We start from the raw sequence: 109,476 nt of genomic DNA on the forward strand, positions 1-109,476 counted from the left end.
CCGTCCGACGCTGTCTCGAACTCGGCTCAGCCGATCGACAGGTTGACGGCTTTCGGACCCTTGCCGCGCTTGTCCGGCTCGGTGTCGAATGTTACCTTCTGCCCATCCTCAAGACCGGGAAGACCCGACGCCTGCACGGCCGAAATGTGGACGAAGACATCCTTCGCGCCATCATCCGGCGTGATGAAGCCGAAGCCTTTGGCATGATTGAAGAATTTGACGGTGCCGGTCTGCGGCATGGGAAGCTCCTTTGATCCCATAAAGTCCAGTCTCGGGCCGGCAAATGCCCGAGTGGAAATTTGTCCTTTATTTTAGCGCTATCGGCAAGAGAAAGTTTTGCGAGCATTGGCATGCCGCCCTGCCACGAAAAAGGCGCGACGAAAACCGCCGCGCCTTCGAAACTCGGGTCCGGCCCTGAAAGCCGGTTCAAGGCCTTTGGAGGGCCTCGGGACACATTCCTGGCACGTCCGAGCGGACGTGCGCGCGCCGAAGGTTCAGTCCGCGCGGAGATTGACCGCCTTCGGTCCCTTGCCCATGCGGTCGGGCTCGACGTCGAACGTGACCTTCTGGCCATCGACGAGCGTGCGCAGGCCCGAGGCCTCGATCGCGGAGATATGGACGAACACGTCCTTGGCGCCGTCATCTGGCGTGATGAAGCCGAAGCCTTTGGTAGCGTTGAAGAATTTAACGGTGCCGGTCTGGGCCATTGGGGAAACTCCTTCACCCGTGTCAGTCTTTGTGGTTTGCCCGCCGCCTGACGCCGTGGGCAAGTCCGGTGGTTGCTTCGGCAGTCATGCATTGGCGCATGGTCAAAACCCCCCGCCGAAAAACGGGGCCGTCAGAGATTCACAGTATCGGGGAAAGGTCGTCCAAAACGTTCCGCTCTCCGGGTCGCAAATGCCCGAACACGAAATTTATCGCACGGAAAGGTGATCGTTGCAAGGTAGCGTCCGCGGGCCACCCAATGGGCGCATTCCGACGCATGGCATCGATAGAAGGGGGTGCTCGCCCGGTCATCGGCCAAGCGCCTGGCCATGTATGGTCCAGCGGGCTGGGAGCTTGCAAACAGGGGTTGCATTTGGCGGTGGAATGGCGAGGATCGGCTTGGAGTGGAGCGCGCGCGTTTGCACCGGAGCGGGGGCTCGAGGGAGATATAGTTATGAAATTTCTTGCGGCAATCTTCTCGCGGCAGGGTTTTGCCATCGTGTTGCTGTCGGCAGTTCTTGCAGCCTGCACAGCGGTGGTGGTGGAGGAAGGACCGGGGTACCGCCCGCCAAGGCCGGGGCCGCAATTCTGCACCAAGCAGTATGATCCGGTCTGCGCCCGGCGCGGTGGCGACCGCCAGACCTTCGCCAATGCCTGCCTTGCCGAGCGGGCCGGGTACCGCATCATCCGCGACGGCCAGTGCCGCGACGGCGGCGGCGGTGGCGAAGAGCAGACATTCTGCACGCGCGAATATGCCCCCGTCTGCGCACGCCGCCGTGGCGAATTGCGCACCTTCCCCAACGCCTGCGAGGCTCGCGCCGCCGACTATCGCATCGTCGACGACGGTCCCTGCTGAGAGGCTGGTTTCCTCCTCGGCTCCGGACGGGGAGGAAGCCATCTATCAACCGGACACAGGCAGGTGAGGGTAGCTGGCGCCTCCTGCCTCTACGCCGGCAGCCTCGCCTTATGGCAATGGCGATGAACTCGGCCCTAGCCAATCCTGACCATATGGCTTCGACGTCGTGTGATCTTTGATCCAATCGCGCGGTGGCTGGATGAATGCCGGGCTGCTCGTCCGTCCGCCGCTAGCCCTTGGACTTCGGCTTCAAACCGGCTTCCGCCTGCTTGACGGCCGAGCCGAAAGGCGAGGCCGGCTTTGGCGCCGCCTTGTCCTTCTTGGGCTTGCGTGTCTCGCGGTTGCTGCGCTGTTGACCCTTGGCCATCTGTTGGTCCTCGTGATTGGTGGTGGTGGCGCCTGATGTGGGCCTAAAGCGCGTCGCGTTGAAAGGATTCAGCCGACGCGCTTTAAGCATTGTTTTAGGGCATGTCGTTGTCCCAAAACCGCTTCGCACTTTTGGGCGACATGCATTAGGCGCTCGGATTGTCGGCCACTTCGAGATTGTCTTCCGTGGTGACCCGCTCGTAGGTCTCCTCGTCGCTGCGGATGCGGTATTGCGGCGAGCCGTCCTTGACCGGCAGCTTGCTCTTGATTTGGAACAGCTCTGCGGTCTTCTGGACAAGGCCGGTGCGGCTCTTCATGCGAACGGTCTGGCCAATAGCGAAAAGATGCGCGGGCGTGTCGGTGCGCGGGCGCGCGTTCTGCTGGAAGCGGATCATGCAGCATTCTCCTGGTCGCGCCTCAGCGCGGTTTCGAGTTCGGCGAGGTCGATGGCGACCAATTGGCTGGTCTGGCTTTTCACCGTCCTTGCCGGCAGATGGATGAAGGTGGCGACACGGCGCCAGGCAAGCCACGACATGCCATCGATAAGTTCCTCATCGTGGTCGATGTCGTAGTCGCCGGCCGGCAATTTTCCTTCCAGGCCGCCGAGCATGAAGGTTGCCTCGAAATGCGCTATGGAATGGGTAGTTCGGCCAGCCATTCTCGTGCCTCGAAGTCTCGTTTCCGGCTTGGATCCGATAGGTGGTGCCCGCTTTGCGGCACCGGGACTAAATGTCGTGTGCCCCTGTATCGGCAATTTGGATATCGGCGATCTGGAATGAGTTTGGCGGGTCGAGAACCTCTGACGCCGCGAGTTGCCAAGCTTGGCCCAAAAAACGATCTCAATTCTTTAATCCGAAATTGCGGTTTATTCAAGAAGATTCCTGCCGGATCGTGATCCATTGACAAAATTCGCTCTCTATAATTATTTGTAGAATGCTGATATGGTTCAAGAGCTTTCTGAAAATGTCTGAGACGTCCCCGGAACTTTTGTACCGGCATCTATGCTTTATTTCGTTTGAAAGGAAAATTTCATGATCTCTGTGAAAACCCCGAGTGGCGTAACCGTAACAGTCAATCCCATCGTCAAGCCGACCGTCGGGCCTGCGAAAGTGATGTCGGCGCGTCTGACGATACGAAGTGACGAGGCAGCAAGGCGAAAGATCGCCGACACCGACGGCACGGTGCGGCGGGCCAGACAGGTTGCGGAGACCAACCGCCTGATCTGACAGTGCCTACAGCGCGTTTGCGCGTCCTTTTGGACGCGCAAACGGCGCTGTACTACTTTGATTTGCATGATCCTTTTTCGAACCTCCGGTTCGGGTCATGCGCTGAGGAGCTTGATCATGACGCTGAATTTTCCCAACCGCAGCCGCTCCTATGACGCGGCGGCCAAGCGCATTCGTTTCGTCGGCCATGACGGCATGTTCGAAGTGCCGTTCTTTGTGGAGATTGCAGCGCTTTCGACGGCAAGTCCGGCCACCAGTGGAGCGGAAGCCGAGTATCTCAGCGCCTTCGATGCGGAGCGTTCGTCGATCCAGGATGTTGCGCGCGAAGCCTATTCGCACGGTCGCAAGAACATGTATGTGCTGACCCAGGCCGATTTCCGGTAAGCTGGCCTGCGAACCCTTGAACCTGCCGCGCCGATGGCCTAGATCGCGGCAGGCGGACAAAACACGGCAGGTTTCCCATCAACAGAGATCCGAGAAGACCGGCAGGCGCGGGCGCCAATTTCGGCTCAGGCGGACAGCCGCCGCTAGGGCTCGACCAGCGCGTGCAGCAGGCGCTGCAATTGCATCAGGCCGGCCGCCGGCAAGAAGCCGAGATGCTCTATCGGCAGGTGCTGGCGCAAAAGGCCAATCACGCGGCGGCAGCACATTTCCTCGGTTTGCTGCTGCACCAGACCGGGCGCAGCGCCGAAGGACTCGATCTCCTCGAACAGTCGGTGCGCCTGCAGCCCAAGAATCCAGATTTCCTCAACAATCTCGGCACGGTGATGCGCGACCTCGGCCGTGCCGGTGCAGCCGTCGATTTCTTCCGTGGCGCGGTGGCGCTGCGGCCGGACCAACTCGCGGCGCGCGACAATCTCGGCTCCTCGCTTAAGCAGCTCGGACAGTTCGAGGGCGCGGAGGAGATTTATCGCGGCACCATCGGCCGCAACCCGTTCCATGTCCGCGCCCGAATTGGGCTTGCCGAAACGCTGCAGGAGGCTGGGCGGCTCGACGAGGCGCTTGCCGTCTTCCGCGAAGCACTGGCAATTCGGCCGAAGGACGCCGATTTGCTGCACGGTCTGGGCGTCGGGCTGATGGAGAAGGGCAGCCTCGGAGAGGCGGCGGAGCATTTCCGGCAGGCGCTGGCGGTCGATCCCGGCATGGCCAGGGCCTGGCTGATGCTCACCCAAGTCAAGCGCCAGCAGGAGCGCGACGCCGAGCTTGCCGGGATGGAGGCGCAGCACGCCAAGGCGCCGGAAGGCAGCCTGGCGCGCATGCAGCTTTCCTTCGGCCTCGGCAAGGCCAATGACGATTTGAAGGATTATGGCCGTGCCTTCGATTATTTCGCCGAAGGCAATGCGATCCGCCGCACGGGCATCGACTACGATGCGGCCAAGACACGCGCCGAATTCGAGGCGATGAAGGCGGTGTTCGACAAGCCCTTCTTCGACAAGCACAGACCGAGTGGGATCGCCGACGATACGCCGATCTTCGTCGTCGGCATGCCGCGCTCCGGCAGCACGCTGGTCGAGCAGATCATCGCCAGCCATCCGCAGGTCTATGGCGCCGGTGAGCTCGGCATATTGAAGACGGCGCTCGGCAAGCAGTTTCCGCCTGCTATGAAGGGCGGCTTTCCTTGGGGCATCGCCGACATACCCGACAAGGCCTATGCCGAGGCAGGCCAGGCCTATCTAGACCTGCTGCACGCCCGCTATCCGGGTTTCCGGCACATCACCGACAAGATGCTCGGCAATTTCCTTTTGGTAGGCTTCATCCATCTGATGCTGCCCAAGGCCAAGATCATTCATTGCGTGCGCGATGCGGCGGCGACATGCCTGTCGATCTACAAGGTGCATTTCCGCGGCGACAGCCACCGCTACGGCTACGACCTCGGCGAGCTCGCCGATTTCCACAATCTCTACACCGATATGATGGCGCATTGGCGCACCGTTCTGCCTGATGTCGTGCATGATGTCCGCTACGAAGATTTCGTCGCCGACCAGGAAGGGCAGACGCGGGCGCTGATCGCCCATCTCGGCCTGCCATGGGACGATGCGGTGCTGTCGTTCCACGAGACCGACCGGCCGGTGCGCACGGCGTCGGCGGCGCAGGTGCGCCAGCCGATGTACCAGGGCTCGGTCGATCTGTGGAAACGCTATGGCGACCGGCTCAAGCCGCTGCTCGACCGCCTAGCGTAATGCGTTGCCGGCCTACAACTCGATGAACGGCTGAAAGCCGCCGAAGATCATGCGCTTGCCGTCGAATGGCATCGTCGACAAGTCGCCGTTCAGGCGCGGATCGGCCATCACTTTGGCCATCACCGCATCGCGGCTCTGCCGCGATTCATAGACGACCCAGGAGAAGACGACGATCTCGTCGTCCTTGGCCTGCACGGCGCGCGGGAACGAAGTGAGCTCGCCATAGGGCACGTCGTCGCCGATGCATTCGACATAGGCGAGCGCGCCATGCTCCATCCAGACAGTGCCGCCCATCTGAGCCATTTTCTTGTAAGCATCGAGATTTGCCTTGGGTACCGCGAGAACGAAACCATCGACATAGGACATCGTGCTTCTCCTATGCCTTCTTCACCGGCGCGTTCATCGCCCACTCGACACCGAACGGGTCGCGCATATTGCCCCACTGGTCACCCCAGAACATCACCTGGAGCGGCATGACGACCTCGCAGCCGGCATCGACGGCCCGCTTCCACCAGGCGTCGATGTCGTCGCTGCCCAGATGAAGCTGCATTGTGAAGCCTTGCGGCTTCACCGCGGACATTCCGTGCTCGGGATAGAAATCGGAAATCATCAAGGTCGAACCGTTGATGTGGAGATGGATGTGCATCGTCCGGCCCTGCTCGTCCGGCGGGTAGAAGAAGACCTGCTCGGCGCCGAACGCCTTCTGATAGAATTCTGAAGCCTTGAAGGCGCCGTCCAGCTGAAGGTAGGGCGTCAACCCGCCGAGGACTTTGGCTGCGGGCTGGGTTTGGGGCTGATCGTTCATGTCTTGCTCCTCTCTGGTTGGGCATTGCGAACCACAGGACGAATGGGGCAGGGGCGATCCTACATGGCCGATGCGTTTTTTTAATGCCGACCGTGCGACGGTCGGCCCTTGTCAAGGAGCCAGGCCAATCCGCGGGCTGTTCTGTGCGTCGATGACGATTTCCGGCCAGCCGATGTCCTTGCGCAGTTCGATCGGCAACGAAAGGAGGGCGCGCTCGCTGCGGTAGCGGGCGCGAGCCGCCGAGTAACGGGTCGCGATGCGACCTACGGATGACAGAATGGACATGATGCTTTCTCCTCGATTGGCGCCGGCATCACCGTGTCGGCATCCCAAGGACGTGGCGCGCGGCAATGATCCTACAGATCGCGGAGAATTTTGTGTCGCAGGGCCTTATTCAGTCGGGATACGTCTCAGATGACGGATGCGGCCAGAGCGGTGTCGTAATACTCCATCATCTCGATGATTTTGCCGTCGCGTAGCGTCCAGAAATCGGCGGTGCGCATGACAAACTCCTCGCCGGTGGTTCGGCGTGTCATATGGATCTCGACCTGCGCCGCAACCTTGTCGCCGCCGTCGATGATCTCGACCGGGATGAAGCGCCGGTATTCGAAATCGTCGTCCAGCGCCAAAAGCCGGGCAAGGAACTCCTGCTTACCTTTGGCCACCCCGGCATAGCGCGACTGCGCCGGTTCGGCGACCCAGCGGAAGACGATATCATCGGCGCAGTCGACCAGCGCGCCCTCGATGTCACGTTTTGCATACGTATCATACAGGTTCTTGACGACGTCCGCGCCACATGACCGTTTTCCTCCCTCGATTTTGCGAGACCTCGGGATGCGCCTTTTTCGGCTCGCGGGGAAGCGTGGGCCGGCAGCACCTTGAATGCCGGCCGGCAGATGCGTGGCTTTCCTCAGCCATTCCCCTCAGCCACCGATCGAAAGAAATCCTCCGGGCTGTCGATCTCGGTCAGCCGCCGCTTCTCGATCAGCCAGAAGCGGTTGCCGATCGCCCTGATGAAGGAGCGGTCGTGCGAGGCCAGCAGACAGCTTGCCTGATGGGCCAGCAGTTCCGTTTCCAGTGCTTCCTGGCCGTCGATGTCGAGGTGGTTGGTCGGCTCGTCGAGCAGATAAAAATTGGGATTGGCGAGCCTGAGCGCCAGCATCATCAGCCGCGCCTTCTGCCCGCCCGACAGGACGCCGATCCTGCGCTCCTGCATGTCGATGCTGACGCCTGCACCAGCCAGCAGCGAGCGGGCGCGCTGCTCGCCGACATCGAATCTGCGCGAGAGCATCGCCAGCGGCGTGTCGCCGCCGCTGATGCCCGACAGCGCCTGATCGCTGTAACCGAGCACCGTCGACGGCGTCACCTTCACGCCTTGCACTGCCGTCTCCGGCTCGATGATGGCATTTCTGATCAGGCTGATCAGCCGCGACTTGCCGACACCATTGCGGCCGAGCAGGACGATGCGGTCGCCTTGGCAGATATGGCGCTTGCCGGTCCTGAACAGCAGCGGCCCGTCAGGCGTTTCGACCGCCAGGTCGTCGAGCGTGATCAGCACCTTGGCATGGGTGCCGCGATTGGCGAGCTTTATCGCGCCCGCCGATTTTTCGCGGTGCGCCGGTGCTGCGACCTCCTCGAGGCGTTGGGCGCGCTGGTTGAGCTGCTTGGTCTTGACCGTCAGCAGGTCGCTGCCCGAATTGATGCCGATGTTGTTAAGCTTGGCCGCCTGCCGGCGCAATTGCTGCGCCACCTTCATGTCACGCTGGAATTTGCGCTCGGTCGAGGCGTCGACTTCGCTCAACACATCGCGTGCCCTGGAATAGGGCAGCGAGAACACTGGCGATTGTTCTGGGCGCAGGAACAGCGTCCGGTTGGTCGTTGCGTCGAGGAAGGCCCGGTCGTGGCTGGCGATCACCACCGGCACTTCGCGCGGCAGCGCGTTCAGCCAGGTCTCGAGCTGGCTGATCTTGGCGAGGTCGAGATGGTTGGTCGGCTCGTCGAGAAGCAGGACGTCCGGATCGGTGACCCAGACGCGGGCGATCAGCGCCAGCCTTTGCCAGCCGCCGCTCAATGCCCGCATCGGCCGCTCGCGCAGCGGCTGCGGTACGTCGAGTGAATCGAGAACCACGTCGACGCGCCATTGCTCGCTTTCAGCCTGCTCGGCCGGCAAGGCGTCGGCCACCACCCGCTGAAAGCCGTGCTCGGCCAATGCTGCGGGAACGGCTTGCTCGACATAGCCGACGCGCAGGCCGCGCGTGCGGGTGATGTCGCCTGATGTCGGCTCCATTTCGCCGGTCAGGCACTTCAGCAAAGTGGACTTGCCGCGCCCGTTGGCGGCAACGATGCCGAGGCGGTCGCCAGTGCCGATGGTGAGATCAAGGTTGGAAAAGAGCGGCGCACTCATGGTGACGCCGAGGGATTTGAGGCTGATCAGGGCCATGTGGGTTTCTCTGGTCTGCCCGGAGGGAGGTTCCGGTTCGATGCACTTGACGGTGCGCAGGCTGGCCATCAGGCTCGGCGTTGCAGCACCACGAAGGGCAGACCAAGAAAATCGAAGCGGGAGAACCCGGACCGTCTCTGGTCAGCCCTGCAAGCAAGCTCGCAGGGCACAGACAGGGCCGCGCTGACGGTGGTGGTCGAAAGTCACGCAGCCCTCCTTTCAAGACGTTTTGAGTGGAAACTGGCTACACCAAGGGCAGGGTCGATGGCAAGGGGTCCTGCTCCCCCTTCTCCCCTTCTTGTGGGAGAAGGTGGCCGCGAAGCGGTCGGATGAGGGGTGTTCCAGCTTGGCACCGACGGCGATCCGTCCAGCACCCCTCAACCGTCTCGGCGCTACGCGCCGATCCACCTTCTCCCACAAGGGGAGAAGGGAAGCTACCTACCGTCCCGGCCGCCCGGTCTTGCCGGGTCGGCGCTTCTCACGGCGGGCATCGGCGGGGTTTTCGTAGGAGCCGATGCCGGCACGTTCGCGCTTGACTGGCTTGTCGCCCTCAACGGGCTTTTCAGTCCGCCGCACCGTCATCTCGTCCAGCGAGTTCTTCTTGAACAGCGGCTTGGTCGGCTCGCCTGGGATGCCGAAATCGGAGCCGTGCGCCTCCTCGGCCGACTGTTTCTTGAACAGCGAGCGCGATACCGCGCCAGCGGGGGTCGGCATGTCGGTGCCCGGGCCCATGGCGCCGAGCGAAGGCTTTGCGAATAGCGGCTTCTTGACCGGCACCGCACCGTCGGCGCCCATCTCGTCGAGATGCGGCTTGCGGAAGAGACTCTTGCCGTCATTGTCGACCGTGCGGTGGATGGCGCGGCCCTTGTTGTGCTTGCCCTTTTCGCGGCCCGAGACCGGGCTTTCCATGTCGGCATATTTGGACAGCGGATCGTCGGAGATGGACAGCTCCATCTCGCGCAGCCGCTTGATCTCGTCGCGGATGCGGGCCGCCTTCTCGAAGTCGAGGTTGGCGGCGGCGTCACGCATCTGCTTGTCCATCGCGTCGAGATGGGCTTTCAGATTGTTGCCCATCATCGCGCCGGCGCTATCGGTGAACTGCGAGATGTCGGCGCGGACGTGGTCCTTTTCGTAGACCGAGTCCAGGATGTCGGAGATGCGCGACTTGACCGATTCCGGGGTGATCCCGTTGGCCGCGTTCCATTCCATCTGCTTTTCGCGACGGCGGTTGGTCTCGGCCATCGCCCGTTCCATCGAGCCGGTGACCTGGTCGGCGTAGAGGATGACCTTGCCGTCGACATTGCGCGCGGCGCGGCCGATGGTCTGGATGAGCGACGTTTCGGAGCGCAGGAAGCCCTCCTTGTCTGCATCGAGAATGGCAACGAAGCCGCATTCGGGAATATCGAGGCCTTCGCGCAAAAGGTTGATGCCGACCAGCACGTCGAAGGCGCCGAGACGCAGATCGCGCAGGATCTCGATGCGCTCCAGCGTGTCGATGTCGGAGTGCATGTAGCGGACGCGAATGCCCTGCTCGTGCAAATATTCGGTCAGGTCCTCGGCCATGCGCTTGGTCAGCACGGTGACCAGCGTGCGGTAGCCGGCCTTGGTGGTCTCGCGGATCTCGCCGACGACATCGTCGACCTGGGTCTTGGCCGGGCGCACCTCGACCGGCGGGTCGATCAGGCCGGTCGGGCGGATGACCTGTTCGGCAAAGACGCCGCCGGACTGCTCCATCTCCCAGCCGCCGGGCGTCGCCGAAACGGCGACGGAAAGCGGGCGCATGGCGTCCCATTCCTCGAAGCGCAGCGGCCTGTTGTCCATGCAGGACGGCAGACGGAAACCGTATTCGGCCAGCGTCGCCTTGCGGCGGAAGTCGCCGCGATACATGCCGCCGATCTGCGGCACGGTGACATGGCTTTCGTCAATGAAAACCAGCGCATTGTCGGGGATGTATTCGAACAGGGTCGGCGGCGGATCGCCGGGCTGGCGGCCGGTGAGATAGCGCGAATAGTTCTCGATGCCGGCACAGGAGCCGGTGGCTTCCAGCATCTCGAGGTCGAAGCGGGTGCGCTGCTCCAGCCGCTGCGCCTCAAGCAGGCGGCCGGCCCGTTCGAGTTCGACCAGCCGGTGCTTGAGCTCTTCCTTGATCGACTTGATGGCCTGGTTCAACGTCGGGCGCGGCGTGACATAGTGCGAATTGGCGTAGATCTTGACGCTCTTCAACTCGCCGGTCTTCTGGCCGGTCAGCGGGTCGAATTCGGTGATCGCCTCGATCTCGTCGCCGAACAGCGAAATGCGCCAGGCACGGTCCTCAAGGTGGGCCGGAAAGATCTCGATCGTGTCGCCGCGCACGCGGAACGAGCCGCGGACGAAGTTGATGTCCTGGCGCTTGTATTGCTGGGCGACGAGATCGGCGAGCAGCGCGCGCTGGTCGAGCCGGTCGCCGATCTGCATCTGGAAGGTCATCGCCGTGTATGTCTCGACCGAGCCGATACCGTAGATGCAGGACACCGAGGCGACGATGATGACGTCGTCGCGTTCCAGCAGCGAGCGCGTCGCCGAGTGGCGCATGCGGTCGATCTGCTCGTTGATCGAGGATTCCTTCTCAATGAAGGTATCCGTCCGCGGGACGTAGGCTTCCGGCTGGTAGTAGTCGTAATAGGAGACGAAGTACTCGACGGCGTTTTCTGGGAAGAATTTCTTGAACTCGGAATAGAGCTGCGCGGCCAGCGTCTTGTTTGGGGCAAGGATCAAAGCAGGGCGCTGCGTCTCCTCGATCACCTTGGCCATAGTGAAGGTTTTTCCCGAGCCGGTGACGCCTAGCAGCACCTGAGTGCGGTCGTTGTCGTTGACGCCCTCGACCAGATCCTTGATCGCCGTCGGCTGGTCGCCCGCCGGCTCGAAATCCGACACCATCTTGATGGTGATGCCGCCTTCGGATTTTTCGGGCCGGGCCGGGCGGTGTGGCGTCCACAGCACGCCATCCTTGTGCAAGGGGTTGCCGGATTCGATTAGCGCCGAGAGCGCCGCCACCGTGGCCGTGACGCCGCCGGAGGCCATGGTCTCGGCCTCCTCGAGCGAAACATCGAGGCCGGCGACAGGATTGAGGCCGGCCGCGGCGCGTTCTCTGGCCGAAGCCGCGCCGCCCATCGAGGTGCCGCGTGCCGTGCGGCCGGGGGAGGAGGAGCGTTCGGGGATCTTTTTTTGCTTGGCGCCTTCCCTCCCCCTTGAGGGGAGGGTGGCGGCGGAGCCGCCGGGTGGGGTCGGTGCGGCAGCGCTCGGCGACCCCTCATGTTGAGCGCTTCCTTTGCCGACCCCCTCTGTCGCCTTCGGCGACATCTCCCCCTCAAGGGGGGAGACTTGGCGCCCTTCCTTCTCGGCCTCCTGCTCGATCTGCTCGGCCCAATCGGCGATCGAGCCGGTCAGCGGCGCGCCGGAAAGCTCGGCCTGCGGCGCCTCGGCAAAACCGCCCTTGTGGAGCGGCTCCGACGCATCGAGAAAATCGGTCAGGGGACTGCGCCGCTTGGGCGGCGAAGCGCGATCGTCACGCGCCGGCGACGGCGTGTTTTTATCAGGAAGTTTGGCCATGCCCCAAATATGGGAGGTATCGGCCAAAATGGAAAGAGCGGAGTGGCGAGGGGCGCGAGACGAAACCAAGCTGCTGACACAAGGTTGTCAGGAGTGATGTCGAAACGCGCCCTCAGTTGAACCACAGCGCAAATGTCAAAAATCCGGCGCCGCCAAACTGGCGCTGGATCTGGTCGAACTCCTCGCTGGTGAGGATCTTTCCGCTCTCGAGATAGGGCGCGATCGCCGGGCCGGTGATCGACAGCACCAGATCGAAGGGTTTTGGTTCATCGAAGAAGCGCTTCATGTTGATGCCTTTGTCGGCGATGCGGAAATGCGGCAGCAAGGTGCGGCCTTCGAGCAGATCCTCGGCCATATCAAGCGCGGCAAGCCAGGCCTGGACCTGTTCCTCGCCGACCTCGAGGCCGGTGAGCGGGCTGGCGCCCCTCTGCTGCGGGCCGGGCAGCCATTCACGGTCGTTGTCGGTCTCGGCTCGGATCGCCTTCCAGTCCTCACGGGACAGCCGGATCATTTCCATGAGATGGCGGCGCGCCGCCTGCCGGCGCTCCGGCTCGACGACCGGCCAGTTGACCAGATGAACCAGCGAGATGAAGTCGGCGATGCGCCATTCGGACGACAACATGCCGCCGCTCATGCCGCCGTCCGGCGGAACCAGCGCGTCCTGCAACGGCAGTTTGGCGCGCGGGAACAGCATGTGGAACGAGCCGTCGAAGGTGTTCCTGAAATCATGCGCCAGCCAGAAATCGGCCTGCGCCATCAGGAATTCGGCATAGCCCTGCAGCCAATAGCCATCGGCGCGGTCGAAGCGGAAGGTTAGGGCGGGTGCGGCCGGGTCTGGCGCGCCGCCGCCGCGCGACAGGGACGCCATGATCGCGGCGGCACTTTCGTCCAGCGCGATCTGGCCATCCTCGTTGAGATCGATGCCGAGACGGGTGAGGTCGACCTCCATGCCGATGCCGGCATCGGCAGGCACGGATTCAAGCGTGGCGGCGGACTTTTCCAGCCGATCGCGGAAGGCGACCAGGATGGCGCGGAAGCCGTCGTAGGTCAGCGGCTCGGGATTGGGATTGTCCGGCACCGGCAGCCGCATCAGCGGCAGTATGAATGATTGCGGGCTTTCGAAACCGTGGCGGTGCAGGCCGCCGGCCAGGATCTCCAGCGCGGTGAAGAATTGGCCGGCGCCGGCGGCGTAAGCCGACGCGGGATCAGTGGGCGCGGCGGCTTCCAGCGCAGTAAGCGTGCTGTCGCGGTCCGCTACGGTTTTTGCCTCGAACAGGGCGGCCGGTTCGGGGGCTGCGGCCCCGGCGGAAGAAACCGGCAGCAGCAGAATAAGGGCGGATGCCAGCAGGCTCGAAAATCGCGTCATCTTGGTCCTCCGGTATGCCGTTCGGCGGCAACCATATACGCATCTTGTGTGTTACGCCTACTGCGGGGCATCTGGCAGCACGATTCCGAACGGAGGCGCTTCGCTATATCGTGCGCATCGTCTACCGTGGCCGTTCATCCCGGTGCAGGCTGCGCGTGTCGAACTATCCGTTTTCCTACAAATTGTCTTGGCTGCCACGCTTCTTGAAGCCCTCGCTCAGCGGCGATCAACAAGGCTTTGCGCCGGCAGCCGCAGCGACGATGGTGCCGCCGCCGGCGCGGACGGTGCGGCTCGCTTTCGTCGGCGATATCTCGGCGGTGGCCAATCGCAGAGCGCCGCAATGCGACCCGGCGATCGCCATGTTGCTCGGCTCCGCCGATCTGGTGATCGGCAATTGCGAAAGCCCGGTGGTGGAGCGGCCGAGCGCGACGACGGGAACGAAGCTTGGCACCCATCATGCCATGACCGAGCGGTTTCTCGCCGAGGCGCTGGCGGCCGCCGGCATCTCGCGCGAGAAGCTGGTTTTGTCGCTTGCCAACAACCATGTGCTCGACCAAGGCGTCGAGGGTTTCGACGAGACCGTGGCGGCGCTGACCCGTCTCGGCATCCGCAGCATCGGTACCGCCGCCGGCGGTCCGGTCGAGCGCCTTGCGGTCGGACCGCTGACAATCGGCTTTGCCGCCTTCACGCTGTGGCGCAATGCCGGCGCGGCTGCGTTCGCGGGCCGTGTGTCGATGCAAGCCGACCCGGCACGATGGCCGCGCGGCGCCGCCGTCGACCTCACCTGTGCCGTGCCACATTGGGATTGGGAATTCCGGCATTTTCCACAGGCCGCAACGCGGGCATTGGCACGACGTTTGGCCGCGCAAGGCGTCGGGTTGATCGCTGGCCATCATGCCCATGTCGTGCAGCCTGTGGAGCGGATCGGCAAGGCGCTCGTCGCCTATGGGCTCGGCGATTTTCTAGGCACCGCCTTTGCGCGCCAGCCGTGGCCCGGCCGCATGGGGGGCATCCTGACCGCCGATATCAGCGCTGACGCCGGCACGCGTGGCGCCATTGCCGCCTACCGGCTGCATCCCTTCATGCGGCTGCGCGCCGGCGACCATGAGCGGCTGGTTCCCGTTGAGGCGCTGGAGGGCGCGTTAAGGCAAAAGGTTACGGCCCGTTTCGTTGCGGTTTTTGGTAACGGGAATTGATAGCCATAGTTGACTGGTGCTCGGATGAATCGTGTGGGCTCACCACCATCCCAACGCTGTAGTCGCGCGACTTTCCGCAAAATCGGCTATTGTCCGAGCTGGGTGATCGGTCTTTCGACGGTGGGATGGCGATGGAAGCAGCGGATTTCATGCCTGATGAAGCTGACATCGCCGGCATCAAAAGGAATCTCGAGGCCTATGAGGTCGGAAGGGCTGCGGCCTACCGGCAAGTCCGCTGGCGGGTGCCGCTGTTCATCTCCCTGCTGCTGGTATTCGTGGCGCTGGTGGCCTGGCTTTTCAACACGGTCGCCGATCCATACGAGCGATGGTTCTCAACGCCGCATGTGCTGCTCTATGTCGTCGGGTTCGTGGCGGCGATCCTGCTCTATTTCCAGGCGATCAAGCCGGCGAGCACCTTGCAGCAGTCGTTCCGCAAAACGCTGCTGCCGATCATCTTCGGTTTCATTGAGGATATGCGGTACCAGCATGAGGTAACGCCGAATTCGTTCGACCGGCTGCCGCGCGAGACGATCGGCACTTTTAACAGCAAGCGCTTCGACGACATCGTATCCGGCCGCTACGAGGGATTTCCGTTCGAGCTTTACGAAGCCGATCTCCGGCAAGGCACGGGCAAGAGCGGCACGATAGCATTCAAGGGGATCGTCGTCGCCTTCGAGACCATCGTGCCGTTCCCCGGCATATTGGTGGCCGCCCGCCGGACTGACGTGGCCGTCGGGTTCTTCCGCGGCATGTTCGCCAGCAAGATGCAGGAATTATCATGCGGCGTGCCCGAGCTCGATGCCGCCTACGACTTCCGCACCGACAATGTCGAGGCGGCGCAGCCGCTGGTGAGTGGCCGCCTGGCGCAGGCGCTGACATGGCTCAGCGAGACCTGGCCTGATGATCCGGCGCGGGTTGCGCTCAATGGCGGCGACGGTTTTCTACTGTTGCCGCAGACGAAGGACTTCTTCGACCTGCCTAAATCGGTGCCGCTAGACTACGCCAAGCATGTCGCGCCGATGATATCAGACATGGGTGCGATGCTGGCAACGGCGGCGCTGGTGCGCAAGATCGGCGCAAAGGACGAGGCGGCGGGTTAGCCGCTGACGTTCAGCCATGGTCGGCTGCGATCAAGGCGCTGAGCGGCGTCGCCTGAGGGCGCTTACAAACCGTTCGGCATTTTCGCCGCCAGCCAGTTCGCCGACCGCTTGGCCATTCCGAGGGTCGCGGATGCGGCGCGGCCAAGGTCGGTTTTGACCAAGGCGTAACCGTTCTTCGTGCGATACAGCACCGAGCGTTCGCCATCGACCGCGGCTTCAAAGGCGACCGGCCTGGCAGCCTCTGTTTCCGTGGCTGTTGCCTGCGACCCGACAGCAACGCTGGGCCGACGGCTCAATTCGGACGGGAGTGGGTCGGTGGCGGTCTGCGCTGCCGCCGCCAACTCAAGCGTCGAGCCGGTCGCGGCAAGCCGCGACGAGGTCTGCGTCGTGCGGCAGATGCCGGACACGAGCGGGTAGTTGAAATTGCGCGCGTGCGACATCTGGCTTTTCATCGCTGCTTCGCAATCGGCGATGGTCGACCACTTGGCCGGCGTCTCGCCGATATACTCGCAAAGCCTGGCATCGCAGTCGCAGCCGATGATGGTCATGGCGACAAGGGTGGTCTTAATCACGGTCTTGTCCCTTCGGAATTGCCTTGGCGAGTGCTACAAGGACGTGCGGCGCTGGTGCGTTCACCAATTGCCGTAGATCAAGGCGGGATTTGGCCGCGATTGTGGAATGTGCGTGGCGAAGTACAAGGGAAGGTTTCAGGAGTTCCGCCTGTGGCCGAACTTCATCAGTAGTCGCAGACGTGCTCAGGCGTGGCGCCTGCCTTCATCAGTGCCGGCAGAACGGAGTGCAGCTCGATTGCGCCTGGTGATGAAGATCGTGCCCTCGGCACCGCAGATCGCGCTCGGCCAAGGTGTCCGGCGTACGCTGAAGCCGCGCCAACAACATCGCGGGGATGGCCATGAAGACAGTCGGCGCCGGGATTTCTCCCAGCGCCTCCCTGTCAGATCAGGACACGGTCGCGGCAGCAACTTCCGTAAAGAGGTCGCGCCATGCCGGCCTTGATGTTGACGGTCCTGCCAGCCACCGCCCGGGGGCAGCGTCCGTTCGGGACCTCGCCAGTCTCCACCCTTGCGAGCTTCGTCCAGCGCGCCATCAAAGGTTTTTGCCGTCCTTCATGGCAGCATCGGTCCGCCGTAGGCGTTCGCACGCTTTCCGCGGCCCCGTAGGTCTCGGCATCCCTCGTCAAAACAGGCAAGCCTGCTTTCATTCGGGGGCCGTACGGGCCTCAGGAAATCCGCCGTTTCGCTTTGTCTTTCGACTTGGCAATCGGTAGCCGCCTGAGATGGGTTTAATGTACGCCGAGTAAGCGTTTGGCGAAACAGCCGCGAGCCTGTGGATAGCGGGATTATCGGGGACCAAGTTCGGCGTCGGAGCGTTTTTTCTGGAGGAGATGCAGGGGTCGGGACACGCCCAATCTTCGGCGAGCAGCATGATCAAACATTCGGCTCTTGCCCCACATCGCGGCGCGGGCTTCAATGCCGGCAAAGGATTTTAGGACACCAGTGTCGCTGCGATCCTTTGAGGAGGGCGTTCTTGAAGGTCGGGGTGGTTCTCAATCCGATTGCCGGTGGCAGCCGGCTCAAACGGCATTGGCCGGAGGTCAGTCGGGGATTTCGAGCTGCGCGAAACGCAGGCGACCGGCGACGCCGAACGGCTGGCGCTCGTCCTTGCAGCCAGCGGCTTCGACCTGGTGATCGCGGCGGGCGGCGACGGCACCGCCAGCGAAGTGGCCGACGGGCTGCTGCAGGCGTTTGCGGAAAGCGGCCGGACGGCCGAACTCGGCCTGCTGCCTTGCGGCGCCGGCATCGATTTCGCCCGCGGGCTCGGCCTGTCTGGCGAGGTCGACCTGACGTTGAAGCGCATCGCCGATGCCAAGGCCCACAACGTCGATGCCGGCCGCATCTCCTATGTCGACGACCATGGCGCGCTGGCCAGCCGCCATTTCATCAACATCGCCAGCCTCGGGCTATCAGGCGCCACCGACCGCGCGGTCAACGCCGACAAGCGCAAGGGCAAGGTGTCGGCCAAGGCGCTGTTCTACTGGCGCACCGTGTGGGAATTCATGCGCTACCGGTTCCAGGACGTTGTGATCACCGTCGATGACGGCGTCCCGGTCGAGGCTCGCGTGGCGCTGGTGGCGGTGGCCAACGGAAAATTCTTCGGCGGCGGCATGATGATCGCGCCGGATGCCGAACTGGACGACGGTCAATTCGACATCGTCATCCTGCGTGCGGCCGGCAAGCTGAAACTGATCTGGGACATCCGTCTGCTCTATGGCGGACGGCACCGCAACCATCCGGCAATCACCATTTTGCGTGGCAAGAAAGTGGTTGTCGAACCGCTCGGTGATGCGCAAAAGAACGCCGCGCTGGTCGACGTAGACGGCGAATCCCCCGGGCGCATACCGGCGACCTTCGAGATCCTACCCGGCGCGCTGACGCTCAGATATTGAATCAAGGTGTTGAGACTTTGATTCAGCTCGTTTCGATCGTGATTCTGGCGATCCGGCCAATATGCTGGAATCGCTTCACAATCCGCCTGTCAGGTCTCGCTCTTGGCAGGAAAAGCCCGGCGTTCTTGCGTGCAAATACTCTTCACCCGTTTGCGCGGCAAACTGGTGACGACGTTTCTAAAGACAGCTCACGGCATCAACGGCGTCTGCATCATCTGCAGATGCAGGTCCTTGCCGGTCCAGGGATGCGCCTCGCAGACGGCTTCGTCGAGTTCGACGCCAAGGCCTGGTTCCTTCGACGGGATGACGTTGCCGTCCTGCCATTCGATCTTTTTCTTCAGCAGCTTTTCGTGAAAGCCGTCCCACTGCTTCAGCGATTCCAGAATGAGGAAGTTGGGCAAGGTCACGGCAAGCTGGATGTTGGCCGCACCGACGATCGGTCCGCAATAGCAGTGCGGTGCGATTTGGATGTGGTAGGCCTCGGCCATGGCGGCGATCTTCTTGGTTTCGAGAATGCCGCCGGAACGGCCGAGGTCGGGCTGTAGGATGGTGGCGGCGCGGTTCTCGATGACGCGGGCGAATTCGAACTTGGTCGTCAGCCGCTCGCCGGTGGCGATCGGGATAGGCGTGCCGCGCGCCACCTGAGCCATCACTTCCGGCATATCGGGCGGCACCGGCTCCTCGAACCACAGCGGATCATAGGGCTCGATGGCGCGGGCCATGCGCAGCGCGCCCGACGCGGTGAACTGGCCATGCGTGCCGAACAGGATGTCGGCTCTTGTGCAGACCGCCTCGCGGATCGCCTTGATCATGCGGGCGGAGAGATCGATGTCGACGAGACGCGGCTGGTGACCGTCAAACGCGGTGTAGGGGCCGGCCGGGTCGAGCTTGACGGCATTGAAGCCCTGCTCGACATATTCGAGCGCGCATTCGGCCGCCATATCGGGATCGTTGTAGACGTTCTTGCCGCGCGCATCCTCCGAGTGGACGCTGCCGCTGTGCGGGTAGAGGTAGGTATAGGAACGCAGCGTTTCGTGCACCTGCCCGCCGAGCAGCTTGTAGACCGGCTTGCCGGCCTCCTTGCCGATAATGTCCCAGCAGGCGATTTCGAGCGCCGAAAAACAGCCCATGCCGGACACGTCGGGGCGCTGGGTGAAGCCGGACGAATAGGCACGGCGGAAGAAGTTTTCGATGTCGTGCGGATCGCGGCCGATGAGGTAGCGCTCGGCCATGTCCTCGATCATTCTTGCGGTGACGTGGGCGGAGAAGGTGGCGTTGTAGGCCTCGCCATAGCCGACCACGCCGCCGTCGGTGGTGAGCTTGACGAAGATGAAATACTTGCCGCCGATGCCGGGCGGCGGATTGCCGACAACCCAGGTCTTTACGTCGGTGATTTTCATTTTTGATCCTCCAGAACCAGTTCGGCACCCTTCCATCCGGTCACGATCGAGGCGGCGTTGGTGTTGCCGGTGATGTTATCGGGAAAGATCGAGGCATCGATGACGCGCAAGCCGGCGAGGCCGTGAACCCGCAGGCGCGGGTCGACTACGGCGCGCGCAGCGTCCGGTCCCATGCGACATGTCGAGACCGGGTGGTAGACAGTGCCGGAGCGTTTCCTGAAATCCTGAATGAGATCCGCGTCGGACTTGATTGATGGGCCCGGCAAAACCTCTTCCTCGATGATGTCGGCCATCGCCGGCATGGCGGCGATCTTCCGGACGAACTTCACCGCCGCCAGCATTTCGGCGACGTCCGCTTCGGTCGAGAAGGCATTGGCGACGATCTTCGGATAGTCACGCGGATTCCTGGAGCGGATCATGATCTCGCCACGGCTCGATGGACGGCAGTTGGACAGGCCGATGGAAAAGCCCGGCCACGGGTCGGGCGTCAGGATCGGACGCTCGCCGCTCTTCGGGATGACGGTCGAGAATGCCTGGAAATAAAGCTGCATGTTGGGCCGTGAAAGCGCCGGGTCGGTGCGGAAGAAGCCGCCGGCATTGTTCATCGACAGCGACAGCGGGCCCGAGCGCAAGAGGACGTATTGCATGCCGACCATGAGCTTGCCCCACCACGGCCGCAGGATCTGGTTGAGTGTCGGCAGCTTGCCCCGATACGTGTAGTTGATGCCAACATGGTCCTGCAGGTTCGCGCCGACATTCTCATTGGCGTGAATGACGGGAATACCGAGCGCTCCAAGGAGCGCCGAGGGACCGATGCCGGAAAGCTGCAGCAATTGAGGCGAGTTGATCGAGCCGCCCGACAGAATGACTTCGCGACCGGCGCGGGCAGTCTTCGTCTGACCGTTCTGCAGGTACTCGATGCCAACGGCACGCTTGCCCTCAAAAAGGATTCTGGTCGCCAGCGCATTCATCTCGACGCGGACGTTTTTGCGCTTCATCGCCGGGCGCAGGAAGGCGCGGGCGGCCGACATGCGGCGGCCATTTTTGGTGGTGATCTGGTAGATGCCGACGCCTTCCTGAACGGCCCCGTTGAAATCGCGATTGAGTGGCAGGCCGGCTTGCTGACCGGCCGCCAGGTAGCGCTTGGTCAGCGGATGGACTGAACTCGAGCAGTCGGTGATGTGCAGTGGGCCGCCGATGCCGCGCCATTGGTCGGCGCCGGCCTCATTGTCCTCCAGCGCCTTGAAGGCCGGCAGCAGATCGTCGTAGCTCCAGCCGGGATTGCCGGCATCTCGCCAGGCATCGAAATCCTCGCGCGCGCCTCTGATCCAGACCATCGCGTTGATCGAGCTCGAGCCGCCGAGCAGCTTGCCGCGCGGCCAGTGATCGGCGTTGTTGTCGAGCCCGGGATCCGGGTCGGTCTTGTAGTTCCAGTTGACCGCTGGGTCGAAGAAGGTCTTGCCGTAGCCAAGCGGCATCTGCACGTAGAAGCGCCGATCGGTGCCGCCGGCCTCGAGCACCAGCACCGAGAAGCGGCCGGAGGCGGAAAGCCGTTCGGCGAGGACCGAGCCGGCCGAGCCGGAGCCGACGACGATGAAATCATAAGTTTGCATGGTGGCTGCGGCCGGCTCCGAATTTTCGCACAACCTAGACGCCGCAAGCCGCCGCGATCACCGGAGCTTCCGGCACCCTCTGTGAAAAAAGCGACCGGTACTTCGTTTGCATTCGGTGTCTTGCCCGAAGCGGCCTTCGCCTCGTGGGAGCATCATACGCCATCATCAGCATTTTGCTTGAAATCATAACGCATGATCGGGCGGGCTGGCACCCTGCGAGCGACGACCCTGAACCCGGCGCGAGCGAAGGTGGCGGCGTATCCACTGCCGGAAGCACTCGGCGATACATCGGCATCAAAAGGATAGGCCTCAAGCGCAGGGGCATTTGCGCGCCTTGCAGCTTGCAGCGCCGCTGCGATCAAGTGGGACGTGACGCCCTGCCGGCGGTATCTTTTTCGCACGTAGAGGCAGGACAAGGACCAGACCGGCGCATCATCCACTCGCCTGAGCTGCCACAGCCGATCGAGCCAGGGCACGGCATCTCGCGGTGTCACCTGGCACCATCCGACAGCAGTATTGCCGTCGAGAGCAAGCACGCCTGGAGGCGGACCGAGCTCGACGGCTTGCCGGAACGCGGCCTTGTTTTCCTCACCTGGTCGCTTTCGATAAGAACTGCCGATACGCCCGTACATACACCAACATCGACTGCAGACGGCGCTCTCATCGAACAGGTCCTCGAGCGCGGACCATAGATCGGGCGTCAGACGGCGAGAGGTAAGTTTCATGTCAGCCTTCCTCAACTCACTCTGCTCAGTCTAGTACCTGCTGGCGCGGTGACGCATCAGCGCCACGACGATACGGGATCGGGAGAAGATCGATATCGAGGGGATTTGGCGCATGGTGCACTACGCGGATGGTCGGCCGATCGCGGAAAAGCATGCATTCCCTTCGGATCAGCGGGCGCACGGGTGGAAAGGCCCTCAAGTCCTGTTGCTTTAGGCGTGAAGAACGACATCAAAATCCTCTGTCCAACGTCGTTCCGGCGACGCTATGGGGTCAAGTCCAAGACTGCTGTCCTGCTCCGCATGTCGACGGGGAGGGAAACGTGCTCGTGCGTGATCGTCCATCTGTCTCCAGATCGACGAAATGCGTTGCTCACGCGCACCCAGGAGTCGGCTTTCGCGCCGGTTTTCAGGATGCCACGCGCTCGGATAAGCATCCAGGCGGCGGCAACCGCATCGCCGGCCGCAACATCCAGTTGGCCAAGCTCCTGGCCAATCGGACCAGACCAGCGGGGAAACCAATCCAGGAACCGCTCGCGAAGGGCGTTGGATCCCACATACCGAAGCGGCGGTACGAGGTCGAAATAGACTATGTCGTTGGAGTAAAGGGACATAAGCCACTCGATGTCTTTGGCGCCCATGGCAGCCGATCGACTCTCCAGCAATTCCCTAATCGCGGCTTCCACGCCTGGCATCGTCTCCTCCAATCTCTGCATTTCGCCCGCTTGCCGGGCATCAGGCTGTTCCTCCCACGTTGTCATCAAGGTAACCACCGTTGGTGCTTCCCGACAACCAGCGTTCACCACTTGAACAATCACGGAAATCATCATGGCGCGCGGCGACGCGAGAAACATGCCTGGCGACGCCACAAGCGCCGAGACCTCCCGCACTCGGCTTCACCCGCTACCCGGTCATCGGCAACGGAACGGCTCAATTGAGCCCATAGCCGAACTTCAAACTGCGACATTGCCGGCTGGTGGCGCGTTGACGCATCATCGCCATCCCGATACGGGATCGGGACGATCGATCTCGAAGGGATTTGGCGCATGGTGCATTATGCGGATGGACGGCCGATCGGCGATCTGACGCTGCGCACGCTCGCCATGCCTTCGGACGCCAATGCGGCGGGCGATATCTTTGGCGGCTGGGTGATGGCACAGATGGACCTGGCCTGCGGCATCCGCGCCGCCGAGCGCGCCAAGGGCCGCGTGGTAACGGCGGCGGTGAAGGAGATGTCGTTCGCCAAGCCGATGAAAATCGGCGATACGCTGTGCATCTATACGCATGTCGAGCGCGTCGGTCGCACCTCGATGATGCTCAAGGTCGAGGCCTGGGCGCAGCGCTATCTCTCCGACCTTATGGAGAAGGTCACCCATGCCGATTTCGTCATGGTGGCGCTGGACGGCGAAGGCAAGCCGAAGGCCGTTCCGGCCGAAAGCTGACCGGCTGGATGTCATCGGCTTAAAGTCGAACGGCAACGCCGCTTCCAGCCTCTCGCAAGGAGATGGGAACAGCGATGCTGTGTGATGCTTTTCATATTCGCGTTCGCACATTTTCGTGACCATGTCCGGCAGGGCATGAGGAAAAGACAATGCGTCAACGATTGCTGAACGGCCTATTGGCGGGCGCGCTTGCAGCCTTGTTCTGCCTGCTGGCCGCAACCGCCTATACCGAGGTCAAACACGACGAGGCCGAAGCCAGTTGCGCCTCGGAAAACTACACCCTCAATCGGCAAGCGAGCAGGTGCGAAATCTGCGTTGCAACGACGTGCCACACCGGCGCGATGAGCGTGAGCAATTGCGGCAAAGGGGCGGCCTGCGCCATCGAAGCAAGGTGGTCAATCGGGGACGAAATCGAAACGGACCGAAAGCCCACTGCGGGCCGGACTGCCGATGCAGCCGTAGAAATCGTATAAGCTACACGCCGCGCACAAACCCTTGCAGCGCAAGAGTTTCAGGCGTGAAGCCCATCGAACCTCGCCCGCGCGGCCTTGACCCGCTCGGTGTTCTTGCGCGCCCATTCGCCGAGCGCACCGACCGGCACAAGAAGCTCGTAGCCAAGATCGGTCAGCTCATAGTCGACGCGCGGCGGAATGGTCGGAAACACGGTGCGGGTGACGAAGCCGTCGCGCTCGAGCCCGCGCAATGTGGTGGTCAGCATCTTCTGCGAAATGCCGCCGACGGCGCTGCGCAATTCGTTGAAGCGCAGCGGCCCGTCACCGAGCTTGCCGACGACGAGTACGGTCCATTTGTCGCCGACGCGCTGCAGGATTTCCGAGATGGCGCGGCAGTCCTCAGTGCGGTGCGGGTGCCTTGGTAACAAAAAGGTGCCTCCTTGCGCCTCGTGAGTGCAGTCACTCATATAGCTCAGGTATCTAAACGATACCAGAAATTTGCCTGAAGGAGAGCCCCTCTATGTCCAAACCCAAAATCGCCATTGTCGTCGGTTCGACCCGCGCCGCACGATTTGCCGACGCTCCGACCCAGTGGATCGCCAAGATCGCCAAGTCGCATGCCGACATCGACGTGGAGGTGGTCGACCTGCGCGACTTCCCGCTGCCGTTTTTTGACGAGGTCGCATCGTCCGCCTGGGCGCCGTCGCAGAATGAAGTGGCAAAGCGCTGGCAGAAGAAGGTCGCCGAGTTCGATGGCTTCATCTTCACCGCCGCCGAATACAACCATGGCCCGACCGCCGTGCTGAAGAACGCGATCGACTACGCCGCCAATGAATGGAATAAGAAGCCGGCCGGCTTCGTCGGCTATGGCAGCGTCGGCGGCGCGCGGGCCGTCGAGCAGCTGAGGCTGCATGCGGTTGAGCTGCAGATGGCGCCAGTCAAGTCCGCCGTCCATATTGCCTGGGCCGATTTCCTCGCCGTCAGGCAAGGTGAAAAGAAGCTCGACGAGCTTGAGCACCTGAACCAGGCGGCGACCGCGCTGGTCAACGACGTTGCATGGTGGGCCAAAGTGCTGAAGGCGGCGCGTCAGGCTGACGCGGTGGCCGAGGAAGTCAAGGCGGCCTGAACCGCAGACCAGAACAATCCTCCCAAGGATTCCGGGGCGGCGCTTGCGTCGCCCCTTTTTGATTAGGCTAAGGCTGGCTGCCGAGGCCTGATGATGCAATCGGCAAGGCGGTCCATTTCGTTCAGCTCACCCGCATGGTGCTGGCCCCACTCGCAGAGCGCCAAAAGGATAGGCTCGAGGCTTAGGCCGAGTCGCGTCGCCGAATATTCGACGCGCGAGGGAATTTCGGCAAAGATCTCGCGTCTGACAAGACCGTGTTCCTCCATTTCGCGAAGCTGCTGGATCAGCACTTTCTGGGTGATATCGGGCACCAGCGTCTTCAGCACCGACAGCCGCCGGGGGCCGTCGAAGAGATGGTAGAGAATAACAGCCTTCCATCGGCCCGAGATCACTTTCAGGGCGCGTTCCGCCGGCAGCAGAGGCAGTCTCTTGGTTTGCAGCCTTTTGGCCAGCTTGGCCATGGTCACCTCCTGGTCAGCAGGGGACAAATGAGTGTGTAGTCGCGATCAGGCAGATAGTGGCAAACAGCAGCCGATGCCATAGCGATGGGTGCATGCCATGAGAGCCATTCAACTGAACCGTTTTGGCGGTCCCGACGTCTTCGACGTCGTCGAAATGCCGAAGCCGCTGCCGGAGGCCGGCGAGGTGCTGATCCGTGTTCGCGCGGCCGGCGTGAATTTCTTCGAAGTGCTGATGCGCGGGGATCGCTACGCGGTGACGCCGCAATTGCCGATGGTTCTCGGCGTTGAGGCTGCCGGCACCGTGGAGGCACTTGGTCAAGGGGTGGATATCTCGCTGACCGGAACACGCGTCGCGGCCCCGCTGTTCGCTTCGAAGCGTCCCTTTGGCGGATATGCCGACTATGTCACGATCGACGCAAAGCTGGCCGTGCCTTTGCCCGACGCGCTCTCGTTCGAAGACGCGACGGCGTTGATGGTGCAGGGGCTGACGGCTTTTCATCTGCTGCGGCAAAGCCCGCCAGCCGGCAAATCGGTGCTGGTCACTGCAGCCGCGGGCGGTGTCGGCTCGTTGCTTGTCCAGCTCGCCAAACGCCAGGGCGCCAGCACCGTGATCGCGGTCGCCGGCAGCAGGGCCAAGCTCGATCTTGCCCTGTCGCTTGGAGCCGATGCCGCGGTCGACTACAGCACGTCGGATTGGCCCGCGCGTGTCCGGGAAGCGGCAGGCAGCGGCGGCGTCGATGTCGTCTACGACATTGTCGGCGGCCCGATGACGGCGGCGTCGCTGCAAGCTCTCGCGACTTGCGGAGAGTTGGTCTTTGCGGCGCTGGGCAGATACGCGATCGGCGCTGCGGAACTGGAAGCGATGATCACCCGAAACCAGTCCTTGCGAGGTTTTGCCCTGCTTCCGCTGCTCTCTGCCGATGGCCTCAGGGCCGGCCTGTCGGAGCTTTTCCACCTGGCCGCCAGCGGCCAGCTTGCCGTGACGCAGGGCGGCCGCTATCCGCTCGACCAGGCAGCCGAAGCACATCGCTTGCTGGAGGAGCGTCGCTCGACCGGCAAGGTCGTGCTGATACCTTAGCAATTCTAGGAAAAGTGTGAACGGTTTTCCGTCCGGAATTGCGCAAAAACAAAGAGATAGAGCGGTTCGGCGTTTCCGTGAAACGATGAACCGCTCTAGTATCGTGGTCGACGATTAACTGCGCACAGGCCAATCGTGGAACCTGTCCGCTTTGAGCCGCATGTCGGCCGTTGAGGTGACTTTAGCTGTTGCCCGATAGCGGACGTTGCCGGTGCCCACCTTGGACATCGTTGTTGCGCCATAACGCGACCTTCAGGGCGCTCCTTCAAAGCTGCCCTTCGCGCATTGGTCGGAGTCACCCAAAGCGGAGTTGCGGAGGGCTACGCCCTCAGTCTTTTCACAGTCTGGACGACGCTGTCCAGAAGCAGCTGGCTTCGGTCAGCCACGGGTTTTCAAGCGACGAAGATGGTCCCACTTTGAACTCCCTTCACTCAACTGCTTATAGATCACAGCCGCCCGGACATAGCGCCTGTTTTCCGATGCTGTGTGTCCGGGCAGCAACGTTTGCCGTGTTCGGCGATCTGCTGCAACGGAGTATTTGACAGTTCGATGAATGAACCGTCATAAAGCCGTACGAAGAGGGGGCGCGCTTCAGAACTGCGATGCGGGGGCCGGTAAGTTTTTCGCTGTTGTTGACGGCGCTCGTCGGTATCCAGCCGGCGGCGGCCGATGTCGTGCCGCGCAACCAGCCGGCGGCCGGGTCGGTCATTGCCCGCAAATCGGGCGAGGAAGTGCGCTTCCTAGAATTCGCCTCTTGGCAGGTGGTCGATCTCAGGCAGGACGTCGTCCCCGGCGACTATCTGCGCACCAACGCCACCGGCAGCCTAGCAGTGCTGTTTGCCGACCGCACCCAGATGCGGCTTGGCCGCAATACGACGCTCCTGGTCAAAAAGATCGGCGCGGCGTCCGACACCGAGTTCAAGCTGGAGAGCGGCACCATCTGGGCGCGAGCAGAGCGCGGCGGCGAAGGGCTGACCATCGACACGCCCGCCGCCGCCGCCGCCATCCGCGGCACCGACTGGACGATGACCGTCGACGGCAACGGCCGCACCTCGCTGATCGTGCTGGAAGGCACGGTAGAACTCGCCAACGAATTCGGCTCGGTCAGCGTCGCCGAAGGCGAAGCCGCGGCGGCCACCATCGGCTCGGCGCCGACGAAGGTCGTCATCGTCGATTCGGACGACCGCGAGCAGATGCTGTTCTACTACTCCTTGCGCGACGCTTTCACCGTCCTGCCAGCATCGGCATTGTCGAGCCTGGACATGCGCAAGGCGCGCGCCAGGATAAAGGCGATGGAGCCGTCGTCCCGATCCGCCGAGGACTGGGTGACATTGGCCGAGGTTAATCTTGACTTTGAAGGGCGGGAAGCGGCGCGCGACGCGGCCAGGCAGGCGCGACAATTCCCGCTGACGCGCGCGCAGGAAGCCCGGCTCGATCTGATCGACGCGTTGATCGCCGGCGCCGAACAGCGCTATGCCGAGGCGGCGCATCTGTTCGAACGCGCGGCGCCGCATCTCGATCCCAGCCGGCGTGTCATGGCGCGCTATGGCGGCTACTATGCGCGCTCGCTGGCTGACCCCAGCCATATCGAAGCTCCGCCGGTTAATGCGGATGCCGGCGTCGCCGCGGCCATCGCCGAGGCTCTGACGGCCGGATTTCTGGTCGACCTCAAAGCTGCAATTGCCGTTCTCGAAAGAGCCGAACGGCGCTATCCCGGTGATCCGACGCTGCCCGCCCTCAGGGCACAAATTGCGTTCCTGCTCGACGACCGCGAACAGGTGGAAGCGGCAATCGATCGCGCTTTGTCGCTCGACCCGGATAATGTGATCGCGCTCCAAGCACGCGCCGGTTATCGGGCCGGAATCAAGAGCGATCTTGAAGGCGCGCTTGCCGACCTCGAGCGCGCGGTGGAGCTGGCGCCCGGCTCGGCGAGCTGGAACGCTCTCGGCCTCGTTCAGAGCGCGCGCGGCGCCACTCGCGAGGCGGAGGCGGCGCTGAAGCGCGCTATCGAACTCGACCCGAAAGATCCTGTCCCCCACGCCAACCTCGCCATCGTCTATCTCGAGCAGGACCGCACGGCCGAAGCGAAGGCCGAAATCGACACGGCGCTCGCAGTCGATCCGGCGTTCGACATCGGGCTGGTTGCGCGCGGCCGCTACTATCTGCAGACCGGCGAACTGGACAAAGCGCGTGACGACCTGCTCGCCGGCACGACCGCCAATCCGGCCTATTCCAATGGATTGCTGCTGCTTGCCGTCGCCTATTACGAAGCCGGCGAGCTGGAACCCGCCGAACAGGCTATCGAAAACGCCGATCGCCTTGATCCGAACGATCCGGTGATTTCATCCTTCCGCACGGCGGTTGCAATCGACGAGTACGAAGCCGACAAGGCGATCGCCAGCGCCCAGGAAGCGCTGAAGCGCACCAGAGCGCGCGGCGGCGACTATGCCGCCCTCAGCGCCAATCGCGACACCGGCTCGACGTTGAACGACGCGTTCCGGCTACTCAATCTTAACGCCTGGGGCCGCTACTACGGCGACGCGGTTTTCGATCCCTTCACCGGCTCCGGCTATGTCGACCAGGCGCTTGCCGGTAGCTTAAATCCCTTCGTCAACAATCTGCGTTTCGGAGACGTGCCGACGGAACCGGGCCCTAATGCAACCAGCTTCTCATCGTTTTTCCAAGGCTTGATGCTCGACCCGCAAATGCTGGCCGGCCGCCAGAGGAGCGCCAACATCCTCCGGCGACCTTTCATCGAAACCACCGTCGGCGGGGGTTTTGTCGCCGATGACGGCGATCTGGGTTGGAACAGCGAAATCGAAACCCAAGGGTATCAAGCAGCTCCCTTTCCCTGGAGCTTCTACGGCAGGATCAACGGTTTGGAGACCGACACGCGTCGCGGCGATGATCCAGCGACCGGCCAGTTCGATCTCGATGACCGGTCGATCACCGGCACAGGCTACATGGCCATGAAGCCGACGCCGAATGACCGGGTGGTGGCCTATATCGATGTCAAGGACTTCGAGTTCGACCTAAGCACAGTGCTGGACCCTACCGTTCTGCCGCTAGGAGGAACGTATGCCGACTCCGGCGACACCCGAACCGGCAACGCCGGGGTCGCCTGGAGCCATACATTTGGTTACCAGAACGTTGCCAGCGCGGCGCTGTTTGCGACCGACATTACGGATCGAAGCAACAGAACCCGCTTGGAGGAAATCGGCTTCGGGGAAACAGGATTCATTCTGGAGAGTGAGACCAGCCAGCAATCCTATCTCGCCGCATTCAATCACATCTACGGAACCGGTGACTTGACTCTCCGATACGGAGGTGAGGGCGGACTCTTGGAAGTCTCAAAAGACGAAACGTTTTCTTTCGTGTTTCCTTTTATCCCGGACACAATCATATCCGAATCCACTACGGCAGTCGATGTCGCCATTGGGCGCGTCTATTTCGACGCCGTCTACGAGTTCAACCCCAATCTCAAAGTGGAGGGAGCCCTATTCGGCACTTATCTCGACGGTGGCACGATTGATGAACAACGCCTGGAGCCTCGCCTCGGTGTCGCCTGGACGCCTTTCGAAGGCCATTACCTACGCGCCGGGTTCCTGCGCGAAGGCTCGTTCATAACGTCGGCGACCTTGGCGCCGGTCGGAATACTCGGCCTGCAATCCAATCAGAATTCTCTAGCTGTCGACGGCTTTTCGGACACGTTTGCCGCGCGCTGGGACGCCGAGTGGAACAGCCGCCTTTTTACGGCCGTCGATTACCAGCATCAGGAATTCGAGAAACTTTCGATCGGCGTTCCGGCTTCCGCCACCACAATCGATCTCAGCGAGGGCCGGCTCGACCGGATCAGCGCCACGGCCAACGTCTGGATCGGCAACGGCTTCGGCGCGTTCGCGACCTTTGCCTACGCCGATTCAGAGAACGAAGATCCGACAAGTCCAGGCTTCGGCGGCCCGCTGCCCTTTGTCCCCGAAACGTCCGCGCGGTTTGGCCTGACCTGGGTTCACCCGTCCAACATCAAGGTCACGCTGGCCGAAACCTTTGTCGGCTCACGCACCGGCGATGCGGCGGGGACTGAGCTCGAATCCTACTGGTCGACGGATGCCTTCCTGACCTGGGAACCTTTCGACAAACGATTTGAACTCGAAATTGCCGCGTACAATCTGTTCGACGAGGATTTTCAGGTCGCATCGTTCACCCCCGGCTGGGGCCGCAGCATCGTCGGTTCGCTGAAGGTCCGGTTCTGATGTTTGCAGGCGGGCCGTGGTGGAAGGGCCTTGGCGCTTCCGCGCCCGGAACCCCCTCCCGCCGCAACGGCATTCTTGCGATCGCGGTCCTCGCCGTGCTGCTAGTTGCTGGTCTGTCCCTGCTCACGCCATGGAAGCTCGTCGAGGCGCGCGCTTTCGATTATCTCTCGACCATTTCGCCGCCGCCCCCGCCCGATGACGGGCCGGTCATTGTCGCCATCGACGAGCCCTCGCTTGCCGAGATCGGCCCGCAATGGCCATGGCCGCGCGATCTTCACGGGCGGCTCGTCGAGGCTCTGCGCCGCGCTGGAGCGGAAGCCGTCGGGCTCGACATCATCTTTGCCGAGCCGTCGACGCCGGCCGCGGACGAAGCGTTGGTCAAGAGCCTTGGCCCGGACGTGGTTCTGGCCGGCGACGAGACATTCATCGAGACCGAGCAGGCCGCCCAGCATGTCCGGGTCGAGCCGCTGGCCATTTTCACCGCGACGGGCGCCGCAACCGGCATCGCCTCAATCGCGCCCGACGGCGACGGCATCCTGCGGCGCGTGCCGGGCTATGGCGACGGCTTTGCGGCAGAGCTTCTGAACGCCGCCGGCCGGCCGGCCACTGTACCGCGAAACGCGCTGCTGCAGGCCTTCGGCCCGTCTCGCACATATCCGACCGTCTCCTACTATCAGGCGCTCGATCCCGACAGTTTCCTGCCGGAAAATTTTTTCCGCGGCCGCATAGTCATGGTCGGGCTCAGCCTGCAGAACGCGCCGACGCTGTCGCAAGGCGGCGCCGACGTCCACGCCTCGCCGTTCACCATCCGCACCGGCAGGCTCGTTTCCGGCGTCGAGATCCAGGCGACGGTCTTCGACAATCTGGCGCATCAGCTGTTCATCGCGCGCGCCCCGGCATGGGCGGCAATTCTCTCGATCCTGCTTGGCGCGGGCATTGGCGTTCTTGCCGTCTGGAAGTCGACCGGATGGAAGACCCTGGCGGGCGCTGTGGTTGCCGTGCTGGCGCTCCTCGCCGGCAGCTATATGGCGCTGCGCTACGGCCGTGTCTTCGTCGCGCCGCTGGCGCCAGCGCTTGCCTTTACTCTTGTCGCAAGCGCGCAGGCGGCGCGCGATTTCGCGGCGGAGCGGAAGCTTAGGCGCGGCATAACGCGCGCCTTCTCGCAATATCTGTCGCCGGCCCTGGTGGAACGCCTGGCGCGCGACCCGACGCAGCTTCGCCTTGGCGGCGAGGTCCGCACGCTGACCATTCTCTTTTGCGACATTCGCGGCTTCACCACCATCGCGGAGGCGATGAAGGGCGATCCCGAGCGGCTGACAACGCTGATCAACCGGCTGCTGACGCCGCTTTCCGACGTCGTGATGGCGCATGGCGGCACCATCGACAAATATATCGGCGACTGCCTCATGGCATTCTGGAACGCGCCGCTGGACGATCCAGACCACGCCATCCATGCGGTGGAGGCCAGCCTCGAAATGCTCGCCGCGCTAGATCGGCTGAACGCGCAATTGCAGGCGGAGGCCGAAACGCGCGGCGAAACGCCGATTGCGCTGCGCATCGGCATCGGCGTCAACACCGGGCAATGCGTCGTCGGCAATGTCGGATCGGAGCAGCGCTTCGACTATTCGGCGCTCGGCGACGCGGTCAATCTGGCATCGCGGCTGGAGGGCGCCTCGAAGGATCTCGGCGTTCCGCTGGTGATCGGCCGGGCGACCGCCGAACTGGTGTCAGACAGGATTCCGCTGACCCCGCTGCGCGAGATCACCGTAAAGGGGCGCGGCGAGTCTACCACGGTCTATGCCCCCGCGGCGGTAAGCGCACCGGTTTCGACAGCCGCAAGTTAGGCGGTTGTCCGTTCGCGTTCGAACAGGATTGTCGGCGACCCCTTGTAGCTCGTTCTGGTTATCTCGCGATAACGGCATTTCAGGGCGACGTTTACGGAGCCGGTATTGTCCGGATCGAAGATGCACGCAACGAACTGTTCGAGGATGATGCTGGCGAACTGCAACTTCGGTTCTACTGCTACATCGGCCTGCTCGGCAAAGAGCCGAACGGCCCCGAGGAGCAGGCCGAGCAGGCGCAGTTCGACAGCGACCAGGGCTACAAGGCCGCCCTCCTCTCGACGCTGAAACTCACCCGCGAGTTGCTGGCGGATGGTTCGCTCTAAAACGGGTTGAGCGACCGGTGGCCTGTCTCATTTCCAGCAGGCAGGCCCGCCCTCCTTACATGAAGAGCGCCTATCGCGATCGTGACGACATTCGCGACGACGCGTCAGGATATTTGCGCCAGCGCCTCCTGGATGAACGGCAGCTATCCCTGAGCCGCATCCGAAACCTGACCGTCTGGAAACGGCCCCAGAGCCGAGCAGCGATGCGCCTCATGTCGGCCGCGATGGGACCTATCGAAGACGAACTAAACTATCCGGAGGCTCCGGAAAAATGCAATGAACACTCGTCATCTCCGCCTTCCATAGCATCTAGCGCGAGATCGACGACGCGCCTGAACACAGCATCCTCGGCCAAGGCCGGATTGTAACGGCGGGTCGCGAAGACGCCAAGCAGAGCAAGGTAAATGCCCTTGGCGAGCAGTTCGGCATCCGTCGCGTCCGCGCCCATGAGCGAAAGCTCGCTCACCAGATATCCGATGCGCTGCGCCTCGATGGTGCGCACTCTATCCGCAGCGACACGGTCGAGTACCGCCCAGGCACTGAACGCGCCCTCGGCTTGAGCCACGTCGACACCGTCCATGCTCGCGTCCAGCGCTTCTTCGGCGAGGGCGAGCAGACGTGCACGTGGTGTCGGAAGGGACGCGACATTGGCGATCAGTCGGGCCGTAAAGTCCTTCTCCCAAAGATCAAGCAGGGCTGAAAGCAGATCTGACCGATCCGAGAAGTGCCAGTAGAAGGATCCCTTGCTGACATTCAGCCTTTTCGCGAGACGCTCCACCCGGACGGACTCTATGCCGCCCTCGGCCAGCGCTGCGAGACCAGCCAAGACCCAATCGTCGCGGGTCAGCTCTTGCGATTTTCTGCTCAAATGTCTCTCCTCCGTGAGCGGCGTAGTGCGACATCTCGTCCGTCCATACGTTACCGTATGGACTTGGAAAAGTCACCGCGTTACATACGGTTCCGTATGGAGAACGTAGCAAAGGTCGCCTGTGCGTACCCAAGCACGAAGGATTGCAGCAATGATCAGGTGGAGCGGAATTGCTATGGTGGCGCTCGGCATTCTGCACATGATCGTGCTGGGCATTGACGCCGTGGCGGAAATCCCGGGTTGGCTGAGGCTTGAGCTTTGGACGGCGGAGCATTGGCAGCCCCTCCGCATTCAGCGTCTGGAAGTGCTGGTAAGCAATGCCGCCTTTTGGTCGACGGTCGGAAGTTTTGCCTTGCCACTGATCATGATTGGAGCCGTGGTGATCTGGCTGGACAAGAGGCAGCTTCCAGTCCCGGCTTTTCTGGGCTGGTCGCTGCTGGCCTGGATTGTTGTCGCGTCGCTGATAATAGAGGTGAGCGGGTTCCCGCTAGGAATCCCCATCGCGACTTGTCTCATTCTCGGCGCAAGGCGGCAAAAGGGCCTTGCGTCGATTGCATAACTGTCGCCGCGCGAAACACAGCTTTCGTCGCTGATCGTCTGGTAAACGGAGATCAGTAATCGACAGCCGGCGATTGCCGGTCAGGTTTTCAAGTTGCGCATAGCGAGCATTGAGAATGATTGGGAATCCGGCGCCTGATCGCGCGTTCGTCCACAGATGCATCCCCCTCCCGCGGCCGGCGCAAAACGCCGTCCGCCACTCCCCGGCGCAAACTTCGGGGACACCTACTCATTGGCCGTGAACGGCCTCAAACTGAATGCTCTCGGTGCTTCGCAGCTGGTGTTCGGGTGGGCGCCGGGCTGGGTCAAATGTTTGTTGGCGTTGCGAAATCTTATTGTGAAGCCGTTTGGCTTGAACGCCCGGACGGGAACGGGTGCGCCACGCCAGTCCACATATCGGCTTCTTTCCGGTCATCAGCCAGTCGACTGATCATGTCCTCCTCGGTCTTGACGACCGGCATCTCAATTTCCGCGTGTCAATTGAGGTCAAGGGAATGCGGTATCGGTTAGCAGGAGATCTCCGTCTCGACGGCGACTCACAATCTGCTCGGCCGCGTCTATCTCGCGATCGTGAAACCATTTCACCGGATCGTCGTCCCGGCGATGTTAAAGCAAGTGGGTTCCGATTGAAGCCCTGCGCTTGCGGGTCCCGCTTTGCGAACCGCTTGAGCATGACTGCGCCGTCTACCGCTCAAGGTCGAAATCGGCCGGGGCGCAAACGCGTCAACCGAACGGCCGCTTGTTGACAGCAACATCCCGAAAGCTGACGGACTACTTTCGGCCAAGAGCCACGGCGCTTATGCCATGATGGCCAAAGCGTCCGCGAAGAAGCTTTCGCCGCCGAAATTTCCCGATTTAAGAGCCAACACCATGTCGCCGTGACGACCTCCGATACTGTGCAAGACGGGCACGCCCGCAACGATTTCCTGCCCGAGTCTAAATGCTGGAATGGCAAGCCGGTCGACCACCGCGCCGGATGTCTCTCCGCCCGCTACGATCAGCCGGCGCACGCCCCGTTCCACCAGACGTTCGGCAATCGCCGCAAGGTATTGTTCGATGACCTGGCCGACCGCATCGCGTCCGTAGCGGGTTTGCAACCTTGATACATCATCCGGATTCGAGCTGCTGGCGATGATGACGGGAGTTCGGGCCATCCGCTCGGCCGCCCAATCGAGGGCAAGCTTTGCCTCCTCCCGTCCGTTCATAAGCTTTTCCGGATCGAGCCGCAGGACGGGCATTGTCTGCTCGGCTTTGGCGATCTGTTGCAAAGTCGCCTGTGAACAGCTTCCGGCAAGAACAGCTGCTGGTCCTGTGACCGGCTTGCCGTAAACAGCAGTCCTCTCGTGGCGACGTACGGTGCCCGCTGCGATCACGCCGCGGGCAAGACCCAATCCCAAACCCGAGGCTCCGACTGACAATCGCTGACGAAGCGCAGCCGCACCAATTGCTTCGAGGTCGCTCTCGAATACGGCATCGGTGATGGCTGCTCCCTTCCCATCGGAGGCCAGCTGTGCCAGCCGCTCGACGATCGCCTCCGTCCCGCGCGCAACGATTGCGAGATCGACGAGTCCAACGGCCGCAGCACTCTGCCGAGCCAGAACGCGGACCAGGTTGGCATCGTGCATGGGGTTGAGCGGATGATCCTTCAGTGGGCTTTCGTTGAGCGGCGCCGCACCGACGAACAGATTGCCCTGATAGACGGTGCGACCGGTCTGCGGAAAGGCCGGCGTCACCAGCACCGTTGTTTCACCGGCATCGGCGCGCAGGGAGTCGAGCACCGGGCCGATATTGCCCTTGTCAGTCGAATCGAAGGTGGAACAGATCTTGTACATGACATGATCGGCGCCGCGCTCGCGCAGCCAGCGATCAGAGGCACGGGCACGTTCGACCGCCTCAGATGCGGCGATCGACCGGATCTTCAGCGAAACGACGATCGCATCGACTTCGGGCAAAGCCAGGTCGTCCGTGGGAATTCCGATGGTCTGGATCGTACGCAGACCCTCTTTGGCCAGCGTGTTCGCCAGGTCCGAGGCACCGGTGTAATCGTCCGCGATGCAGCCGAGCGAGAGCGTCATGGTAGAACTCCACGCTTGGCACCGGAAATTGCGCGCTGGCGCTCGCCGGTATAGCGAGCGAGCCAGCTGAGCCCGTCGAGCGTCTTGCTCCTCGGCCGGTATTCGCAGCCGACAAAGCCGGCATATCCTAGCCGGTCCAGCTCGTCGAAAATGAAGTGATCATCGAGTTCCCCTGTCGCCGGTTCATGCCGCGAAGGCACGCTGGCGATCTGGATGTGACCAATGAGCGGCATCAGCCGGCGAAGCGCCATGGTGACGTCACCATGCATGATCTGGCGATGGTAGATGTCGAATTGCAGCTTGAGATTGGGTAGCGCCAGGTCGCGGACGAGAGCTTCTGCGAAGCCGAAGTCGTTGAGGAAGTAACCCGGCATGTCACGGCCGTTGATCGGCTCGATCAAGAGATCGATGCCTCGGTCGGCAAGTTTCCCGGCCGTCCAGACGATGGCCTTCCGGTAGGCCTCGACAGCTTCCTTGTCGTCGCGAGAGGCAATCCCCGACATGAGATGGAGGCGCTTGACGCCGGTCGCCTCTGCGTAGGAGAGCGCTGTTTCAACGCCGACCTGAAGCTCGTCGAACCGTTCTGCCAGGGAGGCCAGTCCACGCTCACCGGCAGCCCAGTTACCGGGCGGCAGGTTGAACAGGACCTGGGTAAGACCGTTCTTTGCGAGGCGTTCCGCGATCGCATCGGGTCTATGCTCGTAAGGGAAAAGGAACTCGACCGCTTCAAAGCCGGCATCGGCGGCGGCAGCGAACCGGTCGAGGAACGACCATTCGTTGAACATCATGGTGAGATTGGCGGCGAAGCGGGGCATGGCTGGGGTCCGGTCCTGGTCAGGTTTGCGGTTCGCCGGGCAAGTCGGTGCCCGTGATCCTTGCGTAGAGGCGGGCGACCGAGGCATCGTCATCGCGCCCCATCCCGGCCGCCGAGGTCATCAGGAACATCTGCAGCGCTGCGGCCGCGACCGGCACGGGGAACTTGGCGCTGCGCGCCATATCCTGGATGATACCGAGATCCTTGACGAAAATGTCGACGGCGCTGCGTGGGGCATAGTCGCCGTCGAGCACGTGCGGAATTCGGTTCTCGAACATCCATGAATTGCCGGCCGAGGCGGTGATGACCTCGTAGACCTTGCGAATATCGAGCCCTTGCCGTGCGGCCAAGGCGATGGCTTCGCTCGCTGCCGCGATATGCACACCGGCGAGCAACTGGTTTATCATCTTGAATGCCGCGCCGACGCCCGGTTCATCTCCAAGTTCATAAAGCCTGGTTGCCATCGCGTCGAGTGCGGGCCGCGCCCTGGCAAAGGCGGCGGCGCTGCCGGAGGCCAGAATGGTGAGGGCGCCTTCCGCCGCGCGGACCGACCCGCCACTGATTGGCGCGTCGAGATAGAGCCGTCCGGTGGTTTCCAGCCGGGCGGCCAGATTGCGTGCAACGTCAGGATCCATGGTGGCTGAGGAGACGAACACCGCGCCATCTGGCAGGGTTTCGGCCACTCCATCCGCACCAAAGAGGATCGCTTCGGTCTGCGCCGCGTTGACGACGACAGAAACGACGACGTCCGCGGCCTGGGCGGCCTGGGCGGGGGTTTGTGCCCCCCGCCCGCCGTTGGCGACAAGGCGTGCCACCACCTGCTCGTTGACGTCGAAGCCCGTCACCTCGAACCCGGCGCGGCGAAGCGACGTCGCCATCCCGAACCCCATCGAACCGAGGCCGATAACCGCGACCCGTAGTGCGGCTGCAGCTGGGATATCCTTCTGCTTGTCGTTGGTGGTCATAATGGAAACTCCCTGCATGAGGCGGTTCGGCTAGCGGTTGACCAGTTTGGGTGGGACCGTCAGAACCAGGATCGCGCCGACCACTAGAATTGCGGCCAGCGCGTACATGCCGACCTGGGTCGTTCCTGTCAGATCCTTGAGATAGCCAACGAGATAGGGGCTGACGAAGCCGGCGAGATTTCCGACCGAATTGATGAGCGCAATACCAGCCGCAGCACCAGTTCCGCCGAGGAACGCTGTGGGCAGTGACCAGAACAGCGGCGCACAAGTGATCGCACCCGCTGCGGCCAGCGACAGAAAGGCAATCGCGATGGTGGGATCGGGCGAGGTAGCTGCAATCACAAAGCCGACTGCTCCAAAGAGAGCGGGAACCACCAGGTGCCAGCGGCGCTCGCGATATCTGTCGGCGCTGCGGCCAAAAAAGTTCATGGCGATCACAGCGCAGATAAACGGGATTGCGCTGATCAGTCCGATGTCGAGGTTGCCGGCGACGCCCGTCGCCTTGACCAGCGTGGGCATCCAGAACGTCAATCCGTACTGGCCCATTACGAAGCAGAAATAAATGAGACACATCAGCCAGATCCGGGGATCGCGGAAATGCCGGCGACGGAGTGTGAGCGTTCCTTGCCGTGCTCTTCCTGGGCGATCTCTCGCTCGATTGCCTGCTTCTCCGCTTCGCTCAGCCACTTGGCGTGACGGATGCCGTTGTCAAGGAAGAAAAAGACTGCGATGCCGAGCAGGATTGCCGGAACCGCTTCGATCAGGAACATCCATTGCCAGCCGGCAAGGCCGTTGCTGCCATGGAACGAATCCATGATCCAGCCGGAAAGCGGATTGCCGAAAATCCCGGAGATGGGGATCGCGGACATGAATATCGCGATGATCTTGGCGCGGCGGTGCGAGGGGTACCAATAGGTGAGGAAGAGGATGATGCCGGGGTAGAAACCAGCCTCGGCGACACCGAGCAGGAAGCGCAGCAGGTAGAACATCGGGGCAGATGCAGTGAACATGAAACCGGCTGAAATCAGGCCCCAGGTGATCATTATGCGGGCGATCCAGACGCGTGCCCCTACTTTGTGCAGGATGACGTTGCTCGGGACCTCGAACAGGAAATAGCCGATGAAGAAGATCCCGGCGCCAAGGCCGTAGACGGTTTCACTGAAGGCAAGGTCGGTCGACATCTGCAGCTTGGCAAAGCCGACGTTGACCCGATCGAGATAGGCAACGACATAACACAGCATCAGAAACGGCACGATGCGCCAGAAGACTTTTCTGTAGGCAATCCTTTTGATGTCGTTTTCTGCTCCGGCCTCAGCCGGAAGCGTCGGGGTGAGTATCGTCATCTGTTTCCTCCCATAACGTAGCGGTGGTCCCTCAGGGTCTCACGCCCCCGGCTGAATTTTGGCAGCGCTTGCACAGCCCATAACACGAGAATGGCAGCGCTGCCAAACGAAAAGTGGCAGCGCTGCCAAATTCTGTTGAGTGCGGCGCTGGAATGTGACAAAAGAAGCGTCAGGAATTGGAGTCGTACCGACGCATCGAGCCGAGAAACCGGAATGCAGAGCGAAGCAGAAGACGGTACGCAAACCGGCGCGATGATAACCCTCACCGACGTCGCGCGCGCGGCTGGCGTCGGCGAAAGCACCGCCTCGCGCGTGTTGCGCGGGCATGGTTCCTTCTCGACCAAGACACGCGAGAGTGTACTCACTGCCGCGCGGAGCCTCGGCTATGTGCCAAACCGGATCGCGGGAACCCTGGCCTCCATGGGGTCCAAGCTCGTCGGTGTCGTCATTCCCTCGCTAAGCAACATCGTCTTTCCGGATGTGCTGCGCGGCGCCAATACGGTACTGGTCGGCGCCGGCTTCCAACCTGTCGTCGCGGTGACCGACTACGATCCGGAGCGAGAGGAGAGCGTCATCGAGTCACTCCTCAGCTGGCGTCCAGCCGGGATTATGGTAGCGGGGCTCGAGCACACCGAGCGCACCGGAGTCATGCTGCGGAACGCCCGCATCAGAGTGGCCGAATTGCTTGATACCGATGGCGAGGGCATCGACATCGTCGTGGGCTTTTCCAACCGCAAGGCAGGCCGGGTGAGCGCTCAGCATTTGATGTCGCGCGGCTATCGCTGCATCGGCTACGTCGGCCACGACCTCAGCCTGGACCTCCGCGCGGCCAAGCGTTTCGCAGCGTTTCGCGCGGCCCTGGGCGAAGCCGGGCTGAGCATCATCGGAGAAGAAATCATTCGTGCCGCATCCTCGATCGAAGCCGGGCGCGACGGGCTGGCTCGATTGCTGGAGCGTTGTCCCGATCTGGATGCGGTTTACTTCTCCAACGACGACATGGCGATCGGCGGCTATTTCCACTGTCTCGCCCACGGCATCACGATACCGGACCGGCTGGCGATCTTCGGCTACAACGGTCTCGATGTGGCCAGAAGTGCGCCGCAGCCACTTTCGACCATCCTGACGCCGCGAGTGACCGTCGGTGAGATTGGAGCACGGCTCGTCTGCTCCGATGGGCCATCCGCAGTGGTCGATATCGGGTTCGAGCTGATTGAAGGGGCGACGACGTGACTGAAACCAAGCTGAGGGACGATATCTGCCGCTTCGGACGTTCGTTGTTCGAGCGCGGGCTGACGCCGGGATCGTCAGGCAATATCAGCCTGCGGCTCGATGATGGCGGCTGGCTGGTCACACCCACGAATGCCTCGCTAGGATTCCTGGATCCTGCCCGAATTTCCCGCCTCGACGCGCAAGGCCGGCTGACCTCTGGCGATGCGCCGACCAAGGAAATTCCATTGCATACTGCGCTCTATCAGACGAGGGCAGAGGCGCGCGCCATCGTGCACCTGCACTCGACCCACGCAGTCGCCCTTTCCATGCTGCCGGAAATAGATCCCAAGGCGGTGCTGCCGCCGATGACGCCCTACTACCTGATGCGCGCCGGACAAACCGCGCTGGTGTCCTATCATCGCCCAGGCGACCCGGCGGTTGTCGCTGCGATCAAGGGCCTCGCCGGGCGCTACTCCTCAGTGCTCCTGGCAAACCACGGTCCCGTGGTCGCGGGCGAAACGCTCGAGGCCGCCGTATTCGCTACCGAGGAGCTGGAAGAAACCGCAAAGCTCTATCTGCTGTTGCGCGGCCTCAATCCCCGCTACCTATCGCCGGAACAGGTCGCCGATTTGGTGCGGGTTTTCGGGATATCCTTGCCGGAGCAAGACGGGCACCACCATTAGGGCACCCTAACCGGAACAGGCTCATTCCTGCTTGCGAACAGGCCCATACATCGTGTTGATTGTTAGCGCACGATTTCGCGATGGCCGCCGGGCAGGCGCGTGGCGATGAGCTTGTCGATGCGGCGGCCGTCGAGGTCGACGACCTCGAAGCGCCAGCCCTGCGCATCCACGCATTCGCCGGTCGTCGGCAGATGGTGCAGGTGCGACAGCACGTAACCGGCGACAGTCTCGTAGTCGCGGTTCTCGGGCAGGTCGATGCCGAGAACGTCCGCCATCTCGTCGGCCTGCATGTAGCCGGCGAGCAGCCATGAGCCGTCCTCGCGCTTGACGGCGTTTTCCTCGTCGCCGGCGTCGAGGTCCGCCCGGAAGACGCCGGTGATGGCTTCCAATATGTCCGCCGGGGTGACAATGCCTTCGAAATGGCCGTATTCGTCATGGACCAGCGCCATCGGCACGTTGGATTCCTTGAGTGTCGAAAGGACATCCAGCGCGTCGGCCTGGTCATGGACGATGGGAGCGATGCGCACGTGCCGGCGCGGGTCGAGTGCGCGACCGCCAAGCATCGCGGCCAGCACGTCGCGGGTCTGGACGACGCCGATCATGGCGTCGACACTGCCATCGCCGGCTGGCAGGCGCGAATGCTGGGTCTCCATCAAGAGCTTGCGGGTCGCCACGTCGTCGGACTGCAGGTTGATCCAGTCGACCTCGGTGCGCGGTGTCATCACCGCGCGGACGGCGCGGTCGCCGAGCCGCATGACGCCGGCGATCATGCGCCGCTCGTCGGATTCGATGGTGCCGTGATGCTCGGCCTCGGCGACCAGCATCTTGATCTCCTCGTCGGTGACCTTCTCCTCGCTTTCACCGCGTTGGCCAAGCAGCCACAGCACAGCGCGGCCGGAAATGTCGAGCAGGAAGACCAGCGGCGCCGAGACGGTGGCAAGGATGGTCATCGCCGGAGCAACCCTGGCGGCGACGCGTTCGGGATCGCGCAGCGCGATCTGCTTGGGCACCAGTTCGCCGATGATGAGCGAGAAGTAGGTGATGAGGGCGACGACGATGCCGACGCCGATCGGGTCGGCAAGGCTTTCGCGGATGCCGGTCGATGCCAGGAACACGGACAGCCGCTCACCGAGCGTGGCGCCGGAAAAGGCGCCTGACAAAACACCGACCAGGGTGATGCCGATCTGCACGGACGACAGGAATTTGCCTGGATTGGAGCCGAGCGCCAAGGCGCGTCCGGCACCCGTCACGTTGCGGTCGATCATCGCCATGAGGCGGGCAGGCCGTGACGAGACGATGGCAAGCTCGGACATTGCCAGAAGGCCGTTCACGCAGATGAGGACGACCACGATAGCGATTTCAGCGTAAAGCATGAGGGGTCAATAGCATTGCGGTGAGGTCTTCGAAAATAGATGGACGTCATTTTTCATGGCGGCGGGCGCAACCATCTCACACGGCATCCCATGGTGGCGACGAAAAATGCTCGATCAGGGCGACGATGAGCCGGAGGCCAGCGGCTCGTCTTGCGCCTACGGCAACTGCAGCAGCACGCCCACTACCGCCTTGCCGTCGGTGAAATAGGGATCACCGCCGCCATTGCGCCCGGTCTTTGTCGCACCGATGCCTGATATCTCGCTGGTCGAGATCAGCATGCCTGAGGCAGAAAGGTCGCGGATCAGGAAGTCGCGCTCGGCGTCGATGTCGGGACCGATATGGTGGGTGATCGCACCGGTGTCGTGGCTGAGGCCGACGCCGCGATCGAAGCTTGCCGCACCCAGCCAGAGCGGCCGGCCATCGTCTCCGGTCGCATCTGTCTGCCAGAAGCGGACGTGATGACGCCGGTCGGCACTGTCGCCGACCGGCTTCTCGAAGGCGAGATCCTGTGCACGGCCTTCGAATAACAACCGGCTGACCGGCGCGTCGGGATAGGGCCGATCGAACAGCACGCTTTCGCCGATCTCGATCGCGGTCTTCAGCGTGAGGGCGTCGGCCGTGTCCCATCCGGCGACGGCGAAGGCGTGGACCAGCTCTTTTTTGGTACCGACGAGGCCGACATTGATCGGATCGCCCGCAATGCCCTGCGGCGTGTGCGTCACCATCTCGAAGCGCTGCGTTCGGAAGTTGCGGTCCCGCAGGGTCCAGAATTCCGGTGCGGCGAAATAGGCGAGCACGAGATAGCCGGCACAGAACGCCACCAGCCAGATCGTTGCGCGTCGTCGAAGGCTTCGTCGGCTCACGAGATACCACCCAGGCGATACGGCATCACCTTATGCGGCGTCATTCTACGCGGCGGCGCAGAACTTGGGCAGTGGGCATCGCTTGGGCTCAGCGGCAGGCGCGGTAGCCGTTCTTGCGGTTCTTGATGTCGAAATGGAAATGGTTGCGGTGATCGTAATTGTAGCCGGGGCCGAGCACAGTGGTGAAATACTCACAGCCGTCGGCGCGCACAGTGTTGAGGAAGCCGCGCGTGCGGAAGGCGAATAGGCCGGGCTTGCGCACGTCGATATCTTTGCCATTGCCGAGCTCGATGCTCATGACGTCGAGGGCGTTGCCCTTGCCGTGCTCCGACAGCACGCCTTCGCCGGCGATCCTACGGCAGGAATAGCTCGAGCCCTGGCGAATGGTCTTGACGCCGGAGAAATAACGCCAGCGGGCGGAGGGCACGAGTTCATTCCTGGTCCAGCCGGCGAAGGTGGCGGCCATGTCGCAGGTCAGTGTCGCGGCCGGCTTCATCCCGATGCTGCCGATAGCCGAGACCTTGACTGGATAGTCGATGCCGCACTGGCCTTCGCGGATCGGCGCAAGGTCGGTGTAGACGACGCCCAGGCGCTTCAATTCCTTGCGGCAGTCGACCTCGCTGGCCGGCATCTGTTCGGTTGGCGCCATCGGCTCGTCCATGCGCGTATAGGCGGCGGTCATGTATGGGTTGGAGGGGACGAGGCGCTGCATGCCCGCGTAGTTCGGAACGGCTGATGTCTGGCTTCCGACATCGACGGCCGGTTCCAGCGAAAGTACGCTGCCGGTGGTGCATGCCGAGATCGCTGCGATGGCAAGCGCGCCGGGAATCATGCGCGCGCGTCTGGTTTGCCGCACGGCGACAAGCGCGGCGCGAAATATCCCGGCCATCGACAAGATCCCTGTCCCCGAGCCTGGTCCCGATCAGGCTCTGTCTCGTTGTTTGATCATGATCTTTCTCCGAAAACCGGATCCCACTTTTCGGGCTCATGATCAGATGAGACAGAGCTTAACCGCCAAGAGTAAAGGAAAAATCAGCGGCCGCGTTTACGGCTGCGGCCAAATTGCGGCGCGCATGTCGGTCGTCACTGGCAGAAGGTGCCGCCGTTGCGGCGCGGTGCAAGATCGAGATGGAGATGCTGCGAATGATCCGTATCGCTGCCCGGGCCGAGCACGGTCTTGAACGGTCCGCAGGCTGCCTTGCGCACCGCGTTCAGGAATTTCGCGTCCTTTTCCGGCGGCACTGGGCCGACGTCGATCCTTCTCCCGTTCGACAAGGTGAAGCTCGCGATATCGAGCGCATTGCCGAAAGCGTGCTCGGACAGTTTCCCTCCGCCGTGGCGCGGCCGGCAGACATAGGCGGACGCCTGGCCGACCGACTTGAGATTGGCGCCGAGTTCGGCCTTGGCCGCCGGCTGGATGGTATTGGCAGCGAAGCGCGCGGCGGCCTCGGCCATCTGGCAGTTCAGCTCGGTTTCGGGGTGGATATCCAATGACTTGCCCAGTGTCTTCAGCGCGATCGGATAGGGGATAGAGCAGCCGACCGCCGCATCGTGCTCGGCCTTGCGTTCCTCGAAGTCGACACCCATCGACTTCAGCCGCCTGCGGCAAGCAAGTTCCTCGTCCGGCATATTTTCCTGCGGCACAGAGGCCGAGCGCGGGTCGGGAGGGATTTCTTTCTCCTGCGCTTGCGCCGGCTTCTCCGGTGGTTTCGCGGTGGCGGCCGGTGGTTCGACCTCGGCGGGCTTTTCGCTCGGCGTTGGAGCGATTGCCGGCGGCTCCGGCCGGGCTTCCTTATGCTGGTCCGACGTCTTCTGGTCCATTTTGTCGGTCGCAGGTTGATCAGCCTTTGGCCCATCCGCAGGGCGCGGTTCGGGGATCGGCACGTCGGCAGGTGCGGCTTCTTGCGCTGGTTGCGGCTGATTGAGCTCCGGGACAGGCACGGTATCAGGCAATTCCGGAGCTTGGGCCCGTGCCGCTCCTGCCGACAGCATCGCCGCCGCCAAAGGCAACGCCAATCTGTTCAATCCGGCCAATCTGATCAATGTGGCCAATCTGATCAATGTGGGAGGGGTCAGCGCCGCCATTCGCCGTTAACGGTGAGCGAATGCGGAAGTTGCCTGAACGAGGGTTTTGGCCGATCACGAACGGTAACCGCGGTGTTACGCACCGATCGCTTCCAGCCCTTCCTCCAGCCAGTCGGCCAAGAGCGGCATGCCGAGCAGATATTTCGCCGTGCGCTTGTTGGCGCGCTCGCGCGCGGCCGCCAGCGCGTCGGCCCATTCCGAAGCGTCATAGTCGCCGCGTCCAACCCAGGCCAGGGCGACCAGTTCGGCCGCCTCGTCGACATTGAGGTCGTTGATCAGTTCGCGCAATTCTTCTTCGGTGAGGTTTTCGGAACTTTCCTCGACGAGACCGTCATGATGATGATTGTCATGCGCCTCGCCGTCGAGTTCGACCTCGTGCTCGGCGCCATCGGCATAGTCTTCGTTGACGGCGGCGCTCAGCGCCTTCGCCTTGAGGATGAACAGGCGCACGGTGTCGGGACCGATCGAAAGCTCCCATTCCTTTTCAAGGCGCCGCTGCACTGGCTTTCTCCGCATACTCCGTTGCCGTTTGCTGGATGATAGCGAATTTGCAGCGCTCGTCACGTCATGTTCGGCACTTCTATTTTCCGACTGGCGCGGACCGTTCAAAAAGCTTTCAATGGCCATGACTTTCTTCCGGGATGAAACGGCTTTTGCCCGGCGTTAGTCTTGCATTGTCATTCTTCAAGGAGGGTTCGATGCGCAGACGATTGCTGATCCAGGTTCTGGCGGTTGCCGCCCTGCCGCTATTTGCCGTTCCGGTGTTTTCGGCCGGTGAAGGTGGAGGCGGTGGTGGTGGCGGCCAGACGACACAGTGCAAGAAAGGCATGGTCTGGGACAAGAAGCTGAAGAAATGCGTTGCGCCCAAGCAAGGCATGCTGGACGACGACAACATCTATGAAGCCGGCCGCGCGCTGGCGATGGCCGGACGTTATGACGAGGCTATCGCCGTGCTCAGCCTGGCTGCGGACAAGAAAGACCCTCGCATCCTCAACTACCTCGGCTACTCGCACCGCCATTCCGGACGCGTCACCGTCGGTCTCGGCTATTACGAGGAAGCGCTGCGCATCGATCCGAACTATACGCTGGTACGTGAATATCTCGGCGAGGCGCATCTGCAGATCGGCGATCTCGCCGGCGCCCAGGAACAGCTCCGCGAGATCGAGAAGCGCACCGGCAAGGGATCTCGTGAGTACGGCATGCTGTCTGAGCAGATAGACCGTTTCATGAAGAGCTGATTCGAAGCCCAAAACGCTCCTCACTCCGGCTGTGAGCAATCGCAGCCGGTTTTTTACCGCTCGCCCGGCCAGCCGTGCTGCCGTGACGGCATTTCAAAAAATGGCGGGTGAATTTTTCAAAACCGATTTTTTGGCGTGAAAAACCCACGAAGATTGCTATATTGGGGGAAATTGCGGTGAGACGGTTCCGTTAGCCCGAGGCTGCCGGACCGTTTTCTTTTTGTACCCATCGACAAGGTCGCTCCCGGAATGCGGGGGCGGCGGCAGGAAAGGTCAGGCATCATGAACAAGGTCCCGATGACAGGCGAGGGGTTCGCGTCATTGAAGGAAGAACTGCGCTGGCGCCAGCAGGAAGAGCGGCCGCGCATCATCGAAGCGATCTCCGAAGCGCGCTCGCATGGCGATCTTTCCGAAAATGCCGAGTACCACGCGGCGAAAGAGGCGCAAAGCCTTAATGAGGGTCGCGTCAACGAGCTCGAGGACTTCATCGCCCGTGCCGAGGTGATCGACATCACCAAGCTCAGCGGCGAAAAGGTCAAGTTCGGCGCGACCGTGGTGCTGGTCGACGAGGACACGGAAGAGAAGAAGACCTACCAGATCGTCGGCGACCAGGAAGCGGATGTGAAGTCCGGCCGCATCTCGATCTCCTCGCCGATCGCGCGGGCGCTGATCGGCAAGGAAGTCGGCGATGCGATCGAGGTCAACGCGCCAGGCGGTGCGCGGGGCTATGAGATCGTCCAGGTGCAGTTCATCTAGGGGTAGAGCGGGCAGGATTTGTTCCTGAATCGCACTGTTTTAGCCCGAGGTTTCCGCTGCCGCTCATCGCCCTGCCGGGCACTTCTCCCCGTATAGTGACGGGGAGAAGGACGCCGTGACCGACGGTTTCGCCAATTATCAGCGTTGCAGGACAGGCGCCGAGTTCGCGTCCAGCCACCTTCTCCCCGTCACTATACGGGGAGAAGGTGCCGGCAGGCGGATGAGGGGCGGCGCCGACCTTTCCATTTGGATTGATTCAATAAATCAATGCCTTCCGGTTGCCAGATCGTGCGCTTGGCGCTCCATAAGCCTCTCCGCCTCCGCCACCACTTCCGCAGGCACGACACGGCCGCCGGACGCGGCCAGCAGCGTTGACGAGAACGGCCCGCGCGGGCCGGTCAGGCCGGGTTCTGTCGCCAGAAACACCGCGACCGTCGGCAGGCCGAAGGCACTGGCGAGGTGGGTGAGACCGGTGTCCGCGCCGATGACCAGCACCGATCGGCCGATGATCGCGGCGATCTCGGCAAGCGGTGATTTCGGCACCAGCACGGTCTGCGGAACGGCTTGGGCGATCGCCTCGGCAATCGCCTTTTCCCTGTCGTTAGACCAGGTGGTGACGGGCGTCATTCCTCTTCCCACGAGAAGCCGGGCAGTTTCGATCCAGTCGCCGACCGGCCATTTCTTGTCCTCGCGGCTGGTGCCATGCAGCAGGAAGGCGGTTTTTCCCCCGACAAAGTTCGAACCGCCGGCCGGCGGCATGATGCCGGACTCGAGCCCGGAAAAATCCGGTTCATAGCCGAGCGCCAGCCCGAACAGCCGCCTTGTGCGTTCTATGGCGTGCAGATCGCGCGGCACAGCGTAGCGGCGGTCGTAGAACAAAGTCGCCGAAGGCTCGCGAGCGCTCGACCGGTCGAAGCCGACGATCGGCGCCGCAGCCTGTTTCGCCACCAGGGCCGACTTCAGCAATCCTTGCGCGTCGACGACGAGATCGTAGCGGCAATCCCGCAAGGCGCGGCGCAATCCCGCTGCCTCGCGCCATGTGCCGCGGCCGAGTGGGCTTGTGCGCCAGCGCCGGATTGCCACTGTGTGGATGGTTGCGATCGCCGGATGCAGCGCCACGATGCCGGCAAAAGCCTCTTCCACACACCAGTCGAGCGACACATCCGGCCGGTTGCGGCGCGCATCCTCGACGGCCGGAAAGGTGTGGATGACGTCACCCATCGAGGATGTCTTGACGATGAGCACCCTCATGCGGCGGCCGGCATTTCCAGCAGCCGTTCCGCCGCTGCCGCGACCTGTGCCACCTCGAGCGTGTTCAGGCAATTGAGATGGCTGAGCGGGCAGATTTTCCGGTGGCAGGGCGAACAGGACAGGCCGAGCCAGACCAGTTCGCGCTGCTCGGCGAGGGGCGGCGTATTCTGCGGCGAGGTCGAGCCGTAGACGGCAACGATCGGCGTGCCGACTGCGGCGGCAACATGCATCAGCCCACTGTCGTTCGACACCGCAAGCCTGGCCGCGGCGATCAGGTCGATGGCGTCCTCCAGCCGCGTCTGGCCGGCGAGATCGACGACGCCAGGTGCAAGCGTGGCGATTTCCGCCGTTACGTCGGCGTCGTTCTTCGATCCGAACAGCGCGACCTCAAAACCTTTGGCCATCATGTCGCGGGCAAGGCCGGCATAGCGTTCGCTCGGCCAGCGCTTGGCCGGGCCGAATTCGGCGCCGGGCATCAGCGCGACGAATTTTTTCGCCTCCAGCCCGAAGCGGCCCAGCAATTCCGCCTGGTTTTTTGTATCGACAGCGAGCTTGGGAGCGCGGAACGTGCCCCCCCGCGCGAGGCCGAAATAGGCCTGCGCCGTGCGCCGTTTCAAATGGTCGGGCAAGGGAACGATATCGGTCAGCAGCCCGTAGCGCATTTCCTTGAGATGGCCGACGCGGCGCGGAATGCGGGCAAAGAACGGGACGAGCGCCGACTTCCAGCTCCCAGGCATGACATAGGCGACGCCGTAGTGGCCGCGCAGCAGGCGGCCGAAGCGCCTTCGCATGCGGAATTCCAGCGCGCCGGATTTCAGCGGCAGATTGATCTGCTGGCGTATTTCGGGCATGCGCTTGACCAGTGGCGCCGCCCATGCCGGGGCCAGCACATCGATTGCGGCGTTCGGGTGAAGCTCTCTTAGCGCCGAGAACAGGCACTGCGCCATCACCATGTCGCCCACCCAGCGTGGGCCGATCACGAGGATCGTTGGGCTTTCAGCCATTCGACATAGTCTCTGACGCCGGTTTCCACTGTGCGAAACTGACCATTGTAACCGGCGGCGCGCAACCGGGACATATCAGCTTGCGTAAAACTCTGGTAGCTTCCCTTCAGGTGGTCGGGGAAGTCGATGAACTCGATCTCGCCTTTGCCCAGCGTGCCGATCACCGTTTCGGCTATGGCGCGGAACGGCTGGGCAAGGCCGGTGCCGCAGTTGAAGATGCCGCTTGAGCCCCGTTTCCATAGCCACAGATTGACCTCGGCGACATCGCCGACATGGATGAAATCGCGGCTCTGCTCGCCAGGTCCGAAACCGTCATAGGCGCCGAACAGTTTCGGGTTCTGGCCTTGCTCGACCTGATTGAACAGATGGAAGGCGACCGAGGCCATGGCGCCCTTATGCGCCTCGCGCGGTCCATAGACGTTGAAATAGCGCAGGCCCGCAACCTGCGAATGATCGGTATCGAAGACGGTGCGGCGAACATAGTCGTCGAACAGCTTCTTTGAATAGGCATAGACATTGAGCGGGCGTTCGCATTCCGGCTCCTCGCGAAACTCGGCGCCGCCGCCATAGACCGAGGCTGAGGAGGCGTAGAGGAAAGGCACCCGCAGTGCCAGGCAGGCATGCAGCAGCCGCTTCGAATAAGCGTAGTTCACCTCCATCATGAACTTGCCGTTCCATTCGGTGGTCGTCGAGCAGGCGCCCTGGTGGAAGACAGCCTCGATGCGGCCGAGGTCCCCGGCCTCCATCCGCGGCAGGAAATCGTCCTTGTCGAGATAATCGGCGATCTGCAGGTCGGCGAGATTGGCAATCTTGTGGCCGTCGGTCAGGTCGTCGACGACGACGATGTCGCTGATCCCTTCGGCATTGAGCGCGGCGACGATGTTGGAGCCGATCATGCCGGCGCCGCCCGTGACGATGATCATGAAAGCCTCTGGTATCTCGTGCCGATTCCGGCCCTTATAGGGGAGGCTTGCGGGGCTGTCGATAAAGCAGGTCGCAATCCGGCGGTTGGGTGAGCGCCACAGTGCCGCCGCAAGCTTTCGCTTCAGTCGGCGATCCACCGGCGAAGCACGACAGGAGCAAGGATAATGCCGTCGACCGAACTGCTTATCGCCTTTTTCGCCACCACGGCGATCTTTGCCTACATCCCCGGTCCGGCGATGCTTTACGCTGCTGCGCAAACCATGGCGCGGGGCCGCTGGTCCGGCCTGACGGCGGCGTTGGGTATCCATCTTGGCGGCTATGTGCATGTCATTGCGGCCGCAGCCGGGTTGTCCGTGCTTTTCCACGCCGTGCCGACGCTCTACATCGCGGTCAAGCTGGCCGGCGCACTCTATCTGATCTGGCTGGGTGTGTCGCTGTTTCGCGCCAGGGCGCAAGACGATGCTGTTATCTCAGGTATTGAGCCGAAATCCGCCCGCCGCGCCTTTTTCGAGAGTATCACCGTCGAGGTGCTCAATCCCAAGACTGCAATCTTCTTCATGGCGTTCCTGCCACAATTCATCGACGCGTCCGCGACGTTTCCCGTCTGGCTCCAATTTCTCGTCCTCGGGACGATCGTCAATCTGATGTTCTCTTCGGCGGATGTCATGTGCGTGGTGCTGGCAGGTGCGCTGGTCACCAGGCTGCGGCGCTCGAGCCACGCGCAGCGCCTCATGCGGCGTGCGGGCGGTGCGGTGCTCGTCGGATTGGGCGTTCATGTGGCTTTGCAGAAAAGCTGATCCGTCAACCGGCGTTGGCTGTGGTCCGTTCGATGCCTGCCGTTGCGCTGGACCGAATTGCGGTATATCGGCTTCGCCATGAACGACCAGCCCGCCAGTCCAGCGCTTTCACAGCTTGGGGACCGGCTCTCTTTGCACGTCGCGGATGACATGAGCGAGCAATACCTGCCTTCTCCCGAACCCCTTCACCGCGCCATCTCGCGATTCGGCAACGTCACCGTGCTGGTGGTCGGCGACTTCATTCTCGACCGTTTCGTCAACGGCGTCATCGAGCGGATTTCGCCTGAAGCGCCCATTCCGGTGCTGCGCGGGCGTGGCGAAACGTCGGCGATGGGCGGCGCCGGCAATGTCGTCGCCAACATCGTCTCGCTCGGGGCCGCCGCGATACCGGTCTCGGTGATCGGCGCCGATCAGGCCGGCGTCAATCTGATGCGCATTCTCGCCGAGTTTGGCGTCGACACTGGCGGCCTCGCGCAGGACGCGAACCGGATGACCTCGTCGAAAAGCCGCTTCAGCGCGCTCAACCAGCAGGTGCTGCGCTTCGACGAAGAGGAAATCAAGCCGCTGGGCGACGCTGAGCGAGCAACGCTGGTCCGGCATTTCCGCGCCGCGCTCGCGCAAGCCGACATCGTTATCCTGTCCGACTACGGCAAGGGCATGTTGCTCGACGGCGTCGCCGGCGAGCTGATCTCGATCTGCCGCCAGGCGGGAAAACCGGTGCTCGTCGACCCCAAGGGCCGCGATTATGCGTGCTATGCCGGGGCGACGGCGATCACGCCCAATCGCAAGGAACTCGGCGAAGCGGTCGGACGCGCGGTGTTTGGCGATGACGAGATCGTGACCGCGGCACGTGAGCTGATCTCGGCACACGGCTTCGATTTCGTCGTCGCGACGCGCAGCGAAAAGGGTATGAGCGTCGTCGGCTCGGACGATGCCCGCCACATCGCCACGCAGGCGCGGGAAGTGTTCGACGTTTCAGGCGCCGGCGATACTGTCATCGCGACGTTTGCGCTGGCTCTGGCTGCGGGCGCCGACCGCGTCATTGCCGCCGCCATTGCCAACGCGGCAGGTGGCGTGGTGGTTGGAAAGCGCGGCACCGCGCGGCTGACAGTCGAAGAGCTTACCGGCGCACTGTTTCGCTCGCACGGCCCGATTGCCCATAAGGACGCAATCCTCGATGCCGCTGCCGCTGCAAGGCTGGTGGCGACGTGGAAGGACGAAGGCCTGAGTGTCGGTTTCACCAATGGCTGCTTCGATATCCTTCACGCCGGCCATGTCAGCCTTTTGCACGCGGCACGCAGCCAATGCGACCGGCTGGTTCTGGGCCTCAACAGCGATGCCTCGGTGCGCCGGCTGAAAGGGCCGGGACGCCCGGTCAACGACGAGCATGACCGCGCCTGCGTGCTTGCGGCGCTTGCGTCGGTTGACGCCGTCGTCGTCTTCGAGGAGGACACGCCGCTCGCGCTGATCGAGGCGCTCAAGCCCGACATACTGGTCAAGGGCGCCGACTATACGATCGATCAGGTGGTCGGTGCCGAAATCGTGCGAAAGGCGGGCGGCCGCGTCGTGCTGGTCGATCTCGTCGTCGGCAAGAGCACGACCGGCACCATCGGCAAGTTGCGCGCCGGCAGTACAAACTGAGGTTTTCATGTCCGAACTGAACGAATACCTGGTCCGCTCGGCGGCCGCGATCACCGCGATGGTCGAGCGCGACCTCACCAGCGAGATGGAGCGGGCGGTGACCGCCGTCGTCGCGGCGCTTTCGCAAGGCAAGGCGCTGCTGATCTGCGGCAATGGCGGTTCGGCCAGCGATGCCATCCACATCGCCGGCGAACTGGTCGGCCGCTTCCTGAAGGAGCGCAAGGCCTACAACGTCATCGCACTGCCGGCCAATGCGGCGGTGCTGACCGCCTGGGGCAATGATTACGGCTTCGACACGGTGTTTTCACGCCAGGTCGAGGCACATGGCGCGGCGGGTGCTGTGCTGCTCGCCATCTCGACCAGCGGCAACTCGGCCAGCACCCTTGCCGCCGCCGAACAGGCGCGCATGATGGACATGACGGTGATCAGCCTGACCGGCGACACCGGCGGCAAGCTCAAGCCGCTCTCGGACATCCTGCTCAACGTGCCCTCGACCTCGACACCGATCATCCAGCAGGGGCATCTTTGTCTCTATCATCATCTGTGCGAAATGGTCGAAGCGCGCCTCTGTGATGGCTGACAGGGACGCTGTCACGACCTCGCAGCCGTATCCGCTCGAAGAGCCGGGGCTCTGGGTCGAACGGATCGGTACTGCGGCCTTTCCAACTGGCACGCCGGCGCTGTTCCTCGACCGCGACGGCACCATCAACGTCGATAGCGGCTATCCCAGCGATCCGGCCGACATAGTGTTGCGGCCGGAGATGCTGCCGGTGATCCGAACGGCCAACATCGTCGGCCTTCCTGCGATCGTAGTCTCCAACCAGTCGGGCATTGCCCGCGGCTATTTCGGCTGGCCGGATTTCGCCGCAGTCAATGCCTGGCTGCTAGCGCTTCTCGAAGCGCAGAATTGCCGGATCGATCTGGTGCTTGCCTGCGCCTACCATTCGAGCGGGACGGGTGAACTCGCAGTAGGTGACCATCCGATGCGCAAGCCCAATCCGGGCATGCTTCTGCGCGCCCGCGATCTGCTGGGCGTGGATATCAGCCGATCGATCATCGTCGGCGACAAGGCTGATGATATGGAAGCCGGACGGCGAGCCGGGCTATGCGAAGGCTGGCTGGTGCACGGCAGATCCAATCGGACTTCTGGCAACGGTATGTTCGCGACGCGCAAACTGACGACCAGCAACGATCACAGCAAACTCTGCGAGACCATCGCCGAACTCGGCAGGGATTAGGTTCTCATTTCGCTGAAAGCTACCAGGCCTTCGTCCTTGACGCGACGGATGGTCAGTGCAGTGCGCACCGTGTCGACATTCGGCGCCGAGGCCAGTTCCTCGATGACGAAAGTCTGAAAGGCGCCGAGGTCGCTCGCCACGCAATGCAGCAGGAAATCGGATTCGCCCGATACCATCCAGGCGTCGCGCACGATCGGCCAACCGCGGGTGCGTTCGGCGAAGGTTTTCAGCTCCGCATCGGCCTGGTGAAGCAGGCCGATGAGGCAGAAGGCGACGACATCCAGGCCGAGCGCCGGCGCATTGAGCAGGGCGCGATAGCCGCGGATGATGCCGGTCTCTTCCAGCCGCCTGACACGGCGCAGGCATGGCGGCGCCGAAATGCCGACGCGGCCGGACAGCTCGACATTGGTCATGCGCCCGTCGTGCTGAAGCTCGCGCAGGATCTTCCAGTCGATGGCGTCGAGATCGGCTTTGAGCGGCATGGATACCTTCGGCGCTTCACGCAAGAATCTTTCGTGATCTTGTAATTAAACGACTTCGGTGTCCATTCCATCCCTCGGTCGGTGATTTTCGGACAGTCACCGCGCAAGATGTTCATGGATCGTCTGTTTGTGCGGAAGCTTTCCGGGGACGACGGCGCGGTCGTCTTGCTGGCGTCGCCTGCAACACCTAGATTAGGGGCCGATATCGATCCTTGTGCCGGACGCTTCATTCGCGTCCGGTTGTTGTGAAAGCCTGTCCATGACCACCAAGCACGCGCCTGTTCTCATCATCGGCTCCGGTCCCGCTGGCTATACGGCGGCAATCTACGCCGCCCGCGCCATGCTGAAGCCGATGCTCGTCGCCGGCCTGCAGCAGGGCGGTCAGTTGATGATCACCACCGATGTCGAAAACTATCCGGGCTTCGCCGATCCGATCCAGGGTCCGTGGCTGATGGAACAAATGCTGAAGCAGGCCGAGCATGTCGGCACCGACGTCATCAACGACATCATCACTGAGGTCGACCTCAATGTGCGGCCGTTCCGCGCCAAGGGCGATTCCGGCACCACCTATACGGCCGACGCGCTGATCATCGCCACCGGCGCGCAGGCGAAATGGCTGGGTATCCCGAGCGAACAGACCTTCATGGGCTTCGGCGTATCGGCCTGCGCCACCTGCGACGGCTTCTTCTATCGCGGCAAGGATGTCGCCGTGATCGGCGGCGGCAATTCGGCGGTGGAGGAGGCGCTCTATCTTTCCAATCTGGCAAAGAGCGTGACGGTCATCCACCGGCGCAGCGACTTCCGCGCCGAGCGCATCCTGAGCGAGCGGCTGTTCAAGAAGGACAATGTCCGCGTCATCTGGGACACCGTCGTTGACGAGATCACCGGTCAGTCCGGCAAGATGCCGCTGCCGCCGTCGGTGGAGGGACTGAAGCTGCGCAATCTGGTGAGCGGCCAGGAGATGCATCTGACGGTCGACGGCGTATTCGTGGCGATCGGCCATGCGCCGGCGGTTGAGCTGTTCGCTGGCAAGCTAAAGCAGAAGCCGAACGGCTATCTGTGGACGGCGCCGGATTCGACCTGCACCGACGTGCCGGGCGTGTTCGCCGCCGGCGACGTGACCGACGACATCTACCGCCAGGCAGTGACGGCGGCGGGGCTCGGCTGCATGGCCGCGCTCGAGGCGGAAAAGTACCTCGCCGGGATCGAAGTTCACCGCGAAGCGGCGGAGTAAGGAAGCGGCCGAGAAAAGCCGCGCAAAAGCCTGATTTTTCATTCAAACGCCAAAAAAACAGAGCGAGGGGCATCATGGCGTTGGACTGGGACAAGCTACGCGTGTTTCACGCTGCGGCGGAAGCTGGGTCGTTCACCCATGCCGCCGAGACACTGCATCTGTCGCAATCGGCGATCTCGCGGCAGGTCAGCGCGCTCGAACATGACGTCGGCGTGCCGCTGTTCAATCGCCATGCCCGCGGCCTGGTGCTGACCGAGCAGGGTGAGATGCTGTTCCGCACGGCGCATGACGTGCTGATGAAGCTGGAGACGATCAAGTCGCGGCTGACCGAGGCCAAGGATCGGCCCTCCGGCGTGCTCAGGGTGACGACCACGGTCGGGCTCGGTGCCGGCTGGCTGACCGAGCGCGTGCAGGAATTCATCGAGCTCTATCCCGAGATCAGCCTGCAGTTGATCCTGGCGAACGAGGAACTCGACCTCACCATGCGCCGGGCGGACTGCGCGATCCGGCTGCGCCAGCCGCAGCAGCCTGATCTCATCCAGCGCCGCCTGTTCACCGTGCATTTCCATCTCTACGCCGCTCCTTCTTACGTCAACAAGTATGGCAAGCCGGCGTCGATAGCCGAGTTGAAGAGCCATCGCATCGTCACCTTCGGCGTGCCGGTGCCGGCGCATTTGTCGGAATTGAATTGGCTGGAAACGGTCGGCGATTTCGAAGGCGGGCAAAGGGTGCCGACGCTGCAGATCAACGACATATTGTCGATAAAGCGCGCGGTACAGGGTGGCGCCGGCATCGCCATGCTGCCCGACTATGTTGTCAGCAAGGACTCAGGGCTGGTGCAATTGCTGCCGGAGACCGAAGTGCCGTCCTTCGACACCTATTTCGCTTATCCCGATGCGATGAAGAACCAGGCGAAACTGCACGTCTTCCGCGATTTCATTATCGCCAAGGCCCGAAGCTGGTCGTTCTAACCTTCAGAAAATCGCTTCCGCCTTGCACCGCCGACGATCAACTCTTACTGGCAGCGCCATGGGGTCAGGCGGGGCAGCCAGCCTGGGACGGCGCGGCGGTAGGCCTCGTAGCCGGCGCCATAGCGGCGGGCGAGCGTCGGTTCCTCGTAGAACTTCACGAACGAGACCATGGCGATGGCGGCGATAGTGGCATAGGCGACGAGAGCCCAGCTCGAAAACAGCAGTGCCTGGCCAAGGATGATCGACAGCACCGCCACGTACATCGGGTTGCGGACATGGCGGTAGATACCACCGACAACCAGTTGCTCGGTCGGCGCAACCGGGGCGGGCGTGCCCAGGCCTTCGAAAGCAAAACGGGCGAAGGCATGAAGCAGCAAGGCCGCTGCGACCACAATCAGGACCCAGCCGACCGGGACCAAGCCGGGCTGGGTCGACCGTGGCAGACGATAGCGATCGGTCAACAGCCAGGGCAGCAATCCCGCGACCATGCCGGGCGCTGCGATGAAGAATAGCGCGCTGCCGGCGATCGCCTGACGTGTCCTCATCGAGGCTTCCTTCTAGAGCGACGTGCGTCCACTTGGACGCACAAGATACGCTCTAGCACTTGAAATCTACGCATCGTGCTTTCCGAAAAGCGATTCCTATCTCGGGCCGATGCGGCTGCTGTAAAAATAAACGCGTATTGCCTGATTCGACGTCATTCGTTGTTTTTGCGTTTCGGGCCGAGAATTGGCTCTGATTCGCTATTTCCCAATGATCTTGCCTGGCCGTGCACCGCATTTCGACGATTCTGCTGGTCCTATGAGGCCAAGGAATGGGTTAGACCACAGCCCGTGTCATTTTGCATGCGTGTGTTGCAAAATAGATGCTTGTTTCTTGAGCATGATGAGCACATATATAGATCATCTCCTGGGCGCGTTCTCCTCCCATTAGCGCCCTCGAGTGTTCCCCTCTGGAGGTTAGCCCTAACAGGCACTTCCAATCAAACTCAGCCGGATCTTCATTGATCCGGCTTTTTTGTTGCCCGAAACCTGCTGGCGCTGAGGGAAAGCCGACCGAAATTGTCACGTAACAGTGACATGTAACCTCAGGTAACCTGTCACAGGCGCCCAGCATCGACTAAGCAGATCATAGGACGCGGTGTGGTTCGTGCGGGAGATGGGGGCATCACTCGGGCGATCCGGGCTCAGGCGGCTACCGCGTCCGAACCATTCTTCCGCTGAGGCCGTCAGGCGCTGGCGGCATGTGCGGCGGACCTGCCGTTTCGCCTCCCACGAAGACGGTCCGCAAGAGAGCGGCGTCCGGATCATTCCGGACGCCGTTTCCTTGTGTTCTGCAGCCTGCGATACTGGCGCCAAAAATCCAGTGTCAGGCGGCCTTGCCGTTGGCGTTCATCGCCTCGTCGGCCAAGCGGCCGGTGAGTTCGGCCATATGGTCGAAGGTCGCGCGATAGCTGGCCACGCCGGCGGTAGCCGAACGCAGCTCGATGATCAGATCGCCGATCTCGGCCTGCGGCATGGTCGCCTCGACGATATCCCATCCCGGCCAGCCGGGCCGCGCGTCATAACGGAGGATCTGGCCCCGCCGTTGCGGGATCAGGGCGATGATCTTCGACGTCGCATCGGACGGCGTGACGATCTCGACCTTCATGATCGGTTCGAGGAGCACCGGCGAGCAGGCCGCCATGCCTTCCTTCATCGCCAGCTTCGCCGCCAACTGGAAGGCCATGTCCGACGAATCGACAGCGTGATAGGAGCCGTCGGACAGGTTGACGGCGACATCGACCACCGGAAAGCCGAGCGGGCCGGATTTCAAATAATCGCGCACGCCGGTCTCGACCGACTGGATGTAGGTCTTCGGCACGGCGCCGCCGGTGATGGTGTCGGTGAACTGGAAGCCGGAGCCGCGCGGCAGCGGCTTGATCTCGATCACCACGTCGCCGAACTGGCCATGGCCGCCCGACTGCTTCTTGTGGCGGCCGCGCTGCTGCGCCGTTTTGCGGATCGTCTCGCGATAAGGCACGGCCGGCGCATGGCCTTCGACCGGGATCTGGTTCTTGCCCTCCAGCCGCTCGCGCACGACACGCAGATGCATCTCGCCATGGCCCGACAGCACGGTTTCGGCCGAATCCTGATTGTGGCGCAGGCTGAGCGAGGGGTCTTCTTCGGCAAGTCGCTGGATGGCTGCCGACATCTTCACTTCGTCTTTGCGTTCCTTCGGGCGCAGCGCGAACGCAAAGACCGGCTGCGGCGGCATCAGCGTGACCAGTGGCTTGATGCCGCCCTTTGCCGAGCTCAAGGTCTGACCGGTCGTGACGTCGTCCAGCTTGCCGAGCGCGACCGTGTCGCCGGCCCTGGCCGAGGTGAGCTTGGTCTGGTCCTTGCCGAGCATTTTGTAGATGCCGGAGACTTTTGCCGTGGTGCCATTCGAAAGGAAGAGCTCGGAGGCGTCGGCAAGCTGGCCGGACAGGATGCGCGAGACCGACAGCTTGCCGCCATGGGCGGTGTGAATGGTCTTCATCACCTGGACCACGGTCGCATTGCCATCAGGTGCACCAAGGCGCTTGCGGGTCGCCTCGATGTCGGGCGCGTCGTGGCGGATCGTCTTCAACAGGCGCAGCACGCCATTGCCCTTCTCGGCGGTGCCGATCAGCACCGGCGTCACGGCGCCCTCACGCAGATCGGCGGCGAGGTCGTCGAAAATCGCGTCCTTCGGCGGCTCAATCTCTTCGAGAAGCTGCTCCATCAACTGGTCGTCATGATCGGCGAGCGTCTCCAGCATGGAAAAGCGCGCCTCCAGTTCGCGCGCCTTGTCGTCGCTGGGAATCTGGGTGACCTCGCTTTCGGCATATTCGCGATAGATGTAGGCGCGCTCCAGAGCGAGATCGATCGAGCCGATGACGACGCCGTTCTTGCGCAGCGGAATCTGGCGAAGCAGCAACGGCACCGAGCTTGCCGGCTGCAGCAACTTCAGCGTGTCGCGCACGCCTGATATCGCCTTATCGACCTTGTTGAGGAACATGATGCGCGGCACGCCGAGATCGTCGAGCTTGCGCATGATCAGCTGCAGGGCAGGGATCTTCTTCTCGTCGGCTTCGGCGACGACCACGGCGATGTCGCAGGCGGCGAGGACCGGCTCTGCCTCGAAGGAGAATTCGATGGAGCCGGGACAATCGACGAAAGTGAGTTGCTCGCCCATGAATTCGGTGGTCGCAAACGTCGCCTCGACGCTCATGGCGTGGGCGCGTGCCTCGGGCGAATGATCGGAAACGGTGTTTCCCGAGGAAACGGGATTCTGGCGGGGAATGGCGCCCGTGCGGGCCAATATGGCTTCGAGAAGTGTCGTCTTACCGCTTGCAAAGGGACCGACTATGGCAATGCATTTCGGTCCCGTGCGTCGTCCTCCGGCGCGAGTTCCCATGACTGACCTCCACTCAGGCGTTTCCCTGGGAGCGGCGGCCGGCCTGTCGACCGTCGCGGGCGGGGCTTTTTTCAGTTTGCCACCTACCCAAAGGCATCGTCCCACGGGTTAGCAGGGAGGGCAAGGGATTTGAGGATCGCCTGATGTCGTGGATGTTGAGCCGTGATCGACGAATCCGTCGGATGCGAGCCCAGCCTCCCATCAAATCCCGCGACAAAGCCCGTCGCCGAACAGCCGCAAAAGCGGTTGCGCCGTGATGGTTATCGGACGAAAGTGCCCGCTTCTTGCGACAAAAAGGAACGGCCGTCGCCGACCGATCCGCCATCAGCTTGAGGACTCGCGACGATGAAGATCATTGCCTGCGGCAGCGTGCCGACCGCCATTGCGCCGGAAAAGTACTTCACCGGCCGCGTGTGGCAGACGCCAATCATCGAGAAGGAAGCGCCAGCGCGGCTGCGCGCCATCATGGTCAGTTTCGAGCCCGGCGCGCGTACCCACTGGCATACGCATCCGCTGGGCCAGACGCTCTATGTCATATCAGGCGCCGGCCTCGCGCAAAGCTGGGGCGAGCCGGTTCAGGCGATCAGGGCCGGCGACGTCATTTCGTTTGCCCCCGATGAAAAGCATTGGCACGGCGCCGGTCCAAAATCGGCGATGGCGCATATCGCCATGCAGGAGGCGCTCGACGACGTCCATGCCGACTGGCTGGAAATGGTGACAGACGAGCAGTATGGCGGCTGAGGCTTTTGAGCCCACCAAACCCGACTGCGAGCCGGGTTTGGTGTTCAAGATGCGCCTGATCAGTTCAGCGAGGCGGTGAAGCGCTGGATGCGCGTGCAGGCCTCTTCGAGCGACGCCTCCGACGTGGCATAGGAGATGCGGAAGTTGGGGCCGAGGCCGAAGGCCGAACCGAACACGACCGCTACGCCCTCGGCCTCGAGCAGCTCCGAGCAGAAGGCTTCGTCGCTGTCGATCACCTTGCCGGCTTTGGTCTTCTTGCCGATCAACTGGGCGCAGGACGGATAGACGTAGAAAGCACCTTCGGGTGACGGACATGTGATGCCGCGCGCCTGATTGAGCATCGACACGACGAGATCGCGCCGAGCCTGGAAGATCGCCTTGTTTTTCGCAATGAAATCCTGCGGACCGTTCAGCGCCTCCACCGATGCCCACTGGGCGATGGTGCAGGCGCCGGAGGTCTGCTGGCCCTGTATCATATCCATTGCCTTGATCAGCGCCACGGGCCCGGCCGCATAGCCGATGCGCCAGCCAGTCATGGCATAGGCCTTCGAGACGCCGTTCATCGTCAGCGTGCGCTCATAAAGCTTCGGCTCGACCTCGGCGATGGTCTTGAAGACGAAGTCACCATAGATCAGGTGCTCGTACATGTCGTCGGTCAGCACCCAGACATCGGGATGCTTCAACAGCACGTTGGCCAGAGCGCGCAATTCAGCCTCGGTGTAGGCAGCGCCCGACGGATTCGACGGTGAGTTCATCAACAGCCATTTGGTGCGCGGCGTAATCGCCTTTTCCAACGCCGCCGCAGTCAGCTTGAAGCCGTTGTCGATGGAGGTGTCGGCAAATGCCGGGGTGCCGCCGCAGATCGCTACCATCTCGGGATAGCTGACCCAGTACGGCCTCGGAATGATGACCTCGTCGCCGGGATTCAGCGTCGCCATAAAGGCATTGAATAGGATCTGCTTGCCGCCGGTGCCGACGATGGTCTGCTCCGGCCGGTAGTCGAGATTGTTCTCGCGCTTGAATTTTTCGACGATCGCCTCGCGCAGCGGCACGATGCCGGAAACCGGAGGATATTTCGTTTCGCCGCGGCGGATAGCCTCGATCGCAGCGTTCTTGATGTTGTCCGGCGTGTCGAAGTCCGGTTCGCCGGCACCCAACCCGATCACGTCTCGGCCGGCGTTTTTCAGCTCGCGTGCTTTCTGCGTCACCGCGATGGTCGCGGAAGGCTTTACGCGGGAAAGGACGTCAGCAAGAAAGGCCATGACGATGTTATCTCCTTTGGGATGCAGGCGGTCCATCTAACCGCGGCGCTTCTCATGTCGCATCATTCCGCCAAGCGCAAGCACCGTCGGATGAGCCAGATCTCAAATCCCCGGCAAATTCGGCAACAATAAATTCACCTACAGGCGGTAAAACCCCGAGTGGCTGGATCACGACCCATTCCGCCAGTCTCGCAGAGCGAGGAACCGTGTCGCGCAGCATCGGGCATGTCCATATCGTCCGTCATGACGACGGCACCGCCAGCGGTGTCTGGGGCATCTATACGCTGCAGAGCGCTTTCCAGCCGATCTTCGCCTTCAGCAACGGCAAATTGTCCGTCACCGGATTCGAGGGGCTGATCCGGCCGTTCCGCGACGGCGAGCCGCAGTCGCCGGTGAGCTTTTTCAACACCTGTCCAACGGTCGACCGCCTGCATATCGAGGCGCTGACAAGGACGCTGCATCTTTTGAACGCCGGCGCCTGCCTGCCGCAAGAGGCATTCATTTTCATTAACTTCGATCCGTCGGTGTTCACCGATCGCAGCATCGCCGACAAGGCGCTGCGCGACATGCGGCTGGTGCTGCATGAGGCTGAGATCGATGCGAACCGGGTCGTCTGCGAGGTGACCGAGCAGAAATCGGCGTCGCAGGAAACGCTCTACAATTTCGTCGAGGCACTCAGGGCCAACGGATTTCGCATAGCGGTCGACGACTACGGCGCCGACGAGTCCGACATCAACCGCATCAAGGAGCTCAGGCCGGACATCGTCAAATTCGATGCCCACTGGATCATGCAACTGATGGAGTCCGGCGCCGGTTTCGCACTGCTGACCGCCATGGTGGCAAGTTTCGAACAGCAAGGCATCCGCACCGTCTTCGAGGGCATCGAGGAGAGCTGGCAGCTTGAACTGGCTGAAAAATCGGGAGCCTCGATGGTGCAGGGATTCGCGCTGGCGCGCCCGGAGCTTGCGCCGACCAGCTTTCACGTCTTCGGCAAGGACAGGCAGATGCCGGTGGCAGTGGCCGATGCCGACGAGGCGCCTGCGACTGTCTCGCCTTCGCCGAGGCCGAAACGGGCTTTCGGACGCAAGGTGGTGCCATGACAGGGCGGCCCGACAGGCGGCGCAATGTCGGCGAGGCAATCTTTGCCGACGAGGTCGGTATCGAATACGGCGTCTATGGCGCGTTCCGGCTGAGGAGCGCCTACCAGCCGATCTTCGCGCCGCGCGGCAGGTTTTTGAAGGCCGTCGCGGTCGAAGGCCTGATCGAGCCGCACCGCGCCGGCAGGTCGGTCGCGCCACGCGTATTTTTCGAGGGCGTACCCGTGGCGGATCGCCTGTTCGTCGAGACGATGTGCCGGGTGCTGCATCTCCGGAACTTCCGCAACATCGGCGTCGACGGGCTCGACCTATTCTTCAACTACAATCCGCTGATCAACGATGACCCCGGGCGAGCGCTGGCTGAGATCAGGCTGATGACCAGGCATCTCGCCGAGTTCGATCTGTACCCCGGCATGCTGGTCTGCGAAATCACCGAACAGGCGGCCGACGACAAGGTGCTCGTCAGCCTGGCGCGCGAGATGCGGCGTGACGGCATCCGCATCGCCATCGACGATTTCGGTACCGGGCATTCGACGGAAGCGCGGGTTGCGCTTGTCCGGCCCGACATCGTCAAGATCGACGGCACCTGGTTCGCGGAATTCTGTCGCCATGCCGCCGCCGAACGGTTTTTCCGGCCGCTGGTCTCCGCGTTGCACGACCGCGGCACCAAGGTGCTGGTCGAAGGCATCGAGCAATCCACGCATCTGCGCGTGGCACTCGACGGCGGCGTCGACCTGATGCAGGGTTTTTACCTTGCCCGGCCGGCGCTGGCCGGCACGAACTTCGACGAGGAGCCGCTGCCCATCGACAGGCTGCTTGGCAGGGACAACAACGTCGTGCCGTTGTTTGGGTGATCTATCAGCGGCGCTGATGGTTGCGCCAAAACAAATCACTGGAATAAGCCCTCGGTGCCAGGATAATTGCCGGTAAGGCGGCTCCCGAGGGGAGCGGCGATGGGAGCAAAAATGACCACACTCTATGGAATGATCGACAGCGGCAATTGCTACAAGCCGCGGCTGTTGATGGCCAAGCTCGGCATCCCTTTCACCAATGTCGAGGTGAGCTCGCATACCGGCGACACGCGCAAGCCCGACTATATCGCCAAGAACCCAAACGCCATGGTGCCGCTGCTCGAGCTCGACGACGGCAGGCGGCTTGCCGAATCCAACGCCATCCTGCTTTACCTCGCCGAAGGCACGCGGTTCCTGCCGGCCGACAGATACGAGCGGGCGCTGGCCTATCAGTGGCTGTTCTTCGAGCAGTACAGCCACGAACCCTATATCGCGGTGCGCAAGGCGCTGCTCACCTTTCCCGAACGGGCCAAGGATGCGACGCCGGAACGGCTGGCGGTGACGCTGGAGCGCGGCAACAAGGCGCTCGGCGTGATGAGCAAGCATCTGGCGGGCAACGCATTCTTTGCCGGTGAGGCATTGAGCGTCGCCGACATCGCGCTCTACGCCTATACGCATAAGGCCGAGATGGGCGGTTTTCAGCTCGACGCCTATCCGGCGGTGGCGGCCTGGCTGAAACGAGTGGAGGCCGATCCGGGGCATGTGCCCATGGAGTGGCTGGGGTAGTACTGTCCTCACTCGTCGCCGCTTCGCGGCTCGCTCCGGGCAGGACGCACCAAAAGGCGCAACGCCCGGCGGGCTGCAGCCTTCGGCCGGGACACGAAAACCGAACAGAGATGGAATCCGAACAGCAAAAAGGCGGGACAAAATCCCGCCTTCCATGCTTGGTAGCCTGATCGGGAGCGTTTGGTCCGGGCCGGCAGCAATCTGCTGCTTCGGCTTGTCGGGGTTTTTCGCTCCGGTGCGCTTCTCGCGCGACCGTCAGTACATCCGTGACTTGCCGCGCGCCCCGAGCTATCGCCCGGCGCGCGCCATTCGCAAAATCAGGCTGCCTTGCTCAGAGATCCAGCGGACGACTTGCCAGTGCGGCGGTCCTGCTCGATCTCGAAGTTGATCTTCTGGCCTTCGACCAGGGTCGACAGCCCAGCGCGCTCGACTGCGGAGATGTGGACGAAAACGTCCGCGCCGCCGCTGTCAGGCTGGATGAAGCCGAAACCCTTGGTGGAATTAAACCACTTGACCGTACCTGTTGCCATTTCGATAGTCCTTATACGTTTGCTTTAGCTTGACCGAACCGAAGTCCAGCCGGTTTGTATCGAGATTTTGGAGATAGACGTCAGCAAACGCGAATATCGCGAGGCCCGGATCGATCGGCCGAAATATCAATGGACCTCATATAGTCCGCTTCTCCGCAAAAAACAAGACGGCACGAAAAAGGCGCTGATGGGGCGCTGCCCAACGGCCGCCCCAATCGCGTGAAAGCCTTGCAACGTCGCGCGTTGCGGAGGGTTCGCATCGCCTGTCGCGCACGTTGCGGGGAAGGATCGTGCCGCCTTCGGGCGTCAGGTCCTGTTTTGGGAGAGGACCATGAAAACTGTTCTGCTTGCCGCCTGCCTGACGCTGGTGGCCGCCGAGGCGCAGGCGATCTCGCGCTACGATCCGAGCCGCATGAGCTGCGGCAGAGTGCGGGCGACGATCGCGCGAGAGGGCGCCGTCATCCTGCGTTACCAGTCGACGCGCACGCCGGGGCTGCCGCTCTACGACCGCTATGTGCGGAGCCAGCGTTTCTGCAACATGGGGGAGGTCAGGGCACGGGCGTCAGTGCCAAGCGCCGATACGACGTCCTGCATCGTCTACAAATGCAAGCGGGTGGACACAGACCGGCGTTTCCGCCGGCGCATCTTTCCGGACTAGCTACGTCCGGCCTCAGAATCCGAATGATACCTGCGCCGGCGGCGGCGGGCCGACACGCACGCCTTCCATCGCCAGCATCTTTTCCTTGGTGGTCGAGCCGCCCGGCGCAGAAAAACCGCCGATCTTGCCGCCGGCGGCAAGAATGCGGTGGCAAGGGATGACCAGCGGCACCGGGTTGGCGCCGAGCGCCGCACCCGTCTCACGCGCCAGCCCAGCATGGCCGGCGCGCTTGGCCAGTTCGCCATAGGTGGTGGTCTCGCCGAAGGCCAGCTTGCGCGCCGCGTCGTAGATGGCGAGGCGGAAATCGTCGACGCCGGTGAGATCGACCGGCACACCGGAGAAATCGATGTCTTCGCCGGCTGCATAGGCCTGTATCGACCCGATCAGCTCGGTAACCCATTGCGGTTGGGCGCTCGAACCGGCGCTGCCGGCATGGCGCAGCAGCCGGCGTTCCACCGCGTCGCGGTTGTGCTGGGGCAGGCAAAGCCTCGTCAGTCCGGCCTCGCTCCAGGCGATCCCCATGAAGCCGATCACGGTTTCGAAGACCGCGTGGCCGGCGGTGGCCTGAGAGGTGCTTGCCATGATGTGCTCCTTCCGCAGAAACGGATGGGAATCCAGTACATATCGAGAACGAGATATCGCATTTTCAGGTTGCTGTTGCCACCCGAAAATCATTCGAAGTACACAACAGGCTGCGGATTGCCGGGGGAAAGGCGCTGGTGTAAGGACTTTCTTAACAGACGAACCGGACCCGAGCGCGGCTTGCCAGCAAAAATCATTTTTCCCGCGATCGGCGTGATGCTCGCTGCGGCCGGTCTCAGCGGCTGCAGCTCGACCTCGCAGACGAACGCCGTGCCTTCCCTGACTGAAACCGCCGCCGGCGCTGATGCCGGCTTTACGCTGGCGCTGCCCGACACGGTTTCGGTGCTGCCGGAATCGTCCGGCATCGCGCCTGTCCAGACGGTAGCGCTGGCCGTCGACCCCGCCGCGACGCCTGTCCAACCAGCAGCCTTTGCCGGACCGACCCCGCTGGCCGCAACTGCACCTGCAGCCATGACGGCCGGTGCCGCCCCAGCCGGCGCAGCACCTGTCTATGCGACGGCCGCTGTCGCCATGCCGGTCACCGGCGAGACAGGCAAGACGATGCCCGGCGTTCAGCAAGCCGCCTATGTCGTGCCTGACGATCCGTCCGCCTTGCTTTCGACCAGCCCTGCCAAGGAGTATTCGGCGGGACCGCGCGGCGAGATCGAACGGCTGATCGAGAAATATGCCGTCCTCTATGAGGTGCCGGTCGATCTGGTGCGCCGTGTCGTCAGCCGCGAGAGCACCTTCAATCCCAAGGCCTACAATCGCGGCCATTGGGGGCTGATGCAGATCAAGCATGCGACGGCGCGCGGCATGGGCTATGACGGGCCGGCGAGCGGGTTGTTCGACGCCGAGACCAATCTGAAATATGCGGTGAAATATCTGCGCGGCGCCTGGCTGGTGGCCGGCGGTAACGCCAAGCGCGCCGACCGCCTATACCAGAGCGGCTATTATTACGACGCCAAGCGCAAGGGCATGCTGGAAGAAACCGGCCTTGGCCGCGACCGCGGCCGCCGTCGCCTGCAGCCCGATGCCTGAAAGCGCGTCGCGTTTGAATGGACACATGCGACGCGCTTTCAGGTCTTGTTTTTATGCATGTCGTTATCGCAAAACCGCTGCGCACTTTTGCGCGACAGGCATTAAACACCATGCCTGAGCCGCGCCCGCCGGCGCCGAACGACATAAGGCTGCGCAAGATACTCGACGACACGCTTGCTCCGCCGCGCTGGCCGGAAGGTTTCGTCATGCGCGGCTTCGATGCCACCGACGCGCTTGCTTTGCATGCGCTGCTGACCACCGTATTCGACGATGGCGCCGACGGGCCGTTCGACGAATGGTGGCCGCGCATTTCAAGCGACGCGGAATTCGACCCTGCCTTGTGTTTCCTGGTTATCGACAGCAAGGGTCGGCTGGCGGGCGCGGCGCTGTGCTGGACGAGGGCGTTCGTGAAGGACCTTGCCGTCCATCCCGAGGCGCGCGACCGAGGCATCGCCGAAGCGCTGATGTGGCACGTCTTCGCCGCCTTTCGCGCACGGGACGCTGCGCATGTCGATCTCAAAACCAACACGGTCGAAAATGCCGCCGCGGTCAGGCTCTATGAGCGACTGGGGATGTTCGAAGTCGACTGGGAAGGCTAGCCCGGCTCTGGTCGGTTCCGCCCTCACGCTGCGGAAAGTGTATTGTTGTGAAACTGCTTCACATAGGTCGCCAACCGCAAATGCTAACACCCTGCCACGCCGTTCGGTCGGGGTAACGAGCGGAAGGTGTCGGAGGGGGCTGCACCGGCATGTGTCAACCGCGTTCCACGGCCGGTCCCGAGGTGGGTTCGGGATCCGCCTGCTCGTACGCTACCTACCACCGCCCGCGAATCTTCCTGTCTCCAAGGCCAACTGCTTTGTTATCGCTCAGTCGGCGCGTTGCCGATCTTCTGCTTGAGCTCGAGCGCCCAGGAGCGGCCTTCGTCGCCGCCCCATAGAAGCCAGGCGATGTAACCGGCCGACGGGTTTTCTTCACTGCCGAAGTTACGGCCCTTCTTGTCGACCTCATGGCGGGCGAAATAGCTGACCATGCGCTGGATGGTGGAGGGCGAAAGTTTATCGCGGTTCTTGAGCTCGGTCGCCCGCGCAACCCCGACCTCGGTGCCGCCGCGACCAAATATGCCGCGCAGCCTGAGGCCCATGGCGGCATTGTCGGCAACGATCTGCGGACAGCGCAGGTCGATTTCGTCATTGTCGGCTTGGCGCATGGTTCTTCCCCGATATGCAACGCTATTGCTTCGCAGTCGTCGGAGCCGCCTGAAAGGAACTGTCCACCAAGGCGACAAGCTGCATCTTGCCTGTATTCGTCTCACGGTTAAGCTTCGTTACAGCGGGGGCCCTCGAAAATCGGAGAAACACGATGCGGCTTCCCAAAACCGGCCTCGCCACCTTAATCCTCGCCGTTCCGCTATTCGCCGACGCGGCGCGGGCGGCCGACGATTGCGCCAATGCGATGGATCAAACGACCATGAACGAATGCGCCGGCAAGTCGCTCGCGAAGGCCGACAAAAAGCTCAACGACGCCTACAAGCAGATCGAGGGTCGGCTGAAAGACAATGCGGCGTCAAAGAAGCTGCTGGTCGATGCGCAGCGCGCCTGGGTCGCTTTCCGCGATGCCGAGTGCAAATTTCAGGGCGGCCCGCCCGACATGGCCGGCAGCATGTATCCAATGGTCGTCGCCGGCTGCCAGGAGGCCGTCACCGACAACCGGCTGAGGGATTTCCAGGGCTACCTCAATTGCCAGGAAGGCGATGCCAACTGCCCGGTGCCGGCGGCGCAGTAACTTCGTGTGTCCCGGTATTCCATGTGAGGTCCCCCTCATCCGGCCGCGGAGCCTGTCCTCGGGCTTGCCGGAGGCAAGACCCGTCGGCGGTCTCCTCTCCCTTGGGGGAGGTCAGCAGCGAAGCGGAGGCTGGGTGAGGGGACTTCTGCCGCCTGCGTGTGCAAAAATGTCGGAACGGTCCTTCGCGATGCGTCCTTGAGAGGCAAGGCGCGTTGCCGCGAGCAGGCAGGCGTCGTCAAACGCACGGCTGATGGAGATGACGATGATCACCTTTCCCAACGAATCCCAGGAATACCGCGCCGCCCGCGAAACCCTTTTGCAGAAGGAGATCGAGCTGCGCCGCGCCATGGAGGATGTAGCCGTCGCCCGTCGCGCACTGCCGCCGGGCGGGCTGGTGCCTGAGGACTATGTGTTCGACGGGCTTGGCCCCGACGGCAAGCCGGCCCGGATAAAACTGTCGGAGCTGTTTTCGCCTGGCAAGGACACACTGATCGTCTACTCGATGATGTTTCCGCGCCATCCGCAGGAGACGCGCGACGTGGCGACAAGCGGCGGCACGGCGAAGCTCGCGCGGGCCGACCAGCCATGCCCGTCCTGCACGGCGCTGCTCGATCAGTTCGACGGCGCCATTGGCCATCTGGAGGCCGCCGGCTTCAACTTCGCCGTGGTGGGCAAGACCGCACTCGAAAACCTGATCACGCTTGGCCGCGATCGTGGCTGGACGAACATGCGGCTGCTCTCCTCGGCCGGCAACAGGTTCAAGCGCGACTACCACGCCGAGGCCGACGACGGCGCGCAGTTGCCGATGCTGTCGGTGTTCCATCGCGACGCCGATGGCATCCGCCATTTCTGGAGTTCGGAGCTTGGTTTCGCGCCCACCGAACCCGGCCAGGACCCGCGCGCCGTCGGCACCTGCGAGCCCTTGTGGAACCTGATGGATTTCACACCTGAAGGCCGGCCGGACTGGGACGAGCAGCTGCAGTATGCCGGCGCGTGCTGCCACTGAGTGGGCCTTCCCTTCTCCCCCTTGGGGGAGAAGGTGGATCGGCGCGCAGCGCCGAGACGGATGAGGGGTGCTGGAAGAAATGAGGCGTTGGCAATTGTGCGTCCTCTCGGCGCTGATGGGCGGTTGTGAGTGGGCGTAACGCCAAGCTGGAACACCCCTCATCCGACCTCGCTGCGCGAGGCCACCTTCTCCCACAAACAAAGGGGAGAAGGGAGGGCGCTCCAATCTCCGCGCAACTTCGCCGCTTGTGTCGCGTTGGACTCTTCGAGGATCACAAACCCGGAGATTTCCTGTGAAACCGCATCTCACGCTTGCCATGGTCGCTTTGTTTGCCGGCACGCCGGCGGCCTTCGCCCAATCCGCCACGCCGGCCGACATACCGGCTGTCGGCGAAACCAAGATCGAGACCGAGACCTTCACCAGAACCGTCCCCAGCGCCAACCGCTTCGAGATTGAAAGCAGCAAGCTGGCCCAACAAAAGAATGTCGCCGCCGATGTGAAGGAATTCGCCGCGATGATGGTCAGGGATCACACCAAGGCTGGCGAGGATTTCAAGGCAGCTCTGGAACAGAGCCAGACCACGGCCTCGGTTACGGCGAGCGGCCCCGCTTTGTTGCCGAGGGATCAGTCGATGCTCGACCAGCTCAAGGGCTTGGATGGCGATGAATTCCAGGCGAAATACATCCTCCTGCAGACCGAGGCGCACAAGCAGGCATTGGCGCTGTTTTCCACCTATGCGCAGTCGGGCGAAGACCCGGCGCTGAAGGAATTCGCCAAGAAGACGCTACCGACGCTGCGGACGCACGAAAACCGCATAAAGGATCTGGTGGCCGCCCACAGCTAATGCATGGCGCCCGAAAGCATGCCCTCGGCCTTGACCCGAGGGTGCGCGGCAGTTTTGGTAACGACATGCATAAAACGAGAGCTTAAAGCGCGTCGCGACGCGCTTTAAGCTGGCGCAGCTCTCAGGTGTTCTTGATCTGCTCGACCGCGGTCACCAGCAGTTCGTCCATGACGCCGCGAATCTGAACATCCGACTGGGCGACGCCCGCCGCGTCGAAATCGGCGCGTATTTTGCGCAACACATCGTCGTCCCCGGCCTCTTCGAAGTCCGCGCGAACCACCTCTTTCGCATAGGCGTCGGCGTCCTCACCGGTTTTGCCGAGCTTTTCAGCCGCCCATAGGCCGAGCAGCTTGTTACGGCGCGCCATGGCCCTGAACTTCGTGTCCTCGTCCATCGCAAACTTCTTTTCGAAGCCTTCCTGCCGGTCTCTCATACTGCTCATAATTTGCCTCGTTCAGGTGTGAGTCTCCGACCTTCATCCGATGGAGAAGAAGAGCGGGCTAGGGGCCGAACATGGCGTGCATAGATGTCAGAAGCAAGAGTTCATCCGGGCGATCGCAGGGCAATCGCTTCAGGCAAAGGCTGGCGCTCGACTGGCCAATTGTCGATCTCGGTGCCGCCCCTCATCCGCCTGCCGGCACCTTCTCCCCGTATAGTGACGGGGAGAAGCGGCTGGCCGCACCTTCGGCTCCCTTTCTGCAACGCTGGCGATTGGCGAAATCCTTTGCGAAGGCGCCCTTCTCCCCGTCCCTATACGGGGAGAAGTGCCCGGCAGGGCGATGAGGGGCAGTGCAAACCTGAAGCGATTGTCCTGGCTTATGCCAATGGTTGATCGAGCGGCGCTTGGGCGAACGGTCCATAACGGCCGTGGCCGACGACCTTCGCAGCGATCTTCTCGCGATGCCTGTCGCACACGATGTGATTTGACGTTGCCGCGCCGTGACCTACTCTCGAATGGTGGGATGGATCCGAGGAGGCGAGCGATGCAGTCACCTTTCAACGGGATTCGGAGGGTCGCGCTGACAGCGGCAGTGATTCTTGCCGCCGCCACCGCAGCCTACGCCCATCACGGCTGGTCGTGGACCCAGGACGGGTTCTTCGAACTCCGGGGCAAGATCACGGCCATCTACATCGGCAATCCGCATGCCACGCTGGATGTCGACGCAGAGGGCGAGGTCTGGCGGGTGGATTTGGCGCCGCCGTCCCGGACGATCGCCGCCGGCTTCACCGAGGAGGTCGCCAAAGTCGGCGACGAGGTGACCGCGATCGGCCACCGCTCGCGCGACGAGACCGAGAAGTGGATGAAAGCATCCCGCATCATCGTCAATGGCAAGACTTATGATGTTTATCCCGACCGCGTCCCGCCGGCCTGAATGGACGAGTTCCTCGCCGGCATCGAGCAACTCGCCCTGGTGCGGGCACTGAAGGCCTCATTCGTCACCTATCCCATAGTCAACGCGCTGCACATCATGTCGATCGGCGCGCTGCTGACCAGCGTCTGGCTCATGGATCTCAAGGTCCTGGGCGCCTTCCGCGCGCTGCCGCAGGCGGCGTTCGTCACGCTGCTGCGCCGCACGGCTTTGGGCGCGTTTGGCGGGGCGCTTGTCACCGGGGCGCTGCTCTTTTCAGTCAGGGCGAGCGAATATTCGGCGATGCCGATCTTCCTCACCAAGATGACGCTTATCCTTCTCGCTGGCGCCAACTTTCTCGCCTTTCTGTGGCTCGCAAGAGGCGGCGACGAGCCGGCTGGTGGGGCCGTGACCATCCTGGCTGTGCTCTCGCTTGTGTTGTGGACGTCGGTGCTGTTCGCGGGACGGTTTATCGGGTTTCTCAACTAGAGTGAGCGACGGCAAAGACAGCTGTTTTGCGGTCAAATCTCGGGCGGGTTGGGACGCCCTCTTCACCCTCTGGGGTAGGCGGATCGGCACGAAAGGATCAGGGTGCTGTAGGAATCGCAGCCTTGGCGGGACAGCGCCCCTCTGGCCTGCCGGCCATCTCCCCCACAAGGAGGGAGATCGGCTAATCACCTAAGCAAAATACTCCTGCAGCGGCCTGACCTCCAAGCTCCCCGCCCTCAGTGCCGCAATCGCCTCCGCCACCGCCGCAGCACCCGACAGCGTTGTATAATACGGCACTTTCTGCATCAGCGTCGCGCGGCGCAGTGACTTCGAGTCCGACACTGCCTTCTGGCCATCAGTCGTGTTGAAGACGATCTGCACCTGGCGGTTGCGGATGGCGTCCTCGATGTGCGGGCGGCCTTCCAGCACTTTGTTTATTTTCTCCGCGACGACGCCGTTCTCGGCGAGGAAGCGCTGCGTGCCTGACGTCGCCATAACCTTGAAGCCCTGGCCGGCGAGGCGCTTGACCGCCGGCAGAATGCCTTTCTTGTCCTCGTCGCGCACCGAGACGAACAGGGTGCCGGAGCGCGGGAGGTCGACGCCGGCGCCCAGCTGGCTCTTGGCGAATGCCAGCGCGAAGTCGCGGTCGAGGCCCATGACCTCGCCGGTCGAGCGCATTTCCGGGCCGAGCAATATGTCGACGCCGGGGAAGCGGGCGAAGGGGAACACCGCTTCCTTGACCGCGATGTGGCCGGGATTGCGGGGGTCGGGCATGGCGCCGTAATGGGCGAAGGCGTCTTCAAGCTTTTCGCCGGCCATGATGCGGGCGGCAATTTTCGCTATGGGACGGCCAATGGTCTTGGCGACGAAGGGCACGGTGCGTGACGCGCGCGGGTTGACCTCCAGCACATAGACTGTGCCGTCCTTGATCGCATATTGCACGTTCATCAGCCCGCCGACATTGAGCGCGCGGGCGAGCGCGGCCGTCTGGCGCTCCAGCTCGTCGACGAGGTCAGACGGCAGCGAGTGCACCGGCAGCGAGCAGGCCGAGTCGCCCGAATGGATGCCGGCCTCCTCGATGTGTTCCAATATGCCGGAGACGAAGGTCGACGTGCCGTCGCATAGGCAATCGACATCGACCTCGATGGCGCCTGAGAGATAGGTGTCGAACAATAGCGGGTTCTTGCCCAGCAGCGTGTTGATCTGGCCGGTCTTGTCGTTGGGGTATTTCTGCTTGATGTCCTCCGGCACCAGGCCGGGCACGGTGTCGAGCAGGTAGGTCTGCAGCATGCTCTCGTCGTGGATGATCTGCATGGCACGGCCGCCGAGCACATAGGACGGGCGCACCACCAGCGGGAAGCCGAGCTCGCCGGCGACGAGGCGGGCCTGCTCGACCGAATAAGCGATGCCGTTCTTTGGCTGGCTGAGGCCAAGCTTGTGCAGCAGCTTCTGGAAACGGTCGCGGTCTTCGGCCAGATCGATCATGTCGGGCGAGGTGCCGAGGATCGGGATGCCGGCCTTCTCCAGCGCGTCGGCGAGCTTCAGCGGCGTCTGGCCGCCGAACTGGACGATGACGCCGACCAACTCGCCCGACGCCTGTTCGGCGCGCACGATCTCCAGCACGTCCTCCGGCGTCAGCGGCTCGAAATAGAGCCGGTCCGAGGTGTCGTAGTCGGTCGAGACGGTCTCCGGATTGCAGTTGACCATGATCGCCTCGAAGCCGGCATCGCGCAGCGCGAAAGCCGCGTGGCAGCAGCAATAGTCGAACTCGATGCCCTGGCCGATGCGGTTCGGGCCGCCGCCGAGGATGACGACCTTCTTGCGCGACGACACCTGCGCCTCGTTTGCGAGCGCGCCGGCGAAGGGCGTCTCATAGGTGGAATACATGTAGGCGGTGGGCGAGGCGAACTCGGCGGCGCAGGTGTCGATGCGCTTGTAAACCGGATGAACGTCGAGCTTTTCGCGAATCTTCTGAATCTCTTCCACGTCTTTCCTGACCAGGGACGCGAGGCGGGCGTCGGAAAAACCCATCGCCTTCAGCATGCGCAGATTGGCGGCGTCCTGCGGGATGCCATGCTCGCGGATGCGATCTTCCATGGCCAAAATGCCGGCGATCTGCTCGAGGAACCAAGGATCGATCTTGCACATGGCGTGCACATCTTCGAGCGAGGTGCCCATGCGGATCGCCTGCGCCACCATGCGCAGCCGGTCGGGCGTCGGCGTGCCCAATGCGGCGCGGATGGCGTTGCGGTCGTCGGCGTGGTTGGCTGGCGTGCTCCCGTGGCCGATGCCGGGGATCTCGATCTCGTCCAGACCCGTCAGGCCGGTTTCCAGTCCACGCAGCGCCTTCTGCAGCGATTCCTGAAAAGTCCGGCCGATGGCCATGACCTCGCCGACCGACTTCATCGCCGTAGTCAGCACCGGCTCGGCGCCGGGGAATTTCTCGAAGGCGAAGCGCGGGATTTTGGTGACGACGTAATCGATCGACGGTTCGAACGAGGCCGGCGTCGCGCCGCCGGTGATGTCGTTCTCCAGCTCGTCCAGCGTGTAGCCGACGGCGAGTTTTGCGGCGATCTTGGCGATGGGGAAGCCGGTCGCCTTGGAGGCGAGAGCGGACGAGCGCGAGACGCGCGGGTTCATCTCGATCACCACAAGTCTTCCATCTGCAGGATTCACGGCGAACTGCACGTTGGAGCCGCCGGTCTCGACGCCGATCTCGCGCAGCACCGCGATCGAGGCATTGCGCATCATCTGGTATTCTTTGTCGGTCAGCGTCAGCGCAGGGGCGACGGTGATCGAGTCGCCGGTGTGCACGCCCATCGGGTCGATGTTCTCGATCGAGCAGACGATGATGCAATTGTCGGCCTTGTCGCGGACGACCTCCATCTCGTACTCCTTCCAGCCGAGCACGCTTTCCTCGATCAGCACTTCGGTGGTTGGCGAGGCGTCGAGGCCCGACTGGACGATCTCGTAGAATTCGGCGCGGTTGTAGGCGATGCCGCCGCCAGTGCCGCCCATGGTGAAGGACGGGCGGATGATGGCCGGCAGGCCGACATGGTCGAGCGCCTGTGCGGCGATCGCCATGGCGTGGCTGATGTAGCGCTGCTTGCGGTCGCCCTCGCCGAGGTTCCAGCGGGTTTCCAGCGCGTCGAGCGCGGCGTCGAGGTTCTCGGGCTTCTCAGCCTTGAGCGCGGCGCGCTCGGCCTCGTGCGTCTTGCGGTCGGCGTTCTTGACGTCGGTGGCGTTGGCCAGCATCGACTTCGGCGTCTCCAGGCCGATCTTGTTCATCGCCTCGCGAAACAGCGCCCGGTCCTCGGCCTTGTCGATGGCATGCGCATCGGCGCCGATCATCTCGACATTGTAGCGTTCGAGCACACCCATGCGGCGCAGCGACAGAGCGGTGTTGAGCGCGGTCTGGCCGCCCATGGTAGGCAGCAGTGCGTCGGGCCGCTCCTTGGCGATGATCTTGGCTACCACCTCCGGCGTGATCGGCTCGATGTAGGTGGCGTCGGCCAGCTCCGGGTCGGTCATGATGGTGGCCGGGTTGGAATTGACCAGGATGACGCGAAAACCTTCTTCCTTCAGCGCCTTGCAGGCCTGGGTGCCCGAATAGTCGAACTCACAGGCCTGACCGATGACGATGGGGCCGGCCCCGATGATCAGGATCGACTTGATGTCGGTGCGTCTTGGCATATCGAGGGTCCGTTCGGCAGGCGGCTTGCACGAAAAACCGGACGGGAAGGACCCGGCCGGTTGTGCTCGCGATTCTGGTATCAGGCTAGGAGGGCCTTATAGGGAAGAGTTTTGCCTGATGTAACCCCCTAAAATGCGAGTAGGGCAGTAGGGCAGTAGGGCAGAGGTTCGAGCCGCCCTATAAACATATTGCCCTATTGCCCTACTGCCTTATTCCCCTTAGCCACTCATCCCCCAGCGCCAACTGGTCCGTGATCTCGAAGCGTTCGGAAACGCCGACACGGATCATGTTCAGGCTGCCCTCGCGGGTGTAGCGGAATTCACCTGATGCATTCGAACCGGCTGGCCGGCCGGCCTGGAAGCTGATGACGCGGGTGCCGCCATCGGGCCAGGTCACGGTCACCTCGGCTTTGTCGCCCGTATGCACAACGCCTGCCTTGCAGCTGGTCATCGGCTGGCCGACATAGCGCGCGCAAGGAATCTCGTTGCGGGCACCCAGGGCCGGCGCGGGCCTCCCCGGCGGCTGCAGCCGCGCAACGGTCCGTGCGTCGGCCGGAGGCGCTGTATTGGCGACGCGATGCCGGATGGGCTCCTCCGCTGCTACGGGCGACTGCGTCTCGCCGGTCGAAGGATTTCCGCTGGCGGCGAGCGCCAGGCGGTAAGCGTCTTCGATGGCCGCCCTGCCGATTGCGTCGGCGGCTGTCATCGTGGTTTCGGGCGCGCCCAGGCGCGCTGTCAGGTCGGGAAGCGGCTGATCTGCGGATACCAGGTTCGAAGCCTCGGCTGCAGGGGCCGTGCCTTCGCCGGTCGTTTCGGCATCCGCATCCGAAACGGCCGCCGGATTGTCGGGATTCAGGTAGCGCGCGGGAGCCCATCCCGTCAGTTGCGGATTGTCAATTTCTGCGACCTTGCACCAGCGGTAGCCATTGACGTCGTTGCAGCCGAGATTGTTGACGCTCGTACCGTTAGGCAGCCGAGCCTTGATCTTGCCCATTGCCGATGCCGTGGCGCGGACGTTCAGGAGATCGCCTGGAGCGAGGTCGGTCACGATGGAAACGATCGGCGCCTCCTCGGCTTTGGCCGGCAGCAGCGCCGTCAGCAGGAGAAGGGCGGCAGTGAGCGCGTACAGCGTCGTTCGGAGCGTAACTGTGCGCCTCATCATTTTGGCCGTGGGCGATAGAAGCATTCCCGGAGGCGCGGCCTGGCACGGAAACGCCACCGCATTCCAGGTCGATTTTATAAACGACGACATGGCGCTATGTAAGTCGGAAAATGCGGCCCCGGCATGAACAAAGTTCAGCGTGCGGCATGGGCAAGCTCAGCTTGGCGGCATGAGCAAGCTCAGCTTGGCGGCATGAGCTCGTACCTGCCTCAGCCTGAGGCATGAACGCGTTCCGCGTTCAGCCTGGGAACTCGTATCTCGTTCAACCCGACATAAACCCGGTTCGCAGCGCATGGGCCCATTCCGGCCGTCCCGCCTGTTCGGCCTGCCGCGCTGCCGCCTCATGGTCATAGTCGACGGCGATGGCCGCAAAACGGTCGGGGCGGCCCGGCTCGCCCAGTTCGACAATGCCGTAGCGTGCATGCGGAGAGCCTTGCTCCGAGATATGCGCCGGTGGCGTGTCGTCGTCATAAGCGGGGCAGCCGATGCTGCCCGGATTGAAGATGACAGGGCCGTCGGGGATACGGATCAGTTCGCTGCGGTGGCTGTGGCCGCACAGCACGATGCGGCAAGCGGGATCGAGCGCGGCCAGCCGCCGCTTGATGGCGGCCAACGGTGCGCGCACCAGCTGCCCGCTGGCTATCGTATCGGTCAGATATTTTTCGTCGTGGTCGGGCCGGGCATGGAAGGCAACCACGCCCGGCGCGATCTCCAGCGTGAGAGGCAAGGCGAACAGCGCCTCGCGCTGCGCCGATGTCAGCCGTTCCTGCGCGTAGCGGTCGGACGGCCACATGGTTTCATCGGCGGTGTCGCGGGCGAGGCGGCGGTCGTGATTGCCGCGCACCGTCGGCAGGGCGAGCGCTTCAAGCCGAGCAAAAGTCTCGCGCGGCCAGAGCGGGCCGGAGACGCAATCGCCGAGATTGACGACGAGGTCGGCGCCGCCGCGCTGCCGCAGATCGTCGAGCACGGCGTCCAGGGCGAGGATGTTGCCGTGGATATCGGCGAGGACGGCAATGCGCATGGGAAGCTCCGTTGGTTGACGAGTTACTGGTCGGGAAGGGCGGACCTTGCAGGACTTTGGTTCCTCACGGAAGTGAGGGAGAGGTGGCTCGGCGAAGCCGAGACGGAGAGGGGGACTGCCCGCCACCCTTGAGCCCTCAAAGCGATCGCTTGTTCGCTTCGGAGCCCCCCTCTCCGGCCGCTTCGCGGCCACCTCTCCCCCGTTGCACGGGGGCGAGGAACAGCCTCAGGCGCGGACTTCGATCTCGGACGCGCCGACCGCGGGCAGTGCCGTATCGCCGACGGCGGCGGCAATGACGCTGTCGAGCAGGCCCGGAAAGCGGGCATTGAGGTCGTCGCGGCGCAGCGTGATCAGCCGGCTGGTGCCGACCACCTCGGTGCGTGTGACGCCGGCCTCGCGCAATTTGGCAAGGTGATAACTGAGATTGGTTTTCGAGCAGAGGTCGAGGAACTGGCTGCAGTTCAGCGGCACGCCTTCCTTGCTGGCGAGATAGCGCACGATGGCCAGCCGGGTGGGATCGCCGAGCACGGCAAGCACATTCGACAGGCTGATCTGGTCGGCGGAGGGATGGGGCAGGGTCATGCCCAGGAACTAAGCGCAATCAGGGCCGATTTCAACGCATCTCCTCCTTGATGGATGCACGCAGTTTCCACCTCCCGCCACCTTGTCCTGACATAGAGCTGTCAGGAGGGTTCCGCTATTCTCAGGTGGCTTCATTGACACCATGCCCCATTATGTACAATTGTTCAATAACTTTTGAACTAAGGATTTGTTGCCATGGACAAGCGCCTCATCTGGCTTGCGCTCGGATCATTCACGATCGCGACCGAAGGCTTCGTCATTTCAAGCCTGTTGCCCGACATCGCAGCCGATGCCGCCATCTCGATTCCACTCGCCGGGACGCTGATCACCGCCTTCGCGCTCGCCTATGCGCTCGGTACGCCGATCCTGGCGACGCTCACCGGCGAATGGGACCGGCGGCGCGTCATCTTGTGGACGCTGGTGTTTTTCGTGCTGGGCAATCTGGCGGCGGCGCTGAGTTCCTCTTTCGAATTGCTGCTGATCGCGCGCATCGTCATGGCGCTGTCGTCCGGCCTGTTCGCAGCGACGGCGCAAGGGACGGCCGTGGCGCTTGTCGATGATCATCACCGCGCCCGCGCCATCGCCGTCGTCGTCGGCGGCACCACAGTGGCGGTGGCGGTCGGCGCGCCGCTCGGCGCACTTGTCGCGACCGTTGCCGGCTGGCGCGGCACGTTCTTTGCCATCGCCGGGCTCGGCGCGCTGGCCGGCGCCATCCTGTGGTACCGGCTGCCGCGCGGCATCGTCGGCACCAAGCTGCCGCTCAGGCAGCGGCTGGCTGCAACCCTTCGCCCCGGCGTGCCATCGATCCTGCTGACCACACTTTTGGCGCTCACCGGCGCCTTTACGGTCTTTGCCTTTGTCGCGCCGCTAGCCGTCGAAGGCGGAGGCTTGAGCCCGATTGCGCTGCCCGGCATGCTGCTCGCCTTCGGTGTCGGCGCCGTCATCGGCAACATTGCCGGCGGGCAGGCTGCCGATCGCTTCGGCGCGACGCGCACCGTCAGCTGGTCGCTGGCGCTGAGTGCGGTCATGCTGGTCATGCTTTCGGTCATCCCGGCATTCCTGCCGCACAGCGTGGCCGGGCCGGCGCTGATGGCCATGATGGTGCCGTGGGGCATTGTCGGCTGGGCCTTCCCGCCGGCGCAGGCCAGCCGCATCATCAAGCTGGCGCCCGACGCAGCGCCCATCGTGCTGTCGCTCAACGGCTCGGCGCTCTATCTCGGCGTGGCGCTGGGCGCCGTCGTCGGCGGCACGGTGCTGCGCTATGGCGCGCCAGCCGATCTCGGCCTAGTCGCAGCAGTGTTCCCGATCCTGGGTCTTGGCGTCATGCTCGCCGGCCACCGGGCGGCGCGGGCGATTGCCATGCCGGCGGAGTAAGGGAGATCGCAGAACCATGGCGCTGCCCTCATCACCCTGCCGGGCAACTTGGGTTTCTCTCCCCACTCACATCTAGCGGAGCAAGGAACCAGGTCCTGTAACCCCACACTATTTCCAGGTTCGGCGTCTCTCGATCTCGGCTTCGGACGGCTGTTCCTGGGCGAAGGACCCGGTCTTGATTTCACCGGCGCGTTCATAGCTCGCTATGATGACGCCGGTGCTCGATGCCTGTGAGCGGTTCAGCTTGAAAGCCGCCGGAATTGCGCCACCGCCAAACAGCCGCTTCCCCTTGCCCAGCACCAGCGGCAAGATCAGCAGGCTGACCTCGTCGATCAGGTCGTTGGCGAGCAAGGTCTGGATCAACTCGCTCGATCCCTGGATGAGCAGGTCCGGCCCGTCCTCCTGCTTGAGCTGGCGCAGTGTGGCCACGACGTCGTCGCCGAGCGACTGGCTGTTTTGCCACGACAGCGTATCGGGCCTGTGCGTGGCCACATATTTGGTGGCCGCGTTGAAACTGTCGCCGATCGGATCGTTCTTCTGATACGGCCAATGCGCAGCGAAGATATCGTAGGTCCTGCGGCCGAGGAGCAGCGCGAACGGTTTTGCGAAGGTCTCACCAATAAAGGCGCCCCCGACGTCGTCCCAGTAATGGAACGTCCAGCCACCGAATTCGAAGCCGCCGCTCGGGTCTTCTTCCGGCCCGCCAGGCGCCTGCATGACGCCGTCGAGGCTGACGAATGTCGCAGTGATGATCTTCCTCATTGAATTCTCCCTTTTTCATCATCCGTGCTGTCGGGGCCGGATTTCGGCCAAAGGACGTGCGAGTGGACGCCGGTCCGACAGGGGCCACAAAATTCTGGATTCGGCGCATGGCGAGCGGCAAGCACTGGATGGGCAGCCTCGGCGACGTCATTGCGGCCGCCTGGCGCCAACACCTTTCGACGAGAACCAGACGTCGCCGATGACGACGGTGGCGGTGTTGTCCGGTGCCTTGTCGGCCGTCAGCCAGATCGAGCGGCTGCGTGCCGCCTTGTCGCGGTCGAGGATTTTCGCCGCGGGGCCTGCAAGCGAGGCGCCGACGCAAGGGATGAACCATGACCGCATGAACGGATCGCAGGCAAAGCCTTGTTCGGTGCGAGTCACCATCACCGCGAGGCCAACGCGCTCGGTCGGACGCCACGGAAAGACCATGCGGGCGCCAGGCTTCAGCGCCTTCAGCCACTCGGCCGGTGGTGCTGCGACGCCGGCATTGACATAGATGATGTCGGACGGTGGCAGGCTGCCGATGACCGCATCGCCATGGATGACGGTCACATTGCCAAAGGCTTCGAGGTTCTGTCTCGCGCGGTCGGCGAGACTGGATTCCAGTTCGAAGGCGGTGACTGCGCCGCCGGGTGAAACCAGCTGTGCCAGCAGAGCTGTGTAGTAGCCGGTGCCGGCGCCGACATGGGTGACGGTCTCGCCGGGTTTTGGCGCCACCTTGCCGATCCACATGGCATGCAGGAACGGCTCGCCATTGTTGATGCCTTTGTCGGCGTCGAGCGACACCAGCACGTTCTGATAGACGTGAACAGGATCGGCGCTCGGCGTTTCGACCTTACCGTTGCCGGCGACGACCGACCACGGCCCGGGCCCGAGAAAAGCCTCGCGCGGCACCGCGGCGAACACGTCTTCGAGACGCGGATCGGCCGGACCTGCATTGGCAGCCATCAGTCGCGCATAAAAGCGGCGCACATCGGCGAGATCGGTCATGGCCTCAAGATAGCGCAGACTGCCGATTTGTCGCGTCATTCCAGATCGCCTCTGGCCGACGCATCAGCGCCGAGACAGTTGAAGCGTTTCGCATGGCAATGAAGGCGACACGCTAAATCTACCGCCATTGCCGACAGTCCTGCCGGAACCGCCGCGTTGCCGCTGCGTTTGAGGTCGTGCCAAGCGATTGGCGCGAGACCGAGGAGGATACCATGGGCGTTGAACAGGCACCGACAGCGAAGGGCAAGCAAGCGGCCAAGGGATTGAACCAAGCTGCGGCGAAGGACGAACGCAAGACGGAAGCGGAAACCGGCCGCCCGCTCAAAAAGGGCGCGGTCCGCTTCGACGAGCGGTCGAAAAGCTCGGACGGCAAGAGCGCGGGTACCAAGCAGAAGATCTGAGCGTAACCCGCTAGGTCCAAGACAAAAAAAGCCGTCGGCAGGGCTCTCAGCCGCGGGTGTCGTGCACCGACTGACCCCAGAGCCGGCGGCCCTTCATGCGAAAAATACTGTGACTTGGCGCAACCATTGGGATAATTGTTTGTTGGGTCGGATCGGGCCATGAGATCGGCCAGGTACCGATACGTGCATCGCGAGGAGTGCCATGCTCTGGAAGGGTCGTCGTCAAAGTGACAATGTCGAAGACCAACGCGGCCAGGGTGGCGGGTTCAACCTGCCGCGCGGTGGGCCCGGCCGGTTCCGCATCCCTGTCGGCGGCCGCTCCGGCGGCGGAATGTCGCTGTCGACCATCATCATTCTCGTGGTCCTCTATTTCGGGCTGAAGGCCTTCGGCATCGATCCGCTGCAGATCCTGGCCGGCGGCGGTGGCGGCTTAGCGCCTGGCGGCGGCGGTCAGATCACCGACAACAGCGGCGGCACCGGTGCGCCGGCCTCCGACGAGATGAAGCAGTTCGTCTCGACGGTGCTGGCCGAGACCGAGGACACCTGGACCGGCATTTTCCAGGCCGAGGGCCTGACCTATGAGGATCCGAAGCTGGTGCTGTTCAGCGGCCAGATCCGCTCGGCCTGCGGCTCCGCCTCGTCTGCGGCCGGACCGTTCTACTGTCCCGGCGACCGCAAGGTCTATCTCGATACCACTTTCTTCCAGCAGCTCGACCAGCAATTCGGCGCCTCGGGCGATTTCGCCCAAGCCTATGTGATCGCGCATGAGGTCGGCCATCATGTGCAGAATCTCACCGGCATCCTGCCCAAGTTCAACCAGATGCGGCAGCAAATGGGCGAGGCCGAGGCCAACCACATGTCGGTGCAGGTCGAACTTCAGGCCGATTGCTTCGCCGGCGTCTGGGCGCATTTCACCGGGCAGAAAGGCATTCTGGAACAGGGCGACATGGAAGAGGCGCTGAACGCTGCCCAGCAGATCGGCGACGACACGCTGCAGAAGAGGATGCAGGGTTATGTCGTGCCGGAAAGCTTCAACCACGGCACCTCGCAGCAGCGGCAGACCTGGCTGGCGCGTGGCTACAGGAGCGGCAAGCTGTCGGACTGCGATACGTTCAACACTCCGATCTAAGGTGTTCGAACACTCCCGCTTAAGTTGCCACGCGCCGCGGCGGGGCACGTCAGCTGATGTCAGGAGAGGACTGCCGAGTCCGTTCTCTTATTGTTCCGTAAGACAGGCTCGCCTATAACGAGCCCGCGCCTTTGCCCCAAGGCGGTCTGAGGAGCCGACGTCATCATGATAGACCCCAAAACCGCCAGGCGGGGCCTTGCGCTCGTTTTCATCACGCTGCTGCTCGATATCATCGGCTTCGGCATCATCATGCCGGTGCTGCCGGCCTATCTCAGGGAATTGACCGGCGTTGGCATCGGCGAGGCGGCGATCGAGGGGGGCTGGCTGTTCTTCGCCTATGCGGCGATGCAGTTCGTTTTCGCACCTGTCATCGGCGGGTTGAGCGACCGGTTCGGACGGCGGCCGATCCTGCTCGCCTCCGTCTTCACCTTTGCCCTCGATAATCTGATCTGCGCTGTCGCCTGGTCCTACCCGATGCTGTTTATCGGACGCGTGCTGGCCGGCATTTCCGGCGCCAGCTATTCAACGACTTCCGCTTTCATCGCCGACATCTCGACCGATGAGAACCGGGCGAAGAACTTCGGCCTGCTCGGCATCGCCTTCGGCGTCGGCTTCGTCATCGGACCGGTTCTGGGCGGGCTGCTCGGCACGTTCGGGCCACGGGTACCGTTCTATTTCGCCGCCGCGCTTGCTTTCCTGAATTTCCTGATCGCCCTGTTTCTGTTGCCCGAAACGCTTGATAACAAGCACCGCCGCCGCTTCGAGTGGAAACGCGCGAACCCGGTCGGGACGCTCATCCAGATGCGCAACTACCAAGGCATTGGCTGGATCGGGCTTGTCTTCTTCCTGATGACGCTTGGGCATATGATGTATCCGGCGGTGTGGTCGTTCGTCTCCAATTACCGCTATGGCTGGAACGAACAGCAGATCGGTTTCTCGCTCGGCGCCTTCGGTCTGTGCGGGGCGATCGTCATGGCGACGGTCCTGCCGCGCGTGATCCCCAAACTTGGCGAGTGGAAGACGGCGGTACTCGGTCTTGCATTCACGGCACTCAGCGCCTTCGGCTACGCCTTCGCGTCGCAAGGCTGGATGATCTATGCGGTGATCGTCGTCGGCTGTCTGGAAGCCTTGGCCGATCCGCCGCTCAGAAGTCTCGCCGCCGCCAAGGTGCCGCCTTCGGCGCAGGGCGAACTCCAGGGGGCGATGACCTCGATCTTCTCGATCACGTCGATCATCACGCCGCTGCTTTATACGGCGATCTTTTCCTGGTTCACCGGTCCGGGCGCGCCCGTGGTGTTCGGCGGGGCCCCTTATCTGCTCGGCGCGGTTTTTCTCACGCTGGCGCTCATCGTCTTCGTCACGAAAGTGGCCAAGCCGACGCCGAAGGAAGTCAAACGCATGCATGCGCAAGAAGCGGTGACCGACGGGGTTGATCTTCGTTAAGAGCGAAAAAGCATGAAGGCGGCTCCATTTCCGCCGTCGCCGCCAGTCAATCCGTTTTAACGTAATTGCGGGCGCAAAGCCGATACTCACTTTTCGTGGAAAATGCTCCAATGCATGTCGCCCAAAAGTGCGCCCAGCGGTTTTGGGACAACGACATGCACAAAAACAGGAACTTAAAGAGCGTCGCAGGAATCCCTTCAGACGCGACGGGCTTTAGGCGCGCTCCGCCAGCGCCGGCTCGCCGCGCTTTTCGCGGATGAGATTGACGAAGCGGCGGAACAGATAGTGCGAATCCTGCGGGCCGGGTGAGGATTCGGGATGATGCTGGACCGAGAAGACCGGTCTTCCTGTCAGCGTGATGCCGCAATTCGAGCCGTCGAACAGCGAGACATGGGTTTCTTCGACGCCGCGCGGCAACGAGTCGGCATCGACGGCAAAGCCGTGGTTCATCGAGACGATCTCGACCTTGCCGGTGGTGTGATCCTTGACCGGATGATTGGCGCCGTGATGGCCCTGATGCATTTTGGCGGTTTTGCCGCCCAGCGCCAGCGCCAGCATCTGGTGGCCGAGGCAGATGCCGAACACCGGGATGTCGGTCTTCAGCAGGTCCTGGATGACCGGAACGGCATAGCCGCCGGTGGCTTCCGGGTCGCCGGGACCGTTGGAGAGAAAGATGCCGTCGGGCCGCATGGCGAGGATCTCCTCGGCGCCGGTGCTGGCCGGCACCACCGTGACCTTGGCGCCAAGACCGGCAAGCAGGCGCAATATGTTGCGCTTGACACCGTAGTCGATGGCGACGACATGCATGGACGGATCGGTCTGTTCGCCAAAGCCCTCGTCCCAGACCCAGGGCGTCTCGCGCCAGACCGAGGACTGGCCGGAGGTGACGTCCTTGGCCAGGTCAAGCCCGATCAGGCCGGACCAGGCGGCGGCGCGGCGCTTCAGATCGTCGATGTCGAAGATGCCGTCGGGCGCGTGCGCGATGACGGCGTTGGGCATGCCTTTTTCACGGATCAGCGCTGTCAGCGCGCGCGTGTCGATGCCCGAAAGCGCCACGATGCCACGCTTCTTCAGCCATTGGTCGAGACCAGCTGCGGCGCGATAGCTGGACGGATTGGTGACGTCGGCCTTGAACACGGCGCCGACGGCGCCGGCGCGCGCGACCGGGTTGAGATCCTCGATGTCCTCGTCATTGGTGCCGATATTGCCGATATGCGGAAAGGTGAAGGTGACGATCTGGCCGCTATAGGACGGGTCGGTGAGGATTTCCTGATAGCCTGTCAGCGCGGTGTTGAAGCAGACTTCGGCGACGGCGGAGCCGGTGGCGCCAAGGCCGCGGCCCTCGATGACGGTGCCGTCGGCCAGCACCAGCAAGGCCGTCGGCTTCTCAGGGGCCCAGGGGGCGGTCGTTGCCATGGCGACACTCCTAAAGGGCTGCGCCCTTCGATCGGTCCGACGGACCACTCTGCGCAGCAAACCGCGCGCAGCGGCGATTTCGCAGCCAGCGCGCGCAACAAAAATTCAGTTCATGCAAGGCCCAGTACATAGGGGAAGGCGCCAAGGCGGTCAATGATGCCACGCCGTACGAGCCCTGGATTTATTTCGTCGAATAATATCAGCGGTTTGCCGGGCGACGTCGAATTTGCCTTGGGCTTTCGGCACGGCTATTGTCCGCCGCATTCGAAGGAGAAAGCATCATGCGGGGCAAAATCGCCGAATCCCTGAAGAGCGCGATGAAGGCGCAGGACAAGCGCCGGCTGCCGACCTTACGGCTGATCCAGGCGGCCATTCACGATCGCGACATCGCCAATCGCGGCGCCGGCAATGAGCCGGCCAGCGACGACGAGATCCTGCAGATACTGGCCAAGATGGTGAAGCAGCGCGAGGAGTCGGCCAAGGCTTTCGACGACGGCAAACGGCCGGAGCTTGCCGCACAGGAGCGCGACGAGATGGCTATCATTCGAGACTTCCTGCCGACGCAACTGGGCCAGGCCGAGACCGAAACGGCGATCCGCGGCGCCATCGCCGAGACCGGCGCCAGCGGCGTCAAGGACATGGGCAAGGTGATGGCTGCACTAAAGGAGAAATACGCGGGCCAGATGGATTTCTCCAAGGCGAGCGGCATCGTCAAGGGACTGCTGCAGTAGGGATTTTCCCCGCTCTTGCGATGTTCATAAGGCCTCGAAGGAGGCGACCACGAGGAGCCAGCCCAGCCGGATGTGGATGATCCTCAAGCGCTCTTCGGTTTCTTCTGAGAGCGGGTGGTGGTAGCTCGCCCTGACATGTTCAGTGCCACGGCGGCGCGAATGAGCGCCTTCAATGCCTCTTCATCGATCTTGTCGCCCTCATGGATATCGATGGCGCGCCTGGTGTTGCCTTCGAGGCTGGAGTTGAAGAGGCCTGAAGGGTCCTCCAGCGAGGCGCCCTTGGCGAAGGTCATCTTCACGACATTCTTGTACGTCTCACCGGTGCAGATAATTCCGGCGTGCTCCCACACCGGAACTCCTCTCCACTTCCACTCCTCGATCACTTCGGGATCTGCCTGCTGGATGACGGTTCGGACCCAAGCGAGCATCTCGCCCCGCCAATCGCTCAGCTCGTTGATTCTCGCATCTATCAACTGAGAGGGAGTGACTCCTCCTGCCCCTTCCTTCGAGCCGCTCGTCTTCATGGCTGTTGTCGCTTTGGTCATGATACTGGGTCCAAATGGCTTTGTGCGCGTCCGGCGCCTCACGACGGGATCGATGCGGCGAGCCGTTTGCCGTTCCGGCGCGAACGCTTGGCCTATTAGGCTTCGTGCCAATGCCGGGCAACAAACTCTCAACATCGAGGAGGAACCTTCGTCCCTCCAGACCCGTTTTGCAACGAGGATCATACGAAATTGGAGCCTCGATTTGTCGGCGCGTTTGTTGAACATTATCGGCGCCGCCACCAGCGCCGGCGCCTATTCGCCGGGGCAGGAACAAGCGCCCGCGGCCTTTCGGCGGCATGGGCTCGCAGAGGCGCTCGCGAGCCGAGGCAGAACCATCAGGGATGATGGCGATGTTGCATCGTTCCGATGGCGACCGGATCCCTCGCAGCCGCAGGCTATGAACCTAGAGGCCGTGCGCCACGCCTGTGACTTGGTCGCAAGCCACGTGGCGACGGCGATCGCAGCACAGGAGGACGTGCTTGTTTTAGGCGGCGATTGTACTGTGGAGTTGGGAACGGTCGCCGGAGCGAACGCGGCCGGTGCACGGATCGGGCTCGTCTACATGGATTTCGACGCCGATCTCAACACACCTGATACGAGCGACGGCGCCTTGGACTGGACTGGTGTCGCTCATCTGCTCGATATTCCCGGATGCGAGCCTTCGCTCGCCAGGCTCGGCCCAACCCGCCCGATGCTTGTGCCTCAGCAACTCCTCTATTTCGGCGTCGAGAACATCACTCCGCCCGAAGCTGTGGTGATCAGAGATAACGCGATTAAAGTTATATCGCGTGAGGAAGCTTTGAGTGATATCGAGGCGGCGACAGCGCGCGCGGCCGACTGGGCGGCCCGCTTTGACTGTGTGCTTATTCACTTCGATGTCGATGCACTCTCCTTTGTCGATTTTCCGATTGCTGAGAATGTGCGCCGTTGCGACGGTCTCAAACTGGAGCACGCCGCCTTCGCGCTAAAGCAGTTGACCGCCCTGCCGCAATGGCGCGGCCTGACCATCACAGAAGTTAATCCGGCCCATGCGCCAGACGAGTCCGCCGCGTTCGCCCGCTTGAATGAGGTGCTTACAGACGCCCTTGGGTAATTCGCGACGCATCTCACATTCGTTCGCCGGGCAATTGGCTGGCTTGCTTCACCCAAGCGGCAAATTGAGCTTCGTCGAGCTGGTCCTCATAAACGTCGAGATAGCGCACTTCCTTGTGCTTGGACTTGCCGGGAGGAAGAGGACGCAGTGACGTGCCTCGGAAGAAGGTCACTTTGACGTAGCGGGTGAAGACATGGAACGACAGGAACCAGCCCTGGCCTTCGATGCCGTAAAATGGCGAGTTCCATTTGACTGCCTTGTGCACACCGGGGACGGTGCGCGCGATGATCGCGTCGAGACGGCGCCCGACGTCGCTTTTCCAGCCCGGCATGGCCGCGATGTAGGCCTGCACGGGAGCGTCGCCTTCAGCCTTCGCGATCTGGGGGTTGCCGCCTGCGAGGAGTGCCGGTTTCGCGGCCTTGCCGGGCTGCGGCTCCGGCGTCGCCTTGCGCGGTTTGGTCGGTTTCGCAGCGACCCGCTCGGCGGCGGCCTTCGCCGACTTCTCGGATGTGTGGTCGGCCATTGTGTTCACTCCAAGTGGTAATCGATGATACTTGATTTTAGAAAGCCGCCCCTGAAGATCAATTTCGGAATCCTATTGATCTCCGCCAAACCCACAAGCGCACAGGCAGAGGCTCCTCTCCAAAAGGCGGACGTCGCGGAAAGCCTGCGCTACCGGATCGATTTGTGGAGTCTGCCCGTCTATTCGGCTGCAGCCGGCAGCGGCGGCGTGGTGTTGCGGCGCCACTCCTGGAGATGCGAGGCAAGCGCGACCGCCACGGCGACCAGCATGGCCATGGCGCCAACCACCGGCAGGCTGCGATAGCCATAACCGGCATTGAGCATAGCGGCACCGAGCGAGGCGGCCAGCGCGATGCCGACATTGAAGCCGGCCGGGATGAGCGATGAGGCGAGATTGGAGGCATCCGCCGTCCACGTCAGGATACGGGTCTGGATCGGCGTGCCGATGGCGAAGCTGAGTCCGCCCCAGACAGTGATCGCCACGACCATCGGCACCGGGTACGGGCTGACGGCGTAAATGACGGCAAGTGTCACCGCCTGCATGAAAAGCATGGTGATGAGCGAGGGCATCAGTTTCCAGTCGGCGAGCCGCCCGCCAAGAAAGACGCCGATCGTCGCGCCGACGCCGTTGAGCAGGAGCACCCAGGGCACGAGGTCCTCATCGAGGCCGGTGATTTCAAACAGCGTCGGCGTGATGTAGGTGAAGAGGCCGAACTGACCGATCATCAGCATCAGCATGAGGATCAGCGACGTCCAGACCTGCTGGCGTGCGAGCACGCGAACCTCGCTGCCGAAACTGACGGACTGGCGCGACGATCCCGTCTTGCGTGGGAGGAGGGCGGCCATGGCGGCGATGGAAACCACACCAAGCGCGCACATCACCCAGAACGTCGCACGCCACCCCCAGATGTTGCCGATCGCCGTGCCGGCCGGCACGCCGATGACATTGGAGACCGTGAGGCCCGACAGGATGAGCGCAACGGCCATTCCGCGCTGGTCGTGGCGGACCAGGCCGACCGCGACCACCATCGCGACGCCGAAATAGGCGCCGTGCGCCACGGCCACCGCAATCCGCAACAGCAACATGGACGCGAAGTTGGGTGCAAGTGCGCAAGCGGCCTGGCCAATGGTGAAGGCTGCGGCAAGGCCAAGCAGCAAGGCCTTGCGCGAAATCGTCTTGGTGGCGAGCGTCAATAGCGGTCCGCCGATTGCGATGCCGCCGGCGTAGCCGGAGACGAGGTAGCCGGCAGTTGGGATGGAGACGCCAAGGCCATCCGCCACCTGCGGCAGCACACCGGCGATGACGAACTCGGTGGTGCCGAATGCGAACGCAGCGATGAACAGGGCGATGAGGGGAAGCATGGCGCTGGAAGGCGATCCTTGAATGAGATGGCCTCAAATCACGAACGAGAGCGGCGAGCAATCCAGAAATTGTCGACGCCGGTTTAGGTTTTCTTGATCGGGCTGGCGCGACGGTTTTTCCTTCTCCCTTTGTTGTGGGAGAAGGACAAGGCTCCGGGATCACCCGGCCTTCAACCGCGAGCCGGTGAGCAGGCCGCGCTCCTCGAGCACGGGATAAGCCATCGAGGCGAGCAGCGAGTTGATCTGCTTCAGGTCGCGGATGGTGTCGAGATGGATGGAACTGGTCTCGACGCTCTTGGCGGTGCCGTCGCGCAGCCGCACGAAGTGGCTGGCGCTGGTCTCCTTCTCGCGGTCGCGCAGCCGGTCCTTTTCGAGCACCAGCTGGCGGGCGGTCTCCGGATCGCGCGAGACCAGCACGTTGAAGGCAAGCCGTGCGTTGGCGAGCACCGAGGCGTGGAAGGCGCAAAGCTCACGCCAGCCCTCGGGCGTGAACTCCAGCCCGCGCTCGAGCTTCTTCCTGACATGCACCAGCATGTTGCGCACGATGATGTCGCCGACCTGCTCGAGCTTGACGCAGGCGCCGATCAGCTCCTGGCAGCGCAGCGCCTCGTCCTCGCTCAGCGGGTTCTTCGTGACCTTGGCCAGATAGAGCTTTATCGCTGCGTGCTTCTTGTCGACGCGGTCGTCGAGCGCGGCCAGCGCCTTGATCTTGTCGGCGTCGGCGGTCTCATAGAGCTCGATGATGCGCTTCAGCATGATCTCGACCGTCTCGCAGACCCGCACCACCTCACGGGTGGCGTTGGCCAGCGCCTGGCTCGGCACATCCAGCGCGCTGTCGTTGAGCGCGGACAGCTCGACGACGTCGAGCGCTTCGCCCGGCGCCGGTTTGGTGCCGAGCGCCACGATCTTTTCCGAAGCGCGGTAGACGAGACCGGCCAGTGGCAGGCCGGCAACCAGGATCAGGATGTTGAACAAGATGTGTGCGTTGACGATCTGGTCGGGCACGGTGGCGCCGAGAAAGGCGACCGGCGGCTTCAACCACAGGAACAGGATCAGCATGGCCAGAGAGCCCATCCCGCGCATCAGGAGATTGCCGATCGGTACGACACGCACGCCCGGCTCCGCATTGCGGGTGAGCAGGGGCGCGATGATCGACGACCCCAGATTGACGCCGAGCACCAGCACGATGCCGAGTTCGGGCGGGATGAAGCCACGGCCGGCGAGCGTCACCATCAGCAGCACCGCGGCGATCGAGGAATGAAACAGCCAGGTGACCAGCGCCGCCAGCAGATAGGCGGTGACCGGGTCGCCGGAGAAGTAATCGACGACGACCGGCATCAGCGTGCTCTGGCGCAGCGGCTCCGATGCCTGGCCGATCATCTCCAGCGACAATACCAGCAGGCCGATGCCGACCAGGATGCGGCCGAACTGGCGCCAGTCGCGCCGCTCGGTGGCCATGAACATGACGGTGCCGGCGACAAGACAGACCGGCACCAGCAGCGACAGGTCGAAGGTGAGCAACTTGACCACCAGTGCCGAGCCGATCTCGGCGCCGCGCACGGCAAGCTGGCCCGATATGCCGCTGACGATGCCGGCGCCGGCAAAGGAGCCGACCAGCAAGGTGACGGCGGTGGAGCTTTGCAGCGCGATCGCCAGGCCGCAGCCGGCCAGAACCGCCATGAAAGGATTGCGCATGGTCGCGCGCAGCTTGTGGCGCAGCACATCGCCATAGGCGCGCTCGACACCTGTCTTCGCCAAGCGGGTGGCAAACAGCATCAGCGCCACCGCGCCGGCAAGATGCAGCAAAACGACCGAACCGCTCATGTCAGGCTCGCATTCCGACAGGCGACAGCGATACGGGCGCCGTGACGGCACAGGAGTAAAAGAGGGGGCGAATCAAGGACATTGCAAGGGTCGATACTATTCCCATTACTTTTAGCCGGATAATAAATTTTGCCCAATTCGGCCGGCTGTTGGTGCGCGACAGGGTGTGTCGGAAATGGATGGATCGCAAAATGGTTGCATTGCCGGCCGGCTTCTGGATGGTCGCGCGGTCGAGGGCCGACGACCCCTTCAAATCCGGTTTGAGCTGAGTGTTGAATTAGCTATCTTAAATACCTGAAATCATTACAGAAACGTAATCCGCGTGTTCAGTTTCGGTTCATTCTTCGGGCTCTATTGCTTGGGCATCGGCAACCAAAGGAGTAACCCCGTGATGAAACGCATCATTCTTTCCGCAGTCGCCCTCTCCATGCTGGCTGCCACGTCCCTGCAGGGCCAGGCAGCGCCGCTGAACGCGCCGAATGCACCCCGGTCGAACTACAGCCAGGTCGACTGGAAGAAGCCGGACAGCCACGTGAAGAAGCGCGTCGTGGTGAAGAAGAAAGTCGTGGTGAAGAGGAACCATTGGCGCAATGGCCAGAAATATTCCAGCTGGAAGCGCCACCAGCCGATCCGCGACTATCGCCACTATGGCCTGCGTCGTCCGAGCCGTGGCCAGGAATGGATCCGTGTCGGCAACGACTATCTCTTGGTCGGCGTCGTCTCCGGCATCATCTTCGGCGCGATCGCCGCGCACTGATCGTCCAAATGTCCACCGGCACTATGCCGGAATAGGAAAGAAGGCGGCCCGGAGCGGTCGTCTTCTTTTGCCCTGTGAAAACCGGGTATGGTCCGCATTAGGAGTCGTCGGGTTTCGCCGGTGTGATTATATGGAGGACAAACGAGCCGTTCCCGATGCGCTTTCCCCCTGCCTTCCTCGACGAGATACGCGACCGCGTGCCGATTTCATCGGTGATCGGCCAGCGCGTGGCGTGGGATAGGAAGAAGACCAACGCGCCGCGCGGCGACTATTGGGCGTGCTGCCCCTTCCATGGCGAGAAGAGCCCGTCCTTCCATTGCGAGGACAAGAAGGGCCGCTATCATTGCTTCGGCTGCTCGGTTTCGGGCGACCACTTCAAGTTCCTCACCGAACTCGACGGGATGAGCTTTCCCGAAGCGGTCGAGAAGATCGCCGACATGGCCGGCGTGCCGATGCCGGTGCGCGATGCCCAGGAGGAACGGCGCGAAAAGGAACGCGCCAGCCTGACCGAAATCATGGAAATGGCGACTGCCTTCTTCCAGGAGCGGCTGCAGGGACCGGAAGGCGCAAAAGCCCGGGCCTATCTGCGCGACCGCGGGCTGACACCGGCGACGCAGCAGTCGTTCCGGCTCGGCTATGCGCCCGACAGCCGCAACGCGCTGAAGGAGCATCTTGCCGCCAAGGGCGTGCCCAAGGCCGATATCGAGGCATGCGGGCTGGTGCGCCATGGCGACGACGTCCCGGTCTCCTACGACTGGTTCCGCGACCGCATCATGTTCCCCATCCCGGATTCCAGAGGCAAGATAATCGCCTTTGGCGGGCGGGCGCTGGCCGCCGATGCGCTCGCCAAATACATGAATTCGCCCGACACCGAGCTCTTCCACAAGGGCAATGTGCTCTACAATTTCGCCCGTGCGCGCCAAGCGCTGGGAAAGGGGGCGCTGGCCAAGGGTGGCACGGTCATCGCCGTCGAGGGCTATATGGACGTGATCGCGCTGGCGCAGGCCGGTTTCGAGAATGTCGTGGCGCCGCTCGGCACCGCGCTGACCGAAAATCAGCTCGAACTCCTGTGGCGGATGGCCGGCGAGCCGGTGCTGTGCTTCGACGGCGACCAGGCCGGACTGAAGGCGGCATGGCGCGCCGCCGACATGGCGCTGCCGGCGGTTCAGGCAGGCCGCTCGGTGCGCTTTGCGCTTCTGCCAGAAGGCAAGGACCCCGACGATCTGGTCAAGGCCGACGGGCCGGACGCGTTTCGCGCAGTGCTTTCCGAGGCGCGGCCGCTCGCGGACCTTTTGTGGGTGCGCGAAACGGCCGGCGGCGTCTTCGACACGCCGGAGCGGCGGGCGGAACTGGAAAAGACGCTGCGCGAACTGACCAGCCGCATCCGTGACGAGAGCTTGCGCTACCACTACCAACAGGAAATGCGCGAGCGGGTGCTAAGCTTTTTCGGCACCCAGCGCAGCGCGCGACAAGGCTATCAAGGCGGGCGCCAAGATGCGCGGCCCGGCGGGCGCTTTCAGGGCAAGGGCTCCGCTCCTGGCGGACAGTTCGCACGCGGCGGCAATGCCGGCGGACGCACCGCGATCACCGAAAGCCTCGGCCGCTCGGCGCTGGTCAAGCGCGGCAGTGAGGGGATGTCGGTGCGCGAGGCGACGATCATCGCAGCTCTTGTCAATCATCCGGCGCTGATCGACGAGAATTTCGAACATGTCGAGTTCCTCGACCTCGCCAATACCGATCTGAAGCGGCTGCATGCGGCGATCCTCGATGCGATGGCGCATGACATGGCCAACGACCGCGACGCGGTGATCGCGACGATCGAACGGGCCGGCTGCGGCGAGATCTGGGCGCGCGTGGTGGCGCTGATCAAACGGGCTCGGCAGTGGCCGGCGCTGGAAACAGCCGGACTTGACGATGCCCGCGACGCCTTCAGCCAGGCGCTCCACTTGCAGCGCAGCGCGCGCACCTTACATAAGGAGCTGAAACAGGCGGAAGCGGCGCTCGCCAGCGATCCCACAGACGAAAACTACCGGCATCTCGTCGAGATCCAGGCGCAATTTCGTGATGTGCAAGCAACGGAAGCGCTGATCGAAGGGTTCGGCGTGTCTTCGGGCAGGGCCGGGCGGGTGTAGGTCGAAGCTTACGAAAGAGTGAAAGTGCAGAACCGTCCTTGCGCGTCGAATCAGCCGCGGCGCTTTAAGTCGGGTAATTGATTCGCTTTTTTCATGCGAATCATGCGAGAGGCGCTTGACCTTCTGGCAGAATGACGGAATCAGGACGATTCGAAACGTTAACCCGTGCCGGCGTCGACGGGAAATGCAGCGATGTGAGGTACCGGTCACTGGACAGGCAGTCAGCCTGCCACAGATACCAGGGTTAATCTGGACTTAACGAGAGATGCAGTTACTGGCCCGGGGAAGCGCGTTCTAGAGCGAGCGCATCTGATTTAACCGGTACGGCAGCTTACGCGGCTTGATACTTGGCCGCTTGGAGAAAATTAAGAATGGCGACAAAAGAAAAGGAAGAGGTCGAGACCGAACGTGAAGGCGCCACCGATGGCCCTCTGCTCGACCTTTCCGACGATGCTGTCAAGAAGATGATCAAAGCCGCCAAGAAGCGCGGCTATGTCACCATGGACGAACTGAATTCGGTGCTGCCCTCGGAGGAAGTGACCTCCGAGCAGATCGAGGACACGATGGCCATGCTCTCCGACATGGGCATCAACGTTGTTGAGGACGACGAGCAGGGCGAGGAGCCCGAAGCCGCCGACGCGGCTGCCGACGCCGAGGAAGACGCCAACGAACTGGCCGAGCAGACCGGTACCGCCGTTGCCGCGACGACCACCAAGAAAGAGCCGACCGATCGCACCGACGATCCGGTTCGCATGTATCTGCGCGAAATGGGCTCGGTCGAGCTTCTGTCGCGCGAGGGCGAAATCGCGATTGCCAAGCGCATCGAGGCCGGCCGCGAGACGATGATCGCGGGCCTGTGCGAAAGCCCGCTGACCTTCCAGGCCATCATCATCTGGCGTGACGAGCTCAACGAATCGAAGATCCTCTTGCGCGAGATCATCGACCTCGAAGCGACCTATGCCGGACCGGAGGCCAAGCAGGCGCCGGTGGTCGAGCGGATCGAGGAAGCCAAAACCGAGGACAAGCCGCGCCGTTCGCGCGAGGACGAGGACGACATCACCAATGTCGGCGGCGACACGCGCGGTCTGACTGATGACGACGAGGAAGACGAGGACGAAGCCAGCCTGTCGCTGGCGGCGATGGAAGCGGAGCTGCGCCCGCAGGTGATGGAGACGCTCGACGTCATCGCCGACACCTACAAGAAGTTGCGCAAGCTGCAGGACCAGCAGGTCGAGAACCGGCTGGCTGCCGCCGGCACGCTGTCGCCCAGCCAGGACCGCCGGCTGAAGGAGCTGAAGGATCAGCTGATCAAGGCGGTGAAGTCGCTATCCCTTAACACGGCGCGCATCGAGGCGTTGGTCGAGCAGCTCTACGACATCAACAAGCGCCTGGTGCAGAACGAGGGCAAGCTGTTGCGGCTGGCCGAAAGCTATGGCGTGCGCCGCGAGGAATTCCTGAAGGAATACCAGGGCTCGGAACTCGATCCCAACTGGACGCGCTCGATCGGCAATCTGACCTCGCGCGGCTGGAAGGAATTCACCAAGAACGAAAAGGACGCGATCCGCGACCTGCGCGCCGAGATCCAGAACCTCGCCACCGAGACGGCGATCTCGATTCTCGAATTCCGCAAGATCGTCAACCAGGTGCAGAAGGGCGAGCGCGAAGCCGCCATCGCCAAGAAGGAAATGGTCGAGGCCAATCTGCGCCTCGTCATTTCCATCGCCAAGAAATACACCAATCGCGGCCTGCAGTTCCTCGATCTGATCCAGGAAGGCAATATCGGCCTGATGAAGGCGGTCGACAAATTCGAATACCGTCGCGGCTATAAGTTCTCGACCTATGCGACGTGGTGGATCCGGCAAGCGATCACCCGCTCGATCGCCGACCAGGCGCGCACCATCCGCATTCCGGTGCACATGATTGAGACGATCAACAAGATCGTACGCACCTCGCGCCAGATGCTGCACGAGATCGGCCGCGAGCCGACGCCGGAAGAATTGGCGGAAAAGCTCGCCATGCCGCTGGAAAAAGTGCGCAAGGTGCTGAAGATTGCCAAGGAGCCGATTTCGCTCGAAACGCCGGTTGGCGACGAGGAGGATTCACATCTCGGCGATTTCATCGAGGACAAGATGGCGATCCTGCCGATCGACGCGGCGATCCAGGCCAACCTGCGCGAGACGACGACGCGGGTGCTTGCTTCGCTCACCCCGCGTGAAGAGCGCGTGCTCAGAATGCGCTTCGGCATCGGCATGAACACCGACCACACGCTGGAGGAAGTCGGTCAGCAGTTCTCGGTCACCCGCGAACGCATCCGCCAGATCGAAGCCAAGGCGTTGCGCAAGCTCAAGCATCCCAGCCGCTCGCGCAAGCTGCGGAGCTTCCTTGATAGCTAATGCCGGGTGACGGATAAGCAATTTAAAGGGCGCTGCGGCGCCCTTTTTCGTTCGTGCCAGGAATTGTCTCGCCAGACGGTGCGGTTGTTGTTGCAGCACACCTGCTGTGGGAGGATAATCTCGTGTCGGATGCATTTTCTGGGCGACAAACCCGGATGCCCGCCCCGGCAGTGACGCCGTGCTCCGAGGCCCCGGAGGGAGGTGTGCATGACAAACTATATCGTGCTGATCAACTGGACGGAGCAGGGCGCCAAAAATGTGCGCGAGTCGCCGAAGCGGCTCGATGCCGCCAAGAAGCTGCTGGGAGACATGGGTGGCTCGTTCAAGGCGTTTTATCTCACCATGGGCGAATGCGATATGGTGGCGATCGTCGAAGCGCCCGACGATGCGGTGCTCGCTCGTTTCTCGCTGATGCTGGCGACAGGCGGCAATGTGAGGACGCGGACGCTCAAGGCTTTCCCGGAACTGGCCTATCGCGAGATCATCGCCTCGCTCGGCTGAGGCGTTGCGCGGCTACAGATCCGCGCAAGCTGCCGAGCCCGGCACGGTCAGGCGCCGCTTGGCGGCGCCCGGCCAGTCTGGTCCGAAATGTTGCGGGGCGAAGGTACTTCCCGGATACTCCGCGCAGCACCTCAGCTCGCGTCTCTAAACACATGCCCAAGCCTCTGCTGACCATCTGGTACAACACCCGCTGTCCGGTTTGCGATGCCGGCATCAGCCGGCAGAAGCGGCGGCTGATCGAGGCGATCAAGACCGGGCGGATCGCGTTTCGCGACATCAATGCCGAACCGGCGGCACTGGCCGGATACGGCGTGTCGCTGGAGGACATCCGCCGCCGGCTGCACGCAACCGATGCGGATGGCAAACTGCTGGTCGGCGCCGACGTCGTAATTGCCGTCTGGCTGAAAACACCGGGCGAGGGCTGGCTGGCAGCGCTGTTCGGCAACCGCACCGTGCTGCCGTTGACGCGCTATGCCTATGATCGCTTCGCCGATCTTCTCTATGCCTGGAACCGGCGAAAGGGCCGCTCGTAAGCGGCAGAGACAACCGCCCCGGGCCTTTTGGGACTCCGGAGAGGTTCAGCCACTGCCTTAGCCGCAAACGCGCTCTTTCAGTCCCGGGCATTACGTTACATCGTAAGATATATCTTGACTCAATCACCTCGCCTGCCTAAATAAGATATATCGTAAGACATAACTCGAGGAGCAGACGATGCACGGACATCATCATTTCGGCGAGCATGCCGAGCGCGCTTTCATGCATATGGCCGGTAAGTTCGGTGGTCGTGGCGGCGGCTTCGGCCCATTCGGCCACGGCATGAGGGGCGGCGGGCGCGGCGGGCCGGGCGACATGTTCCGCGCCGGGCGTATGCTGGCCGACGGCGATCTCAAGCTGATCACGCTGTCGCTGTTGGCCGAGGCGCCGCGCCACGGCTACGACATCATCAAGGCGCTGGAGGAGCGCACCAGCGGCGTCTACAGCCCGAGCCCAGGCGTGGTCTATCCGACGCTGACCTTCCTGGAAGAGGCCGGCTATGCCGTCTCGTCGGCGGAAGGCAACAAAAAGGTGTTTTCGATTACCGAGGCAGGCCAGACGCATCTCAATGACAATCGAGAGATGATCGACCATGTGCTCGACCATCTCGAGCGTTTCGGCCGCAAGATGGCAAGGGCGCGCGATTGGTTCGGCTGGAACGAGGACGAGGATGGCGGACGTCGCGGCCGCGGCCGTTCGGAAAAGCGCAACGAATTCCGCGCCGTGCGCCAGCGGCTGCGCGCAGCCCTCGGCGACATCGTCGACGCGCCCGCTGAAAAACAGGCCGAGGCGATTGCGATATTGGAAGGAGCCGCCGAAGCCCTCGAAGCGCTGTCGCGCAGCTGACTTCCGAGGCCGGATGCGGCCCTTGCCCGTTTGCCTAAGGACCGCTAGTGAAATCATCCTGCACCACGCTATGTGATGCAGGATGATTGCCGTTGGAGGGCGCTCCCATGTCTTTTCTGAAACGTCTTTTCGGCGGTGGCGGCGGTGACGCGGGCGAACCAAAGAGTGCTGCACCGGCAAAGCAGATCGAGCACAAGGGATTTTTGATCAGCGCCACGCCCTACAAGGCGGAAGGCCAATACCAGACCTGCGGCGTAGTTTCTAAGGAGATCGACGGCGTGATGAAGGAGCACAAATTCATCCGCGCCGACCGTTTTGCCGGGCTCGACGACGCCGTCGACATCTCGATCAAGAAGGGCATCCAACTCGTCGACGAGCAGGGCGAGAAGATGTTCGGGTAGCGTCGGGAATGGCAATGTCGCGCGACTTCGGAGCGACGTAAAGCTGCAGGCATCAGGCAAGTGCAAAAAGGCAGGCGCCCGGCGCCTGCCTTTTTCGGTTCTGATACTAGTTGTTCGCGCTCTACGCGGCAGCGGCAACCGTTGCGGCCGTGGCCACCGCCGCATCCACCTTGGCTGACGCCTTGGCCAGAGCGGCCGAGACGGCCTCGGGGCCCATGCCGACGCCCTCGATGCGGATGACTTCGACGTCGGTCATGCCAATGAAGCCAAGCACGCTGCGCAGATAAGGGATGGCGTGGTCCATCTGCACGGCAGCGCCTTCCGAATAGATGCCGCCCGAGGCGAGGACGATGTAGACCTTCTTGCCGGTGACCAGGCCCTTCGGGCCATTCTCGCCATAAGCGAAGGTCTTGCCGGAGCGGGCGACGTGATCGACCCAGGATTTCAGGGTCGACGAGATGCCGAAATTGATAAAGCCGGTGGCGAGGATGATGGTGTCGGCGGCGAACAACTCGTCGAGCACGGCGTCGGACACGCCGACGACCTCTGCCTGGCGCGGGGTACGGGATTCAGCCGGCGTGTAGATGCCGGCTGAATAGTCCGGGTCGATGTGCGGCAGCGGGTTGGCGACGAGGTCACGCAGGACAAGCTTGGCCGACGGATCGGCGGCAACGAGCTTCTCGGCGAATTCGGTGGCGATGCGGGTCGAGTGCGAGGCGTTGCCACGCGGGCTCGAGGTGACAAGAAGAATGGACATGGCGGGCTCTCCAGGGTTGGATGAAATTGTCCCGCCAGATATGAGGTCACCGACCCATTTGAAAAACTGGTAAATTTTCTATACGATCCATCCAAGCATTAGATGGATGCCTACATGCAACCCAACCCGACGCTCGATCAACTTCAGATTCTGGTGACTGTCGCAGAGACCGGCAGTTTCTCGGCCGCCGGCCGCAAGCTCAACCGCGCGCAGTCCGTCATCAGCTACGCCATCGCCAATCTCGAAGCGCAGCTTGGGCTGAAACTGTTTGAACGCGACGGCACGCGCGAGCCCCAGCTAACGGATGTCGGCCGGGCGACGCTGGAGGATGCGCGTCGCATGGTTGGTGTGCTGCAGCGAATTCGTGCGCGGGTCGACGGCCACCGACAAGGGCTGGAAGCGGAAGTCGTGATGTCGGTCGACGTGACGCTGCCGTCGCCGGTGCTGGTTCGGGTTTTGAAAGCGTTCGAGGCGCAGTTTCCAACCGTGGCGCTGCGCCTGCATGTCGGCACGCTTGGCCTGACGCTTGACCATGTCGTCAGCGGACAGGCTGATCTCGGCGTCGGCGGCATGCTGGGCGAGGCCGATGTCAACCTTTTGCGGATCGGGTCCTTCACCTTGGTGCCCGCCGCGGCGCCCGATCATCCTTTGGCACTGCTTCCCAGACCGGTATCGCTCGAGGAGCTGCGCGAACACATCCAGCTTGTCGTCTCCGACCAGTCGGAGCGGACGCGCGGTCGCGACTATGGCGTGTACGCCTATCGTACATGGCGACTGACGGATGTCAGAACCAAGCACGTGCTGATGCGCGAGGGGCTGGGTTGGGGCGGGCTGCCGCGCTGGCTGATCGCCGACGATCTGGCCAGCGGCCGGCTGGTCGAGCTCGATCTCGAGCCTTACAGCGAAGTCCGCTCGCCGCTCTATGCCATGCATCGCGCCGACCGCAGCCCGAAGCCGGCGGCTGCCTGGCTGATCGACCAGTTTAAGCGCCAGCTCGGCTGCTTCAACGAGTTCGAGCCGGGCCAGGTGCCTGAGGACGAGCCCGAGCTGGCGACAGACCATCGATAAGCGCCACGAGGACGATGCGGTAGTCTTCGGCCGAAGCGCCTGCCTCGATGGCAAGAGCCGCCCGGTCGAAGGCGGCGGCAAGCAGCGCGGTCAGTGCCTCCACCGGCAATCTCGTCATGGTCTGCGCGCGCATCGCCGCGACGAGGCCCTCGCGCAAGGAACGGTTGCCGTGGCGGTTATCGATGTCGTCCATCGCGGCGCGGCCGAGCACGGCCGGTCCGTCGAGCAGCAGCAGCCGGGTGCGGCCGGGTGCGCGCATGGCGGCAAGGTAGGCATCGGAACCGGCGATCAGCGCGTCACGGGCAAACAGTGAGGGCGGCGAGGCGCGCTCGATCTCTTCCGCCACAGCCGCCGCCTCTTGCTCGATCACCGCGGCAAACAGCGCCTGCTTGTCGGCAAAGTGGTGGTAGAGCGCGCCGCGCGTGACGCCGGCCGCTGCAACGATCTCTGGCGTGCCGGTCTCCGCATAGGATTTCTCGGTGAACAGTTTTCGCGCCGCGGCGATCAGGTCGGCGCGCGTCGCTTCGGTGCGATCGCGGTTGGAGCGACGCGCGGGTTTCTGTTGCATACGTGCAGCCTGTATGTTAGTACAATTTACATGCAGACTGTATGTTATCTGACGGGAGAAGGAAAGATGAAGACGACGAGCTATTATCCGGTGCTGATGACGGGCGACGTTGCCGGCACGAAGGCATTCTATATCAAGCACTTCAGTTTCAAGCCGCTGTTTGCGAGCGACTGGTATGTGCATCTGCAGTCGGCCGAGGATCGCCGGGTCAATCTTGGCATCGTCCAAGGCGACCACGAGACGATACCTGAGGAGGGGCGTGGCCGAACGTCGGGGCTGCTGATCAATTTCGAGGTCAAGGATCCGGACGCGGTCTACGAACGGATCCTGGCCGCCGGCCTGCCGATCCTGCGGTCCTTGCGCAACGAACCTTTCGGCCAGCGTCATTTCATCACCAAAGACCCCAATGGCGTGCTGATCGACGTGATTAAGCCGATCCCGCCGAGCGCGGAGTTCCTGGCGCAGTTTGTTGAAGGGTGACGGGGAGCCTGAACGACGCCCCCCGACAGGAACTGTCGGCAGAGGTGAGGGGACGGCTCGGGCCGCGTGACCGGGCGGGCATTCGTGGTCTATGGTGAGCTTGGCAACCCTGGGCCCATTCCATGCGTGAAATCTGCCTTGTCCGCGCACCCTCAAACCTTGGCCTCCGCCCGCTGAGACCAGATCATATACCGGGGACGTGGCGTGCGCCGCAGGCATTGACCGAGGCCGGCTTGATCGAGACGCTTGCGCCCGCCAAAGTGGTTGATCTTGATCGGCCCGCCTATAGTACGGAGCCGCAGCCAGGCACCCGGCTGCGCAACGGCAACGCGATACGCAGCTTCAACCTCGGACTCGCCGAAGTTGTTGCCGGCGCGCTGGGACGAGGCGAATTCCCGCTGGTCGTCGGTGGCGACTGCGCGGTCCTGCTTGGCGCACTGGCTGCTGCACGGCGATCTGGTCCGCTGGCGCTGGTCCATGTCGACGGCCACAGCGATTTCCGCCATCCGGGCAACTACGACATCAACGCTTCGCTCGGCTCGGTCGCCGGCATGGACCTTGCGCTCGCCACCGGACGTGGCGAGCCGTTGCTGACCGACTGGCCTGAAATCGCAAGCCCCCTTGTTGCGGACGAACAGGTGATTCAGATCGGCGAACGCGAGAACCGCGACCCCGACTTCGCCTGGCCTGACCTCAATTCGACCGCGATGACGCTGATCGACGTCTTTGCCGTGCGAGAGCTTGGCGCGGCAAAGGTCCTGGAAAAGACCTGGACCACGCTGGCGCGAACCGGCTGGCCCTATTGGGTGCATTTCGACGTCGATGCGCTCGATCAGACGGTGATGCCGGCGGTGGATTCACCAGGCAGTCCCGGCATCGATCTCGACGATCTCGTTGCCATTCTCGCGGCGCTGGTAGCGGATCCGCGCTGCACCGGAATGGATATGACCATTTTCGATCCTGACCTCGATCCGACCGGAGAGCTGGCGGTGCTGCTGGTTTCGCTGCTTGGCCAGATCTATGCGTCGCGATAATCGTTAGCTTCGCGCCACCGGCATCACCGTGACCTGAGTAATGCCGGAGCGGCGCACCACCGTGCACAGCGTCTCGCGGCCGATGCGCTCGGCGTCGAGCAGGCGCACCAGATCGTCGACGCCGGTGACCGGGCGTCCGTCGATGGCGGCGATGATGTCGCCTTCCCTGAGCCCGGCCTTGGCCGCCGGGCTGTTCGCCTCGACGCTGCGCAGGCGCACCGCCGTGCTGCTCGACACTTGCGACAGCAGGGCGGCGCGGCGCGGCAGGTTTGTCGTGTCGGCCGAGACGCCGATGAAGGCGCGGCGGACGCGGCCGAAGCGGATGATCTCCGAAATGACGAAATTGGCGGTGTTGGAGGCAACCGCGAAGGCGATGCCTTGCGCACCATGGATCATGGCGGTATTGACGCCGATGACCTCGCCCGCCGACGACACCAGCGGTCCGCCGGAATTGCCGGGGTTGAGTGCTGCGTCGGTCTGGATGACGTCGTCGATCAGCCGGCCGGTGGAGGCGCGCATCGAGCGGCCGAGCGCCGAGACGACGCCTGATGTGACGGTCCATTCGAAGCCGAGCGGGTTGCCGATGGCAATGGCGATCTGGCCGCGCCGCAGACGCTTGGAATCGCCGAGCGGCGCGATATCGGCAAAGCTGCCGTCGGCACGCACCAGCGCGATGTCGGTGTCGGGGTCGCGGCCGAGAACACGGCCTTCTCTGGAGACGCCGTCCGGCATGGTGACGCGGACGGTGCGGGCATCGCCGACGACGTGGAAGTTGGTGACGACCAGCCCGTCCGGCGTGAGGACGAAGCCGGAGCCTTGGCCGCCGGCACCACCGATGCGCTCGATGCGGCAGACGGCGGGACCGATGCGGTCCACGGCATCGGCGACCGTTGCCGAATAATCATCGAGCAGCGCATCGTCGAATTGCAATTGCTGGGCGGGGAGGGACATGGCAGGGCTCCGTGTATTTAGAGCAAGATGAAGGATGCCTATATGTGCGGAGCGGCCGGATCGGCCGCGACCTGACCAGATGGCCAGTCCAACGCCCAACTAGCCGTCAGGCGAGTACCCGCGAACGCGCTGCCGAGCGATATCTGGGTTAGAGCGACGAGCGTCCATTGGACTCTCAAAGTACGCTGACTTTGAGTTCTCGCATCGTGCTTTCCGAAAATCGATTCCGATTTTCGGGCCGATGCGATAAAAACCCAGGAGACCAACATGAGCGACTTCAATCTGAGCGCATTTTCCGACGCCATCGCCGATATCGCCGCCGCAGCGGCGCCGGCGACAGCGAGCTTCGCCACGCATCAGCGTCGCACCGCGACCGCCTTCCATTGGCGCGACGGCTATTTTATCGCTGCCGAGGAGGCGGTGGAGGCCGGCGAGGAGATCGAGCTGACGCTTTCTTCGGGCGACAAGGTGAAGGCTGAGTTGGTCGGCCGCGATCCATCCACTGGGACGGCCCTTCTGAAGCCGACCGGCGCGCCGGACGTGCCGTCGCTGGCCAAGGCAGGCACGGTGCGGCCGGGCCATCTCGCCATCGCTATCGGCAATAGCGACGGCGCGGGGCTCGCCGCATTCGGCACGGTCGGTGAGGTCGGTCCGGCTTGGCGCTCGATGCGCGGCGGCACGATCGACCGGCGCATCAATCTGGCCGTCAATGCCGGCGGCCGTTTCGAGGGCGGCCCGGTGCTCGACGCCAAGGGCGCACTGATCGGCATGCTGCTGTTCGGGCCGCGCCGGCGGGCGCTGGTCATGCCTTACGAGACGATCGAGCGGGCGGCAGCGACGCTGCGCGAGAAGGGCCATGTCGCGCGCGGCTATCTCGGCGCCGGCCTGCATCCGATCCGCAACGGCGACACGCATGGCGCGATGGTGATGAGCCTCGACGACAATGGCCCGGCGAAGGCCGCCGGCCTAGATCTTGGCGACATCATCGTGTCGTGGAACGGCGAAGCCGTGCATGGCCCGCGCGACCTGATCCGCAGGCTCGGGCCGGACAGCGCCGGCGCGTCGGTGACGCTCGGCGTGGCACGCGGCGGCGAACGGCGCGATGTCGTGCTGACTATCGGCGAAAAGCCGCTGAACTGAGAAGATCGATGGCAAGTCACGGGATCACGGGGCGGCGGCTGACGGTGCTGATCGCGCTCGATGACGCCGTACGTGCCGAACACCTGTCCACGGCCCTTGCCGCGACTGACGATCTGCTACCGATTGTGGCTGGCGACAGCGAGAGCGGCGACAGAGCCGATGTCGCGGTCGTCGATGACAATAGCCTGGAAAGAGAAGCCCTGGAGGGCGGAGGGCTGGAAGGTGCGGCCACCGATCCCGCGATGCCCCAGGTGCTCTTGTCTCAACGAGGCAGGCGGCAGCGGCCCGCCGATACCGTGTTTGCCGTGCTGCCGGCGGCAGCGGACGATCTGCTGATCGCTGCTGCCGCGCGGCTGGCGGCGGCTGGCTACCGGATTTCGGGCGAGGGCCGCCCCTTGTCTGATCGGCATGACGATTTCGCTTTCCATGACGACGACCTCTCCGACGAGGAGCCGGTCGACGACAGGACCGAGCGGCCGGCGCTTTCGCCGCGCGAGAGCGAAGTGCTGGCGCTTTTGGCCGAGGGCGCGCCCAACAAGGTGATCGCGCGGCGCTTGAACATTTCCGTGCACACGGCGAAGTTCCACGTCGCGGCGATCCTGATCAAGCTAGGTGCGGCCAACCGCACCGACGCGATCGCCATCGCCATGCGGCGAGGCCTGGTGCTGGTCTAATTTGTCGTTCCAAAGCCTACGCAGCGTAACTCACATCCGCCGGGTTGGGCCTTGCGCGGCACGCAACCGCCGCGCAAGGATCACGCCTGTGATGTTGCAAGGAGGCGGAAGACATGTCGCTCAAGGGAAAGACGCTGTTCATCTCCGGCGGGTCGCGCGGCATCGGGCTGGCGATCGCACTGCGCGCTGCGCGCGACGGCGCCAATGTGACGATCGCGGCCAAGACCGCCGAGCCGCATCCAAAGCTGCCGGGTACGATCTACACGGCGGCTGAGGAGATCGAGCAGGCCGGCGGCAAGGCCTTGCCGATGTTGTGCGACATACGCGAGGAGGGGCAGGTGGCCGAGGCGGTCGCCCGGACCGTCGAGAAATTCGGCGGCATCGACGTCTGCATCAACAATGCCAGCGCCATCCAACTCACCGGCACGCTGGAAACCGAAATGAAGCGCTTTGATCTGATGCACCAGATCAACACCCGCGGCACGTTCCTGGTTTCCAAAATGTGCATTCCGTACCTGAAGTTGGCTGACAATCCTCACATCTTGAATCTGGCGCCGCCGCTCGACATGAAAGCCAAATGGTTCAAGAACCATGTCGCCTATACGATGGCCAAATTCGGCATGTCGATGTGCACGCTGGGTATGAGCGCGGAGTTCGCCAGTGACGGTATCGCCGTCAATTCGCTGTGGCCGATCTCGACGATTGATACGGCAGCGGTGCGCAATCTCCTGGGCGGGGCGACAGTGGCGGCGATGAGCCGTTCGCCCGATATCATGGCCGAGGCCGCGCATGCGATCCTGCTCAGGCCGTCGCGCGAAGCCACCGGCAATTTCTACATCGACGAGGAGGTGCTGCGCGCCGAGGGCGTCAGCGATTTTTCGATCTATGCGCCGGGCGCGACAGGCCCGCTTGCCGGCGACTTCTTCGTGCCCGACGAGGTGTTCGCGAATTCGGAAACCAACATCAAAAGTATTTACTGACCGGACGCCGTTCTCAATCCTCAGCCTTCTTGGCTTTGAGGCGGAGGGCTATCTTGAGGAATTGTCTGGGCCTCGCGTAAGGCCTCGGTTCTCCACCGAATCCGGAAACAAAACCCCGCCGGCGAGGGGGTACCGGCGGGGCTCATGTGTCCCGCTGGAGTCGGGACAGGGCAGGGAAGCCCTAATCAGAATCTGGGGTGGACGATCTCGCGATTCAATCCCTGGCTAAAATCGCGACGTACATTCTCCTTCAACCTCGGCTCATTGCCGGAAATCGCCCATCCCGGTGACAGCGGGCGGGCTACGTCTTCCCGTATAGATTCCGGAAACCAGTTCAGGTTTCTGGAATCGTTGCTTTTAAGGTGGCCATGGTTTTTTACGAAAACCCGTTTCCGCTTTTTACTTTGCTGACGTTCGGTTCGGGACCATGGCCTAATTCGCACTGGCGACCGG

General features: G+C 63.0%; 113 protein-coding genes and 2 pseudogenes (1 of these 115 running past the window's edge). 59 read left to right on the forward strand and 56 right to left on the reverse strand.

What is annotated here, in order from left to right; translation table 11 throughout:
- Positions 1-26 precede the first annotated feature (26 nt).
- Together ACWTU7_RS03290 and ACWTU7_RS03295 are read right to left on the reverse strand one after the other, a co-directional pair.
- Positions 27-239 (reverse strand): cold-shock protein, encoded by a 213-nt coding sequence (locus tag ACWTU7_RS03290; RefSeq protein WP_006202521.1) that lies wholly within the window; start codon positions 237-239, stop codon positions 27-29.
- 255 nt (positions 240-494) lie between these two features.
- Entirely contained in the window at positions 495-707 is a 213-nt protein-coding gene (locus ACWTU7_RS03295) for a cold-shock protein (RefSeq protein WP_023799871.1), read from the reverse strand.
- A 452-nt stretch (positions 708-1,159) separates the two neighbouring features.
- Here ACWTU7_RS03295 and ACWTU7_RS03300 point away from each other — a divergent pair, with 452 nt between their 5' ends.
- Positions 1,160-1,561 carry a Kazal-type serine protease inhibitor family protein gene (locus ACWTU7_RS03300; RefSeq protein WP_029349995.1) on the forward strand — a complete coding sequence of 134 codons (402 nt, stop codon included), beginning with the start codon at positions 1,160-1,162 and terminating at the stop codon, positions 1,559-1,561.
- Between the two features lie 229 nt (positions 1,562-1,790).
- On the opposite strand, the gene ACWTU7_RS03305 is transcribed toward ACWTU7_RS03300, so the two are convergent.
- The 3 genes from ACWTU7_RS03305 to ACWTU7_RS03315 all read right to left on the reverse strand — a co-directional run bounded on the left by ACWTU7_RS03305 (position 1,791) and on the right by ACWTU7_RS03315 (position 2,585).
- A complete protein-coding gene (locus ACWTU7_RS03305) occupies positions 1,791-1,928 on the reverse strand; it encodes a hypothetical protein (protein WP_166487881.1) in 138 nt (45 codons plus the stop codon).
- Positions 1,929-2,073: 145 nt separating this feature from the next.
- A complete protein-coding gene (locus ACWTU7_RS03310) occupies positions 2,074-2,322 on the reverse strand; it encodes a hypothetical protein (protein ID WP_292164145.1) in 249 nt (82 codons plus the stop codon).
- Complete coding sequence (locus tag ACWTU7_RS03315; protein WP_455837920.1) at positions 2,319-2,585, reverse strand: hypothetical protein; 267 nt, start codon at positions 2,583-2,585, stop codon at positions 2,319-2,321. The genes ACWTU7_RS03310 and ACWTU7_RS03315 overlap by 4 nt, the downstream gene beginning before the upstream one ends.
- A gap of 373 nt (positions 2,586-2,958) precedes the next feature.
- Here ACWTU7_RS03315 and ACWTU7_RS03320 point away from each other — a divergent pair, with 373 nt between their 5' ends.
- The 3 genes from ACWTU7_RS03320 (at position 2,959) to ACWTU7_RS03330 (ending at position 5,333) form a co-directional block, all read left to right on the forward strand.
- Positions 2,959-3,153: a hypothetical protein gene (locus ACWTU7_RS03320; RefSeq protein WP_029350000.1), complete on the forward strand. Its 195-nt coding sequence runs from the start codon at positions 2,959-2,961 to the stop codon at positions 3,151-3,153.
- A gap of 117 nt (positions 3,154-3,270) precedes the next feature.
- Positions 3,271-3,537, forward strand: a complete 267-nt coding sequence (locus tag ACWTU7_RS03325) for a DUF1488 domain-containing protein (RefSeq protein WP_455837919.1) — start codon at positions 3,271-3,273, stop codon at positions 3,535-3,537.
- A 161-nt stretch (positions 3,538-3,698) separates the two neighbouring features.
- A complete protein-coding gene (locus ACWTU7_RS03330) occupies positions 3,699-5,333 on the forward strand; it encodes a tetratricopeptide repeat-containing sulfotransferase family protein (protein WP_455837918.1) in 1,635 nt (544 codons plus the stop codon).
- A gap of 12 nt (positions 5,334-5,345) precedes the next feature.
- Here the strand turns inward: ACWTU7_RS03330 and ACWTU7_RS03335 are convergent, their stop codons facing one another.
- The 7 genes from ACWTU7_RS03335 to ACWTU7_RS03365 form a co-directional block, all read right to left on the reverse strand.
- Positions 5,346-5,699, reverse strand: coding sequence for a DUF1428 domain-containing protein (locus ACWTU7_RS03335; protein ID WP_029350007.1), 354 nt, complete (start codon positions 5,697-5,699; stop codon positions 5,346-5,348).
- Between the two features lie 10 nt (positions 5,700-5,709).
- Positions 5,710-6,138, reverse strand: a complete 429-nt coding sequence (locus ACWTU7_RS03340) for a VOC family protein (RefSeq protein ID WP_029350009.1) — start codon at positions 6,136-6,138, stop codon at positions 5,710-5,712.
- Between the two features lie 111 nt (positions 6,139-6,249).
- A complete protein-coding gene (locus ACWTU7_RS03345) occupies positions 6,250-6,423 on the reverse strand; it encodes a hypothetical protein (protein WP_287114795.1) in 174 nt (57 codons plus the stop codon).
- 125 nt (positions 6,424-6,548) lie between these two features.
- The gene (locus ACWTU7_RS03350; protein WP_455846497.1) at positions 6,549-7,052 is read right to left on the reverse strand and encodes a nuclear transport factor 2 family protein; all 504 of its coding nucleotides are present in this window, start codon (positions 7,050-7,052) and stop codon (positions 6,549-6,551) included.
- Positions 7,049-8,578: an ABC-F family ATP-binding cassette domain-containing protein gene (locus ACWTU7_RS03355; RefSeq protein WP_455837917.1), complete on the reverse strand. Its 1,530-nt coding sequence runs from the start codon at positions 8,576-8,578 to the stop codon at positions 7,049-7,051. Before ACWTU7_RS03355 ends, ACWTU7_RS03350 begins: the two co-directional genes overlap by 4 nt.
- A gap of 438 nt (positions 8,579-9,016) precedes the next feature.
- Positions 9,017-12,166: an excinuclease ABC subunit UvrB gene (uvrB, locus tag ACWTU7_RS03360; RefSeq protein WP_455837916.1), complete on the reverse strand. Its 3,150-nt coding sequence runs from the start codon at positions 12,164-12,166 to the stop codon at positions 9,017-9,019.
- A gap of 112 nt (positions 12,167-12,278) precedes the next feature.
- Entirely contained in the window at positions 12,279-13,532 is a 1,254-nt protein-coding gene (locus ACWTU7_RS03365; RefSeq protein ID WP_455837915.1) for a hypothetical protein, read from the reverse strand.
- 155 nt (positions 13,533-13,687) lie between these two features.
- Between ACWTU7_RS03365 and ACWTU7_RS03370 the strand changes: the two genes are divergently transcribed.
- Positions 13,688-14,728, forward strand: coding sequence for a CapA family protein (locus tag ACWTU7_RS03370; protein WP_455837914.1), 1,041 nt, complete (start codon positions 13,688-13,690; stop codon positions 14,726-14,728).
- A gap of 131 nt (positions 14,729-14,859) precedes the next feature.
- Positions 14,860-15,828 carry a hypothetical protein gene (locus tag ACWTU7_RS03375; protein WP_455838002.1) on the forward strand — a complete coding sequence of 323 codons (969 nt, stop codon included), beginning with the start codon at positions 14,860-14,862 and terminating at the stop codon, positions 15,826-15,828.
- A gap of 62 nt (positions 15,829-15,890) precedes the next feature.
- Here ACWTU7_RS03375 and ACWTU7_RS03380 read toward each other — a convergent pair whose 3' ends face one another.
- The gene (locus ACWTU7_RS03380; RefSeq protein WP_455837913.1) at positions 15,891-16,400 is read right to left on the reverse strand and encodes a hypothetical protein; all 510 of its coding nucleotides are present in this window, start codon (positions 16,398-16,400) and stop codon (positions 15,891-15,893) included.
- 1,007 nt (positions 16,401-17,407) lie between these two features.
- On the opposite strand from ACWTU7_RS03380, the gene ACWTU7_RS03385 reads away from it, so the two are divergent.
- Positions 17,408-18,292 (forward strand): diacylglycerol/lipid kinase family protein, encoded by an 885-nt coding sequence (locus tag ACWTU7_RS03385; RefSeq protein ID WP_455837912.1) that lies wholly within the window; start codon positions 17,408-17,410, stop codon positions 18,290-18,292.
- A gap of 188 nt (positions 18,293-18,480) precedes the next feature.
- Here ACWTU7_RS03385 and ACWTU7_RS03390 read toward each other — a convergent pair whose 3' ends face one another.
- From ACWTU7_RS03390 to ACWTU7_RS03405, 4 genes are all read right to left on the reverse strand, one after another.
- Positions 18,481-19,692 carry a mandelate racemase/muconate lactonizing enzyme family protein gene (locus ACWTU7_RS03390; RefSeq protein WP_455837911.1) on the reverse strand — a complete coding sequence of 404 codons (1,212 nt, stop codon included), beginning with the start codon at positions 19,690-19,692 and terminating at the stop codon, positions 18,481-18,483.
- Entirely contained in the window at positions 19,689-21,305 is a 1,617-nt protein-coding gene (locus ACWTU7_RS03395) for a GMC family oxidoreductase (protein ID WP_455837910.1), read from the reverse strand. Before ACWTU7_RS03395 ends, ACWTU7_RS03390 begins: the two co-directional genes overlap by 4 nt.
- Before the next feature lie 152 nt (positions 21,306-21,457).
- A complete protein-coding gene (locus tag ACWTU7_RS03400; RefSeq protein WP_287093146.1) occupies positions 21,458-22,045 on the reverse strand; it encodes a GNAT family N-acetyltransferase in 588 nt (195 codons plus the stop codon).
- Positions 22,046-22,293: 248 nt separating this feature from the next.
- Entirely contained in the window at positions 22,294-22,881 is a 588-nt protein-coding gene (locus ACWTU7_RS03405) for a YybH family protein (RefSeq protein ID WP_455837909.1), read from the reverse strand.
- Positions 22,882-23,073: 192 nt separating this feature from the next.
- On the opposite strand from ACWTU7_RS03405, the gene ACWTU7_RS03410 reads away from it, so the two are divergent.
- Together ACWTU7_RS03410 and ACWTU7_RS03415 are read left to right on the forward strand one after the other, a co-directional pair.
- Positions 23,074-23,469 carry an acyl-CoA thioesterase gene (locus ACWTU7_RS03410; RefSeq protein ID WP_287336882.1) on the forward strand — a complete coding sequence of 132 codons (396 nt, stop codon included), beginning with the start codon at positions 23,074-23,076 and terminating at the stop codon, positions 23,467-23,469.
- Positions 23,470-23,618: 149 nt separating this feature from the next.
- Positions 23,619-23,942, forward strand: coding sequence for a hypothetical protein (locus ACWTU7_RS03415; RefSeq protein ID WP_455837908.1), 324 nt, complete (start codon positions 23,619-23,621; stop codon positions 23,940-23,942).
- A gap of 38 nt (positions 23,943-23,980) precedes the next feature.
- Here ACWTU7_RS03415 and ACWTU7_RS03420 read toward each other — a convergent pair whose 3' ends face one another.
- Complete coding sequence (locus tag ACWTU7_RS03420; protein WP_165848577.1) at positions 23,981-24,349, reverse strand: winged helix-turn-helix transcriptional regulator; 369 nt, start codon at positions 24,347-24,349, stop codon at positions 23,981-23,983.
- A gap of 92 nt (positions 24,350-24,441) precedes the next feature.
- On the opposite strand from ACWTU7_RS03420, the gene ACWTU7_RS03425 reads away from it, so the two are divergent.
- Complete coding sequence (locus tag ACWTU7_RS03425) at positions 24,442-25,047, forward strand: NADPH-dependent FMN reductase (RefSeq protein ID WP_455837907.1); 606 nt, start codon at positions 24,442-24,444, stop codon at positions 25,045-25,047.
- A gap of 62 nt (positions 25,048-25,109) precedes the next feature.
- On the opposite strand, the gene ACWTU7_RS03430 is transcribed toward ACWTU7_RS03425, so the two are convergent.
- Positions 25,110-25,508 carry a winged helix-turn-helix transcriptional regulator gene (locus ACWTU7_RS03430; RefSeq protein WP_029350034.1) on the reverse strand — a complete coding sequence of 133 codons (399 nt, stop codon included), beginning with the start codon at positions 25,506-25,508 and terminating at the stop codon, positions 25,110-25,112.
- Between the two features lie 97 nt (positions 25,509-25,605).
- Between ACWTU7_RS03430 and ACWTU7_RS03435 the strand changes: the two genes are divergently transcribed.
- The 3 genes from ACWTU7_RS03435 to ACWTU7_RS03445 all read left to right on the forward strand — a co-directional run bounded on the left by ACWTU7_RS03435 (position 25,606) and on the right by ACWTU7_RS03445 (position 32,683).
- Positions 25,606-26,586 (forward strand): quinone oxidoreductase family protein, encoded by a 981-nt coding sequence (locus ACWTU7_RS03435; RefSeq protein ID WP_455837906.1) that lies wholly within the window; start codon positions 25,606-25,608, stop codon positions 26,584-26,586.
- Positions 26,587-27,188: 602 nt separating this feature from the next.
- Positions 27,189-30,839 (forward strand): tetratricopeptide repeat protein, encoded by a 3,651-nt coding sequence (locus ACWTU7_RS03440; RefSeq protein ID WP_455837905.1) that lies wholly within the window; start codon positions 27,189-27,191, stop codon positions 30,837-30,839.
- Positions 30,839-32,683 carry a CHASE2 domain-containing protein gene (locus tag ACWTU7_RS03445; RefSeq protein WP_455837904.1) on the forward strand — a complete coding sequence of 615 codons (1,845 nt, stop codon included), beginning with the start codon at positions 30,839-30,841 and terminating at the stop codon, positions 32,681-32,683. Before ACWTU7_RS03440 ends, ACWTU7_RS03445 begins: the two co-directional genes overlap by 1 nt.
- Here ACWTU7_RS03445 and ACWTU7_RS03450 read toward each other — a convergent pair.
- Positions 32,680-32,847, reverse strand: coding sequence for a hypothetical protein (locus tag ACWTU7_RS03450; protein WP_455838015.1), 168 nt, complete (start codon positions 32,845-32,847; stop codon positions 32,680-32,682). The two genes, ACWTU7_RS03445 and ACWTU7_RS03450, sit on opposite strands and share 4 nt — an antisense overlap.
- Between ACWTU7_RS03450 and ACWTU7_RS03455 the strand changes: the two are divergent.
- Positions 32,812-33,006 (forward strand): annotated as a pseudogene (locus ACWTU7_RS03455) (DUF1857 domain-containing protein); the annotation flags it as partial. The gene ACWTU7_RS03450 and the pseudogene ACWTU7_RS03455 overlap by 36 nt on opposite strands.
- Positions 33,007-33,256: 250 nt before the next feature.
- On the opposite strand, the gene ACWTU7_RS03460 reads toward ACWTU7_RS03455, so the two are convergent.
- Positions 33,257-33,874, reverse strand: a complete 618-nt coding sequence (locus ACWTU7_RS03460; protein ID WP_455837903.1) for a TetR/AcrR family transcriptional regulator — start codon at positions 33,872-33,874, stop codon at positions 33,257-33,259.
- Positions 33,875-34,025: 151 nt separating this feature from the next.
- Between ACWTU7_RS03460 and ACWTU7_RS03465 the strand changes: the two genes are divergently transcribed.
- From ACWTU7_RS03465 to ACWTU7_RS03475, 3 genes are all read left to right on the forward strand, one after another.
- Positions 34,026-34,433 (forward strand): DUF6463 family protein, encoded by a 408-nt coding sequence (locus ACWTU7_RS03465; protein WP_455837902.1) that lies wholly within the window; start codon positions 34,026-34,028, stop codon positions 34,431-34,433.
- A 156-nt stretch (positions 34,434-34,589) separates the two neighbouring features.
- On the forward strand, positions 34,590-34,862 hold the full coding sequence (locus ACWTU7_RS03470; RefSeq protein WP_455837901.1) for a DUF2867 domain-containing protein: 273 nt from the start codon (positions 34,590-34,592) through the stop codon (positions 34,860-34,862).
- A 113-nt stretch (positions 34,863-34,975) separates the two neighbouring features.
- Positions 34,976-35,062: a DUF2867 domain-containing protein gene (locus ACWTU7_RS03475; RefSeq protein ID WP_455846498.1), complete on the forward strand. Its 87-nt coding sequence runs from the start codon at positions 34,976-34,978 to the stop codon at positions 35,060-35,062.
- Between the two features lie 167 nt (positions 35,063-35,229).
- Here ACWTU7_RS03475 and otnK read toward each other — a convergent pair whose 3' ends face one another.
- From otnK to ACWTU7_RS03495, 4 genes and pseudogenes are all read right to left on the reverse strand, one after another.
- On the reverse strand, positions 35,230-36,507 hold the full coding sequence (gene otnK / locus ACWTU7_RS03480; protein ID WP_455837900.1) for a 3-oxo-tetronate kinase: 1,278 nt from the start codon (positions 36,505-36,507) through the stop codon (positions 35,230-35,232).
- The gene (gene otnI, locus ACWTU7_RS03485) at positions 36,504-37,322 is read right to left on the reverse strand and encodes a 2-oxo-tetronate isomerase (RefSeq protein WP_455837899.1); all 819 of its coding nucleotides are present in this window, start codon (positions 37,320-37,322) and stop codon (positions 36,504-36,506) included. The genes otnK and otnI overlap by 4 nt, the downstream gene beginning before the upstream one ends.
- A gap of 19 nt (positions 37,323-37,341) precedes the next feature.
- Complete coding sequence (gene ltnD, locus ACWTU7_RS03490; protein ID WP_455837898.1) at positions 37,342-38,286, reverse strand: L-threonate dehydrogenase; 945 nt, start codon at positions 38,284-38,286, stop codon at positions 37,342-37,344.
- Positions 38,287-38,316: 30 nt separating this feature from the next.
- A pseudogene (locus ACWTU7_RS03495) lies at positions 38,317-39,629 on the reverse strand (MFS transporter).
- A gap of 213 nt (positions 39,630-39,842) precedes the next feature.
- On the opposite strand from ACWTU7_RS03495, the gene ACWTU7_RS03500 reads away from it, so the two are divergent.
- Complete coding sequence (locus ACWTU7_RS03500; RefSeq protein WP_455838000.1) at positions 39,843-40,859, forward strand: LacI family DNA-binding transcriptional regulator; 1,017 nt, start codon at positions 39,843-39,845, stop codon at positions 40,857-40,859.
- Positions 40,856-41,521, forward strand: a complete 666-nt coding sequence (otnC, locus tag ACWTU7_RS03505; protein ID WP_127317522.1) for a 3-oxo-tetronate 4-phosphate decarboxylase — start codon at positions 40,856-40,858, stop codon at positions 41,519-41,521. Before ACWTU7_RS03500 ends, otnC begins: the two co-directional genes overlap by 4 nt.
- A 62-nt stretch (positions 41,522-41,583) precedes the next feature.
- On the opposite strand, the gene ACWTU7_RS03510 is transcribed toward otnC, so the two are convergent.
- The 4 genes from ACWTU7_RS03510 to ACWTU7_RS03525 all read right to left on the reverse strand — a co-directional run bounded on the left by ACWTU7_RS03510 (position 41,584) and on the right by ACWTU7_RS03525 (position 45,750).
- Complete coding sequence (locus ACWTU7_RS03510; protein ID WP_455837897.1) at positions 41,584-42,894, reverse strand: hemolysin family protein; 1,311 nt, start codon at positions 42,892-42,894, stop codon at positions 41,584-41,586.
- A gap of 156 nt (positions 42,895-43,050) precedes the next feature.
- A complete protein-coding gene (locus tag ACWTU7_RS03515; RefSeq protein WP_455837896.1) occupies positions 43,051-43,758 on the reverse strand; it encodes an LssY C-terminal domain-containing protein in 708 nt (235 codons plus the stop codon).
- A gap of 88 nt (positions 43,759-43,846) precedes the next feature.
- Complete coding sequence (locus ACWTU7_RS03520; protein ID WP_455837895.1) at positions 43,847-44,647, reverse strand: extensin-like domain-containing protein; 801 nt, start codon at positions 44,645-44,647, stop codon at positions 43,847-43,849.
- A 194-nt stretch (positions 44,648-44,841) separates the two neighbouring features.
- Positions 44,842-45,750, reverse strand: a complete 909-nt coding sequence (locus ACWTU7_RS03525) for an extensin family protein (RefSeq protein WP_455837999.1) — start codon at positions 45,748-45,750, stop codon at positions 44,842-44,844.
- On the opposite strand from ACWTU7_RS03525, the gene ACWTU7_RS03530 reads away from it, so the two are divergent.
- Complete coding sequence (locus tag ACWTU7_RS03530; protein ID WP_455838014.1) at positions 45,680-45,853, forward strand: hypothetical protein; 174 nt, start codon at positions 45,680-45,682, stop codon at positions 45,851-45,853. The genes ACWTU7_RS03525 and ACWTU7_RS03530 overlap by 71 nt on opposite strands.
- Positions 45,854-45,918: 65 nt before the next feature.
- Here ACWTU7_RS03530 and ACWTU7_RS03535 read toward each other — a convergent pair whose 3' ends face one another.
- Positions 45,919-46,344 carry a DUF3775 domain-containing protein gene (locus tag ACWTU7_RS03535; RefSeq protein WP_029350061.1) on the reverse strand — a complete coding sequence of 142 codons (426 nt, stop codon included), beginning with the start codon at positions 46,342-46,344 and terminating at the stop codon, positions 45,919-45,921.
- 197 nt (positions 46,345-46,541) lie between these two features.
- Here ACWTU7_RS03535 and ACWTU7_RS03540 point away from each other — a divergent pair, with 197 nt between their 5' ends.
- A complete protein-coding gene (locus ACWTU7_RS03540) occupies positions 46,542-47,081 on the forward strand; it encodes a tetratricopeptide repeat protein (RefSeq protein ID WP_065012063.1) in 540 nt (179 codons plus the stop codon).
- A gap of 282 nt (positions 47,082-47,363) precedes the next feature.
- Positions 47,364-47,837 carry a transcription elongation factor GreA gene (gene greA / locus ACWTU7_RS03545; protein ID WP_023799806.1) on the forward strand — a complete coding sequence of 158 codons (474 nt, stop codon included), beginning with the start codon at positions 47,364-47,366 and terminating at the stop codon, positions 47,835-47,837.
- A 264-nt stretch (positions 47,838-48,101) separates the two neighbouring features.
- On the opposite strand, the gene waaC is transcribed toward greA, so the two are convergent.
- Genes waaC through rfaD form a run of 3 tightly spaced genes read right to left on the reverse strand, consistent with a single transcriptional unit; the run spans position 48,102 to position 51,015 of the window.
- On the reverse strand, positions 48,102-49,088 hold the full coding sequence (gene waaC / locus ACWTU7_RS03550; protein WP_455837894.1) for a lipopolysaccharide heptosyltransferase I: 987 nt from the start codon (positions 49,086-49,088) through the stop codon (positions 48,102-48,104).
- Positions 49,085-50,092 (reverse strand): lipopolysaccharide heptosyltransferase II, encoded by a 1,008-nt coding sequence (gene waaF / locus ACWTU7_RS03555; protein ID WP_455837893.1) that lies wholly within the window; start codon positions 50,090-50,092, stop codon positions 49,085-49,087. Before waaF ends, waaC begins: the two co-directional genes overlap by 4 nt.
- Positions 50,065-51,015 (reverse strand): ADP-glyceromanno-heptose 6-epimerase, encoded by a 951-nt coding sequence (rfaD, locus tag ACWTU7_RS03560; RefSeq protein ID WP_455837892.1) that lies wholly within the window; start codon positions 51,013-51,015, stop codon positions 50,065-50,067. Before rfaD ends, waaF begins: the two co-directional genes overlap by 28 nt.
- Before the next feature lie 165 nt (positions 51,016-51,180).
- Between rfaD and ACWTU7_RS03565 the strand changes: the two genes are divergently transcribed.
- From ACWTU7_RS03565 to ACWTU7_RS03580, 4 genes are all read left to right on the forward strand, one after another.
- Complete coding sequence (locus ACWTU7_RS03565; RefSeq protein ID WP_455837891.1) at positions 51,181-51,813, forward strand: LysE family translocator; 633 nt, start codon at positions 51,181-51,183, stop codon at positions 51,811-51,813.
- A 150-nt stretch (positions 51,814-51,963) separates the two neighbouring features.
- Positions 51,964-53,454, forward strand: coding sequence for a D-glycero-beta-D-manno-heptose-7-phosphate kinase (gene rfaE1 / locus ACWTU7_RS03570; RefSeq protein ID WP_455837890.1), 1,491 nt, complete (start codon positions 51,964-51,966; stop codon positions 53,452-53,454).
- Positions 53,455-53,461: 7 nt separating this feature from the next.
- Positions 53,462-54,034, forward strand: coding sequence for a D-sedoheptulose-7-phosphate isomerase (locus ACWTU7_RS03575; RefSeq protein ID WP_095519146.1), 573 nt, complete (start codon positions 53,462-53,464; stop codon positions 54,032-54,034).
- Entirely contained in the window at positions 54,027-54,692 is a 666-nt protein-coding gene (locus tag ACWTU7_RS03580) for a D-glycero-alpha-D-manno-heptose-1,7-bisphosphate 7-phosphatase (RefSeq protein ID WP_455837889.1), read from the forward strand. Before ACWTU7_RS03575 ends, ACWTU7_RS03580 begins: the two co-directional genes overlap by 8 nt.
- On the opposite strand, the gene ACWTU7_RS03585 is transcribed toward ACWTU7_RS03580, so the two are convergent.
- Positions 54,689-55,174 (reverse strand): Lrp/AsnC family transcriptional regulator, encoded by a 486-nt coding sequence (locus ACWTU7_RS03585; protein ID WP_455837888.1) that lies wholly within the window; start codon positions 55,172-55,174, stop codon positions 54,689-54,691. The two genes, ACWTU7_RS03580 and ACWTU7_RS03585, sit on opposite strands and share 4 nt — an antisense overlap.
- Before the next feature lie 259 nt (positions 55,175-55,433).
- Between ACWTU7_RS03585 and trxB the strand changes: the two genes are divergently transcribed.
- On the forward strand, positions 55,434-56,408 hold the full coding sequence (trxB, locus tag ACWTU7_RS03590; RefSeq protein ID WP_065012013.1) for a thioredoxin-disulfide reductase: 975 nt from the start codon (positions 55,434-55,436) through the stop codon (positions 56,406-56,408).
- Positions 56,409-56,482: 74 nt separating this feature from the next.
- Complete coding sequence (locus tag ACWTU7_RS03595; RefSeq protein WP_023799796.1) at positions 56,483-57,379, forward strand: LysR family transcriptional regulator; 897 nt, start codon at positions 56,483-56,485, stop codon at positions 57,377-57,379.
- 44 nt (positions 57,380-57,423) lie between these two features.
- Here ACWTU7_RS03595 and ACWTU7_RS03600 read toward each other — a convergent pair whose 3' ends face one another.
- Positions 57,424-57,924 (reverse strand): methyltransferase family protein, encoded by a 501-nt coding sequence (locus tag ACWTU7_RS03600; RefSeq protein WP_455837887.1) that lies wholly within the window; start codon positions 57,922-57,924, stop codon positions 57,424-57,426.
- Positions 57,925-58,747: 823 nt separating this feature from the next.
- Complete coding sequence (locus tag ACWTU7_RS03605; protein WP_455837886.1) at positions 58,748-60,799, reverse strand: elongation factor G; 2,052 nt, start codon at positions 60,797-60,799, stop codon at positions 58,748-58,750.
- 345 nt (positions 60,800-61,144) lie between these two features.
- Here ACWTU7_RS03605 and ACWTU7_RS03610 point away from each other — a divergent pair, with 345 nt between their 5' ends.
- The gene (locus ACWTU7_RS03610) at positions 61,145-61,540 is read left to right on the forward strand and encodes a (R)-mandelonitrile lyase (protein ID WP_095519142.1); all 396 of its coding nucleotides are present in this window, start codon (positions 61,145-61,147) and stop codon (positions 61,538-61,540) included.
- Positions 61,541-61,599: 59 nt separating this feature from the next.
- Here the strand turns inward: ACWTU7_RS03610 and ACWTU7_RS03615 are convergent, their stop codons facing one another.
- Positions 61,600-62,802, reverse strand: coding sequence for a pyridoxal phosphate-dependent aminotransferase (locus ACWTU7_RS03615; protein ID WP_455837885.1), 1,203 nt, complete (start codon positions 62,800-62,802; stop codon positions 61,600-61,602).
- A 206-nt stretch (positions 62,803-63,008) separates the two neighbouring features.
- Between ACWTU7_RS03615 and ACWTU7_RS03620 the strand changes: the two genes are divergently transcribed.
- From ACWTU7_RS03620 to ACWTU7_RS03630, 3 genes are all read left to right on the forward strand, one after another.
- Positions 63,009-63,902, forward strand: coding sequence for an EAL domain-containing protein (locus tag ACWTU7_RS03620; protein WP_455837884.1), 894 nt, complete (start codon positions 63,009-63,011; stop codon positions 63,900-63,902).
- A complete protein-coding gene (locus tag ACWTU7_RS03625; RefSeq protein WP_455837883.1) occupies positions 63,899-64,753 on the forward strand; it encodes an EAL domain-containing protein in 855 nt (284 codons plus the stop codon). Before ACWTU7_RS03620 ends, ACWTU7_RS03625 begins: the two co-directional genes overlap by 4 nt.
- A gap of 111 nt (positions 64,754-64,864) precedes the next feature.
- Entirely contained in the window at positions 64,865-65,476 is a 612-nt protein-coding gene (locus tag ACWTU7_RS03630; protein WP_455837882.1) for a glutathione S-transferase family protein, read from the forward strand.
- 317 nt (positions 65,477-65,793) lie between these two features.
- Here the strand turns inward: ACWTU7_RS03630 and ACWTU7_RS03635 are convergent, their stop codons facing one another.
- Positions 65,794-66,006: a cold-shock protein gene (locus ACWTU7_RS03635; protein ID WP_023678332.1), complete on the reverse strand. Its 213-nt coding sequence runs from the start codon at positions 66,004-66,006 to the stop codon at positions 65,794-65,796.
- A gap of 331 nt (positions 66,007-66,337) precedes the next feature.
- Here ACWTU7_RS03635 and ACWTU7_RS03640 point away from each other — a divergent pair, with 331 nt between their 5' ends.
- Positions 66,338-66,664: a hypothetical protein gene (locus tag ACWTU7_RS03640; protein ID WP_455837881.1), complete on the forward strand. Its 327-nt coding sequence runs from the start codon at positions 66,338-66,340 to the stop codon at positions 66,662-66,664.
- A 12-nt stretch (positions 66,665-66,676) separates the two neighbouring features.
- On the opposite strand, the gene ACWTU7_RS03645 is transcribed toward ACWTU7_RS03640, so the two are convergent.
- Entirely contained in the window at positions 66,677-67,246 is a 570-nt protein-coding gene (locus ACWTU7_RS03645; RefSeq protein WP_455837880.1) for a methylated-DNA--[protein]-cysteine S-methyltransferase, read from the reverse strand.
- A 180-nt stretch (positions 67,247-67,426) separates the two neighbouring features.
- Here ACWTU7_RS03645 and ACWTU7_RS03650 point away from each other — a divergent pair, with 180 nt between their 5' ends.
- Complete coding sequence (locus ACWTU7_RS03650; RefSeq protein ID WP_455837879.1) at positions 67,427-68,287, forward strand: transglycosylase SLT domain-containing protein; 861 nt, start codon at positions 67,427-67,429, stop codon at positions 68,285-68,287.
- 110 nt (positions 68,288-68,397) lie between these two features.
- Complete coding sequence (locus tag ACWTU7_RS03655; RefSeq protein ID WP_455837878.1) at positions 68,398-68,886, forward strand: GNAT family N-acetyltransferase; 489 nt, start codon at positions 68,398-68,400, stop codon at positions 68,884-68,886.
- 260 nt (positions 68,887-69,146) lie between these two features.
- Here the strand turns inward: ACWTU7_RS03655 and ACWTU7_RS03660 are convergent, their stop codons facing one another.
- Positions 69,147-69,494, reverse strand: a complete 348-nt coding sequence (locus ACWTU7_RS03660; RefSeq protein WP_455837877.1) for a hypothetical protein — start codon at positions 69,492-69,494, stop codon at positions 69,147-69,149.
- A 152-nt stretch (positions 69,495-69,646) separates the two neighbouring features.
- Here ACWTU7_RS03660 and ACWTU7_RS03665 point away from each other — a divergent pair, with 152 nt between their 5' ends.
- The 3 genes from ACWTU7_RS03665 (at position 69,647) to ACWTU7_RS03675 (ending at position 71,919) form a co-directional block, all read left to right on the forward strand.
- Positions 69,647-70,069, forward strand: coding sequence for a lysozyme inhibitor LprI family protein (locus ACWTU7_RS03665; RefSeq protein ID WP_455837876.1), 423 nt, complete (start codon positions 69,647-69,649; stop codon positions 70,067-70,069).
- A 262-nt stretch (positions 70,070-70,331) separates the two neighbouring features.
- Positions 70,332-71,075 carry a DUF899 family protein gene (locus tag ACWTU7_RS03670; protein ID WP_455837875.1) on the forward strand — a complete coding sequence of 248 codons (744 nt, stop codon included), beginning with the start codon at positions 70,332-70,334 and terminating at the stop codon, positions 71,073-71,075.
- A gap of 292 nt (positions 71,076-71,367) precedes the next feature.
- Entirely contained in the window at positions 71,368-71,919 is a 552-nt protein-coding gene (locus ACWTU7_RS03675; protein WP_455837874.1) for a DUF4142 domain-containing protein, read from the forward strand.
- Positions 71,920-72,040: 121 nt separating this feature from the next.
- Here ACWTU7_RS03675 and ACWTU7_RS03680 read toward each other — a convergent pair whose 3' ends face one another.
- Positions 72,041-72,361: a DUF1476 domain-containing protein gene (locus tag ACWTU7_RS03680; protein WP_029350111.1), complete on the reverse strand. Its 321-nt coding sequence runs from the start codon at positions 72,359-72,361 to the stop codon at positions 72,041-72,043.
- Positions 72,362-72,902: 541 nt separating this feature from the next.
- On the opposite strand from ACWTU7_RS03680, the gene ACWTU7_RS03685 reads away from it, so the two are divergent.
- Positions 72,903-73,292: a DUF6152 family protein gene (locus ACWTU7_RS03685; protein WP_292180579.1), complete on the forward strand. Its 390-nt coding sequence runs from the start codon at positions 72,903-72,905 to the stop codon at positions 73,290-73,292.
- Positions 73,293-73,757, forward strand: coding sequence for a hypothetical protein (locus ACWTU7_RS03690; RefSeq protein ID WP_455837873.1), 465 nt, complete (start codon positions 73,293-73,295; stop codon positions 73,755-73,757).
- 189 nt (positions 73,758-73,946) lie between these two features.
- Here the strand turns inward: ACWTU7_RS03690 and carB are convergent, their stop codons facing one another.
- The 4 genes from carB to ACWTU7_RS03710 all read right to left on the reverse strand — a co-directional run bounded on the left by carB (position 73,947) and on the right by ACWTU7_RS03710 (position 80,215).
- Positions 73,947-77,450: a carbamoyl-phosphate synthase large subunit gene (carB, locus tag ACWTU7_RS03695; protein ID WP_455837872.1), complete on the reverse strand. Its 3,504-nt coding sequence runs from the start codon at positions 77,448-77,450 to the stop codon at positions 73,947-73,949.
- A gap of 202 nt (positions 77,451-77,652) precedes the next feature.
- Complete coding sequence (locus ACWTU7_RS03700; protein ID WP_455837871.1) at positions 77,653-78,612, reverse strand: SH3 domain-containing protein; 960 nt, start codon at positions 78,610-78,612, stop codon at positions 77,653-77,655.
- Positions 78,613-78,874: 262 nt separating this feature from the next.
- The gene (locus ACWTU7_RS03705; RefSeq protein WP_455837870.1) at positions 78,875-79,633 is read right to left on the reverse strand and encodes a metallophosphoesterase family protein; all 759 of its coding nucleotides are present in this window, start codon (positions 79,631-79,633) and stop codon (positions 78,875-78,877) included.
- Positions 79,634-79,858: 225 nt separating this feature from the next.
- Positions 79,859-80,215, reverse strand: a complete 357-nt coding sequence (locus ACWTU7_RS03710; protein ID WP_455837869.1) for an ArsR/SmtB family transcription factor — start codon at positions 80,213-80,215, stop codon at positions 79,859-79,861.
- A gap of 195 nt (positions 80,216-80,410) precedes the next feature.
- On the opposite strand from ACWTU7_RS03710, the gene ACWTU7_RS03715 reads away from it, so the two are divergent.
- Positions 80,411-81,589, forward strand: coding sequence for an MFS transporter (locus ACWTU7_RS03715; RefSeq protein WP_455837868.1), 1,179 nt, complete (start codon positions 80,411-80,413; stop codon positions 81,587-81,589).
- A gap of 108 nt (positions 81,590-81,697) precedes the next feature.
- Here ACWTU7_RS03715 and ACWTU7_RS03720 read toward each other — a convergent pair whose 3' ends face one another.
- Positions 81,698-82,351: a dihydrofolate reductase family protein gene (locus tag ACWTU7_RS03720; protein WP_455837867.1), complete on the reverse strand. Its 654-nt coding sequence runs from the start codon at positions 82,349-82,351 to the stop codon at positions 81,698-81,700.
- A gap of 147 nt (positions 82,352-82,498) precedes the next feature.
- Entirely contained in the window at positions 82,499-83,380 is an 882-nt protein-coding gene (locus ACWTU7_RS03725; protein ID WP_455837866.1) for a protein-L-isoaspartate O-methyltransferase family protein, read from the reverse strand.
- Between the two features lie 173 nt (positions 83,381-83,553).
- Here ACWTU7_RS03725 and ACWTU7_RS03730 point away from each other — a divergent pair, with 173 nt between their 5' ends.
- The 3 genes from ACWTU7_RS03730 (at position 83,554) to ACWTU7_RS03740 (ending at position 86,314) form a co-directional block, all read left to right on the forward strand.
- Complete coding sequence (locus ACWTU7_RS03730) at positions 83,554-83,742, forward strand: hypothetical protein (RefSeq protein WP_455837865.1); 189 nt, start codon at positions 83,554-83,556, stop codon at positions 83,740-83,742.
- 202 nt (positions 83,743-83,944) lie between these two features.
- Positions 83,945-84,871 carry a KPN_02809 family neutral zinc metallopeptidase gene (gene ypfJ, locus ACWTU7_RS03735; RefSeq protein ID WP_029350136.1) on the forward strand — a complete coding sequence of 309 codons (927 nt, stop codon included), beginning with the start codon at positions 83,945-83,947 and terminating at the stop codon, positions 84,869-84,871.
- A gap of 165 nt (positions 84,872-85,036) precedes the next feature.
- Positions 85,037-86,314: a TCR/Tet family MFS transporter gene (locus ACWTU7_RS03740; RefSeq protein WP_455837864.1), complete on the forward strand. Its 1,278-nt coding sequence runs from the start codon at positions 85,037-85,039 to the stop codon at positions 86,312-86,314.
- Positions 86,315-86,527: 213 nt separating this feature from the next.
- On the opposite strand, the gene carA is transcribed toward ACWTU7_RS03740, so the two are convergent.
- Entirely contained in the window at positions 86,528-87,730 is a 1,203-nt protein-coding gene (gene carA, locus ACWTU7_RS03745) for a glutamine-hydrolyzing carbamoyl-phosphate synthase small subunit (protein ID WP_455837863.1), read from the reverse strand.
- A 281-nt stretch (positions 87,731-88,011) separates the two neighbouring features.
- Between carA and ACWTU7_RS03750 the strand changes: the two genes are divergently transcribed.
- Positions 88,012-88,461: a GatB/YqeY domain-containing protein gene (locus ACWTU7_RS03750; RefSeq protein ID WP_455837862.1), complete on the forward strand. Its 450-nt coding sequence runs from the start codon at positions 88,012-88,014 to the stop codon at positions 88,459-88,461.
- 83 nt (positions 88,462-88,544) lie between these two features.
- Here ACWTU7_RS03750 and ACWTU7_RS03755 read toward each other — a convergent pair whose 3' ends face one another.
- Complete coding sequence (locus ACWTU7_RS03755) at positions 88,545-89,006, reverse strand: DUF1801 domain-containing protein (RefSeq protein ID WP_455837861.1); 462 nt, start codon at positions 89,004-89,006, stop codon at positions 88,545-88,547.
- A gap of 217 nt (positions 89,007-89,223) precedes the next feature.
- Here ACWTU7_RS03755 and ACWTU7_RS03760 point away from each other — a divergent pair, with 217 nt between their 5' ends.
- The gene (locus ACWTU7_RS03760; protein ID WP_455846494.1) at positions 89,224-90,099 is read left to right on the forward strand and encodes an arginase family protein; all 876 of its coding nucleotides are present in this window, start codon (positions 89,224-89,226) and stop codon (positions 90,097-90,099) included.
- Between the two features lie 13 nt (positions 90,100-90,112).
- On the opposite strand, the gene ACWTU7_RS03765 is transcribed toward ACWTU7_RS03760, so the two are convergent.
- The 3 genes from ACWTU7_RS03765 to ACWTU7_RS03775 form a co-directional block, all read right to left on the reverse strand.
- A complete protein-coding gene (locus ACWTU7_RS03765) occupies positions 90,113-90,622 on the reverse strand; it encodes a DUF1801 domain-containing protein (protein WP_455837859.1) in 510 nt (169 codons plus the stop codon).
- 179 nt (positions 90,623-90,801) lie between these two features.
- Positions 90,802-91,983 (reverse strand): MFS transporter, encoded by a 1,182-nt coding sequence (locus ACWTU7_RS03770; protein WP_455837858.1) that lies wholly within the window; start codon positions 91,981-91,983, stop codon positions 90,802-90,804.
- 159 nt (positions 91,984-92,142) lie between these two features.
- On the reverse strand, positions 92,143-93,807 hold the full coding sequence (locus ACWTU7_RS03775; protein WP_455837857.1) for a Na/Pi cotransporter family protein: 1,665 nt from the start codon (positions 93,805-93,807) through the stop codon (positions 92,143-92,145).
- Positions 93,808-94,198: 391 nt separating this feature from the next.
- On the opposite strand from ACWTU7_RS03775, the gene ACWTU7_RS03780 reads away from it, so the two are divergent.
- From ACWTU7_RS03780 to ACWTU7_RS03810, 7 genes are all read left to right on the forward strand, one after another.
- A complete protein-coding gene (locus tag ACWTU7_RS03780; RefSeq protein WP_455837856.1) occupies positions 94,199-94,564 on the forward strand; it encodes an RcnB family protein in 366 nt (121 codons plus the stop codon).
- 155 nt (positions 94,565-94,719) lie between these two features.
- Positions 94,720-96,696, forward strand: a complete 1,977-nt coding sequence (gene dnaG, locus ACWTU7_RS03785; protein WP_455837855.1) for a DNA primase — start codon at positions 94,720-94,722, stop codon at positions 96,694-96,696.
- Positions 96,697-97,067: 371 nt separating this feature from the next.
- Complete coding sequence (gene rpoD, locus ACWTU7_RS03790) at positions 97,068-99,089, forward strand: RNA polymerase sigma factor RpoD (RefSeq protein ID WP_029350162.1); 2,022 nt, start codon at positions 97,068-97,070, stop codon at positions 99,087-99,089.
- A 207-nt stretch (positions 99,090-99,296) separates the two neighbouring features.
- On the forward strand, positions 99,297-99,590 hold the full coding sequence (locus tag ACWTU7_RS03795) for a GYD domain-containing protein (RefSeq protein WP_065009207.1): 294 nt from the start codon (positions 99,297-99,299) through the stop codon (positions 99,588-99,590).
- A 152-nt stretch (positions 99,591-99,742) separates the two neighbouring features.
- Positions 99,743-100,123 (forward strand): thiol-disulfide oxidoreductase DCC family protein, encoded by a 381-nt coding sequence (locus ACWTU7_RS03800; protein WP_455837854.1) that lies wholly within the window; start codon positions 99,743-99,745, stop codon positions 100,121-100,123.
- A 178-nt stretch (positions 100,124-100,301) separates the two neighbouring features.
- Entirely contained in the window at positions 100,302-100,970 is a 669-nt protein-coding gene (locus ACWTU7_RS03805) for a PadR family transcriptional regulator (protein WP_455837853.1), read from the forward strand.
- Positions 100,971-101,077: 107 nt separating this feature from the next.
- A complete protein-coding gene (locus ACWTU7_RS03810; RefSeq protein WP_065009209.1) occupies positions 101,078-101,371 on the forward strand; it encodes an HlyU family transcriptional regulator in 294 nt (97 codons plus the stop codon).
- Positions 101,372-101,492: 121 nt separating this feature from the next.
- Here the strand turns inward: ACWTU7_RS03810 and ACWTU7_RS03815 are convergent, their stop codons facing one another.
- The gene (locus ACWTU7_RS03815) at positions 101,493-102,128 is read right to left on the reverse strand and encodes an FMN-dependent NADH-azoreductase (protein ID WP_455837852.1); all 636 of its coding nucleotides are present in this window, start codon (positions 102,126-102,128) and stop codon (positions 101,493-101,495) included.
- Positions 102,129-102,242: 114 nt separating this feature from the next.
- Here ACWTU7_RS03815 and ACWTU7_RS03820 point away from each other — a divergent pair, with 114 nt between their 5' ends.
- Positions 102,243-103,196 carry a LysR family transcriptional regulator gene (locus tag ACWTU7_RS03820; protein WP_455837851.1) on the forward strand — a complete coding sequence of 318 codons (954 nt, stop codon included), beginning with the start codon at positions 102,243-102,245 and terminating at the stop codon, positions 103,194-103,196.
- On the opposite strand, the gene ACWTU7_RS03825 is transcribed toward ACWTU7_RS03820, so the two are convergent.
- Positions 103,132-103,764: a helix-turn-helix domain-containing protein gene (locus tag ACWTU7_RS03825; RefSeq protein ID WP_455837850.1), complete on the reverse strand. Its 633-nt coding sequence runs from the start codon at positions 103,762-103,764 to the stop codon at positions 103,132-103,134. The two genes, ACWTU7_RS03820 and ACWTU7_RS03825, sit on opposite strands and share 65 nt — an antisense overlap.
- A 66-nt stretch (positions 103,765-103,830) precedes the next feature.
- On the opposite strand from ACWTU7_RS03825, the gene ACWTU7_RS03830 reads away from it, so the two are divergent.
- Entirely contained in the window at positions 103,831-104,244 is a 414-nt protein-coding gene (locus ACWTU7_RS03830) for a VOC family protein (protein ID WP_455837849.1), read from the forward strand.
- A 233-nt stretch (positions 104,245-104,477) separates the two neighbouring features.
- On the forward strand, positions 104,478-105,278 hold the full coding sequence (locus ACWTU7_RS03835) for an arginase family protein (RefSeq protein ID WP_455837848.1): 801 nt from the start codon (positions 104,478-104,480) through the stop codon (positions 105,276-105,278).
- 3 nt (positions 105,279-105,281) lie between these two features.
- On the opposite strand, the gene ACWTU7_RS03840 is transcribed toward ACWTU7_RS03835, so the two are convergent.
- Positions 105,282-106,229: a S1C family serine protease gene (locus ACWTU7_RS03840; RefSeq protein ID WP_127211921.1), complete on the reverse strand. Its 948-nt coding sequence runs from the start codon at positions 106,227-106,229 to the stop codon at positions 105,282-105,284.
- A 267-nt stretch (positions 106,230-106,496) separates the two neighbouring features.
- Between ACWTU7_RS03840 and ACWTU7_RS03845 the strand changes: the two genes are divergently transcribed.
- The 3 genes from ACWTU7_RS03845 to ACWTU7_RS03855 all read left to right on the forward strand — a co-directional run bounded on the left by ACWTU7_RS03845 (position 106,497) and on the right by ACWTU7_RS03855 (position 109,023).
- Positions 106,497-107,369 (forward strand): S1C family serine protease, encoded by an 873-nt coding sequence (locus tag ACWTU7_RS03845; protein ID WP_455837847.1) that lies wholly within the window; start codon positions 106,497-106,499, stop codon positions 107,367-107,369.
- Between the two features lie 8 nt (positions 107,370-107,377).
- Positions 107,378-108,043, forward strand: a complete 666-nt coding sequence (locus ACWTU7_RS03850) for a response regulator transcription factor (RefSeq protein WP_455837846.1) — start codon at positions 107,378-107,380, stop codon at positions 108,041-108,043.
- Between the two features lie 113 nt (positions 108,044-108,156).
- Complete coding sequence (locus tag ACWTU7_RS03855; RefSeq protein ID WP_455837845.1) at positions 108,157-109,023, forward strand: SDR family oxidoreductase; 867 nt, start codon at positions 108,157-108,159, stop codon at positions 109,021-109,023.
- Positions 109,024-109,455: 432 nt separating this feature from the next.
- Here the strand turns inward: ACWTU7_RS03855 and ACWTU7_RS03860 are convergent, their stop codons facing one another.
- Positions 109,456-109,476: the 3' portion of an OmpA family protein gene (locus ACWTU7_RS03860; protein WP_455837844.1), read on the reverse strand. Its footprint extends 2,190 nt past the window's final position; 21 of the gene's 2,211 nt are visible here — the last part of the coding sequence; the start codon falls outside the window, past its right edge; its stop codon occupies positions 109,456-109,458.

This window comes from Mesorhizobium sp. BHscii (assembly GCF_053848065.1).

Bases quoted from the DNA above. Each gene is read 5' to 3' on its own strand.
- ACWTU7_RS03710 (WP_455837869.1), bottom strand. From the start codon at position 80,215: ATGACCCTGCCCCATCCCTCCGCCGACCAGATCAGCCTGTCGAATGTG.
- ACWTU7_RS03840 (WP_127211921.1), bottom strand. From the start codon at position 106,229: ATGTCCCTCCCCGCCCAGCAATTGCAATTCGACGATGCGCTGCTCGAT.
- ACWTU7_RS03660 (WP_455837877.1), bottom strand. From the start codon at position 69,494: ATGCGCCAAGCCGACAATGACGAAATCGACCTGCGCTGTCCGCAGATC.
- otnK (WP_455837900.1), bottom strand. From the start codon at position 36,507: ATGACGCTCTCGCTCGGCTGCATCGCGGACGATTACACCGGTGCCTCG.
- ACWTU7_RS03805 (WP_455837853.1), top strand. From the start codon at position 100,302: ATGCACGGACATCATCATTTCGGCGAGCATGCCGAGCGCGCTTTCATG.
- ACWTU7_RS03320 (WP_029350000.1), top strand. From the start codon at position 2,959: ATGATCTCTGTGAAAACCCCGAGTGGCGTAACCGTAACAGTCAATCCC.
- ACWTU7_RS03645 (WP_455837880.1), bottom strand. From the start codon at position 67,246: ATGGCAAGCACCTCTCAGGCCACCGCCGGCCACGCGGTCTTCGAAACC.
- waaF (WP_455837893.1), bottom strand. From the start codon at position 50,092: ATGGCTGAAAGCCCAACGATCCTCGTGATCGGCCCACGCTGGGTGGGC.
- ACWTU7_RS03830 (WP_455837849.1), top strand. From the start codon at position 103,831: ATGAAGACGACGAGCTATTATCCGGTGCTGATGACGGGCGACGTTGCC.
- ACWTU7_RS03430 (WP_029350034.1), bottom strand. From the start codon at position 25,508: ATGGCCAAGCTGGCCAAAAGGCTGCAAACCAAGAGACTGCCTCTGCTG.
- ACWTU7_RS03770 (WP_455837858.1), bottom strand. From the start codon at position 91,983: ATGCTTCCCCTCATCGCCCTGTTCATCGCTGCGTTCGCATTCGGCACC.
- ACWTU7_RS03465 (WP_455837902.1), top strand. From the start codon at position 34,026: ATGATCAGGTGGAGCGGAATTGCTATGGTGGCGCTCGGCATTCTGCAC.
- ACWTU7_RS03820 (WP_455837851.1), top strand. From the start codon at position 102,243: ATGCAACCCAACCCGACGCTCGATCAACTTCAGATTCTGGTGACTGTC.
- ACWTU7_RS03300 (WP_029349995.1), top strand. From the start codon at position 1,160: ATGAAATTTCTTGCGGCAATCTTCTCGCGGCAGGGTTTTGCCATCGTG.
- greA (WP_023799806.1), top strand. From the start codon at position 47,364: ATGAACAAGGTCCCGATGACAGGCGAGGGGTTCGCGTCATTGAAGGAA.
- ACWTU7_RS03575 (WP_095519146.1), top strand. From the start codon at position 53,462: ATGTCCGAACTGAACGAATACCTGGTCCGCTCGGCGGCCGCGATCACC.
- trxB (WP_065012013.1), top strand. From the start codon at position 55,434: ATGACCACCAAGCACGCGCCTGTTCTCATCATCGGCTCCGGTCCCGCT.
- ACWTU7_RS03800 (WP_455837854.1), top strand. From the start codon at position 99,743: ATGCCCAAGCCTCTGCTGACCATCTGGTACAACACCCGCTGTCCGGTT.
- ACWTU7_RS03410 (WP_287336882.1), top strand. From the start codon at position 23,074: ATGGTGCATTATGCGGATGGACGGCCGATCGGCGATCTGACGCTGCGC.
- rpoD (WP_029350162.1), top strand. From the start codon at position 97,068: ATGGCGACAAAAGAAAAGGAAGAGGTCGAGACCGAACGTGAAGGCGCC.
- ACWTU7_RS03775 (WP_455837857.1), bottom strand. From the start codon at position 93,807: ATGAGCGGTTCGGTCGTTTTGCTGCATCTTGCCGGCGCGGTGGCGCTG.
- ACWTU7_RS03315 (WP_455837920.1), bottom strand. From the start codon at position 2,585: ATGGCTGGCCGAACTACCCATTCCATAGCGCATTTCGAGGCAACCTTC.
- ACWTU7_RS03625 (WP_455837883.1), top strand. From the start codon at position 63,899: ATGACAGGGCGGCCCGACAGGCGGCGCAATGTCGGCGAGGCAATCTTT.
- rfaE1 (WP_455837890.1), top strand. From the start codon at position 51,964: ATGAGCGAGCAATACCTGCCTTCTCCCGAACCCCTTCACCGCGCCATC.
- ACWTU7_RS03325 (WP_455837919.1), top strand. From the start codon at position 3,271: ATGACGCTGAATTTTCCCAACCGCAGCCGCTCCTATGACGCGGCGGCC.
- ACWTU7_RS03725 (WP_455837866.1), bottom strand. From the start codon at position 83,380: ATGACGCGACAAATCGGCAGTCTGCGCTATCTTGAGGCCATGACCGAT.
- dnaG (WP_455837855.1), top strand. From the start codon at position 94,720: ATGCGCTTTCCCCCTGCCTTCCTCGACGAGATACGCGACCGCGTGCCG.
- ACWTU7_RS03345 (WP_287114795.1), bottom strand. From the start codon at position 6,423: ATGTCCATTCTGTCATCCGTAGGTCGCATCGCGACCCGTTACTCGGCG.
- ACWTU7_RS03850 (WP_455837846.1), top strand. From the start codon at position 107,378: ATGGCAAGTCACGGGATCACGGGGCGGCGGCTGACGGTGCTGATCGCG.
- ACWTU7_RS03845 (WP_455837847.1), top strand. From the start codon at position 106,497: ATGAGCGACTTCAATCTGAGCGCATTTTCCGACGCCATCGCCGATATC.
- ACWTU7_RS03680 (WP_029350111.1), bottom strand. From the start codon at position 72,361: ATGAGCAGTATGAGAGACCGGCAGGAAGGCTTCGAAAAGAAGTTTGCG.
- ACWTU7_RS03375 (WP_455838002.1), top strand. From the start codon at position 14,860: ATGGAAGCAGCGGATTTCATGCCTGATGAAGCTGACATCGCCGGCATC.
- ACWTU7_RS03640 (WP_455837881.1), top strand. From the start codon at position 66,338: ATGAAAACTGTTCTGCTTGCCGCCTGCCTGACGCTGGTGGCCGCCGAG.
- ACWTU7_RS03445 (WP_455837904.1), top strand. From the start codon at position 30,839: ATGTTTGCAGGCGGGCCGTGGTGGAAGGGCCTTGGCGCTTCCGCGCCC.
- ltnD (WP_455837898.1), bottom strand. From the start codon at position 38,286: ATGACCACCAACGACAAGCAGAAGGATATCCCAGCTGCAGCCGCACTA.
- ACWTU7_RS03705 (WP_455837870.1), bottom strand. From the start codon at position 79,633: ATGCGCATTGCCGTCCTCGCCGATATCCACGGCAACATCCTCGCCCTG.
- ACWTU7_RS03730 (WP_455837865.1), top strand. From the start codon at position 83,554: ATGGGCGTTGAACAGGCACCGACAGCGAAGGGCAAGCAAGCGGCCAAG.
- carB (WP_455837872.1), bottom strand. From the start codon at position 77,450: ATGCCAAGACGCACCGACATCAAGTCGATCCTGATCATCGGGGCCGGC.
- ACWTU7_RS03340 (WP_029350009.1), bottom strand. From the start codon at position 6,138: ATGAACGATCAGCCCCAAACCCAGCCCGCAGCCAAAGTCCTCGGCGGG.
- ACWTU7_RS03810 (WP_065009209.1), top strand. From the start codon at position 101,078: ATGTCTTTTCTGAAACGTCTTTTCGGCGGTGGCGGCGGTGACGCGGGC.
- ACWTU7_RS03585 (WP_455837888.1), bottom strand. From the start codon at position 55,174: ATGCCGCTCAAAGCCGATCTCGACGCCATCGACTGGAAGATCCTGCGC.
- ACWTU7_RS03795 (WP_065009207.1), top strand. From the start codon at position 99,297: ATGACAAACTATATCGTGCTGATCAACTGGACGGAGCAGGGCGCCAAA.
- ACWTU7_RS03615 (WP_455837885.1), bottom strand. From the start codon at position 62,802: ATGGCCTTTCTTGCTGACGTCCTTTCCCGCGTAAAGCCTTCCGCGACC.
- ACWTU7_RS03685 (WP_292180579.1), top strand. From the start codon at position 72,903: ATGCAGTCACCTTTCAACGGGATTCGGAGGGTCGCGCTGACAGCGGCA.
- ACWTU7_RS03440 (WP_455837905.1), top strand. From the start codon at position 27,189: ATGCGGGGGCCGGTAAGTTTTTCGCTGTTGTTGACGGCGCTCGTCGGT.
- ACWTU7_RS03510 (WP_455837897.1), bottom strand. From the start codon at position 42,894: ATGCTTTACGCTGAAATCGCTATCGTGGTCGTCCTCATCTGCGTGAAC.
- ACWTU7_RS03665 (WP_455837876.1), top strand. From the start codon at position 69,647: ATGCGGCTTCCCAAAACCGGCCTCGCCACCTTAATCCTCGCCGTTCCG.
- ACWTU7_RS03435 (WP_455837906.1), top strand. From the start codon at position 25,606: ATGAGAGCCATTCAACTGAACCGTTTTGGCGGTCCCGACGTCTTCGAC.
- ACWTU7_RS03395 (WP_455837910.1), bottom strand. From the start codon at position 21,305: ATGCAAACTTATGATTTCATCGTCGTCGGCTCCGGCTCGGCCGGCTCG.
- ACWTU7_RS03470 (WP_455837901.1), top strand. From the start codon at position 34,590: ATGCATCCCCCTCCCGCGGCCGGCGCAAAACGCCGTCCGCCACTCCCC.
- ACWTU7_RS03405 (WP_455837909.1), bottom strand. From the start codon at position 22,881: ATGTTTCTCGCGTCGCCGCGCGCCATGATGATTTCCGTGATTGTTCAA.
- waaC (WP_455837894.1), bottom strand. From the start codon at position 49,088: ATGAGGGTGCTCATCGTCAAGACATCCTCGATGGGTGACGTCATCCAC.
- ACWTU7_RS03610 (WP_095519142.1), top strand. From the start codon at position 61,145: ATGAAGATCATTGCCTGCGGCAGCGTGCCGACCGCCATTGCGCCGGAA.
- ACWTU7_RS03755 (WP_455837861.1), bottom strand. From the start codon at position 89,006: ATGACCAAAGCGACAACAGCCATGAAGACGAGCGGCTCGAAGGAAGGG.
- ACWTU7_RS03600 (WP_455837887.1), bottom strand. From the start codon at position 57,924: ATGAGGACACGTCAGGCGATCGCCGGCAGCGCGCTATTCTTCATCGCA.
- ACWTU7_RS03595 (WP_023799796.1), top strand. From the start codon at position 56,483: ATGGCGTTGGACTGGGACAAGCTACGCGTGTTTCACGCTGCGGCGGAA.
- ACWTU7_RS03635 (WP_023678332.1), bottom strand. From the start codon at position 66,006: ATGGCAACAGGTACGGTCAAGTGGTTTAATTCCACCAAGGGTTTCGGC.
- ACWTU7_RS03740 (WP_455837864.1), top strand. From the start codon at position 85,037: ATGATAGACCCCAAAACCGCCAGGCGGGGCCTTGCGCTCGTTTTCATC.
- ACWTU7_RS03335 (WP_029350007.1), bottom strand. From the start codon at position 5,699: ATGTCCTATGTCGATGGTTTCGTTCTCGCGGTACCCAAGGCAAATCTC.
- ACWTU7_RS03605 (WP_455837886.1), bottom strand. From the start codon at position 60,799: ATGGGAACTCGCGCCGGAGGACGACGCACGGGACCGAAATGCATTGCC.
- ACWTU7_RS03690 (WP_455837873.1), top strand. From the start codon at position 73,293: ATGGACGAGTTCCTCGCCGGCATCGAGCAACTCGCCCTGGTGCGGGCA.
- ACWTU7_RS03415 (WP_455837908.1), top strand. From the start codon at position 23,619: ATGCGTCAACGATTGCTGAACGGCCTATTGGCGGGCGCGCTTGCAGCC.
- ACWTU7_RS03540 (WP_065012063.1), top strand. From the start codon at position 46,542: ATGCGCAGACGATTGCTGATCCAGGTTCTGGCGGTTGCCGCCCTGCCG.
- ACWTU7_RS03500 (WP_455838000.1), top strand. From the start codon at position 39,843: ATGCAGAGCGAAGCAGAAGACGGTACGCAAACCGGCGCGATGATAACC.
- carA (WP_455837863.1), bottom strand. From the start codon at position 87,730: ATGGCAACGACCGCCCCCTGGGCCCCTGAGAAGCCGACGGCCTTGCTG.
- ACWTU7_RS03565 (WP_455837891.1), top strand. From the start codon at position 51,181: ATGCCGTCGACCGAACTGCTTATCGCCTTTTTCGCCACCACGGCGATC.
- otnI (WP_455837899.1), bottom strand. From the start codon at position 37,322: ATGCCCCGCTTCGCCGCCAATCTCACCATGATGTTCAACGAATGGTCG.
- ACWTU7_RS03655 (WP_455837878.1), top strand. From the start codon at position 68,398: ATGCCTGAGCCGCGCCCGCCGGCGCCGAACGACATAAGGCTGCGCAAG.
- ACWTU7_RS03525 (WP_455837999.1), bottom strand. From the start codon at position 45,750: ATGCTGTCGGCAGGAGCGGCACGGGCCCAAGCTCCGGAATTGCCTGAT.
- ACWTU7_RS03825 (WP_455837850.1), bottom strand. From the start codon at position 103,764: ATGCAACAGAAACCCGCGCGTCGCTCCAACCGCGATCGCACCGAAGCG.
- ACWTU7_RS03715 (WP_455837868.1), top strand. From the start codon at position 80,411: ATGGACAAGCGCCTCATCTGGCTTGCGCTCGGATCATTCACGATCGCG.
- ACWTU7_RS03580 (WP_455837889.1), top strand. From the start codon at position 54,027: ATGGCTGACAGGGACGCTGTCACGACCTCGCAGCCGTATCCGCTCGAA.
- ACWTU7_RS03290 (WP_006202521.1), bottom strand. From the start codon at position 239: ATGCCGCAGACCGGCACCGTCAAATTCTTCAATCATGCCAAAGGCTTC.
- ACWTU7_RS03670 (WP_455837875.1), top strand. From the start codon at position 70,332: ATGATCACCTTTCCCAACGAATCCCAGGAATACCGCGCCGCCCGCGAA.
- ACWTU7_RS03630 (WP_455837882.1), top strand. From the start codon at position 64,865: ATGACCACACTCTATGGAATGATCGACAGCGGCAATTGCTACAAGCCG.
- uvrB (WP_455837916.1), bottom strand. From the start codon at position 12,166: ATGGCCAAACTTCCTGATAAAAACACGCCGTCGCCGGCGCGTGACGAT.
- ACWTU7_RS03310 (WP_292164145.1), bottom strand. From the start codon at position 2,322: ATGATCCGCTTCCAGCAGAACGCGCGCCCGCGCACCGACACGCCCGCG.
- ACWTU7_RS03780 (WP_455837856.1), top strand. From the start codon at position 94,199: ATGAAACGCATCATTCTTTCCGCAGTCGCCCTCTCCATGCTGGCTGCC.
- ACWTU7_RS03815 (WP_455837852.1), bottom strand. From the start codon at position 102,128: ATGTCCATTCTTCTTGTCACCTCGAGCCCGCGTGGCAACGCCTCGCAC.
- ACWTU7_RS03390 (WP_455837911.1), bottom strand. From the start codon at position 19,692: ATGAAAATCACCGACGTAAAGACCTGGGTTGTCGGCAATCCGCCGCCC.
- ACWTU7_RS03855 (WP_455837845.1), top strand. From the start codon at position 108,157: ATGTCGCTCAAGGGAAAGACGCTGTTCATCTCCGGCGGGTCGCGCGGC.
- ACWTU7_RS03520 (WP_455837895.1), bottom strand. From the start codon at position 44,647: ATGGCCGGGATATTTCGCGCCGCGCTTGTCGCCGTGCGGCAAACCAGA.
- ACWTU7_RS03295 (WP_023799871.1), bottom strand. From the start codon at position 707: ATGGCCCAGACCGGCACCGTTAAATTCTTCAACGCTACCAAAGGCTTC.
- ACWTU7_RS03355 (WP_455837917.1), bottom strand. From the start codon at position 8,578: ATGGCCCTGATCAGCCTCAAATCCCTCGGCGTCACCATGAGTGCGCCG.
- ACWTU7_RS03305 (WP_166487881.1), bottom strand. From the start codon at position 1,928: ATGGCCAAGGGTCAACAGCGCAGCAACCGCGAGACACGCAAGCCCAAG.
- ypfJ (WP_029350136.1), top strand. From the start codon at position 83,945: ATGCTCTGGAAGGGTCGTCGTCAAAGTGACAATGTCGAAGACCAACGC.
- ACWTU7_RS03365 (WP_455837915.1), bottom strand. From the start codon at position 13,532: ATGACGCGATTTTCGAGCCTGCTGGCATCCGCCCTTATTCTGCTGCTG.
- ACWTU7_RS03700 (WP_455837871.1), bottom strand. From the start codon at position 78,612: ATGATGAGGCGCACAGTTACGCTCCGAACGACGCTGTACGCGCTCACT.
- ACWTU7_RS03425 (WP_455837907.1), top strand. From the start codon at position 24,442: ATGTCCAAACCCAAAATCGCCATTGTCGTCGGTTCGACCCGCGCCGCA.
- ACWTU7_RS03765 (WP_455837859.1), bottom strand. From the start codon at position 90,622: ATGGCCGACCACACATCCGAGAAGTCGGCGAAGGCCGCCGCCGAGCGG.
- ACWTU7_RS03720 (WP_455837867.1), bottom strand. From the start codon at position 82,351: ATGAGGAAGATCATCACTGCGACATTCGTCAGCCTCGACGGCGTCATG.
- ACWTU7_RS03750 (WP_455837862.1), top strand. From the start codon at position 88,012: ATGCGGGGCAAAATCGCCGAATCCCTGAAGAGCGCGATGAAGGCGCAG.
- rfaD (WP_455837892.1), bottom strand. From the start codon at position 51,015: ATGATCATCGTCACGGGCGGCGCCGGCATGATCGGCTCCAACATCGTC.